At 55.3% G+C, this 115343-nt stretch carries 91 protein-coding genes, 1 tRNA gene and 1 pseudogene (1 of these 93 cut by a window edge); 48 read left to right on the forward strand and 45 right to left on the reverse strand.

Going from position 1 to position 115343, the window contains the following annotated elements; all coding sequences use genetic code 11:
- From B4B27_RS02730 to B4B27_RS02750, 5 genes and pseudogenes are all read right to left on the reverse strand, one after another.
- A pseudogene (locus B4B27_RS02730) lies at nucleotides 1-191 on the reverse strand (hypothetical protein); the annotation flags it as partial.
- 84 nt (nucleotides 192-275) lie between these two features.
- Nucleotides 276-1085 (reverse strand): glutamate racemase, encoded by an 810-nt coding sequence (gene murI, locus B4B27_RS02735; protein WP_290723415.1) that lies wholly within the window; start codon nucleotides 1083-1085, stop codon nucleotides 276-278.
- Nucleotides 1082-3241: a UvrD-helicase domain-containing protein gene (locus B4B27_RS02740; protein WP_290723417.1), complete on the reverse strand. Its 2160-nt coding sequence runs from the start codon at nucleotides 3239-3241 to the stop codon at nucleotides 1082-1084. The genes murI and B4B27_RS02740 overlap by 4 nt, the downstream gene beginning before the upstream one ends.
- Nucleotides 3242-3302: 61 nt before the next feature.
- The gene (locus B4B27_RS02745; protein ID WP_173382276.1) at nucleotides 3303-4304 is read right to left on the reverse strand and encodes a lysylphosphatidylglycerol synthase transmembrane domain-containing protein; all 1002 of its coding nucleotides are present in this window, start codon (nucleotides 4302-4304) and stop codon (nucleotides 3303-3305) included.
- 6 nt (nucleotides 4305-4310) lie between these two features.
- Entirely contained in the window at nucleotides 4311-5090 is a 780-nt protein-coding gene (locus tag B4B27_RS02750; RefSeq protein ID WP_173365307.1) for a class I SAM-dependent methyltransferase, read from the reverse strand.
- Nucleotides 5091-5352: 262 nt separating this feature from the next.
- On the opposite strand from B4B27_RS02750, the gene B4B27_RS02755 reads away from it, so the two are divergent.
- The gene (locus B4B27_RS02755; protein ID WP_173365306.1) at nucleotides 5353-6165 is read left to right on the forward strand and encodes a sigma-70 family RNA polymerase sigma factor; all 813 of its coding nucleotides are present in this window, start codon (nucleotides 5353-5355) and stop codon (nucleotides 6163-6165) included.
- 398 nt (nucleotides 6166-6563) lie between these two features.
- On the opposite strand, the gene B4B27_RS02760 is transcribed toward B4B27_RS02755, so the two are convergent.
- Nucleotides 6564-7805: a hypothetical protein gene (locus tag B4B27_RS02760; protein WP_290723421.1), complete on the reverse strand. Its 1242-nt coding sequence runs from the start codon at nucleotides 7803-7805 to the stop codon at nucleotides 6564-6566.
- Nucleotides 7806-7962: 157 nt separating this feature from the next.
- Here B4B27_RS02760 and mutL point away from each other — a divergent pair, with 157 nt between their 5' ends.
- Nucleotides 7963-9822, forward strand: coding sequence for a DNA mismatch repair endonuclease MutL (gene mutL, locus B4B27_RS02765; protein ID WP_290723423.1), 1860 nt, complete (start codon nucleotides 7963-7965; stop codon nucleotides 9820-9822).
- Here the strand turns inward: mutL and B4B27_RS02770 are convergent.
- Nucleotides 9790-10899 (reverse strand): lipid-A-disaccharide synthase, encoded by a 1110-nt coding sequence (locus B4B27_RS02770; RefSeq protein WP_290723425.1) that lies wholly within the window; start codon nucleotides 10897-10899, stop codon nucleotides 9790-9792. The two genes, mutL and B4B27_RS02770, sit on opposite strands and share 33 nt — an antisense overlap.
- 12 nt (nucleotides 10900-10911) lie before the next feature.
- The gene (gene dnaE, locus B4B27_RS02775; protein ID WP_290723428.1) at nucleotides 10912-14700 is read right to left on the reverse strand and encodes a DNA polymerase III subunit alpha; all 3789 of its coding nucleotides are present in this window, start codon (nucleotides 14698-14700) and stop codon (nucleotides 10912-10914) included.
- Between the two features lie 77 nt (nucleotides 14701-14777).
- Here dnaE and gmd point away from each other — a divergent pair, with 77 nt between their 5' ends.
- The 6 genes from gmd to B4B27_RS02805 all read left to right on the forward strand — a co-directional run bounded on the left by gmd (nucleotide 14778) and on the right by B4B27_RS02805 (nucleotide 22154).
- Nucleotides 14778-15797: a GDP-mannose 4,6-dehydratase gene (gmd, locus tag B4B27_RS02780; RefSeq protein WP_173382585.1), complete on the forward strand. Its 1020-nt coding sequence runs from the start codon at nucleotides 14778-14780 to the stop codon at nucleotides 15795-15797.
- Nucleotides 15797-16687, forward strand: coding sequence for a GDP-mannose 4,6-dehydratase (locus B4B27_RS02785; RefSeq protein WP_290723430.1), 891 nt, complete (start codon nucleotides 15797-15799; stop codon nucleotides 16685-16687). Before gmd ends, B4B27_RS02785 begins: the two co-directional genes overlap by 1 nt.
- 7 nt (nucleotides 16688-16694) lie before the next feature.
- Nucleotides 16695-17786 carry a glycosyltransferase family 4 protein gene (locus B4B27_RS02790; RefSeq protein ID WP_290723432.1) on the forward strand — a complete coding sequence of 364 codons (1092 nt, stop codon included), beginning with the start codon at nucleotides 16695-16697 and terminating at the stop codon, nucleotides 17784-17786.
- A 3-nt stretch (nucleotides 17787-17789) separates the two neighbouring features.
- A complete protein-coding gene (locus B4B27_RS02795; protein ID WP_290723433.1) occupies nucleotides 17790-18734 on the forward strand; it encodes a lysylphosphatidylglycerol synthase transmembrane domain-containing protein in 945 nt (314 codons plus the stop codon).
- 117 nt (nucleotides 18735-18851) lie between these two features.
- The gene (locus B4B27_RS02800) at nucleotides 18852-20759 is read left to right on the forward strand and encodes a hypothetical protein (RefSeq protein ID WP_290723434.1); all 1908 of its coding nucleotides are present in this window, start codon (nucleotides 18852-18854) and stop codon (nucleotides 20757-20759) included.
- A gap of 114 nt (nucleotides 20760-20873) precedes the next feature.
- Nucleotides 20874-22154, forward strand: coding sequence for a hypothetical protein (locus B4B27_RS02805; protein WP_290723435.1), 1281 nt, complete (start codon nucleotides 20874-20876; stop codon nucleotides 22152-22154).
- Nucleotides 22155-22158: 4 nt separating this feature from the next.
- Here B4B27_RS02805 and B4B27_RS02810 read toward each other — a convergent pair whose 3' ends face one another.
- Genes B4B27_RS02810 through der form a run of 3 tightly spaced genes read right to left on the reverse strand, consistent with a single transcriptional unit; the run spans nucleotide 22159 to nucleotide 25234 of the window.
- Entirely contained in the window at nucleotides 22159-23190 is a 1032-nt protein-coding gene (locus B4B27_RS02810) for an NAD(P)H-dependent glycerol-3-phosphate dehydrogenase (protein ID WP_072813577.1), read from the reverse strand.
- A gap of 33 nt (nucleotides 23191-23223) precedes the next feature.
- Nucleotides 23224-23859, reverse strand: coding sequence for a glycerol-3-phosphate 1-O-acyltransferase PlsY (gene plsY, locus B4B27_RS02815; RefSeq protein WP_290723436.1), 636 nt, complete (start codon nucleotides 23857-23859; stop codon nucleotides 23224-23226).
- The gene (gene der / locus B4B27_RS02820; RefSeq protein ID WP_290723437.1) at nucleotides 23792-25234 is read right to left on the reverse strand and encodes a ribosome biogenesis GTPase Der; all 1443 of its coding nucleotides are present in this window, start codon (nucleotides 25232-25234) and stop codon (nucleotides 23792-23794) included. Before der ends, plsY begins: the two co-directional genes overlap by 68 nt.
- 276 nt (nucleotides 25235-25510) lie before the next feature.
- Here der and B4B27_RS02825 point away from each other — a divergent pair, with 276 nt between their 5' ends.
- A complete protein-coding gene (locus tag B4B27_RS02825; RefSeq protein WP_290723438.1) occupies nucleotides 25511-26512 on the forward strand; it encodes a virulence RhuM family protein in 1002 nt (333 codons plus the stop codon).
- Between the two features lie 26 nt (nucleotides 26513-26538).
- Here B4B27_RS02825 and nudC read toward each other — a convergent pair whose 3' ends face one another.
- The 3 genes from nudC to B4B27_RS02840 are packed head-to-tail and all read right to left on the reverse strand — an operon-like array spanning nucleotide 26539 to nucleotide 30575.
- Complete coding sequence (gene nudC, locus B4B27_RS02830) at nucleotides 26539-27384, reverse strand: NAD(+) diphosphatase (protein WP_290723439.1); 846 nt, start codon at nucleotides 27382-27384, stop codon at nucleotides 26539-26541.
- A 3-nt stretch (nucleotides 27385-27387) separates the two neighbouring features.
- Entirely contained in the window at nucleotides 27388-29286 is a 1899-nt protein-coding gene (speA, locus tag B4B27_RS02835) for a biosynthetic arginine decarboxylase (protein WP_290723440.1), read from the reverse strand.
- 14 nt (nucleotides 29287-29300) lie between these two features.
- On the reverse strand, nucleotides 29301-30575 hold the full coding sequence (locus B4B27_RS02840) for a saccharopine dehydrogenase family protein (protein ID WP_073188957.1): 1275 nt from the start codon (nucleotides 30573-30575) through the stop codon (nucleotides 29301-29303).
- A 180-nt stretch (nucleotides 30576-30755) separates the two neighbouring features.
- Between B4B27_RS02840 and B4B27_RS02845 the strand changes: the two genes are divergently transcribed.
- Complete coding sequence (locus tag B4B27_RS02845) at nucleotides 30756-32249, forward strand: carbohydrate binding domain-containing protein (RefSeq protein WP_290723441.1); 1494 nt, start codon at nucleotides 30756-30758, stop codon at nucleotides 32247-32249.
- Between the two features lie 176 nt (nucleotides 32250-32425).
- Here B4B27_RS02845 and rbr read toward each other — a convergent pair whose 3' ends face one another.
- Together rbr and B4B27_RS02855 are read right to left on the reverse strand one after the other, a co-directional pair.
- The gene (rbr, locus tag B4B27_RS02850; protein WP_173366184.1) at nucleotides 32426-32965 is read right to left on the reverse strand and encodes a rubrerythrin; all 540 of its coding nucleotides are present in this window, start codon (nucleotides 32963-32965) and stop codon (nucleotides 32426-32428) included.
- Nucleotides 32966-33110: 145 nt separating this feature from the next.
- Nucleotides 33111-35186, reverse strand: coding sequence for a transketolase family protein (locus tag B4B27_RS02855; RefSeq protein WP_290723442.1), 2076 nt, complete (start codon nucleotides 35184-35186; stop codon nucleotides 33111-33113).
- Between the two features lie 147 nt (nucleotides 35187-35333).
- Between B4B27_RS02855 and B4B27_RS02860 the strand changes: the two genes are divergently transcribed.
- A complete protein-coding gene (locus B4B27_RS02860; RefSeq protein ID WP_290723445.1) occupies nucleotides 35334-37940 on the forward strand; it encodes an NPCBM/NEW2 domain-containing protein in 2607 nt (868 codons plus the stop codon).
- A gap of 16 nt (nucleotides 37941-37956) precedes the next feature.
- Entirely contained in the window at nucleotides 37957-38871 is a 915-nt protein-coding gene (locus B4B27_RS02865) for a glycosyltransferase family 2 protein (protein WP_290723447.1), read from the forward strand.
- A 93-nt stretch (nucleotides 38872-38964) separates the two neighbouring features.
- Here the strand turns inward: B4B27_RS02865 and B4B27_RS02870 are convergent, their stop codons facing one another.
- Nucleotides 38965-39939 (reverse strand): FISUMP domain-containing protein, encoded by a 975-nt coding sequence (locus B4B27_RS02870; protein WP_290723449.1) that lies wholly within the window; start codon nucleotides 39937-39939, stop codon nucleotides 38965-38967.
- 61 nt (nucleotides 39940-40000) lie between these two features.
- On the opposite strand from B4B27_RS02870, the gene B4B27_RS02875 reads away from it, so the two are divergent.
- A complete protein-coding gene (locus B4B27_RS02875; RefSeq protein WP_290723451.1) occupies nucleotides 40001-40273 on the forward strand; it encodes a hypothetical protein in 273 nt (90 codons plus the stop codon).
- Between the two features lie 120 nt (nucleotides 40274-40393).
- Here B4B27_RS02875 and B4B27_RS02880 read toward each other — a convergent pair whose 3' ends face one another.
- On the reverse strand, nucleotides 40394-41719 hold the full coding sequence (locus B4B27_RS02880; RefSeq protein ID WP_290723453.1) for a hypothetical protein: 1326 nt from the start codon (nucleotides 41717-41719) through the stop codon (nucleotides 40394-40396).
- 189 nt (nucleotides 41720-41908) lie between these two features.
- Between B4B27_RS02880 and gmk the strand changes: the two genes are divergently transcribed.
- The 11 genes from gmk to B4B27_RS02935 all read left to right on the forward strand — a co-directional run bounded on the left by gmk (nucleotide 41909) and on the right by B4B27_RS02935 (nucleotide 50389).
- A complete protein-coding gene (gene gmk / locus B4B27_RS02885) occupies nucleotides 41909-42472 on the forward strand; it encodes a guanylate kinase (protein WP_290723455.1) in 564 nt (187 codons plus the stop codon).
- A 200-nt stretch (nucleotides 42473-42672) separates the two neighbouring features.
- Entirely contained in the window at nucleotides 42673-43092 is a 420-nt protein-coding gene (rpsP, locus tag B4B27_RS02890) for a 30S ribosomal protein S16 (protein WP_290723457.1), read from the forward strand.
- A gap of 78 nt (nucleotides 43093-43170) precedes the next feature.
- Nucleotides 43171-43764 (forward strand): ribosome maturation factor RimM, encoded by a 594-nt coding sequence (rimM, locus tag B4B27_RS02895; RefSeq protein WP_173366192.1) that lies wholly within the window; start codon nucleotides 43171-43173, stop codon nucleotides 43762-43764.
- The gene (gene trmD, locus B4B27_RS02900) at nucleotides 43764-44468 is read left to right on the forward strand and encodes a tRNA (guanosine(37)-N1)-methyltransferase TrmD (RefSeq protein WP_173382394.1); all 705 of its coding nucleotides are present in this window, start codon (nucleotides 43764-43766) and stop codon (nucleotides 44466-44468) included. The genes rimM and trmD overlap by 1 nt, the downstream gene beginning before the upstream one ends.
- A gap of 16 nt (nucleotides 44469-44484) precedes the next feature.
- Nucleotides 44485-44832 carry a 50S ribosomal protein L19 gene (rplS, locus tag B4B27_RS02905; RefSeq protein WP_173382384.1) on the forward strand — a complete coding sequence of 116 codons (348 nt, stop codon included), beginning with the start codon at nucleotides 44485-44487 and terminating at the stop codon, nucleotides 44830-44832.
- A 25-nt stretch (nucleotides 44833-44857) separates the two neighbouring features.
- A complete protein-coding gene (locus tag B4B27_RS02910) occupies nucleotides 44858-45769 on the forward strand; it encodes a cyclic nucleotide-binding domain-containing protein (protein ID WP_173366194.1) in 912 nt (303 codons plus the stop codon).
- Nucleotides 45769-46698 (forward strand): cyclic nucleotide-binding domain-containing protein, encoded by a 930-nt coding sequence (locus tag B4B27_RS02915; protein WP_290723466.1) that lies wholly within the window; start codon nucleotides 45769-45771, stop codon nucleotides 46696-46698. The genes B4B27_RS02910 and B4B27_RS02915 overlap by 1 nt, the downstream gene beginning before the upstream one ends.
- A gap of 56 nt (nucleotides 46699-46754) precedes the next feature.
- Complete coding sequence (yajC, locus tag B4B27_RS02920) at nucleotides 46755-47138, forward strand: preprotein translocase subunit YajC (protein ID WP_290723468.1); 384 nt, start codon at nucleotides 46755-46757, stop codon at nucleotides 47136-47138.
- 20 nt (nucleotides 47139-47158) lie between these two features.
- The gene (def, locus tag B4B27_RS02925; RefSeq protein ID WP_173366197.1) at nucleotides 47159-47698 is read left to right on the forward strand and encodes a peptide deformylase; all 540 of its coding nucleotides are present in this window, start codon (nucleotides 47159-47161) and stop codon (nucleotides 47696-47698) included.
- A 10-nt stretch (nucleotides 47699-47708) separates the two neighbouring features.
- Nucleotides 47709-49064 (forward strand): SpoIID/LytB domain-containing protein, encoded by a 1356-nt coding sequence (locus B4B27_RS02930; RefSeq protein ID WP_290723473.1) that lies wholly within the window; start codon nucleotides 47709-47711, stop codon nucleotides 49062-49064.
- Nucleotides 49061-50389 (forward strand): MiaB/RimO family radical SAM methylthiotransferase, encoded by a 1329-nt coding sequence (locus B4B27_RS02935; RefSeq protein WP_290723476.1) that lies wholly within the window; start codon nucleotides 49061-49063, stop codon nucleotides 50387-50389. The genes B4B27_RS02930 and B4B27_RS02935 overlap by 4 nt, the downstream gene beginning before the upstream one ends.
- A gap of 69 nt (nucleotides 50390-50458) precedes the next feature.
- Here the strand turns inward: B4B27_RS02935 and B4B27_RS02940 are convergent, their stop codons facing one another.
- Nucleotides 50459-53188 (reverse strand): fibro-slime domain-containing protein, encoded by a 2730-nt coding sequence (locus tag B4B27_RS02940; protein ID WP_290723478.1) that lies wholly within the window; start codon nucleotides 53186-53188, stop codon nucleotides 50459-50461.
- A 219-nt stretch (nucleotides 53189-53407) separates the two neighbouring features.
- Here B4B27_RS02940 and B4B27_RS02945 point away from each other — a divergent pair, with 219 nt between their 5' ends.
- Nucleotides 53408-54022: a hypothetical protein gene (locus B4B27_RS02945; protein ID WP_290723480.1), complete on the forward strand. Its 615-nt coding sequence runs from the start codon at nucleotides 53408-53410 to the stop codon at nucleotides 54020-54022.
- A 78-nt stretch (nucleotides 54023-54100) separates the two neighbouring features.
- On the opposite strand, the gene B4B27_RS02950 is transcribed toward B4B27_RS02945, so the two are convergent.
- Nucleotides 54101-54973 carry a DUF3078 domain-containing protein gene (locus B4B27_RS02950; protein WP_290723482.1) on the reverse strand — a complete coding sequence of 291 codons (873 nt, stop codon included), beginning with the start codon at nucleotides 54971-54973 and terminating at the stop codon, nucleotides 54101-54103.
- A 107-nt stretch (nucleotides 54974-55080) separates the two neighbouring features.
- Here B4B27_RS02950 and B4B27_RS02955 point away from each other — a divergent pair, with 107 nt between their 5' ends.
- A complete protein-coding gene (locus B4B27_RS02955; RefSeq protein ID WP_290723484.1) occupies nucleotides 55081-55581 on the forward strand; it encodes a hypothetical protein in 501 nt (166 codons plus the stop codon).
- Between the two features lie 57 nt (nucleotides 55582-55638).
- Here the strand turns inward: B4B27_RS02955 and B4B27_RS02960 are convergent, their stop codons facing one another.
- The 3 genes from B4B27_RS02960 to trpS form a co-directional block, all read right to left on the reverse strand.
- Nucleotides 55639-56910, reverse strand: coding sequence for an argininosuccinate synthase (locus B4B27_RS02960; protein WP_290723486.1), 1272 nt, complete (start codon nucleotides 56908-56910; stop codon nucleotides 55639-55641).
- A gap of 43 nt (nucleotides 56911-56953) precedes the next feature.
- On the reverse strand, nucleotides 56954-57769 hold the full coding sequence (locus B4B27_RS02965) for a hypothetical protein (RefSeq protein WP_290723489.1): 816 nt from the start codon (nucleotides 57767-57769) through the stop codon (nucleotides 56954-56956).
- A 75-nt stretch (nucleotides 57770-57844) separates the two neighbouring features.
- On the reverse strand, nucleotides 57845-58840 hold the full coding sequence (gene trpS / locus B4B27_RS02970; protein WP_290723491.1) for a tryptophan--tRNA ligase: 996 nt from the start codon (nucleotides 58838-58840) through the stop codon (nucleotides 57845-57847).
- 70 nt (nucleotides 58841-58910) lie between these two features.
- On the opposite strand from trpS, the gene B4B27_RS02975 reads away from it, so the two are divergent.
- From B4B27_RS02975 to B4B27_RS03025, 11 genes are all read left to right on the forward strand, one after another.
- Entirely contained in the window at nucleotides 58911-60068 is a 1158-nt protein-coding gene (locus B4B27_RS02975) for a ribonuclease D (protein ID WP_173364837.1), read from the forward strand.
- A 3-nt stretch (nucleotides 60069-60071) separates the two neighbouring features.
- The gene (locus B4B27_RS02980; protein ID WP_173364836.1) at nucleotides 60072-60662 is read left to right on the forward strand and encodes a 5-formyltetrahydrofolate cyclo-ligase; all 591 of its coding nucleotides are present in this window, start codon (nucleotides 60072-60074) and stop codon (nucleotides 60660-60662) included.
- A gap of 34 nt (nucleotides 60663-60696) precedes the next feature.
- Nucleotides 60697-61659 (forward strand): TrmH family RNA methyltransferase, encoded by a 963-nt coding sequence (locus B4B27_RS02985; RefSeq protein WP_173364835.1) that lies wholly within the window; start codon nucleotides 60697-60699, stop codon nucleotides 61657-61659.
- 39 nt (nucleotides 61660-61698) lie between these two features.
- The gene (locus B4B27_RS02990; RefSeq protein ID WP_173382598.1) at nucleotides 61699-63444 is read left to right on the forward strand and encodes an AAA family ATPase; all 1746 of its coding nucleotides are present in this window, start codon (nucleotides 61699-61701) and stop codon (nucleotides 63442-63444) included.
- A gap of 54 nt (nucleotides 63445-63498) precedes the next feature.
- Entirely contained in the window at nucleotides 63499-64842 is a 1344-nt protein-coding gene (locus B4B27_RS02995) for a hypothetical protein (protein ID WP_290723497.1), read from the forward strand.
- A 48-nt stretch (nucleotides 64843-64890) separates the two neighbouring features.
- The gene (locus B4B27_RS03000; RefSeq protein WP_173364832.1) at nucleotides 64891-66075 is read left to right on the forward strand and encodes a LysM peptidoglycan-binding domain-containing protein; all 1185 of its coding nucleotides are present in this window, start codon (nucleotides 64891-64893) and stop codon (nucleotides 66073-66075) included.
- A 128-nt stretch (nucleotides 66076-66203) separates the two neighbouring features.
- Nucleotides 66204-68243, forward strand: a complete 2040-nt coding sequence (locus tag B4B27_RS03005) for a sensor histidine kinase (RefSeq protein WP_290723500.1) — start codon at nucleotides 66204-66206, stop codon at nucleotides 68241-68243.
- Between the two features lies 1 nt (nucleotide 68244).
- Nucleotides 68245-68952 (forward strand): response regulator transcription factor, encoded by a 708-nt coding sequence (locus tag B4B27_RS03010; RefSeq protein ID WP_173382595.1) that lies wholly within the window; start codon nucleotides 68245-68247, stop codon nucleotides 68950-68952.
- Between the two features lie 5 nt (nucleotides 68953-68957).
- A complete protein-coding gene (locus B4B27_RS03015; RefSeq protein ID WP_290723502.1) occupies nucleotides 68958-71489 on the forward strand; it encodes a PQQ-binding-like beta-propeller repeat protein in 2532 nt (843 codons plus the stop codon).
- A 122-nt stretch (nucleotides 71490-71611) separates the two neighbouring features.
- Nucleotides 71612-73384 carry an ABC transporter substrate-binding protein gene (locus tag B4B27_RS03020; RefSeq protein ID WP_290723504.1) on the forward strand — a complete coding sequence of 591 codons (1773 nt, stop codon included), beginning with the start codon at nucleotides 71612-71614 and terminating at the stop codon, nucleotides 73382-73384.
- 64 nt (nucleotides 73385-73448) lie between these two features.
- Nucleotides 73449-74240, forward strand: a complete 792-nt coding sequence (locus B4B27_RS03025; RefSeq protein WP_173382032.1) for a CDP-alcohol phosphatidyltransferase family protein — start codon at nucleotides 73449-73451, stop codon at nucleotides 74238-74240.
- Here the strand turns inward: B4B27_RS03025 and mpaA are convergent.
- The 3 genes from mpaA to ruvC are packed head-to-tail and all read right to left on the reverse strand — an operon-like array spanning nucleotide 74237 to nucleotide 76191.
- Nucleotides 74237-74929 carry a murein tripeptide amidase MpaA gene (mpaA, locus tag B4B27_RS03030; RefSeq protein WP_290723506.1) on the reverse strand — a complete coding sequence of 231 codons (693 nt, stop codon included), beginning with the start codon at nucleotides 74927-74929 and terminating at the stop codon, nucleotides 74237-74239. The two genes, B4B27_RS03025 and mpaA, sit on opposite strands and share 4 nt — an antisense overlap.
- 15 nt (nucleotides 74930-74944) lie before the next feature.
- Nucleotides 74945-75619, reverse strand: coding sequence for a M15 family metallopeptidase (locus B4B27_RS03035; protein WP_290723508.1), 675 nt, complete (start codon nucleotides 75617-75619; stop codon nucleotides 74945-74947).
- Nucleotides 75616-76191, reverse strand: a complete 576-nt coding sequence (gene ruvC / locus B4B27_RS03040; RefSeq protein ID WP_290723510.1) for a crossover junction endodeoxyribonuclease RuvC — start codon at nucleotides 76189-76191, stop codon at nucleotides 75616-75618. The genes B4B27_RS03035 and ruvC overlap by 4 nt, the downstream gene beginning before the upstream one ends.
- A gap of 77 nt (nucleotides 76192-76268) precedes the next feature.
- On the opposite strand from ruvC, the gene B4B27_RS03045 reads away from it, so the two are divergent.
- Nucleotides 76269-78149: a CHC2 zinc finger domain-containing protein gene (locus tag B4B27_RS03045; protein ID WP_173364823.1), complete on the forward strand. Its 1881-nt coding sequence runs from the start codon at nucleotides 76269-76271 to the stop codon at nucleotides 78147-78149.
- On the forward strand, nucleotides 78149-79342 hold the full coding sequence (locus B4B27_RS03050; RefSeq protein ID WP_290723514.1) for a glycosyltransferase: 1194 nt from the start codon (nucleotides 78149-78151) through the stop codon (nucleotides 79340-79342). Before B4B27_RS03045 ends, B4B27_RS03050 begins: the two co-directional genes overlap by 1 nt.
- An 11-nt stretch (nucleotides 79343-79353) precedes the next feature.
- Here B4B27_RS03050 and B4B27_RS03055 read toward each other — a convergent pair whose 3' ends face one another.
- The 3 genes from B4B27_RS03055 to B4B27_RS03065 are packed head-to-tail and all read right to left on the reverse strand — an operon-like array spanning nucleotide 79354 to nucleotide 83186.
- Nucleotides 79354-79524 (reverse strand): hypothetical protein, encoded by a 171-nt coding sequence (locus B4B27_RS03055; RefSeq protein WP_290723516.1) that lies wholly within the window; start codon nucleotides 79522-79524, stop codon nucleotides 79354-79356.
- Nucleotides 79521-82145, reverse strand: a complete 2625-nt coding sequence (locus B4B27_RS03060; protein ID WP_290723518.1) for an MMPL family transporter — start codon at nucleotides 82143-82145, stop codon at nucleotides 79521-79523. Before B4B27_RS03060 ends, B4B27_RS03055 begins: the two co-directional genes overlap by 4 nt.
- Before the next feature lie 27 nt (nucleotides 82146-82172).
- Nucleotides 82173-83186, reverse strand: coding sequence for a hypothetical protein (locus B4B27_RS03065; protein ID WP_290723520.1), 1014 nt, complete (start codon nucleotides 83184-83186; stop codon nucleotides 82173-82175).
- Between the two features lie 145 nt (nucleotides 83187-83331).
- On the opposite strand from B4B27_RS03065, the gene rpiB reads away from it, so the two are divergent.
- From rpiB to B4B27_RS03085, 4 genes are read left to right on the forward strand one after another with little or no spacing between them, the layout of a single operon-like run.
- The gene (gene rpiB, locus B4B27_RS03070) at nucleotides 83332-83769 is read left to right on the forward strand and encodes a ribose 5-phosphate isomerase B (protein ID WP_173364819.1); all 438 of its coding nucleotides are present in this window, start codon (nucleotides 83332-83334) and stop codon (nucleotides 83767-83769) included.
- Nucleotides 83770-83820: 51 nt separating this feature from the next.
- Nucleotides 83821-84315, forward strand: coding sequence for a hypothetical protein (locus tag B4B27_RS03075; protein WP_173382039.1), 495 nt, complete (start codon nucleotides 83821-83823; stop codon nucleotides 84313-84315).
- 21 nt (nucleotides 84316-84336) lie between these two features.
- A complete protein-coding gene (locus tag B4B27_RS03080; protein ID WP_290723524.1) occupies nucleotides 84337-86193 on the forward strand; it encodes a UbiD family decarboxylase in 1857 nt (618 codons plus the stop codon).
- The gene (locus B4B27_RS03085; RefSeq protein ID WP_290723526.1) at nucleotides 86183-87823 is read left to right on the forward strand and encodes a hypothetical protein; all 1641 of its coding nucleotides are present in this window, start codon (nucleotides 86183-86185) and stop codon (nucleotides 87821-87823) included. Before B4B27_RS03080 ends, B4B27_RS03085 begins: the two co-directional genes overlap by 11 nt.
- A 225-nt stretch (nucleotides 87824-88048) precedes the next feature.
- On the opposite strand, the gene B4B27_RS03090 is transcribed toward B4B27_RS03085, so the two are convergent.
- The 5 genes from B4B27_RS03090 to B4B27_RS03110 all read right to left on the reverse strand — a co-directional run bounded on the left by B4B27_RS03090 (nucleotide 88049) and on the right by B4B27_RS03110 (nucleotide 94086).
- Nucleotides 88049-89665 (reverse strand): glycoside hydrolase family 57 protein, encoded by a 1617-nt coding sequence (locus tag B4B27_RS03090; RefSeq protein ID WP_290723528.1) that lies wholly within the window; start codon nucleotides 89663-89665, stop codon nucleotides 88049-88051.
- Between the two features lie 32 nt (nucleotides 89666-89697).
- Nucleotides 89698-90903, reverse strand: coding sequence for a DUF4912 domain-containing protein (locus B4B27_RS03095; protein WP_290723530.1), 1206 nt, complete (start codon nucleotides 90901-90903; stop codon nucleotides 89698-89700).
- Nucleotides 90904-90924: 21 nt separating this feature from the next.
- Entirely contained in the window at nucleotides 90925-92166 is a 1242-nt protein-coding gene (locus B4B27_RS03100) for a hypothetical protein (RefSeq protein ID WP_173364813.1), read from the reverse strand.
- Nucleotides 92163-93575, reverse strand: a complete 1413-nt coding sequence (locus B4B27_RS03105; RefSeq protein ID WP_290723533.1) for a hypothetical protein — start codon at nucleotides 93573-93575, stop codon at nucleotides 92163-92165. The genes B4B27_RS03100 and B4B27_RS03105 overlap by 4 nt, the downstream gene beginning before the upstream one ends.
- Before the next feature lie 286 nt (nucleotides 93576-93861).
- Nucleotides 93862-94086 carry a hypothetical protein gene (locus tag B4B27_RS03110; protein ID WP_290723535.1) on the reverse strand — a complete coding sequence of 75 codons (225 nt, stop codon included), beginning with the start codon at nucleotides 94084-94086 and terminating at the stop codon, nucleotides 93862-93864.
- Nucleotides 94087-94189: 103 nt separating this feature from the next.
- On the opposite strand from B4B27_RS03110, the gene B4B27_RS03115 reads away from it, so the two are divergent.
- Nucleotides 94190-94756 (forward strand): hypothetical protein, encoded by a 567-nt coding sequence (locus B4B27_RS03115; RefSeq protein WP_290723537.1) that lies wholly within the window; start codon nucleotides 94190-94192, stop codon nucleotides 94754-94756.
- 66 nt (nucleotides 94757-94822) lie between these two features.
- Nucleotides 94823-96163 carry a threonine synthase gene (gene thrC / locus B4B27_RS03120; protein WP_290723539.1) on the forward strand — a complete coding sequence of 447 codons (1341 nt, stop codon included), beginning with the start codon at nucleotides 94823-94825 and terminating at the stop codon, nucleotides 96161-96163.
- Nucleotides 96164-96249: 86 nt separating this feature from the next.
- Here thrC and B4B27_RS03125 read toward each other — a convergent pair whose 3' ends face one another.
- The 5 genes from B4B27_RS03125 to hemW form a co-directional block, all read right to left on the reverse strand.
- Complete coding sequence (locus tag B4B27_RS03125) at nucleotides 96250-96615, reverse strand: hypothetical protein (protein ID WP_290723541.1); 366 nt, start codon at nucleotides 96613-96615, stop codon at nucleotides 96250-96252.
- Nucleotides 96608-98008 (reverse strand): FISUMP domain-containing protein, encoded by a 1401-nt coding sequence (locus tag B4B27_RS03130; RefSeq protein WP_290723543.1) that lies wholly within the window; start codon nucleotides 98006-98008, stop codon nucleotides 96608-96610. Before B4B27_RS03130 ends, B4B27_RS03125 begins: the two co-directional genes overlap by 8 nt.
- 379 nt (nucleotides 98009-98387) lie before the next feature.
- Nucleotides 98388-102575, reverse strand: coding sequence for a hypothetical protein (locus B4B27_RS03135; protein WP_290723545.1), 4188 nt, complete (start codon nucleotides 102573-102575; stop codon nucleotides 98388-98390).
- 24 nt (nucleotides 102576-102599) lie between these two features.
- Complete coding sequence (locus B4B27_RS03140) at nucleotides 102600-105335, reverse strand: hypothetical protein (RefSeq protein ID WP_290723547.1); 2736 nt, start codon at nucleotides 105333-105335, stop codon at nucleotides 102600-102602.
- A 119-nt stretch (nucleotides 105336-105454) separates the two neighbouring features.
- A complete protein-coding gene (gene hemW / locus B4B27_RS03145; RefSeq protein WP_290723549.1) occupies nucleotides 105455-106600 on the reverse strand; it encodes a radical SAM family heme chaperone HemW in 1146 nt (381 codons plus the stop codon).
- Nucleotides 106601-106702: 102 nt separating this feature from the next.
- On the opposite strand from hemW, the gene B4B27_RS03150 reads away from it, so the two are divergent.
- The 3 genes from B4B27_RS03150 (at nucleotide 106703) to B4B27_RS03160 (ending at nucleotide 108033) form a co-directional block, all read left to right on the forward strand.
- A complete protein-coding gene (locus B4B27_RS03150; RefSeq protein WP_173364805.1) occupies nucleotides 106703-106846 on the forward strand; it encodes a hypothetical protein in 144 nt (47 codons plus the stop codon).
- Between the two features lie 5 nt (nucleotides 106847-106851).
- Nucleotides 106852-107937 (forward strand): adenylate/guanylate cyclase domain-containing protein, encoded by a 1086-nt coding sequence (locus tag B4B27_RS03155; protein WP_290723550.1) that lies wholly within the window; start codon nucleotides 106852-106854, stop codon nucleotides 107935-107937.
- A gap of 23 nt (nucleotides 107938-107960) precedes the next feature.
- Nucleotides 107961-108033 (forward strand) — tRNA-Gly (locus B4B27_RS03160).
- 542 nt (nucleotides 108034-108575) lie between these two features.
- Here B4B27_RS03160 and nrdG read toward each other — a convergent pair.
- The 6 genes from nrdG to B4B27_RS03190 all read right to left on the reverse strand — a co-directional run.
- Complete coding sequence (gene nrdG, locus B4B27_RS03165; protein ID WP_290723552.1) at nucleotides 108576-109133, reverse strand: anaerobic ribonucleoside-triphosphate reductase activating protein; 558 nt, start codon at nucleotides 109131-109133, stop codon at nucleotides 108576-108578.
- 1 nt (nucleotide 109134) lies between these two features.
- A complete protein-coding gene (gene nrdD / locus B4B27_RS03170) occupies nucleotides 109135-109281 on the reverse strand; it encodes an anaerobic ribonucleoside-triphosphate reductase (RefSeq protein ID WP_173364802.1) in 147 nt (48 codons plus the stop codon).
- Nucleotides 109282-109317: 36 nt separating this feature from the next.
- Nucleotides 109318-111648: an anaerobic ribonucleoside triphosphate reductase gene (locus tag B4B27_RS03175; RefSeq protein WP_173382053.1), complete on the reverse strand. Its 2331-nt coding sequence runs from the start codon at nucleotides 111646-111648 to the stop codon at nucleotides 109318-109320.
- Between the two features lie 389 nt (nucleotides 111649-112037).
- The gene (locus tag B4B27_RS03180) at nucleotides 112038-113447 is read right to left on the reverse strand and encodes an SIMPL domain-containing protein (RefSeq protein WP_290723557.1); all 1410 of its coding nucleotides are present in this window, start codon (nucleotides 113445-113447) and stop codon (nucleotides 112038-112040) included.
- A 117-nt stretch (nucleotides 113448-113564) separates the two neighbouring features.
- Nucleotides 113565-115034, reverse strand: a complete 1470-nt coding sequence (locus tag B4B27_RS03185; protein ID WP_290723559.1) for a sodium:solute symporter family transporter — start codon at nucleotides 115032-115034, stop codon at nucleotides 113565-113567.
- Between the two features lie 9 nt (nucleotides 115035-115043).
- On the reverse strand, nucleotides 115044-115343 hold the 3' end of the coding sequence (locus B4B27_RS03190) for a sensor domain-containing diguanylate cyclase (protein ID WP_290723561.1). Its footprint extends 1581 nt past the window's final position; the window shows 300 of its 1881 coding nt (coding positions 1582-1881); the start codon falls outside the window, past its right edge; the stop codon is at nucleotides 115044-115046.

Below are 115343 nucleotides of genomic sequence, written 5' to 3' on the forward strand. Positions count from 1 at the left end.
TTGTAGCAGCTCATCAGGCCGTAGGTACTGGTCTCGTAGTTGGGCTCGTAGAGGAAGCCCTTTTCATTTTCGTTCAGCTGGTCACGAACCGGCATTTCGGACTGATGGCTAGTTTCCACGTAAAGCAGGCTACCGGCGGCGTTACCACGGTAATCCTGCCAACCTTCGAGATTTATTTGTGTCTTCGGCATATTTTCAACTCACCTATGATAAAAAAAACACAAGCGGACCTAAACAGGTTCGTCAGTTACATCCGCAATCTACATTTTTATAGACTACAAGGCCACCGATTCAGCCGAAATTCCCTCAATTCCGAACAAAAACGCCCCTTTTTCAAAAAATTCGGCAGTATCTGAGGTCAAATAGGCCGTCTTTCCGCCCTTCGAGAGGCGGGCATCCATCTCCGGATGCCGTTTGAGGTAGTCGATTGTCTTGGCGGCAACAATATCCCCCTGGAAAACGAGCCGGACCTGCGGTGGCAGTGCGGCCCGAATTTCGGATTCCAGAAGCGGGTAATGCGTACACGCCAACAGGACTGCATCGATTTGCGGGTCGGATGCCATAAGCGCATCCACATCCTTCTTCACGAAGAACCTAGCCCCCTCCGTCCCGCGCTCGCCGTTTTCCACAATCGGGACCCACATGGGGCAGGCATGCTGAGTCACCTTCAATTCCGGGAAAAAATGCCCGATTTCGATAAGGTAGCTTCCGGACGAGACGGTCCCCGCAGTTCCAAGCACGCCGATATGTCCTCCTCGGCTGAACTTCCCGATTTCCTCTGCAGTCGGCCGGACAATTCCAAGCACGCGCCTGTCAGGAAACTCATACGGGAGGATATCCTGCTGTATGCTCCGGAGCGCCTTCGCCGATGCCGTATTGCACGCAAGAATCACGAGGGGGCAACCGCGGCTAAAGAGTTCGCGGACCGCCTGGAGCGTATAGCGGAAAATCGTTTCGAAAGTGCGCGAGCCATAAGGTGCACGCGCGTTGTCGCCCAGATAGACAAAATCGTATTCCGGCAGGACCCGTCTCAAATCCTTCAATATGGATAGGCCGCCAAAGCCGGAATCGAAGACGCCTATCATACGGCGGCCTCCATCCGTTCACGGACAACGTGCATCACGTCCTTGCGCGGGTCAAGCGTCCCCTTCTCGGCAGCAAGCGCCTTCACGTCCAGGGGTTCAAGAACCGTCGCCGTCACCTTGCAACGTGCGGAGCTCTTGCGGTGTTCCCAGGCAAAACCGGAACCCTTGATATAGATGGGGAGAATCGTCGCTTCGGTCTCGATGGCCAACCGGAACCCGCCGCTCTTGAACGGCACCATGTTCTCGTCCTTGCCACGCGTCCCTTCCGGGAAAATAAACAGCCTCGGGGCCTTCCCCTTCGCCATCGCTTCTCGAATCAGGGCCGCGCCGCCACCCTTTTCGCGGTTGATGAGCACGCAACCGATCCGGTGCATCCAGAACCCGAGGAAGGGAATAAAGCGGAGTTCCGCCTTCGCGATAAAGCCGATAGTGCGTTCGATGGCAAGGAAAATAATCGGGATGTCCGCATACGAATTGTGGTTTCCCATCACGAACACGGGGCGCGTCCAGTCGACCTTCGAAAGAATCGCCTGGTTTTCGACATCGAGGTCGATTTTCAGGACCTTCATGCAGAATCGCGCGAAGGCCTGGATTTTCTTGTCGACCCAAAGGTTCACGCTGCGATGCCGGAAGAGGATAATAAAAGGCAAGACCAGCATGTGCAGGAACATGTAGGCAAGCACAAACAAGACCACTTTTATTTTGAACAAGATAAGAGGCATGAGACAACCTTGCGAAAAACCGGGCGTCCGAGGCAAGAACCGCGACTTCTTAAATTTCCGAAGCCGCCCCTTCCAGAAACGCCGTTTACAATATAATAAAAATAGGCAAGCCTCGGCTCGGGTAACTCCCACATAGTAAAGCCGCCGTTCCTCATCAAGTTGCCGTTTTCGTTCCGCACGGTCGCCTTCGCAGGTTCCCGGCGTGAGTCCCTCGCCCAGTCCCGCATAAAAAACGACAGCATACTGCAACCCCTTGGAAGCATGAACCGTTTCTACATGGATGCCGTCCTCGACCGCCAAGCCCTCCCCGAGTTCGTCGCCCGCAACCGGGAGCCTTTCGTCACGCAGGGCCTCCTCGTAATAGAGCCGCTGCCGGTTGTAACGCACAAGAATCGCAAAATTTTTCCACGAAAGGTCATAGGCCTCGCGAAGTTCCTTTATCTTGCAGACGATCCTGCACATTTCCTCCACCGGGTTTCCGCTTGTCCAAACTTCCGGTTCGCGGTTCTCCTTGAAAATCGGATTGCCGCCAGAACCGTTCGAGTTTCCCGCACGCAGCACCTTCCGCAAGCGCAGCGGCTTGTTTTCGAAAATGCGATTCGCCAAGTGCAATATGTTCGAAGTCGAACGGTAATTCCATTCCAGGCGAATCAACGTGCTCTCCTTGAAGTCGTCGCAAAAACGGTTGATGTTCCCGATATCGGCCCCGCGGAATCCGTATATCGCCTGGTCGTCGTCGCCCACTACGAACAAACTTTTCCTGTCGCCGAGAAGCGCCTTGACCATCCGGTACTGCGACGGGCAGATATCCTGGTATTCATCCACAAGAATTTCCGTCCACATCGACTGGAAATGCGACCGCGCTTCCGCATCGCCTTCCAGAAGTTGAATGGCAAGGTAAATCAGGTCTTCGAACACCACACGGCCCGACTCAAGCACCGGTTCCCGGAGTTTCGAAAGCTTGCGCTTCAGCGAAACCGGGAGGCTATCGTCAAAGAGCCTTTCGCGTTCGAGACTTCCCGACTTGATTCCCAGGCGGGCCGCCATATCCATGAATTCGCGCCCGGAACCATCCTGCGGCACGGGAGCCTCCCGCATCCCCACACGCTCGTAGGCCATGCGTCCACCGATTTTCTGGCGCAGCATGAACAGCGCAAGCGAATGGAAAGTGCAGAGCCGTACCGCCGCATCCGGAAACAGCTTCTGCACACGTTCGCGCATCTCGGCAGCGGCCTTCGCCGTAAAAGTCAACGCAAGGATATTTTCAGGCTTTACGCCCGACGCAATCCGGTACTGGATTCGCTTCGTCAGCACGGATGTTTTTCCCGAACCCGCTCCCGCCAAAATCAAGAGTTGCGCGCCCGACTCATGGTCATGCAAAACCGCCGCACGCTGGTCGGAATTGAGACCTTGCAAGATGCCCTCGGCATCCATAGTAACCTCTGGAAAGCGGACGCCCCCTCGGCTTCCGCGCTATCTACAAAAGCAGGGACGGCTATCCCTGACGGCCTTGAGCGTCCGCCCCTCTTCCCAAGAGGAACACGAACGCCCCAAACAAACTCAAGAGCAGGCTCACGAAATACGCAAGCAGCTGGATCACTACCGATTCGAGACTCGCCACGCCGGCACGAGCAAACAGCGACTGCGCCAGGAGTTCACGAGGCCCGAATCCGCCGATGGATATCGGGAGCGCACTCACGATGGCGACCAGCGGGATGTAGTAGAAATACCACGAAATCGAAAGTGCCACCCCTACGGCCAGGCCGCAGTAGAAGTGGACGAAGATGCGCAACGACTGCGTCACAAGCGACAAGAACGAAATCTGCCACCACAGCTTGACCGAACGGAAATGCTGGAAGCGTTCGAACATGTGGACAAGCCTATCCCCGAACCTCTGCGGCAGGAACTTCGAGATAACCCGCGTCAAGAGCCGCCCGAGACGGCGACTGCAAAGGCAGGCGAACATGGCGCAGAAGCCAAGGAATATCCAGATCGACGGCCAGATGAACGCCCGCTGAGCCTCGTCATGGACAAAGAACAGCGCACCCATCGCAAGGGCAAACAAAGTAACAAAGAAGAGGCCAAAGAGGCGGTCGAAAACCGTCGCGGTGAACCCGGCCCCCACGCTATCCTGCCCACCCTGCATACGGATATCGTAGACCTTCTTCACGTCGCCGCCCACGTTGCCGGGCATGAAGTTGTTGAAGAAGAGGCCCACGTAATAAAGCTTAAGCAGATGCCCATAGCCCAAGTGCACCCCCTGCCGTTCCAGGAGCAGCTTCCACTGGAGGCAGGCCGTAAAGTTCGAAGCGGCAAGGCAGACAAGCGCAAGCACGAACGGGAGCAAGCTTTCCCTCGAAAACAGCCTGTACAGGTCGCCGATGTCCCAGTCCGGGGAACTCACGATGTTCCTATAGACAAAGTATGCGGGAACAAGCGTCACCACGAGCTTGAGCGCAAAGACCAGCGCCGATTTTATTTTGGGATTGAGAGCCATGGGATCTTAGGGTTTGCGGCCAATCACCCCGATGGAAAGCTGCGTGTAGTGCATTACCGGCACGGAGACAAGCGCATCGAGCAAGGCATCCTTCGCCTTCTGGTAGGCCGTACCGTTCAGCGGATACTTCGGAAGCTCGATTCCGAACTTGAACCCGAGTTCGCGCAGCATGCGGTAAAAGAGGTTCGGGCGCATCCAGTCGCCGTAGGCGTACTCGCACTTGAACCCGGCATCCTTCATGAGTTTCTTCAGCTGCGGCATGGTGAACTGCTTTTCCCACCCGGCGAACCACTTGTCCATCGCAATCAGGATATGCTTGATAACCGTATAGGGGTGGACCGTCTGCGGCACATCGCAAAGGCAACAGCCGCCATGCTTAAGGATGCGGTAATTTTCCCGGATGAGCGGGAGCGAATCCTTGAAGTGTTCGGCCAGTCCCTGATGAAACACCAGGTCAAACGTGTTGTCCGGGAACGGAGCCTTGAACGCATCGCCGCGTACGAGCTTCAAGTTGTCGTAAAGGTTTTCCTTAGCACGGAGCGCGTCAACAATCTTCAAACTGTTTTCTGCAAAGTCAAGAACATACACGTCGGCGCCCAACCGAGCAAGCTCCGCGCTGTCGCGGCCAGTGCCCGCGCCCACCTCGAGCACCTTGAGACCTTCGAGTTTAAAATTCTTCTTTATAGCATGCAGCACAGACGGAGACGAAGGGTACACCTTGTTCATGTCGTTCTTGCGCTGCCAAAAACGGTTCCATACAGATTGATCGGGTTCTCTAATTGACATAACGCGCAAAATATACGAAAAAAGAAACAGGGAAACGACCCCGCAACGGCCAAGCAAAGCCCAGGCGGAGCTTTCACGGTCACTTTTCGAAACATAATTTTACAAAAATCATGACATTTGTTAAATTTAATGACAAATAATTCAACATTTTAGGAGAAACACTCGCCTTTTCAGGCAAAAAGCGGACTTGGACCAAAATTTTACACTTTTGGCACGCAACTTGCTAATAAAAAAAGCGATATTTAAAGGGCAAGGAAAGAAAATGCATATAGACTCTACCGATACTACCCTCAAACGTTACCTTGAAGACATCAGAAGAACTGCCCCCCTCTCCCGCGACGAGGAGCAGATCCTTTTCCAGAAAGCTAAAGAAGGTGACAAGATTGCCCGCAAGAAACTGATTTCCGCGAACATGCGTTTCGTGCTGAAGGTCGCTATCCAGTACCGTGGCTGCCCCATCCCGCTCCCGGACCTGGTGAGCGAAGGCGCCATGGGCCTCGTGCGCGCCATCGAATCGTTCGAACACACCCGCGGCCTCAAGTTCATCAGTTACGGCGTGTGGTGGATCAAGGCTTACATTACCCGCGCCATCAACGAGCAGGGAAACCTCATCCGCCTGCCGGCAAACCAGCACCTCCGCGTGCGCAAGGCTTTGCACGAGCAGTCCCGCGGTAAAGAGATTAACGAAGAAATTCGCGAACTCATCCAAATCGGCCAGCGCGGCGTTTCCTTCGATAGCCCGCTGAAGGCCGACTCCAAGGCGACGTACGCCGAAGTTCTGCCCGATACCGGAGCATCGAACCCGGAAGCGGATTCCGAAATCCAGAGCGTCGAGGCGCTCGCACGCGACTTGATGGAGCAGCTCCCCGAACGCGAAGCGAAGGTCATTACCGGCATCTTCGGCATCAACCAGGAAGCTCCGCAGACGCTTCGTGAAGTGGGCGAATCCATGAACATCTCCCATGAACGCGTCCGCCAGTTGCGCGACCAGGCACTCCGCCGCATCCGCAAGTACAACAGCAAGGAATTCCTGCAAGAAAAGAAGGATGCGTTCCTCGCCGCAATCAACAAGTAACCGACGATTACAAACCTTTTAAGAGCCCGCGCAAGCGGGCTTTTTTATGAGACTAGGAAGGGGTTCGCACGACGGCCCCTCCCTAAGCCCCTCCCGACACGCACCTAACTGCATTTGCAATTAGGCGCTCGTGCACACCTTCGGCGTGCATGAAAAAAAAAAAGAAAGCGCCCCGTGAGGGGCACTTTCCTAAGAAGGAGAAAATATTGAGCGGTATCCGGAACCTTTAACTTATCAGGAGGGGAGCAATGATAACGTCTTGTGAGGATTTACCCTTCAACCAATCTCAACGAATCCAAATTTATCAAATTTTCTTTATGCGCGTTCTTCCAAAATGCTTATTTTTTTAGCATTCCTTCATCACGTTTTTTCCGCGACAAAATCCAGCGCGAGGGGCTTTATTCCTCGCGGAAAATGATCTTGCACTTCGGCACAAAGCGGAAGCCACCGCGACGATGGCGTTCGATCTCGAAGAACTTCTTGACACCTTCGCCAGGCGCCCCATCCTTCTCGGCCGTGCCGTTGATATGCGCAATGACGCGGTTCAACCGGCTTTCGAAGTTCGGACGCAGGGGGTCCATGCAAATGGACGGGTCGCGCTTGAATTCACGGTTCTCGTATTCCTCGCGGCCTGTCGCCATATATTCGCGCAGGAGGTTGCGCAGGATGCGGGCGGGAACGTTGCGCATCAGGTGCTTGTTGTTTACCGAGATGGAATCGTCGCTCTTGTAGTAGATGACTTCAACGGAATCGCTCATGGCGCCGAGAAGCTGTTCCTGCGCCTTCTGAATCGGCTGCCAGGCCGCGAATTCCTGCTTGACCACGGAACTCATCAGCTTGAGGAACGGTTCCTGCGTAATGACATTCGCCTTGAACCGGACATCCAGGATGTTGCTCGGAGTGCCATAGTAGCAGCCCTTGCGGAGCAGGAGCGTATTCGTCTTCGCATCGCGGACATCTTCCAGCGCAAGGACGCAGCCGACCTCGCGTTCAGGCTTGTTTTCCCATTCGAAGCCGAGTTCATCAAGGCAATCACCGAAGGTAGCGGTCCGTCCCACCAGGCGGTCTCCGACAAAGACGTTTCCATCGCGCATTTCTGCCGGAACACGATTTTCGAGAGCTTCAATAAAGGAGGTCTGGGTCGCAATGATATCCATCTGCTCGTACGCGGGCGTGTTAAGCAGAAGCGGGCCCACGCGGAACATTCCAAGAATCCAGCGAATGGGGTTAGAAACCAGGGCGCCCGGAGTCTCAAAGCGGAAGGAGATGTGCATGTTGCGCATGCCACTTTCGACTTTGTCGGACAGCACCGAGAAATGCGTCAGGAACGGATAACGCTTGGGAATAATCTCGAGGCAAAGGGCTCGAACATCCTTGGTCTGGTAGAACTGGGAAATGAAGGGCAGGTAAGAACGCAACACTCCACGTGCGGGAACCGCTTCAAAGTCGGCGCAACGTTTTACAATCCTTTCCACGAAATCATCCGGATTTTCGCCACGGTCATAGAGCCAGGACACCAGGTTATCCAAGATAAACCGGTAAGAACTCTCGTCCATGTAGGCACCCTCAAAGAAGAGGTCGTTCACGAGCTTCGTGTCGAAACGAGAATCGCGACGGAGCAGGGTCAAGATATCTTTCACCGGATACGATATCAACAGCTCAAAGTGCGCCAGTTGAACAAAGAAATTCGAGATCAAGGTTATCCTCCGTTTTGGATAGAAATCTTCCAATTAAAGATTTCGACTACAATTTACAAAAAAATAGACTTTTGCAAGCCGATTTGGTTATATTTGGCTCATGAAATCCGCTAAAATACACCTTTTGCCGGATGAAATCATCAACAAGATTGCGGCAGGCGAGGTAATAGAACGCCCGGCTTCGGCTGTAAAAGAGCTCATGGAGAACTCCATTGACGCTGGCGCTACCCGTATACAGGTACAAATCGAGCAAGGCGGAAAAAAGAAAATCCTCGTTTCGGACAATGGAAAGGGAATGGACCGAGAAGACCTCCGGCTATGCTACCTGAGGCACACGACTTCCAAGCTGAACAAGGCTGACGACCTGTTCCACCTCCATACGAACGGATTCCGTGGAGAGGCAGTGGCGTCCATCGCCGCCATTTCTAAAATGACCATTTCCACCAGCACCGACAGCGGCGAGGGCGGAAGGCTCATCATCAAGGGCGGAAACGTCGAAGGCGAGGAGGATTACGCCTCGAGCCACGGGACGACATTCCTCATCGAGGACCTGTTTTTCAACACTCCCGTCCGCAGGACCTTCCTCGGAAGCGAGACCTCGGAGTGCACCAAGATTCTCGACGTCGTGCTGAAAGCGGCCATCGCGCACCCCGAAATTCGATTTGACTACAAGGTCGGGGACAAGTCCGTGTTCATCGGGGTTCCCGGCGAACTGCGCAGCCGCCTTGCCGAAGCCATAGGTTCGGGAATCGCAAAGAAGCTCTTGCCCGTCGACTATACCGAAGCGGGAGTCCACGTAACGGGGTACATTTCCCCAACGACCGAAACGAACGGCAAACGCCACCACCAGTTCCTATTCCTGCGCAACCGGCCTATCGAAAGCAAGATGATTGCGAAGGCGGTCTCGCAGGCCTACGAGCCCTACGGAGCGCAGGTCAAGCCCGTTTCCGTCCTCTTCCTCGACATGCCCGATACGGATTTTGACGTGAACGTGCATCCCGCCAAGCGCGAAGTCCGATTTGCGAACCAGAACATCGTCTTCCTCGTCGTAAGCCACGCCATTCGCGACACGTTCCAAAAAGATTTGGAAGCCAATTCCCCGTTCATCGACCTGAGCGAAGAATTCAAGAGTGATGCCAAAAGCGAACAAACTTTGTCCACAACCGCGGCTGGCAGTCCGACGGACAGCGTCCCCCAAAAAGCGACACATTCGCAATACCAGATTCCGGCCTTTAGCGCAAGCCTGAACGAAAGAAAGAAGGCAAAATCCTACAATACGCGCGACGACGTGCAGGACCTGTTTTCTCAGCCCGAAGCAGGGAAAATCATTTCGCTTGAGCCCAGCGCCGGGAACGTCCCGCCTCCGGAACCGGAGCCTGCAGCATGGAATCCGCCGACGCTTTTCCAGATTGCGGACACCTACATCGCAGGCGAAGATAGCGACGGCCTTTTGATTATCGACCAACACGCCGCCCACACAAGAATCCTTTACGAGCAGGCGCTCGAAACCCTGCAAAACGGCAGTTCGCTCGACAGCCAGGAACTCCTGTTCCCCGAACTCATCGAACTTTCCAAAATCGAGAAACAGATTCTCCCTTCCGTAAACGACCAACTCCGGAAGCTCGGATTCTACGTGGAGCATTTCGGAGGCGACACCTACCAGATCCGCGCCATCCCGAGCGGGCTTCCGCTTTCGAGAGCGGTCAAGGCGGTCCACCAGTTTTTCGAAAGCTGCATAGACGAAGGCGACAAGGGCGACCCGCTCAAGATTCAGGATTCGATAGCCAAGGCCTGGGCCCGCACCAACGCCTATCAGGCAGGCGACAAGCTCAAGCCCGAAGAAATGGCAGCACTGATGGGGCAGCTGATGATTACGGAAAATCCCCTCAAGTCCCCTTACGGAGCGCCGACCCTCATGCGCATTACGCTAGAGGAGCTCGCCAAGAAATTCAGACATTAGTTTTTCGGGGGAGAGCCCTTTCGAGAGCCGTTCCCGAAGCCTGCACGCAAGCGCCCGCGCATCTTGCCGAGCGCACGATTCCAGAGCATTTGCCACAGCCTGTGCCGAAGCCGAACGGTTCTCGTTTCGGCTGTCGAAATAAAGTTCCGGGACCTGCATGCCACCGGACAAAATGTTCGGCAAGGCAAAAAGATCCGTCTTCACGAAATGCTTCCCGACAAAGTATGTCAGCGAATCCAGGACGTCGCATACAACCTCCGGCGTTCCCGAAAGCGCGATTTCGAGGGACCCCGTCCCCGGGGCAGTCAAAGCAAGGGAGAAACGCGCAAAGAAAGTTCCACGTTCATCGGCCGATGACGGCGCCACCGCCACAGAAATCCGATCCTTGACATCGCCCGGGGCATATCGTAGAAGCATGCTTTCGAATGCCTTTGCCAGCGAAGGCCGCGACGCAAGTACAACCGCATTTCGATGCGGATGCTTCAGGAGCCAAAGCGACGCCGATGCAACAAACAGCGGCATGTTGCGCTGCGCCTGCCGTTTGCGGCTGCCCGGCAGCAGCAAGAGAGCGCCGTTGCGCTCTGCCGAAATCCTTCCCGTGAACGGGAATTCAAGGATTTCGGCACGGCAACCCTGCTGCGCGTAAAAGTCGCGTTCAAAATCAAAGAGTACCGCAAGTTTCGCATGGCGCAGTTTTTTCGCCCTGGACCGTTTCCAAGCCCACACCTGGGGCGGTGCCACATAGAGAACCGGCTTCCCGCATCGCTGCGCCACCCGGTTCAATTCCATATTGAATCCAGGATAGTCGATAGCGACAAGAGCAATGCAATCCTTGTCCAAAAGGGCTTCTGCAAGGCGATCGCGCATGCGACGCAAACGCACAAGGTGCGGGATCACATCGCCAAATCCAGAAACCGGGAGCAGCTCATACTCCACAATCGGTTCAAGCCCTGCCGATTGCATGCGCACTCCCCCCGCACCCACCACGCGAAAGCCTAATTTCACCGTCTCACGAACTAACGGAGCTCCAAGCGAATCGCCCGAATCTTCGCCCGCGCAAAAAAGGACGTAGGCCATGGGTGTTCTCCATCAACGTCTAGATTTAGGAGATACCCAGAACTTGAGCACTCCCATGTCGTGAACGAGCCAGTTCATCAGTTCCTGCGTGTATTCAACGCGCTTCTTTCGCAGAACAATCACATGTTCATTGAGCGTTTCGGTTTCGACATGGAACACAAGCTCGCTGCCGCCATTTTCTTCGAACGGTTCAAAGCGCTGCATGCCTTCTTCCAGTTTTTGAAGGAATTCCTCAGTCAGCATCAAGGAATCCAGGCTCACATGAACATACTTGACCATGCGTCCGCGGACATAGTCCAACTGGAAGACTTCCTCCACCGCAATCTGGAGTTCCTCTGTCAACTTGCGTTCCTTATCCCGCTTGTATTCCAGCAAACCCTTGACCAGAATACGGTCATCCCCAGAAATCTTGTCGCGGAAACGTTCCCAGTCGTCTTTCTTGAAGAACAGCTCGACTTCGCTGTGGAAGTCACGGATAACGCCGATACCGATGGCACCGCCACGTTTTGTGTCGATAGACTTCATCGAGGTGACTACGCCACCCACGATAACCGTACTCCCCACCTTGCGTTTCAGTTCGTCATACGCAAGCGAAGATGTCGTAAATCCCTGAAGTTCAGGACGGAACTCGTTGAGCGGATGCCCCGAAAGGAACAGGCCCAGCACCTCGCGTTCCTTGTTGAGCATTTCCATATCGCCCCACGGCTCGGCATCTTCCAGAACCTCGGCCGTATTCGCCATGGATGCGCCTGCCCCGCCCAAATCAAACAGGGACATCTGCCCCACGGACTTGTCCTGCTGGTATTTAGCAGCCACCTCGATAGCGCGGTCCACTGTCGCCATGAGCACCGCGCGATTTCCCGGAAGGCAATCGAGAGCGCCCGCCATAATGAGGCATTCTAGGACCTTCTTACTCAGCGGAGGATGTTTCTCCTTGAAGCTGCCCTGATATTCGGCCACGCGCTTGCAAAAATCAAAAATATCCTTGTAAGGGCCGTGTTTCTCGCGTTCGGCCACCACATCCTCGACAACGGCGATACCCACGTTCCGGATTCCGCCCAGACCATAGAGAATATTGCCATCCTTGTCGGCCGAGAACACGCCGAGAGAGACGTTGATATTCGGGGAAAGCACCGGCACACCGATGCGCTTACATTCCTGGATGATGGTGACGATGTCTTCCGTCTTGCCCATCTTGGATGTCATGGAAGCGGCCATGTATTCAGGGCCATAGTTCGCCTTGAGATACGCAGTCTGATAAGCCACGTACGCATAGGCGGCCGCATGGCTCTTGTTGAACGCATATCCGCAGAACGGGAGCACGGCATCCCACACCTTCTGAATCAGAGCCTTGTCGTAGCCCTTGTCGATACACTTCTGGAAGAACTCCGGCTGGAGCTTTTCCATCTTTTCGGGCATCTTCTTCGCCATGATACGGCGGATGTTGTCAGCGCCGCCCAGCGTGTAGCCGCCCAGCACCTGAGCAAGCTGCATCACCTGTTCCTGATAGACGATAACGCCGTAGGTTTCCGAAAGGATGGGGTTCAAGTCCGGATGGTAGCAGTCAATCTCTTCGTTGCCCAGCTTGCGCGCAATGAAGTGCGGAATCTGGTCAATCGGGCCCGGACGGTAAAGCGCGTTCATAGCGATAAGGTCGCCAATACGGTTCGGCTTCAGTTCGCGCAAATACTTCTGCATACCCGGAGATTCGAACTGGAACACCGTGGTCGTCATGCCCTTGCCCAAAAGGTCGAACGTCTTCTTGTCATCGAGAGGGATATGCCCCATGTCCAGGTCGATGCCACGATTCTTCTTGATCATGTTCACCGCATCCTGGATGATGGACAAGTTAATCAGGCCGAGGAAGTCCATCTTCAAGAGGCCAATCGTCTCGGAATAATGCTTGTCGTACATCACCACCGGGGTATCGGCGGGGGCCGCCCGGTAAAGCGGGGCAAGGTTGTAAATGGGGGTCGGCGTAATCACCACGCCGCATGCATGTACGCCCGTCTGGCGCGGCAAATCCTCAAGTCGGAGCGCGATACTCCAGAGTTCCTGGTAGCGCGAATTGCCCTCGACCAACGCCCGAAGCGGTTCCGGGCTATAGTCCGGAGCAACCGGGTTCCCTTTCTTGTCGAGGCCCGTCCAGGCATCGTTGAGGCTAAAGTTGAGCACGCGCTGCGGGAAACAGGCGATAATCTGGTCGGCTTCCGTATAATGGATATCCAGGACTCGCGCCACATCCTTGATGACCTGCTTGGACTTGAGCATGCCGTAGGTAATAATCTGGCCCACACAGTCGGCACCGTACTTGCGCGTCACATAATCGATGACGCGTCCACGGTCACGGTCAGCAATGTCCGTATCGATATCGGGCATGGACACGCGTTCGGGGTTCAGGAATCTCTCGAAAAGGAGGCCGAACTTGAGCGGGTCGATATCGGTAATGCCGATGATGTAGGTGACGAGCGAACCCGCCGCAGATCCACGCCCCGGTCCCACAGGAATTCCGTGTTCGCGCGACCAGTTGATAAAGTCCCACACGATGAGCAGGTAACCCGCAACGTTCATGTTGCGGATACAGTTCAGTTCCTTGTACATGCGCTGGCCCACTTCGGTCTCGTGCGTCGGGAACTTGAAATCCTCATCGGGGAAACGCCACTTGAGGCGCTCGTTGCAGAGGTGGATGATGTAGATGTCGGAATCGGAGCCCGGCTTGCAATCCTTGGCCGTAGCCTTCGCGATGGCGGCCCGGTCCTCGTCGGTGAGGCTTTCCGCATCCTTCTCGTTTTTCTCGCAATACTTTTTGAGCTGCTTTTCGTAGAAGGTGGGGTATTCCGCATCGTATTCGGCCTTCATGATGGCCTTGATTTCCTGGTATTCTTCCGAGGCCAGGAATTCCTTCGGAATTTCGAATCGGGGCCAAAAGTCGTCGCCGATACCCGTCACCACCTCGAAATTGCAGCGTTCCGCAATGGAAACCGTATTCTCGATGGCTCCTGGAATATGGCCGAAGAGTTCGCGCATCTCGGCTTCGGTGCGGAAATAGAACTTGTCGCTCGGAAAGCGCTTGTCTTCAAACGTCTTGAGCTTTTCGGTCAGGGCGATACAGCGGAGCGCCTTGTGCGCCTGAGCATCCTGCTGCTTGATGTAATGGACATCGCCCACGGCAACGATTCCGCGGCCAAGTTCCTCGGCCAGCCGCACGTTGAAATCGTTCACGCGCCCCTGCAGTTCGATTCCGTTGTTGCAAACCGAAAGGTAGAGGTGGTCTCGATCAAAAATCTTGTCGAGTTCGAACATGAAGTCGCGAGCAGGAGTTTCGCGGGCCGCCGCAACGTTCTGTCCATAACGGCTAAAGTAGTCTCCAGCAATAGCTATGAGGCCCGCCTTGTGTTCGGCGACAACACTCAAGGGGACGGACGGAATCTCCGCCCAACGGTCTGATTCCTCATAACGGAAACTGACGATACGAAGCAGATTGTAATAGCCTTCCTTGTTCTCCACCAGGAGCGTCAGGCGTTCGTAAGTGGTCGTATCCTTCTGCGTCGAACCGGGAGAATCGACATAGACATGGCACCCCAGCACCGTCTTGATGGGCGGGAGCCCCTTTTCCTTGCGCTTCTTGTTCAGGGCCTTCCCGCGTTCCTGGAATTCCAGGATACCAAACATCGCGCCATGATCCGTCAACGCGACAGCCGGAGCGTTATCGGCCGCTGCGGCAGCAAAAATATCATCTAAGCGGGCGGACGACTGTAAAATCGAGAACTCGGAATGTACTTGGAGATGAACAAAAGCCATACCCGCAATTTAACAAAAAAGCACTTACAGGAACTCCTTCAAAATATCCCTTCATCAAAAATTGTATTTTTTACAACATGAAACGCGCACTTATTACAGGCATTACCGGCCAGGACGGATCCTACCTGGCAGAATTTCTTCTCGAGAAGGGTTACGAAGTTTATGGGCTCGTCCGCCGCAAGAGCAAGCTCGACTTCAACAACGCCGAACACCTCAAGGGCAAAGTCTCCTTCATCTTCGGCGACATGACCGACTCCGCATCGCTTTTGCGTGCCATGGAAATCGCGAAACCCGACGAGATATACAACCTCGCCGCGCAGTCCTTCGTGACCACCTCCTGGGAAACCCCGCTCTCCACCGCCGATATCAACGCCATCGGCGTCACGAAACTTTTGGAAGCGGTCCGCCTCGTGAAGCCCGACACCCGCGTTTACCAGGCATCGACCAGCGAGATGTTCGGCAAGGTGCAGGCCATCCCGCAGAACGAGACAACGCCGTTCTACCCGCGCAGCCCTTATGGGGTTTCCAAGCTCTACGGGCACTGGATTATCAAGAACTACCGCGAAAGCTACGGCATGTTCGCCTGCTCCGGCATCCTCTTCAACCACGAATCTGAACGCCGCGGTGCCGAATTCGTGACCCGAAAGATTACCATCGCTGTCGCGAAAATCAAGGCCGGCAAGCAGGACGTGCTTGAACTCGGGAACATGGACGCAAGCCGCGACTGGGGCCATAGCGCCGACTACGTGCGCGCCATGTGGCTCATGCTGCAGCAGCCCGAGGCCGACGACTTCGTGGTCGCCACCGGCAAGACGCATACCGTCCGCGAGTTCGTAACGCTCGCCTTCAAGGCCGCCGGAATGGAAATCGAATTCCACGGCAAGGGCGTCGACGAATACGCGACCCTCAAGGGTACCGACAAGGTAGTCGTGAAGGTGAACCCGCAGTTCTTCCGCCCCGCCGAAGTGGACCTGCTCATCGGCGACGCAAGCAAGGCGAAGAAGGTCCTTGGCTGGGAACCGCAAATCAGCTACGAAGAACTCGCGAAGCGCATGGTCGAAAGCGACATCAAGCTCCTTGCCGAAGGAAAGATTTGATGAAAGTCGTCATCGTCGGTGCAGCCGGATTCGTAGGCAAGTACCTTACCCGCGAGCTTGAAGCCGCAGGGCATAGCGTGGTGACCGCGGATCTCCCCGAGGTGAACCTGCAGAACGCGCCCCAGGTGGAAGCGCTCATTGAAGGAGCGAAACCCGACGCCATCGTGAATCTCGCCGCCATCAGTTCGGTAGGGGCCTCCTGGAAGTGCCCCGCCGATACCATCAGCGTGAACGTGAACGGAACGCTCAACCTGCTGGAAGCTATCCGCAAGCATGCGCCGCACGCAAAGACGCTTTTAATCGGGAGCGCCGAGGAATACGCCATTCCCGAAGGGAACAAGGCGCTCAAGGAAACGGACCCGCTCGAAGCGAGCAACCCCTACGGCATCTCGAAGATTGCGCAAGAAAACTTCGCACAGCTCTACCGCAAGAAATACGGCATGCAAATCGTGTGCACGCGCTCCTTCAACCACACCGGAGTCGGGCAGACGACAACGTTTGCGCTCCCGAGTTTCGTGAAGCAGGTCGCCGAAATCGACAAGTCGGGAAAGCCCGGCAAGATTCTCGTGGGGAACCTGAGCGCCTGGCGCGATTTCTCCGATGTGGAAGACGTCGTACATGTCTACCGCATGCTGCTCGAAAACGAAAACGAGTTCGACACCTACAACGTGGGCTCCGGAATCGCAAACAGGATCGAAGATTTGCTGAAAGACGTGATTCTAAAATTCACGCCTGCCGAAATTGAAATCGTCGTGGACCCCGAGAAGGTGCGCCCGGTAGAAACTCCATACCTGTGCGCCGACAACACCCGCATAAAGAAGTATTGGAAAGGCACCGACATACGCACGACCCTCAAGAAGATGTTTGACCACTTCAGGGCAGAGGCATAGGACTTGCATGGGTAACGCCCCGAAAATCGCGATAGACGCCCGCATGGTGAGTAGGTCCGGTATAGGCACCTGCATCCAACACTGGCTTCGCGACGTGGGCTACAGCGTAGCGCTCGGCGACCCGAAGGACCTCGATGCCTACGGCGAAGTGCCCACGCACATTCCATTCATCAGCGGCATCTACGGCTACAAGGAACAGCTCAAGTTCCCCTACTGCAAGTTGCGCAAGCAAAAGCCCGACGTTTTGCACATCCCGCACTGCAACGTGCCGCTCTTTTACCGCGGGAAGATGATGGTGACGGTCCACGACCTCACCCACCTTGTGCACCCCGAATTCTTGCCGATGAAGGTAGTACACCTGTATTTCAAGTTCATCTTCTGGTTCATCTGCAAGCGCGCGAACCGCATTCTCGCGGATTCCGAAAGCACCAAGCGCGACCTTCTGCGGTTCTACAAGGCAGACGAATCGAAAATAACTGTTGTCCCGCTGGGTTACGGGAAGGAATTCGTCCGCAAGCCCAAGGAAGAATTTGAATACCTGTACGAGAAATTCAATATCCCGCGCGACAAGAAGATTCTTTTGTACGTCGGGAACTTGCTCCCCCACAAGAACCTGAACATGCTCCTGGAAGGTTTCGCCCGCATGCAGGGGAAAGAGAATTGCAGGCTCGTGCTTGTCGGCAAGGCATTCAGTGGCCGCACGCAGGACACCCGCGAAAAAGAACTTGGACTAGAAGGCCTCACAATACACGCCGGCATGGTCAGCCAGGAAGACCTCGTGAACTTCTACAACTTGGCCGACCTGTTCGTGCTGCCCTCGCTCTACGAAGGTTTCGGGCTCCCCGTACTCGAAGCATTCGCCTGCGGCACTCCCGTCGCCTGTTCCAACACGTCGTCACTCCCCGAAGTCGGCGGGAGCGTCGCAAAATACTTCGACCCGAAGGATGCCGAAAGCATTGCCCGCACATTGGAAAATTCCATCGACGACAAGGGCAAATACGATGGCGAAATCGATGCCTGGGTAAGCAAGTTCACGTGGGAATCGAGTGCCAGGCAAATTCGCGAAATTGCTACAGAGCTCGCCGCAGAAAAAGGTTAAGGGATGCAACAGGGTTCGGCAAAAAAAATCCTTTCGAGCGTATTGAAGGCGGCCATCAGTATCGGTGGCCTCGCCTACATATTCTACAAGGTCCCGTTTGCCGATGTAAGCAACCACTGGACAGCGCAGGCACTCCCGTGGATTGGCGTCATCCTCTTCTGCACGCTGTTCAGCATGTTCATCCAGGCGAACCGCTGGCGCGGGCTTTTACTCGAAGAAGGCAAGAAAATCAGGTTCCGCACGTTCTACGCCTACATCGCGCTCGGATATTTTTTCAACAACCTGCTCCCCAGCGGATTCGGCGGGGATGCGGTCAAGACCATCGCATTCGGAAAGCGATTCGGGAACATGGCGAACTCGGTCGCGGCAGTCGCCATCTCTCGCGTGATGGGTCTCATCGCGATGTTCATCTGCTTCTTTGTAACACTCCCGTTCGTTATCGCCCGTTACGACATTCCCGCCATGTATACGGGCGCCGTATGTGCAGTCGCTCTCGTTTCCGTCCTCATCATTGTCGGCGGGCTATTTTCGGATAAAATAAGAATCCCTAAAAAAATCGCAGGGCGCATCCCGTTCCTGACAAAGTTGCAGGACGCCTTCTCCATTTACCGCAATTACAAAAAGGCGTTCTTCCTTTCGGGACTAGATTCTATCTGGCTGCAGATTTCGTCCATCGCCATCCATTACGCATACTTCCAGGCGGTAGGCGTTCCGGTAGATATCGCGACCATCACGGTGTTCATGACAATCACCATCACGGTTTCGATGCTCCCGATTTCAATAAACGGCATCGGTATCCGCGAAGGCGTAAATGTTAGTTTATTCACAGGCCTGCTCGGCATCCCCGCCGACATCGTCCTTGCCGCAGCACTCCTCGGATACATCCCCATGGTATTCCAGGCCGTGCAGGGGGCCGTGGTTTTCGGAGCCCTCGGGAAGCGAAAATAGACGCTTTATCTCCCAAAACTTGTTCTTAAACACCTTTTTCTGACGAAAAATAAGTTTTTTGTTCTCTTCACCTCCTTTTTTCTTATTTTTCTTTACAAACAAAAAAGGATGGACAACATGAAGTTATTGAAAAAAGCCTCCATATTCACATTCTGCACCCTGGCATATTTGACCGGGTGTTCCACCGACGATGATTCATCGCCCATAAGATCCAGGGATGATTCTTCAATCGAAGAACCCCAAGAAACCAACGTGGATGTCGTTGTCGGCTGCGAAGAAATCACGGACGAAGCGGACAAGGCCAAAATCGAAAAAATCAAGAGCGACCTTACCGATGTCTACTCCACCTTCGGGGATGGCGACCTAAGCAAGGCGCAAGAAATGAGCGCCGCGACAAAGTCCTCCATCGAGGCAATCCTCAAGAAGTATCCCGGTAACTGCGAAGCGCAGCTCGCCTACACGGCATCCATCATCTCGGATATCGCGAACAACAAGAAAATCAACAACCTGGTCGATACGCTGCTCGCCCGCACGGGTAAGCCCGGCGCATCGCTCTTCTCGCGCGACATGATGGGTTCTTCCGAGGTTTCCTTCAATCTCGCCTTCCATTCCACCGACGAACTTCGCGGCATTTTGGTAAGCGACGTTCAATCCGCCATCGCAACCGCCATTCCGTCGCTGGATTCCTCCATCCGCTACATGACGAACATCGCAAACGACGACGCGTTCACCTGCACCTACACCATCGACGAGCGCGATGTTGAACTTGACCGTGGTGAATTCGCCCCGGTACTTGCCGCGTTGTACGCCGCCAAGGCGACACTCACGGCAGTTGTCAGCATTAACCTCGACATCGACGAGAACGGCAAATACGACTGGATTGATTCCCTTATGGAATTAGGAGCCAAGGTAAACTACTACGACAACCACGGTTTCGAACGCCTGTTCAAGTTTATCGGGAAAGACAGCAAGTTCACCTCTGTCCATGATTCCTGGAAAAAAGAATACAAAAACATTCCGAACTTGCTCGACAGCGCCATTACCTACGTGCAGCTCGGCCTGCAGTACGGGCTCGAAGAAGCGAAAAACGGCCTCAAGACCCAGGAAAACGACCTCTACATCGTCGGTGACGGCGAAGAAGCCGACCTGAGTACCGCCGACGCCCAGAAGATCATCGATTCCCTGAGCACCATCAAGACCCAGCTCCGTACCGGCTTCGACATCCCCTACGCCGAAGGCAAGACCATCAAGATCGCGCCCTACAAGTGGTTTGAAAACACCGACGGTATCCAGAAGTTCCTGCCGTACCACGTGGTGAACGACAAGTCCGAATGGGTGAACCCGGACGGCGGTTTCTACTGGTCCGAAGACCTGGAATACCATGCTTACGCCCAGAGGTTCATGCAGGGTTACGTGGCCCAGGAATACTACAAGTTCAATCCCGACATAGAAAGCAACCAAGTCAGCGGGTGGGAAGACGACGAGACCTCGGGAACAATCTTCATGGATGTCTACGAACCTGAACGCATCTCAGCAGAAATCGGCTACGTTGCTGACGGTTGCAAGATCAAGTTCGTCGTCAACAGCTACGTGGAAGGCGACCCCTGGGCCATGATTAATAGCGACGAGCCAATAACAAAAACCGAATGGAAGATTCCTGACGTGACGCTCCCCGCAGGAATGTGCAAGGACGACAAGGGCACCATCAAGTACGCCGTCGCCTTCTACGAGAACGAGGTTCCCAACTTCGGGTACTTTACCGACAAGGACGGCAACAAGACCGAGACTATCCAGGGCCTCCTCAACGGCAAGATGGTCGATTCCGAAATCGAGAAGTACACCTTCGAAGACCTCCGCAAGTTCATCATCTTCCCCGATGTCACGTTCGGTGGCATTTTCCCCGACATGACCGTAGACTCCTTCTGGGATGAATTCATCAAGGGCGCCATCGACGACGACTTCGACGAATACTACGAAGATGAAGAAGACTGGGACGAACAAGAAAACGAATTCGCCATTGATTAATCAACAGTGAAAGCAATCTTCAAATCACTATGCGCCATAGGCTTGACAAGTCTCCTTGCAACGCCATTGGCGTATGGTGAAACAAAAGGCCTCGCCCACTGCGGCGGGCTTTTTTTGCTGGATACCGATACCAAAGAACTGAGCGGTACTTTCTGCAATGTCGCGGACACGGCACATTCCGACAAGTATTCCGTTTTCGCCTCGTTTTCGCATTACCGCATAGACGGGCTCTGGAAAGACGGCTGGGAACTTTCTTTAAGCAGCAACCGCACGCTCGGTTCGGCGGGTATCCAGGCCGACTTTCGGAACATTACTTTCTCCGTAGCGGCAAGTGGCCTGCCGGCGCTAAAATCAAGCGTCACCATACACACTGCGGATTCTTCGCTGTACGCGACAGCACTTGTCGAGCGCGGAGCTCCGGACCTTGCGACCATCCACTGGGAATCCGAAAACGAAAACGACGAGGTCCACCTGATCGAAGGCGACTGGAATTCGCAATACCTGCGCAAGGGATTTACAGCCGGAGCAAGGTTTGCAGGCAACGAACTTGCCGCAGGCCTGCAGCACATCGGCACGACTCCGTACAACGCAAAGCGGGAATACTTTATCAAGGATTCCTCGCGCATCTGGCTCTGGAACGCCCAATACACGCACCATTTCGAAACGAGCAAGCTCGATTTCTACTATGCGGGAATTTCTGCCGACGTGAACATTTTCGGGAACACCTGGCGCGACAACAGCACCAAGCGTTTCATGTTCGTCCCGCTAGACGCAAGCCTGCATTACGGCAGTATTCAGTGGGAAAAGGAGACCTTCGGGCTCGATGCACGCGGCATCAAGGCCGATATTCACATGGAGCGGAACAAGAAACGGTTCTTCGAGACGTTCGCCCCGAACCGCCTGCTGCCCGTGTCCATCATGCAGACGCTTTCGTTCTCTTTCTTGCAGAAGAACTTCCTGGTGGATGCGGACGTCAACCTTTCCGCAGTTATGCTCGGAGGGCACTTTAACCCGCAATTCGAAATCACGACGCACACGAAGGTTTCCCCGCGCATCGACTTGCACGGATACTACACCTACGACGAAATCGAAGTTGACAGGACATCTTCAACGACATCGTTCATAGGATACAGCGCGCAGAATGAAGCCTGGTCGTGGATGCTCGAAAGTTACGGGCTCGTCGCCGGGCTAGGGATTACGCTGGAGCGCGAAACCCAGGGAATTCTCCGCAATCTTTCGCTTTTCGCCAGCGCGACGCAAATCGTCCCGTTCAAGACGGATTATACCGAGCGCACGGAAACTCCATCTGACAAAAACAAAAACGCCGGACTTGAATCCGGCGGAATATTCAGAAGCGGGTTTGCCGCCCACTTCGGCGCATCAATCCGTTTCTAGGGTTTTATCCCCACACTTCTTCCTTGAGTTCGCGGCCCCACATATCCTTGATGACATCGTCGACCTTCTTGCCTTCGAAGAGGAGCGCGTGGACGGAGTTCACGATAGGCATCTCAACACCGAGCTTGTCGGCGAGCGCCTTGGTGCTCTTGCAGGTGGGCACGCCTTCGGCCACCATCTTCATGCCGGCAAGAACCTGCTCGATGGTTTCGCCACGCCCGATGTGTTCACCCACGTAGCGGTTGCGACTGTGCTGCGAGAGGCAGGTCACGATGAGGTCGCCCATGCCGGCGAGGCCCGCAAACGTTTCGGACTTTGCACCGAGAGCCTTGCCCAGGCGGCACATTTCGGCCTGGCCGCGGGTAAGGAGGGCTGCACGCGTGTTGTCGCCAATCTTGTACTTGCCGCTCGCCTCGAGCCCGTAGAGCACGCCAGAGGCAATCGCAATCACGTTCTTCACGGAACCGCAGAGTTCCACGCCCACGATGTCGGTAGAACTGTAAACGCGCAGGTAGGAGCAGCTCATGACCTTCTGCACGAGCTTCGCGGATTCCTCGTTCACGCAGGCGGCCACAATCGCGGTAAGGATATGGCGACTAACCTCTTCGGCATGCGAAGGCCCGCTGAAGGCGACCATCTTGTCGTCGGTGAGCCACGGCACGTTCGAGAGCAGCACTTCGCTCATCAGCTGGTTCGTACCTTCGAGAATGCCCTTGGTGGCGCAGACAACGATGGGTTCCTTGCCCTTCGCCGGAGTCCACTTGCCCAGGTTCTTCGCGACACCACCCATAAACTGGCTCGGCACCACGATGAGCACCATGTCACAGCCGTCGAGAGCGGCATTCATGTCGGTCGTGTACTTGAAATCCGCCGGGAAGATTACGCCGGGGAGTTTGTCCTTGTACTGATGCTCCGTCGAAAGCAGATCGACTTCGGCCTGCGAGTTTGTCCAGAACGAAACTTCGCACTTATTTTCATAGACCACCTGACCGAGAGTCAGGCCCCAACCACCAGTTCCAAGTACAGTTACTTTCATGATAAAAATCCTTTTTTCAACAATCTACAATATTTATGCCTTCGCTTTCTTGCGCTTGCTGCCAAAACCGTTCTCGGTGCCGTTCAAAAGGCGCTTGATGTTCGATTTGTGCTTCACAATCACAAAAACCGCCACCAGAAGGCAGGTAATCATGAGCCCGAGGTTGATATCGTCGGGCGGGAAGGGCAACTTGAGGTACCCCATCACGGCAAAAACGCCGAGCGCGATGCACGCTCCGATGCTCCCGACAGACACGTATTTAGTCGAGAACGTGAGCACAATCCACACGCCCAGGCAGGAAAGCGCGGTAATCGGGCAGAGCGCGAGGAACACGCCGAGTGCCGCAAGCACGCCCTTGCCACCGCGGAAACCCGCGAAGCAGGTAAAGCTGTGTCCGAGAATCACGAGGATACCCGCGACAAGCGGAACCCAGTGGGAATAGTCCGCACCACCGGCAGCAACCTGGGATTCGCACATGCGCATGGCAATCCACGGGCCAAAGAAGCCCTTGAGCAAGTCCATGAACACCACGGGGAGCGCCGGTTTCCAGCCGAGCACACGGAACGTGTTGGTAAGGCCCGCATTCTTGGAGCCGTAGTCCCTAATGTCGAACGACTTTCCCTTTGCGAGCTTTGCGATCCATATCGCGCTGGGGATCGACCCCAGCAAGTACGCTATTGGAAGACTCAGTAAACTGTTCAAGTTCTTCATCCTTTCTGAGGGTTAACTTCTGGTCGAAATTCAGGCGCAGGGGCGCACCCTGCAGCTGGAATTCCTCGTAAAACTTCTTGAGCAAGTAGCGCTTGTACGACTCGTCCACCAGCTCGGGCGTGCGCGTCTCGATTGCGATGACGGGCGGCTCCACCATAATCTGGCAGGCGCGGGTAAGCGACACCACGCGGGCGTTGTGGCTCGGGGGCGCCTTCTCTTGCAAGAAGTTCGCAAAACTTTCGGCGACACGGTCACGACCAAGCACACGGCGGCAGTTGGCATACACCGTCTGGATAGCCTGCACAATGCGGTTCACACGCTGGCCTTCCTTGGCGCTTGCAGAAATAATCGGCACGTACTCGAGCATCGGCTCGCGTTCGAGCATCTCCTTCACCATGTGGTCGAAGGACTTTTCCGTCTTGTCCGGATAGATATCCCACTTGTTGAGCACAAGCACCAGACCCTTGCCCGCCTTGCGGATTTCGGTAATGATGCGAAAGTCCTGCACCTCGAGCCCGCGCGTGCAATCGACCATCAATACCGAGAGGTCGGAGCGGCGGATGCTTTCGAGCGTGCGCATGTTGCTGAAGATTTCGACTTCGTCCTCGACCTTCGCCTTCTTGCGGAGGCCCGCCGTATCGGTCACCACGAACTTCTGACCATCGACAATGAAGTCGCAGTCGATGGAATCGCGGGTCGTACCCGGAATGTCAGAGACCACCGCGCGGTCTTCGTTCAGCAGGCGGTTCAACAGCGTGCTCTTGCCCGCGTTCGGGCGGCCAAGAATTGCGAAACGGATGGGGCGTTCTTCCTTGCGTTCGCCACGCACCGGAGTCGGGAGGATCGAGACAACCTCGTCGAGGAGCGAGAGGCAGGCATAGCCCGTAAGCGCACTGATAGTGCGGGGCTGGCCAAAACCGAGCTTGAGGAACTCGTAGCTTTCCTGGCGGTCGCCCTGCTGCTCGCTCTTGTTCGCCACAAGAATCACCTTCTTGTCGAGCTTGCGGATAAGGCGCGCAAACTGCTGGTCGAGCTTGGTAATGCCCACGCGGACATCCACCATGAAGAGCACGAGGTCTGATTCCTCGACCGCATTGAAAATCTGCGCACGGACGCTATCGGCCAAAACGTCGATGGAATCGTCGGGCAAGAATCCGCCCGTATCGACCACCGTGAACTCGTGGCCCTTGTAGTTCGCCGTCTGGTAATGCCTATCGCGGGTAACGCCGTCACGGTCAGAAACGACAGCGGCACGCCGCCCCAGGATGCGGTTGAAAAGCGAGGACTTGCCCACGTTCGGGCGTCCGATAATGCACACGACTGGTAATTTCATTAAGCGAAAATATAGAAAAACATTAGGCGAACGCCTAGAGCGTAAAGCCGCGCCTGCTGAATCTTTGCAATCTCGTTTTTAAATTTAGCAAGCAATGATTGCTGAATTATATGTCGCACGAAAACTCATTTTCCGCTCAATCAATTCTCCCCCATGTCTACCCCTTGTCTTCTTGCACATCTTTTTTGTATATTCTACCCTGCAAACATAGTGGGCGGGCAAGACCTGCCAACGACCGTATTCATATAATCATCAATTCTCGTATTTGAGGATTATATGGGTGCGGTCTTTTTTTATGAGGTAGAAATGGACCAAAATGATGAAAAAACAGGCGAAATTGTGCTTTACCAGCCGGAAGGCACGGTAAAACTGGAAGTTCGCGTCGAAAACGAGACCGTATGGCTGACGCAGGCGCAGATGGCGGAACTATTCAAAAAGGATAGAACTGTTGTCGGCAGGCATATCAAAAACATATACAAGGAAGGCGAATTGGAGAAAAGCATCACATGTGCAAATTTTGCACATGTGGGTGCCGATGCCGATCAGGTATACAACACGACTCTTTACAACCTAGACGTTATCATTTCTGTGGGGTATCGGATTAAGTCTATCCAAGGAACCCGATTCCGCCAATGGGCGAATCGCATCCTGAAGGATTATCTGCTTAAAGGATATGCCGTGTATCAGCGTAAAATAGCGACCGACCTGCAAATTGCGGACCGCTTGCACGAACAACGACAGTTGATCGAGGCCCAAGACGCAGAGATTGCGAATTTAAAGGGGGCTACGGAGAAAAGATTTGGCGAGCACGATTCTCGCCTTTCTGCTGTTGAACAGCGCATTGATTTCTTTGTAAACGCTTCGCAAACACCTACGGGCGGAATCCTTGCCACAGGAACTCGGTTTGACGGACTCATCCTGATAGCAGACCTCGTAAAGACCGCCAAGCGTTCAATTGTATTCATCGACCCTTTCGCCACTGTTGATGTGCTGAAGTTTGCGGCCATGCGGGGGAAGGGCGTTTCCGCGGCAATCTATTCGCCTCGCATTACTCCCGAATTCAAGGCTGCGGTAGCCCTGCACAACAAGCAGTACCCCGGATTGGAACTCAAAACAATGCGAAATATCCACGACAGGTTTCTGCTCGTGGACGATACTGTTTATCATTTTGGCGCATCGTTCAAGGACATGGGCGCAGAATTCTCGGCATACAGCGTGTTAAACTTTGTGACGCCGGAAGAGGTTATAGAGAAGGTGAAAGAAGGCACTACGGAGTGACAACGCAGATTAGGGTTCTGCGGATGTTACCCCAGCGTAAATCCCCGCCGGAAGTTCTCGATGAGGCAGCAGCTGATGCTCACATCGGTCTCGTACTCGGGAATGTCTTCGCGCTTGACCCACATGGCTTCGGAGAGTTCCTCCTTCTGCATGTGGATGGTGTCGTCGCCGTCGAGTTCGGCGGTGAAGCCCGCGATAAGCGAGTCGCTGAAGGGCCACGGCTGGCTCCCGAAATAGCGGATATTTTTCACGCGGAGGCCCGCCTCTTCCATGACTTCGCGGTGCACGGCCTGTTCAAGGCTCTCGCCCACTTCCACGAAGCCAGAAATCAAGAAAAGTCGCGGGTTCGGGTTATCGATGTTGTGAGCCATCAAGAGTTTGTCTCCATTGCGGACGGCCACAATCACGACCGGCGAGATGCGCGGGTACACGGTGTTCCTGCATTTAGGACAAACTACTGCGCGTTCCTTTTCGCTACGGGTCATTTCGCTTCCGCAGCGGCCGCAGAACCTGTTGAGCGTTTCCCAGTGAGCGATGTGCGCGGCGGTAGCGCCACCCATGCGCAAGAGCGGGTCGCCCATGTAGCGGTACGTGCGTGCCGGGCAAAGGACATAATCGTCCGACGCGTTTTCTACCAGTTCCTTCGAGATGCTGAAATCAGCCAGGAAATACGCCGCATCGTCAATGCTGAAAAGGTAATGGCACGGGATATTCCCCTGATTGAAGTCTTCTACCCTAGGAATTTCAAAGGAATCACCGTTCTTTTTGAGAAGGCTCTTGTCCCCGAAAAAAACGACAAGAAAATCCGACGGTTTCGGGCTTTGAACCCGGAACTCGTTTTTTAAAATGTGCGGGGCAATTTCGTGAATCACGGTTTATTCCAGATACGTGTACCCGTAAAGGCCGCCGCGATAGATGTTCAGGAATTCCTTGCCTTCTTGCAGGCTAATCTTCCCTTCCTTCACGGAGCGCGACACCCAGTTTTCCATGGTGCGCACGAGAGCCTTGTCGCTGAAGTTCACGTAGTCGAGCACGTCTTCCACGGATTCGCCGTCAATCACCTTGTCGATTTCGTAGCCGCCCTTGTCGTTGCAAACGATATGGACAGCGTTCGTATCGCCAAAGAGGTTGTGCAAGTCGCCGAGGATTTCCTGGTAGGCGCCCACGAGGTAAACCGCGATGTAGTAGGGTTCACCGTTCTTGAGTTCATGCAGCGGGAGCGTGCGGCTCACGTCGCCACCGCGGACGAACATGTCGATCTTTCCGTCGGAGTCGCAAGTGACATCCTGAAGAGTAGTTTCGACTGTGGGTTCCTCGTTCAGGCGCTGGATAGGCATGAGCGGGAAAACCTGGTCCACGCCCCAGCTGTCGGGCAGGCTCTGGAACAAACTGAAGTTGCAGAAGTACTTCTGCGCCAAGAGACGCGGGAGTTCGCTGAGTTCGTAAGGCGGATGACGCAGGTCCTTCGCCAACTGGTCCACCTTGCGCACGATGCTCCAGAACAGGCGTTCGCACATGGCGCGCGTCGGCAAGTCGTAATCGCCCACCTTAAAACCATTGAGCACGTCATCGTTCAGCTGGATAGCATCGTGCCAGCTTTCAAGCAGGTTCTTCGGGGTGAGTCCCTTGTAGATGCCGTACAAATCCTTCAATGCATCGGGAGCGTCGTCATCAATCTCGTGAGCGTTCTCGTCAAAGAACGCCTGGCCGGCGGTTTCCAGCACGTTGAACACCAAAATGGAATGGTGCGCCGCAAGAGCGCGGCCAGATTCCGCAATGATGTTCGGGTGCGGCACGTCGCCGTTTTCGCAGGCTTCGTACATGGCGTACACCACGTCGTTCGCGTATTCCTGGATGGAGTAGTTCACCGAGCTCGCGTTGGAACTGCGGGTGCCGTCGTAATCGACGCCGAGGCCGCCGCCCACGTCCACGAATTCAAGGCTCATGCCCATCTTGCGAATCTGCACATAGAACTGCGAAACTTCGCGCAGGCCCGATTTGATGTGGCGGATGTTCGTAATCTGGCTACCCAGATGGAAGTGGATGAGCTTCATGCAGTCTTCCATCTTCTCCTGCTTGATGTAGTCCAGCGCTTCGAGCAGTTCGGAACTGTTGAGGCCGAACTTGCTGTGGTATCCGCCAGATTCTTCCCACTTGCCGCTGCCGGAACTTGCCAGCTTGATGCGGATGCCGATGTTCGGGCGCACGCCGATACGGCGAGAAAGTTCCACCACCAGGTGGAGCTCGTTCATCTTCTCGACGACGATGAAAATCTTCTTGCCCATCTTCTGCGCGAGGAGGGCAAGTTCAATGAAGTCCTCGTCCTTGTAGCCGTTGCAGATAATCAGCGAATCAGGATTGTCCATGTTCGCGAGCACCGCATGCAGTTCCGGCTTGGAACCGGCCTCGAGACCGATGTTGTATTTTTTGCCGTGACTGACGATTTCTTCGAGCACGGCGCGTTGCTGGTTCACCTTGATCGGGAAAATGCTGTAGTAGCTCCCGTTGAAACCATATTCCGTGCGGGACTTGTTGAAGCACTCGTTGATCTTCTCGATGCGGCTGTCCAGGATATCCGGGAAGCGAAGCAGCATCGGGGTGGAGACGTCGCGGAGCGAAAGTTCCTGCACCAACTCGTAAAGGTCAATGTCCGGGCCGCCTTCCTTGAGCGGGTGAACCGTTGCGTGGCCCTTCTCGTTGATGTCGAAGAAGTTCACGCCCCAACCCTTGACGTTGTACAAGTCGCGGGAATCGTCAATGCGCCATTTTTTCATTGCTCTGGGTCTCTCTAGTCAACGAGAACAGGGTTGAAGTTTTCCTTCCACGGGAGGCCGTACTTGGTGAGGGCTTCCATGAACGGATCCGGGTCGAATTCTTCCACGGTATGCACGCCCGGCTTGTTCCACTTGCCGGTGAGCACCATCATGGCGCCGCACATGGCCGGAACGCCTGTGGTGTAAGCGATGGCCTGGCTACCGAGTTCCTTGTAGCATTCCTGGTGGTCGCACACGTTGTACAGGTAGTACGTCTTCGGCTTGCCGTCCTTGGTGCCCTTGAAAATGCAACCGATGTTCGTCTTACCGACGGTGCGGGGGCCGAGGCTTGCCGGGTCCGGGAGGAGCGCCTTCAAGAACTGGATAGGCACGATTTCCTGGCCCTGGAACTTGATGGGCTGGGTGCTGAGCATGCCCACGTCTTCGAGGCAGCGCATATGGTCGAGGTAGCTCTGGCCGAATGTCATGAAGAAACGGATGCGCTTCACGCCCGGGATGTTCTGGGCAAGCGATTCGATTTCTTCGTGGTGCAAGAGGTACATGTCCTTCTTGCCCACTTCGTCAAACACGTATTCGCGTTTGATGCTCATGGCCGGGATTTCGACCCAATGGCCCTTGCCGTTAGCGTCGGTGTCCCAGTAGCTGCCCGGAGCGGAAACTTCGCGCAGGTTGATTTCGGGGTTAAAGTTGGTGGCAAACTTGTAGCCGTGATCGCCACCGTTGCAGTCGAGGATGTCGATTTCTTCGATGGTATCGAACTGGTGCTTGAGGGCGTAGGCGCAGTAGGCCTGGGAAACACCCGGGTCAAAGCCCGAGCCGAGCAACGCCGTGAGGCCGGCCTTTTCAAACTTTTCCTTGTAAGCCCACTGCCAGCTGTAGTCGAAGTAGGCGCTGAAGCCCTGTTCCTTGCAGCGCTTGTCGTAGACCTTGCGCCATTCCGGATCGTCGATGTTTTCGGGCTCGTAGTTCGCCGTGTCCATGTAGTTCACGCCACATTCGAGGCAGGCGTCCATGATGGCGAGGTCCTGGTACGGAAGCGCGATGTTCATCACCAGGTCGGGCTTATATTCCTTGATGAGCTTAGAGACATTTTCGGCCTTGTCCGCATCCACGGCGGCAGTCGTGATGACCGTCTTCGTATTCGGGCGCAGTTCCTGGGCGAGCTTCTCGCAGTTTTCGCGGTGGCGGCTAGCGATGCAGATTTCGCTGAACACTTCGCTTGCCGTGCAGCACTTCTTGATAGCAACCGTGGCGACAGCGCCACAACCGATAATCAATGCTCTTGCCATTTTTTGTTTTTCCTCACTTGGTGATGGTTAGCCCCATAAATTTAGGAAAAACAAATGTTTCCCGAAACGGTTTTCTGCCCATAATCATGAAAAAAGCGGCTTTATCCCCCAATAAGCAACAAGATGCTTGATGGAATCGGAAGCGAATACTAAATTAATCATAAACTAATCGGAGGTTTCATGAACAAAGAAGTCCTATTTACACTGTGCGCGGCTGCCGCCATGGCATCTGCGCAGACAACCGCCAACATCGACGATTTCGAAGATGGAAACGGGCTCGCAAGCACCGGAGGCAAGAACGACGCCTGGTACGCTTTCAACGACAAAAACGACAAGGGAGCTTCGTCCTACACGAACACGGAAGACGAATTTGGCCTTGTCGTCGTTTTGCCGGAAGCTGCCGCAGGCGGTTCAAAATTCGGAGCTGGCTTGACCGGCATCAAACTTGTCAAGGGCGACAACCCCTACGACCCCTACGTAACGCTCGGTTTGAACGTCGCGGGGGGCCTTTCCGGCTGTACCGCAATTTCGTATAAGTATAAGGGGGCGGGCCACAATCTGAAGGCCGTGATGGACGGCGACGAAAAAGGCGGATTGACTGATTACAACAGGCACTCGAAAGCCATGGCGGGCAGTGCAAGCTGGAGCACGGCATCTGTCCCCGTATCGTCGCTCACCCAGGAAGATGGCTGGGGAACCACGATCCCCCTGAAGATGGCGAACGTCGTACAGCTGGCCTGGGAAATCAAGGGCGAAGCGACAGCCGACTATCTCTACATCGACGATGTAAACTGCGCCGGCTACGTCGGTGGCGGCAGCACCACACCCGACGTCCCGAAGTCTGCCGTTGTCATCGATGACTTCGATGACGGCAACACCACAGCCGAAAAGCTCGGAAAGACCGCCTACTGGTACCTGTACAAGGCCGGCGGATCCTTCACCAACACTCAGGACGCAAACCAGTCCTGGGATATGATTGTAAAGGAAGGCACTAACTCCTATATCGAGATGAAGGGCATTTCCGGCATTACACCGGGCGACACGACTTACCCGTCCGTTGGCATGGAAGTCGCCTTCGATGCCGGAACACTTGCCAACTGCACCGCCATCCAATATGACTACAAGGGTTCCGGACACCACATGCGCAGTTCCGTGACAGGAGTCAAGGCCGACAACGGATACGAGCACGTAGCAACCGACCAGAGTGCCGCTGCCGCCTGGAAGACGGTGACCGTTTCCACCATGGCCCAGCCTGAATGGGTTGCAGATGTCGCCCCGACAAGCATCGTCGCCTTCTCCTGGGCCAAGGTTTCAAAGTTGACCTGGGTAGTCGATGAAAAACTTACCGCAGCGAACCTCGGAACCTCCCTGGCAATCGACAACGTGAAATGTGTCGGGACCTTGCCTGCCCAAGCTATCCAGGCCATTCCCGCTGTCGCAAGCGCGAGCTTCAAGGCCTCCCTCCAGGGCAATACCTTGCAGGTCGCTGTTGCCAAGGCCGGCGTCGTAAAGGTCCAGGTTGTCGACATGATGGGCGTCACTATCGAAAGCCACAGCGAAATGGTCGCCGCAGGCAACTTCGCCCATACATTCAAGGCAATGCCCAACGGTCGCTACGTGGTCCGTGTGCAGCAGGGTTCGACGGTCAAGCTCCTGAACATGCAGGTCAAGTAAAGCGCCTAGCCGCGCCAAACGCAGTCAAGGATATCAAACAAATTAAAAGCCCCGGTTCATTTAGAACCGAGGCTTTCTAGTTTTAAAATGGAATTCGATTAGTAGTTTGCGCAGAGCGCATTACTCGTCACCTCGGTCATATCGGCATGCAAGCATGCCGCTGCGACGCTCGGTTCCTAGTAATTTTCAGCGGTCACTTCGAAGAAGGACTGCGGGTGGGCGCACACCGGGCATGCAGCCGGAGCCTTGGTGCCGACGACGATGTGACCGCAGTTGCGGCATTCCCACACCTTGACTTCGCTCTTTTCGAACACGGCGGCAGTCTCCACGTTCTTGAGGAGGGCGCGGTAGCGCTCTTCGTGACGCTTTTCAATGGCGGCGACCATGCGGAACTTGTTGGCGAGAGCCTTGAAGCCTTCAGCCTCGGCGGTCTTCGCGAAGTCCTCGTACATGTCGGTCCATTCGTAGTTCTCGCCATCGGCGGCAGCCTTCAGGTTTTCGGCGGTATCGCCGATGCCTTCCAGTTCCTTGAACCACATCTTGGCGTGTTCCTTCTCGTTGTCGGCAGTCTTGAGGAAGAGTTCAGCAATCTGCTCGAAGCCATCCTTCTTAGCACGGCTGGCGAAGTAGGTGTACTTGTTGCGGGCCTGGGATTCACCTGCGAAGGCGGCCTGGAGGTTCTTTTCGGTCTGGGTTCCGGCGTACTTGTTTGCCATATTGTATCCTTTTGTGAATTGTGTCTCTACATCGTAATATAGATTATTGGATTGTCCGAGAACGCCAACACACAAAAAGCGACCGGTTTTATCCGGTCGCAATGGATTTAGAATATCCAGGGTTCGAGCCCTAGGCAATTTCTAACTAGGCGTTTGCCTTCTTGAAGGCTTCAACGTTCGCCTTGAACTCGGCGAGGTATTCCTTGGCCTTCGCGGCGACCGCCTCGGGCACGTAGCCGAATTCCTTCTCGAGCACACCAGCCGGAGCGGAAGCGCCGAAGCGTTCCAGGCCGCAAGCCTTGCCGAACCCGCCAACCACGCGGTCGAAGAGGACCGGGAGGCCGCTGGAGAGAGCAAACACCGGAGTCCAGGGCACGAGCACCTGATCGCGGTAGGCCTTGTCCTGCTTGAGGAAGAGAGCCGGGCTAATCATGGAGACCACACGCACGGCCTTGCCTTCGGCACGGAGGAGTTCGGCGGCCTGGTGTTCCAGCAGCACGTCAGAACCGTTCGCCACAAGCGTGAGGTCCGGATTCTTTCCCGCTGCGGTATTGTCGCTCACGATGTAGGCGCCCTTGCGGCAGGCCTTCGCGGCTTCGTAGCGGTTTTCGCCGGGGAGCGTATTCACCACCTGGCGGGTAAGGATGAGCGCCGTCGGGCTGTCGTTGTTCTCGAAAGCCATTTCCCAGGCGGCGAGAGTCTCGAAAGCGTCTGCCGGACGGAGCACGAGCATTTCGGCCTTGCCGTTTTCCTTCGTGAGGTCTTCGAGCAGGCGGATCTGCGTCTCGTGTTCGATGGGCTGGTGCGTCGGGCCGTCTTCGCCCACGCGGAAGCTATCGTGCGTGAACACGTACTTGACCGGGAGGCCCATGAGGGCGGCCATGCGGATAGCGGGCTTCATGAAGTCGCTGAACACGAAGAACGTGGCGCAAATCGGGAACAGGCCCTTCTGCAACGCGATACCGTTCATGATGGCGCCCATCGTGAGTTCTGCAACGCCCACCTGCACGAACGCGCCCTTGAAGTCGTTCGGGCGGAAGATGCCCGTCTTGTTGAGGAACGCCTGCGTGTTGTCGGAGTTGGAAAGGTCGGCGGAACTGCAGATGATGTTGTGGAAGTTCTCGGCGAGGTAGCCGAGCACCGTACCGCTCGTGACGCGGGTAGCGACACCTTCCTTGATGGGGAGGTTCGAGAGGTTGAGCACCGGAGCCTTGCCGGAGAGCCATTCATTGAGGGTCGCGGACTTTTCGGCATTCGCCTTGTCCCAGTCAGCCTTGGCCTTCTTCCATTCGGCGACAACCTTGCGGAGTTCGTTCGCACGAGCCTCGAAGCCCGCCTTCACGTCGTCAAACACCTGGAACGGGTCGTCCGGGTTACCGCCGAGGTTCTTGACCGTAGCGGTTGTGGAAGCACCGGCAGCGTTGAGCGGCTGCCCGTGCGTAGAAACTTCGCCTTCGTAGCTCTTGCCGTCTTCGGCGACTGCGCCCTTCGCCATCGTGGTGTGACCGTACACGAGCGTCGGCTTTTCCTTCTCGGCCCAGGCTTCCTTGAAAGCCTTGCGCAGTTCGGCGATGTTGCTGCCATCGCATTCGATAACGCGGAAACCCCATGCCTTGTACTGGCCGACGAAGTCGTGGCTCATCACGTCTTCGGTCTTGCAACTGAGCTGCACCTGGTTCGCGTCGTAGAAGAAGATGAGGTTCGAAAGCTTGAGGTGGCCCGCGATGCGGCCCACGCCGTAGGCAATTTCTTCTTCGAGGCCGCCGTCAGAAACAAGGCAGACAGTCTTGTGCTCGAGGATGGAACCGAAGCGTTCCACCATGAAGCGTTCGGCGATGGCGGCGCCAAGTGCGATGCCGTGGCCGATGCCGAGCGGGCCCGAGGAGTTCTCGATGCCGAGCATCACGTCAAGTTCGGGGTGGCCGGGAGTGCGGCTGCCGAGCTGGCGGAAGTTCTTCACGTCGTCAAGCGTGAGGCGGCCGGTAAGCACGAGCTCGGAGTACAGGAGCGGGCTCATGTGGCCCGGGTCCATAAAGAAGCGGTCGCGGCCCATCCATTCCGGATCGTCCGGGTCGTAGCGCAAAAATTCCGCAAACAAAAGCGTCGTTGCGTCGGCGGCGCCCATCGCGCCACCCGGATGCCCGGACTTCGCCTTCTGCACCATCGCGGCAGAAAGGATTCGGACGTTGTCGGCTGCTTTCGTAACTAGGGAGTCTTGCACGGTAAAACCTCTTGGGTGTTGATTTTTACGCGCCAAATGTAGTTTTTTTTACGCTTTCTCTCAAGGCTTGATGCCCCCGTTAAAGCTCGATAACATAAAAAGTTATATTTTGCAAGCAACCAAGAAAAAAGCATTATGGCTTCCAACATGAAGATTAAAGATTCTATTCTATTGACACTCAAGAACTTACTGCACCCAGCAGGCCTTATCGGCCTGGTTATAGCCCTCATCATTCCGACCCTTATCTGGTTTCTCGGTCGCCCCAGCGGCGGACACAAGGAAATCATCCGCCAGCTCGACCTGAACCTCCCCCTCCCGCTGTTCCTGTTCCAGTTCGCGGCCGCCATCATCCTGTTCGCGTTCCTGAACAAGGATTTCCGCGAATGGTTCAAGGGTATCCTCCCGCCAAAACCTTTCAGCATCCTCGCCATAGCGGTAGCCATCGGCATCGCCGTCTTCGCGGGTACCCAGATAGAAGCCCGCCACCGCGTCCAAAGCGACGAAAGCGTGTTCATGTCGGTCGCCCAGAACATGTACTACAACCACGAATCAGGCACCTGCAACCAGGGCGTTTTCGAAGACGGCAACCTCAAGTGCTTAGCCACGTCGAACAGCTTCAAGACGAAGGGGCTCGCCTTCCTCTACTACCTCGGCATGCACGTGTTCGGCACCGACCTGCACTGGATTTTCAACGCCGAGCTCCTGATGCTTCCGCTCAGTTTCCTCTTGATGTTCCTCGCGATTGTCGCCTGGACGCGCCAGCCCCTGCTCGCCTTCCTCGCAGCCCTACTCATGGCATTGCAGCCCACCGTGCTCTTCCAGTTCCGCGCCATGTCGGTGGAACCGCTCTACATTTTCCTCTCCGCGCTCTCGCTATTCATTTTCAAGTGGGCCTACGACCGCAACACCGTAATGCACTGGGCGCTCCTCGCCCTCAGCCTCGCGTTCTTCGCGCAGACCCGCCAGGAAACCGCATTCTGCCTGCTTTCATTCATATTCTTCGCCTTCCCGAAAATCCTCGACAAGAAGGATTTCAAGGCGCCCACGTTCTTCGTGACGCTCTCGCTGTTCTCGGTACCTGCACTGCTTACCATCAGCTACTTCCAGGGATTCGGATTCCAGGGCGGCGAATTCGAAGCCCACGGACATTTCCTCGAAGACCTGAAACGCAACTGGATCGAGATGACCCGCCCCCTCAAGGAAAACGGCGAACTCGAGAACCCGTTCCTCACCTACTTCAACTACCTCTTTGCCATCGGCGGCATCTACCTTGTTTTCCGCGCCATCTACGACGCCACAAAGGGCTGCAGGTTCTACCTGTGGACGCTCGTGTTCCTTTTGCTCTACCACGTGCAGACCTACATGATTCTCGAGAACGTCTCGGGCGACTTTAGCATCCAGATTAACCAGCGCTACAGCCTGGTGATGCTGCCCAGCATGGCCTTCGTGGGGGCTCTCCCCATCGCGCACGCCATCGAGTACTTCGCCTTGTCCGCAAGCAAGAAAGAGGCAAAGCCGCTCGCATTCGCAGGCATGGTCATCGCCACCATCATCCTCAGCGCATGGACATTCCACTACAAGGAAGACTTCAACAAGAACATCATGTACAACCGCAACCACCTGACCACCGAGGAATACGGAATCCTCGGCTGGCTCAAGGAGCTGCCCCAAAAGGACCGCTACTTCATTTACGGTCGTCCCTGGCATTTTGTGGGATACGGGATTTCTTCCATCCACTATGACAGGGCGCGCCAGATGTCGACGGAACAGCTGAATGAGCTTGTCGACAAGTACAAGGGCGAAGTCTACTACATCCGCGGTCTCGACTGCTGGGACAGCCAGACCTACCACAAGAAGGCGGTAGAGCACCGCATTCCCACCACCTGTGACGTGTTCGAACGCGAAATGGACCTCGTGGGCGTGAAGAACATCCTGATTACCAACAGCTACTGGGTGCAAATCGCGAAGTTCAACGGTCGCAAGCAATACAACCCCACGAACATCATCCAGGTTTCTGAACCCACGAGGGGCAAGGTCACAGCAGCAAACGACAGCGCCGCCGTAACTGCAAGCGAGAGTGCCACGGAAAATCCGAACGAATCCCCGCTGCTCCTGAATTACAAGCTCAAGGAACAGGCAGAAGCGACTCGGAACTGGGCACTCCGGATTACGCTTGACAAGTTCCTGCTGAAAGATACAGTCTACGCCCCCGGAGAATACAACGTTCTGGTGGGTTATGACAAATTGCAGCCCGGTTACAACACCATCCGCTACATCATCACGGACACGGAAAAGCGCACGAAGCTTGCCGACGTTTCAAAATACTACTTCAACGATGCCGGGGGGACAACTCGCCTTCCGCAGTCGATTCTCGTCGAGCACCGCCAGGACTGGGGCAAACTCCACTGGGGCAAGAGCATCGAGAACCACGACATGATTCTCGACGGCAAGCACTTCGCCGAAGGATTCTCGACTCACGCCGCCTCGGAAACATCGTTCAATCTCGAAGGCAAGTACCGCGCGTTCCGCACATCGTTCGGGCTCGACGACGAAAGCCTCTGCAGCGAGGGCGTTTCGGTACAAATCATCGGCGACGGGAACGTGCTTGCCACGAGCCCCGTATTCCAGAACGGAATCATCCACACGCTATCGGCAAACACCGAGGGCATCCAGAAACTCACCCTCAAAACTGTTCCCAAGGGGAGCATCGACTGCAGCCACGTGGACTTCGTCCATCCCGTCCTGATTCCTTAATTACTATTATTTAGCCATGCTTTTATCTGTCATCATTCCCGTCTTTAACGAAGAAGAAATCGTTGCCGAAACCTACCGCGTTCTCGAAGAAGAACTCAAGGATATCGAACACGAACTCATTTTCGTGAACGACGGTTCGAAGGACAAGACGCGCGCAATTGTCGAGGGACTGCTTCCGGGCAATCCGAATAACAAGATTATCAACTTCAGCCGCAATTTCGGGCACCAGGCCGCCTTCAGCGCGGGGCTCGACCATGCAATCGGCGATGCGGTGGTGATTATCGACGGCGACCTGCAGGACCCGCCAAGCCTCATCCACGAAATGCTCGCAAAGTGGCGCGAGGGCTACCAGGTCGTCTACGCGCAGAGGAACAAGCGCAAGGGCGAAACCATCTTCAAGCGTTTTACCGCGTTCTGCTTCTACCGTATCATCGGCAAGCTCACGAGCATCGAAATTCCGCCCGATACCGGCGACTTCCGCCTCATGGACCGCTGCGTGGTGGACCAGCTCAAGAACTTGCCGGAACGTAGCCGCTTCTTGCGCGGGCTTGTCTGTTGGGTTGGCTTCAAGAAGATTGGCGTCAAGTATGACCGTGCCGAACGCACTGCGGGCAAGTCCAAGTACCCGCTCAAAAAGATGATGCGGCTCGCCTTCGACGGCATTACCGGATTCAGTTCCGCGCCGCTCAAGGTCAGTTTCTACATGGGACTTTTTGCGACCGTTGTCGGTTTCGGCGTATTCGTATGGTCCATCCTCGAAAAAATACTGAGCCCCGCGACAACAGTACCGGGCTGGGCATCGCTCATGACGGCCATCGTGTTCTTTGCAGGCGTGCAGCTCATGTCAATCGGGATTCTCGGGGAATACATCGGCCGCATCTACGACGAAGTCAAGCAGCGTCCGCTGTACATCGAGGACAAGAAGAACTAGCAGTCATCCAAAAGCAAGTCATCCCGGAGCCATCGGCCCCGGGATTTATACGGTTATATGTAGACGTTTAAATTAGGCGCAATACTATGAAAGCTAACGGCAGCTTGGATTTCGTATTAAGCGAATTGGATGATATTCAGCTACAGGGAGTTTAACGATTGATCCAGTGAGATCTTTTTTTATACAAAATGCATCCGACTCGTAAAATGCATCCGACTCGTCATATATTGCATCCGCAAACAACCAGAAACACGCTGGATATTCAGATTCTTCCACAGTTTTGAAAACCGCACCTTTTGCATAATGGCCCGATGGAACTATATCAAATTCAGCGGCATTCGTCCCTTCCATCCCAACAGATGCGAGTTTATCTGCACCTCCAACAGTTTCTATTAATGTAATTACATCTGATTCTGTCGGAAGAATCCATTTGCTATCGTATGTGCTACACTTTTCATCAATTTGTTGCGAACTATTCCAAGTAAAATAGTTGCCATATACCCTGCAAAGAGCTTTATTTCCATCATAACACTTCTCTGCGTCGCCAAAGTTATAATAATAGAGTAGGTTCTCCGCCATCCAAGTCTGGTCGCCTATTGTTACAGTCACATAAGTGCTGTCATAGATTTTTTCCTTTGAAAGTTTAATCGACAGAGAAGAACTTCTCGGTTCATTAAACATATTACCACTTGGCTGGACACAACGAACAGGTAACATTACCGACTTATCTTCAAAACCTATATTTACACTGACAATTTTGCCAGCCCCACCGTTTTTCTTAAGCGAAAAGACTTCGGCATAACCACCTGTAGTGTCACTGGTCCAATACATGCCCTCTTCGCCTACTTTGTGCCATTTAGTATAAAGGAAATAACCTGCCAAAGCACCACTATCATTAAAAGATGTGCTATTTTCTAAATTACGAGACTTTCTAATTTCCTCAGATTTCGGCAAGCGCCACCCATTCGGGCAAGCTTTCTTAGCCTCTGACCATGTGAAATATTTGGGAGCACCATTCCATTCACCTGAAGAATGCCCCCAAACACTGTTTACCAAATCCTGGTCCATCCAAATATAATTGTTATGTCTCACATAGCTTGAAGTGTATGTTTTACTATTGATCACATAAGTGAAGCTTCCGCTCGACCCGAAACTGGACGACGAAGAAGAGGTCTCCGAACTACTCGATTTTACCGAACTGCTCGACTTCGCGGAGCTACTAGACTTTGCGGAGCTGCTAGATTCAGCAGAGCTACTGGACAATTTCTCAGAACTCTGGGTCGGAACCGCTTCCGAAGACTGCGGTTCGGCACCGCTCGATGTCGGGACAGAAGATGACGACGGATTATCGACATCCGAAGACGAAGGCAACGGATCATCGCCACCCGACGGGGAAGAATAGTCTACATCGTCCGCATATTCCAGCGCCCCGAAGTTGTTGTCGAACTCTTCCTGGTAGTTGCTGCAGGCCGCAAAGAGGAATGCGAGGATGAGCGCAAAAATCTTTTTCATAGTTTCCTCCCTAGAATGCGATGCTCAGGCCAAGGCCGATTCCACCCACAATGGCAATGCCGATGCCCGCGGTGCGATACTTCTGGTACTTCCCGATGTCATCGTGGCGGTTATTGAATTCTTCGCGCGAAGCCGGCATTTTTTCGCTTTCGGTCTTCGCCTTGTTGTTATAGACAATGGCAAGCGTCGTGCCCGTAATGAGCGTTGCCGCCGAAATACCGATAAGCACCCAGTGCGTGTCTCCCGACTTTTCCGCTTCGGGAATGCCGGTATCGACCTTGTCGCCCGCCTGCGGGGCCGTTTCCGCTACCGGAGCGGCATTGGACACCGTTCCCGAGGCGGTCACCACCTCGGATGCAACCGTCTTCGTGTTCATCTTGGGCATCGCCTTGATGGCCGTAGAATCGCGGCCCCAAATCCAGCGGCCCACGAGGTCGTTGCTCGCCTTCTCGAACTCCACGCGGCCCTTGTAGGTGGCCATCTCGCCGTCGCGCCCCTTCGGGAAGTTCACCGACTTGTCCTTCATGTCCACCAGCAGGTGCGCGTTCTCCTTGCCCGAAGGAATCTGCGTCACGTTGAAGAGTTCGGCGCCGCTCAGGTAGTACGCGCCCGCCACCGGCCTGTTCAGGTCCAGGTAGAGCGAGAGGTCGCTCGTATCGAGAACCACCTTCAGGTTCGTCTTCGTATGCAAAAGCGAGTCGTTCATGTGGTCGAGCGCCTGCACAAAAAGCGGAGCAAACTCGTCGCCCGACTTGCGCAGCACAATGTCACCGCACTTCGAGAGCCAGAGTTCGGTAAAATGCTTCTGCTGGTCCATGCGGCGTTCGTCGTAGCGCAGCTTGAAGTTGTAAGATGCATCGAACGCACCCGCATGCGAGAGCGGTTCCAGGTCCACGCCGCCCTCGATTTTCAGGAGGTTCTCCTTGCTCGCGATAATGCGGGAAAAAGCGTCGGTACAGGCGTCAATCTGCTGCGTGCGCTGTTCCAGGTCGTTCGCCATGGTCACCACGCCCAGGCGCAGCTCGCCGGTCACTTCCATGTAGCGCGATTCGAATTCGGGGAGTTCCACGGCATAGAAGTGTCCACACTCCTCGTCGAGCACGTCGTTTATAGAAACCATGCTACACCGGTCGTTCATCTTCGCAATGCGGTTCGCACGGCTGATTAAGGAATCAAGTTCGGGGTTATCGCTCCCGATGCCCGCCTTCAACTGCTGCAAGTCGGCCTGTATCGCCTGGAACTCGGAGGCGTCCTTCACAAAGATAGATACAGTCGGGTCGGCAAAGGCCATGCCTGCAAGGCACGCCAAGACAACAGCAATAAAACTAGATTTCATAGAATCTCCTAATCCCTTTCGCCAAGTGAATATAAATATAACAATCGCAAAACTTTTTTTTAACAACATCGCGGAGCACTTGCGTCATATCACATCCTCGGCTTTCATTTATTTGAGCAAAATCAAATTCGCGGAGCCCCTTTTGTCAAAAATCACACCCGCGGGCCCGATTTTACTAAATTTTACATCATGAAGAACAAGCTATTCGTGATGAGCGCCGCAAGCGGCGCGGGCAAGACCACCCTCAAGGACAAGGTCATCGGGGAATTCCCGGATATCGTCTATTCCATCTCGGCCACCACCCGCAAGCCCCGCGAGGGCGAAGTCGACGGCGTGCACTACTTCTTCAAGACAAAGGAAGAGTTCGAACAGATGATCAAGGATGATGCGCTGGTGGAATACAACCTGGTGCACGGCAACTACTACGGCACGCCCAAGTTCTTCGTGGAAGACATGCTCAAGCAGGGCAAGCGCGTCCTGTTCGACATCGACGTGTTCGGCAAGGTGAACTTCGACAAGGTCTACCCCGACGCGACCGGCATCCTCATCCTCCCCCCGAGCGAAGAGGAACTCGAACGCAGGCTCCGCGGCCGCGGCACCGACTCGGAAGAAGTCATCCAGACCCGCCTCCACAATGCGAAAAAAGAGATGGAATTTGCGAAAACGCAGGGAAAATACGAATATACCATCGTGAACGACGACCTCGAGAAGGCCGCAAATGAGCTCCGCGCCATCCTAAAAGGTGGCAACTAGCCCCCGGGCAGGGAATCCGCAAAAGTCTTTTTTTGGCGATTTTGAAGAAATTTCGCCAAATTTTATAGTTTTGTATGTTAATTTATATGTAAAGGACGGAAAATTTTACAATTCCGTCCTTTACACACAAAAGTTTTATTTCTATATTGCCCCGGCAAAAACAACAACCCCGGTCTCCGGGAACCCCAAAAGAGGTTAAAATGGCAACTGTTATCCGTCTCGCCCGCTTCGGCAAGCGTCACAACCCCATCTACCGCGCCGTCGTCATCGACAACCGCAAGGCTCGCGACGATAGCTTTATCGAACAGGTCGGTTTCTACAACCCGAACCTCAAGAAGGCCGAAATCCGCTTCGACCAGGAAAAGGTCCTCAAGTGGCTCTCCGTCGGCGCCCAGCCGTCCGACACCGTCCGCAACCTCCTGAAGCAGGTCGGCATCCTCGACCTGTTCCACGAGATCAAGGCCGGCCGTTCCATCGAAGGCAAGACCGCCACTCCGCGTCCGGAAAAGAAGAAGGCCGTGAAGCTCGGCCCCAAGGCCCTCGCCAAGATCGAAGCCGAGAAGGCCGCCAAGGAAGCTGCCGAGGCCGCTCCCGCCGCCGAAGCTCCGGCCGAAGCATAATCAAGCTTTGCTAAAGAGTCCTGTGCACCACGCACGGGACTTTTTTTATCCCCCCCGAACACTTCAAACCACTATAAGATGTCCGATTCCGAAGCCTACATCACCGTCTGCCAGCTCATGCGCACGCATGGCGTGAAGGGTTACATCAAGGCGATGCCCCTCACCCACGACATTACGCGCCACAAGAGCCTCAAGGACGTGCGCCTCAAAAAGACGAACGGCGAGGAACTGGACCTGCGTATCGAGGATTCCAAGCAGGCGAACGACATCTGGCTTTTGAAGTTCGAAGGCTACGACACGCCCGAATCGATCGCGCACTTCGTGAACGGCGACGTGATGATTCCGGAATCGGAGAGGCTCCCCGCCCCCGAAGGCGAGTACTACATCGACGACCTGGAAGGCTTCCGCGTCCATACCGAAGACGGCAAGGACATCGGCGAAGTGCTCGAGGTGCAGGAACTCCCGACGGTCAACGCGTTCCACATCAGGTTCGACGACGCGTTCCAGTCCGAATTCAGCAGCAAGTCCATCCTCGCCCCGTGGATAGACGACTGCGTGCTCGATATCGACGAGGACGGAGAGTTCATCGTGTGCGACGCAGCCTACCTGAAGGCGCTCTGCCCCGAGGACCACTCCTCGGAAGCGCTGCCCGAGAACAGCGGGGAGGCATGATGGTCATCGACTGCATCACCATATTCCCCGAGATGTTCGCCCCGATGAAGCAATCCATCATGGGGCGTGCACAGGCGAAGGGCCTCATGGAATTCAACACGGTCTACCTCCGCGACTTCGCGATAAACGACTACGGCCAGGTGGACGACGTGCCCTACGGGGGCGAACCGGGCATGGTGCTCCGCCCCGAACCGCTCGCCGCAGCCATCCGCAGCACGGGCGTAAAGCAGGACGGAGGCAAGGTCATCTACCTCACGGCAGACGGCGTGCCCTTCACGCACAAGATTGCAGAGGAACTCTCACACGAGACCCACCTGGTGCTCGTGTGCGGGCACTACAAGGGCATCGACGACCGCATCCGCCAGACCGAGGTCGACATGGAGATTTCCATAGGCGATTTCGTGGTCAGCGGGGGCGAACTGCCCGCAATGCTTTTGACCGATGCCGTGGTGAGGCTCATCGACGGAGCGCTCGGGAACCGCGAGAGCGGCGACACCGACTCCTTCGCGCAGGGCGTACTGGGATGGCCGGTCTACACCCGCCCCGAGGTTTTCGAGGGAAAAAAGGTGCCCGAAGTGCTGCTTTCGGGCCATCACAAGAACATTTCGGAGTGGCGGAGGCAGGAATCCTTGAAAAGAACGCAAGAAAGACGCCCCGACATCCTTGAAAAAATCAAATTAAATGCTAAATTTGGCGACAAATAATTAAGAGGTACACATTATGTCCCTGAACATCGAAGCAATCCACAACGAAAACGTGAAGTCCGATATTCCGGCTTTCCGCGCCGGCGACACCGTTACCGTGAACGTCAAGGTCATTGAAGGCACCAAGGAACGTATCCAGCCGTTCAAGGGTGTCGTGATCCAGCACAAGAACTCCGGCATTTCCAAGACGATCACCGTCCGCAAGATGTCCGGCTCCGTGGCCGTCGAACGCATCTTCCCGGTCAACAGCCCCCGCATCGACTCCATCGTTCTCGACCGCGCCGGCAAGGTCCGCCAGTCCCGCATCTACTACATGCGCAACCTCCGCGGTAAGGCAGCTCGTATCGAAGAACGCGAGGCCTAATTAGGCTTCAAGGGGTAGTTTCCCGATGAACGGGAATTCCCGGCAGCAAGTTATCCCGCCCACGCATTCGCGCGTGAAGGCGGGTTTTGTTGTATATTCTCCGGACTCCGGAAATCGGGAACTCATCATCCTCGACGAGGGCGAACTCGTCGCCGTGGACAAGGCTGGCGGCAACCGAACCGTCAAGTTCAAGATGCAGCCGGGCGATATCGTCGGTGTGGCATCGCTTTTCGAACGCGAGCCCCTGCGCTACACCATCGAGGCTTCCGTAGATTCCGAAATCACCGTGCTCTCGGAAGAATGTCTCGAGTCCGAGCTCAAGAACATCCCCGTCTGGCTGCTCGCCATCCTGAAGAACCTCGCCGTAAAGACTCGCCTGCTAAAGGAATCCGCACGCACGACCCCGGTCGAGAATACGCTGATGAGTCTCGCGGAATACTGCGCCCACCTGGAATCGGGGCACAAGTACGCATTCGAAGATCTCGTCCGTGAATTCAACTGGATTACCCGCATCCCGGCAGCGACCATCAAGGAAGACGTGAAGGCCCTTGCCCGCCGCAACTTCATTGCCATTTCGAAAGACGGCGATTCGCTCTACCTGCAGGTCCACAACGCGATGCTCATGCAAATCTATTCGGACTACCTGTTTGCGCAGGACGAAGGCATCTCATGGGAACCGCTCCGGCTGAGCCTCCCGCAAAAACGCATCCTCGTGCACCTCACCACGCTCGACGAGACCGTCGAGATGGAAGCTCCCGAATGGATATCGCTCCTGAACGAGAGGGAACTCCCCATCGATGTCGCGCAGTGGATTACGCTCCAGGACCTGGGCTGCTTCAAGGAAGGGCTTTCGAACAAGTTCCACATCGACCTCAAGAAGATTGAATACTTCCTCACTGCGCTGCGTTACGACTCCAACCTCCGGGGGGCCGTCTGATGCTCGTCAAGGAAGGCGAATACCTGTTCCTCGAAGGCGACAAGGCATCGAGCCTCGTCATCGTCAAGTCGGGCATGCTCGTCGGCATGTCCAAGCAGTTGCGGCAGAGGCACTGGCAGAACTTCGGGCCCGGCTCGCTCATCGGCGAATTCAGCCTCCTCGAAAGCGCCCCCCGCGAATACACGGTCCGCGCCGCCGAAAATAGCGAAATAGTCTTCATCGAGCAGGCGGCACTCCAGCGTGAACTCGAACTCAAGCCTGCCTGGTTCCGCTCCACGCTTTCATTTATCGCAAACCACTGCCACATCGCCGAGAGCAACCAGAAAAAGCACAAGATCGTGCAGGCGCTCCCGGCACTGCTGTTCCTTTTCAGCAAGCATCTTTCTACCTCGGGCGCGGACAACATCCCGGTTACGACCATCCGCAAGAAGATGCTCGTCCTCAACAACACGGACGCGTCCGACACAGACAAACTATTGCAGATTCTCGAGGGAATCGGGCTCTTGAAAGTCGAAGGCGAAACGGTGAGGGTCTCCAGCCTCCAGATTGTCCCCATGCTCTACGAGGCCCTCCGCTACCGCGCCATCAACAAGCAGGTATCGCCGAACATCCTTTCCATCACCGACCAACTCGTGCTCACCGCATTCGTAAAGGCCGTCCGCGACAACGGGATTCCGCTCAAGAACGGGCATGCCACCGTTCCCATGGATACGTTCGAGTCGCAGGCAAAAAAGACCCTGTTCGGAAGCACCCTTTCGATGCGCACGCTCGCGCCGCTACTGCAAAGCGGGACACTCCAATCCGAGCCTACGTTTGGCGAGGAATCCGCCCTCGAAAACATCGAGAGCATCTCCGGCGACTTCGAGCATATCCTCGACCTGCTCGAACTCAACCGTATATTCCCGCTGCTCGACAAGAAGCTGGTATAGCGATTTTTTCTATATTTCCGCGCGAAACAAACAATCACCTTAAAACAAGGCTAAACATGAAACTTTCCGCACTCCTCGTGACCCTTTCCTCCATCGCCGCATTCGCCCAGGAAGCCGACCCTGCACAGCAGCCCGGCGGCGGCATCATGGGATTCCTTCCCATCATCCTCCTGTTCGTCGTGATGTGGCTCTTCTTCATCCGCCCGAAGAACAAGGAAATGAAGCAGATGGAAGAAATGCGCAAGGCCCTCAAGAAGGGTGACAAGGTCATGACGACCGCCGGCATCATCGGCACCGTCACGAACATCGAGGATTCCACGGGCTACGTGACCGTGCGTACATCCTCCACGACCCTCATCGAATTCGAAAAGGGCGCCATTCTCCGCGTGCTGAACGCCGAAGCAAAGTCCGCCGAAGAAAAGAAGGACGAAAAGAAGTAATCCGCGACAAGGAATAACCCATGGCCCTCCTCCCCATCCGCATTTACGGCGACCCGGTGCTCCGCAAAAAAAGCGAGCCGATTACCGAAATCACTCCGGAACTGCGCCAACTGGCACAGGACATGCTCGAAACCATGTACGACGCCCCGGGCTGTGGACTTGCCGCCCCGCAGATTGGCAGGAACATCCGCCTCGTGGTCATCGACACGGCCATCCCCGGCGAGGAGGACCCGCGTCCCTACATCATGTTCAACCCCGAATGGGAACCCGAAGAAGATGCGAAGCCCGTGGACTACGACGAAGGCTGTCTCTCTCTTCCGGATATCTTCTGCAATGTAGTGCGCCCGGACAAGGTGTGTGTGCGCTTTTTCGACATCAACGGCGAACCGCAAGAAATCCATAACTGCGAAGGGCTCTTTGCCCGCTGTATCCAGCACGAGACGGACCACCTGAACGGCGACCTGTTCGTGGACAAGATTTCTACCGCCGACCGCACGATGAACCAGTCCAAGCTCCGCAAGATGGCGAAAGAGACCCAGGCAAAACTGAAGAAGAAGTGACCGGCGGTTGGTGATTGGGTGTCCTAAATTTTCCGCGCTCTGCGTTTTCGCACTTTCGGCAATAGCGTTTGCCGACGATTTTGAACTGCCGGTTTTGCCCGAGACAAAACCCGTCCAGCAAGCTCTACCGCAGGACTCCGCCGGACAGGAGCAGACAAACGACGAATCCGATTACGGGGCACCCGTAAATTTCACACCGATCGAAGCGACAAGCGTCTCCGAAACGCACAACGCAAGCGCAAACTTGCCGTCAGGCGTCATCGCAAAAAAGATTCCCGAGAACCTGAACCGCCCCCTGAAAGTGGGAGTCTACATCGGAGTCAAGGAACTCTATCTGAAACTCGAGGGCGAAACCATACACATGACGCCTTCGGGCAACATGGTAAAGTTCCAGGGCAAGGAAAACTCCGTCACGCTCGAAAACAAGGAAATCTACGGCGAAGGGAATTGCATCTCTATCGCGCCGACCACAAAGGAACTTGCCTCCGCATGCTATCCCGGGCACTTTTACGTGAGCGCAAGCAAGGGACTGATAAACGCAGTGAACGTGATCGACGTAGAAGAATACCTGCGCGGGGTCGTGCCCTACGAAATCGGCAAGCTCGACAGCAGCCGCTTCAGCGCACTCGAATCGCAGGCCATCGCCGCACGCACGTATGCCTACAAGCACTTCGGCAGCCGCGAATCCATGGGGTTCGATGTTTACGCCGATACCAAAGACCAGGTTTACATGGGACTGCGCTCGGCGACTCCGCTTACCGACAGCGCCGTGAAGTCGACCGCAGGAATCGTCATGACCTACAACGGCGAGTTCATCATCGCCTACTACCACTCCACCTGCGGGGGCATGAGCGAGACGCTTGCCACCTGGGAGCGGCCCGACCTTCCCTACCTCAAGAGTGCACCCGACCTGCGCGATGACGGTACGCCATGGTGCAACGAATCGAGCTACAGCAAGTGGGAACGCAAGTTCAGCGACAAGGAACTCGAATCCCTCATAAAGAAGAACGGGAAAGAAGCCAAGGCCAAAGTTCCCGATTTCAAGAAAATCAAGAACATCGTCGTCAAGGACACGCTCAATAGCGGACGCATCCTCACGCTCGCCGTCGAAACAGACAAGGGCAAGTTCGAAGTCCGGGGCGACAAAGTGCGATGGCTGTTCAAGAAGGGCGGGACAATCCTCCCGTCGTCGTTCTTCAGGATAGAACACAAGAAAGGCGAATGGACAGTCTCCGGCAAAGGATTCGGACACGGGGTCGGCATGTGCCAGATGGGCGTCCGCGCCCGGAGTGCCGCGGGCCAGGATTTCAAGACCATCCTCACGCACTACTACCCGGGAATCACGCTGGAGCGGTTCGAGAAATGAGTGCCGAGAACCCGGTTTTTGCCGTAATCAGCCAGGGGTGTGCCGCAAATTTCGGCGACGGGGAACGCATAGCAAGGGCGCTAGCCACCCTACACCCGGATTGCCGCATCCTGTTCAGCCTACCGGAAGCGAAGTCAACCGCACAAGGAAAGCCAAGTCAGCAGGTTACGCCTGACGCCATCTACCTGAACGTCTGCACCGTGAAGGGCAACGCGGGGGCCCTGAAACTTTTACGGACCGCATCCGAATCATTTCCGGATGTGCCGCTGTTCATCACAGGGTGCGCCCCAAAGGACTTCCGCGAGGAAGCCTCCAGATTTACAAACAACGTAGCTTTTACGGATTTAAAGGAAATTTCCGCCGCCGCTGGAATTAGCGACCTAGTCGCGGAATCCAAAATTCCGATGCAAGGCAGAATCCTTCGAGAATCGCCGTTCACAGGTATCGTGAATATCGAGGAAGGCTGTCTCGACGCATGCGCGTTCTGCAGCACGCACCTCGTGAAAGGACGTCTCAAAAGCTACGCCCCCGAAGGAATCGTCGAGCAGGTCAAACAGCTCGTAGCTGACGGTTGCTCCGAAATCCAGCTTACCGGCCAGGACTGCGCCTGCTACGGGTTCGACATCGGGACAAACCTTGCAGAACTCACGCAGGACATTCTCGCGCATGTTCCCGGCGACTACCGGATGCGCCTCGGCATGGGAAACCCGCGCCACATGCAGCAATACGCAGATTCGCTCTGGGAATGTTTCCAGGACGACCGTCTCTACAAGTTTATCCACATTCCTGTGCAGAGCGGGAGCGACAGCATTCTCAAGGCGATGAACCGGAGGCACTCCGCAAGTGACTTTTTCCGGCTCGCCGACGAATTCAACACGCGCTTCCCGCTAGCGACCCTCAGCACCGACCTCATCGTCGGATTTCCCGGAGAAACGGACAGCGACTTCGAGGCGACACTCCAGCTGCTCCGTGACACCCGACCGACGGTATGCAACATCACGCGCTTTGTCGCCCGGCCGGGAACGGCCGCCGCGCGGATGGAGGCCGACACGGCACTGCGCATGCCCGACCGAGTCAAACACGAACGATCGGCCATCCTCGCCGAAGCCTTCCAAAAAATCGCGCAACAAAACAATTCCCGGTGGATGGGTCGCGAGTGCCGCGTCACCGCCGAAAAGGCGGGCCACCGGAGTGGCACCTCCATCGCGCGGAACGAGGCCTACCGCCCGGTAGCCCTCGTCGGCGACATTCCCGCAGGCAAGTCGCTAAAGGTCCGCATCACAGACGCTGAACCATTCGCACTCATCGGGGAAAAACAGGACTAGGGCGGGCCTCGAGCATATATAAAAAAGGCCCGGCTTTTGCCGGGTCCTTTTCAAGCTTGTCCTTCCGAACTAGTTTCCACGGCGGAGGTAGCCGCGAGTCGTCGTGTAGGAGGCGCGCTGGTACGGGGCATCCACGAACTGCGTGGCACCATTGCCCATGTAGGCGCAGTACTTGTAATGTTCCTTAATGATGGACACCTGGTAGATGTAGGGACCCGTGCCGAGCTTGCGGCCCTGCTGAGAAATCGGATACATCTTGATGGTCACCATCATTTCGGCAACACCGCTCGTCTGGACCGGTTCGCCCTTGTCCGGGAAGCAGTATTGACCCTGCAGACCAGCATTCACAACCGGGTCCGTCACCATCTGGCGGAACACGTTGGGATCCTTCACGCTTTCGGTGTACTGGCTGATGAAGTGGCCAAGGTGGTCAAACACGCGCACGTTCACCTGGAACGGCTGCGACGTACGGAACGAAATGCTGGAGCAGCTTTCGGTGCCGTTCGCATCCGCATAGCAACGTCCCATCGCCGGGGTTCCGTTATCGCCCTGCACACCGTTGTTGTTTTTGATCTTGGCGTTCGGCCATGTCACAGCAGCACCGGCATGGCCATCAGCACCAACCGGAGCTCCCGTAATGGCGTCCCAGTTGTCCTTGAGCCAGCCATTCTGGTCTCCGCCATCAATAAAGTCTGTCGGAAGCGGTGTAATCAGCAACTCGGCAGTGGCGTTATTCTTAAGCATTCCGTCATCGGACGCTTCGGCCAAAGCCGTCAACTCATCCACATAGAATTCCGGACGGACAAGCGTCGTATCCTTCATGTCGATAACCGTAGTCGGGTTCACAATCAACTTCGTCGAAGCCCATTCCGTCGGGAAGCTTTCAACCGTCTTGCCCGCCGAAGAAGTGATGTAGACCGGAACCAGCTGACCCAATTCGTTTACCACGAACATCTTTTCGCTCCAAGCGTTATGCGCTTCGCTCAGAGGATCATTGTTCGGATAGTTGAACGCAATCATATCGCCACCCTGAAGGGACTTTTCTACGTTATTCTTGTCCTTCACTTTGCCCTTGATATCGTAGACAACACCTTCGGCACCCTTGTCCATGACAAATTCCACGCTGGTCACATACATGCCAAGCGTATCATATGTGGCACAGGCACCGGCATTGGCATCGTAATTGGTGCAGTGCGCCACGACGATGGTCGGAATCTGTCCCGAGTTGCCGCCTGCAATCATCATGTCAATGGTCGCCTGCGAAAGCGGCGTATTCAGGATAAGGCTCGTCGTCGCCACACCGTCGGTCACGGTAACGGCGGCATCCTTGACTGTCGGCTGACCATACTTGGTCGGAGCAAGTTCAGCAAGGGAAGTCTTCATGTACATGTTGGAACCATCGGACTGACGGTCCGCATAGAAGAAGTGAAGGTGGTGCCAGGTGTTGTCAGCCCAATGGACAGAGCCATCCCCCTTCGGCTGGCAGTTTTCACCCGTTCCCGTCTTGTTCGCAAGAGGAGGTGCCCCCAGAACGGCAAGGGCAGGATCCGTCACGCAGCCATGACCATTCGCAGCAAGCGTCTCGATATCGACACGGCCCGGAGCGGCAAGGTGAGTACCGCCAAGGTCCACGGCAAGCACGCCGTCCACAAAGATCCACATATCGTCGTCACCCGTGAACTCGAAGATTTCGTGGTTCGGGGTCTGGTTCTTGGAATGATACTTGAACTTGGCGTAACCCATCATCGTAAAGCCGTAGTTGCGGAGATGCTGTTGGCCGAGCGTGCCAGCACCGTTAGCAGCAGCCTGGGCGGCCGTCGGAGTACGGGGGCCACCGTTAGCAAGCCAGGAATTACAGAGGGCATTGGTCTTCGAGCCCATCATGTCAGTCTGGTCACCCGCATACTGGTAATCATACGGCGGGCAGAAGATGGAGAGCGTCTGCGGGCCCCACTGTTCACACTGTTCCGTCGAGCAGCCGCCGTTCGCCTTGGTCGCCATATCAATACGCATCTGCGTGTTCGTATCGACGATATCGAGCGGGAAGTATCCGCCGTTACTGTAGTTATAGTCAATGGAATAGACACCCGTAGATACAGACGGGAGGACCAGAACCGTGTTGCTACGCTTGCTCCAGCCGTTCCCGTCCGAATACCACTGGTCAAAGAACTGGTTGTCGCACAACGGAGCCCCGGTTCCCAGGATTTTCACGCCGTCGAGCATGTCGAGTTCTCCCGTAGCGGGATCGGGGATAAACTGCAGGTAGGACTGGACCATGCCGGGAGTATAATACACCGTATTAGCCCAGAAGTTCCCGTTGCACTTTGCACCGCTGATTGCGCCCGCCTGGTACGCTTCGTAACCGCGACGGGTCCATCCCCTGGCCGTCTTGTCGTTACATTCGCCGTACTTGAGTTCCTGGGCCGTCGTAACCCCCTGCAGGTACGTCGGCAAATACGGGTTCAAAACATTAGGCTTGCCATCCTGTCCAATCCAGGCACCGGCCTTAGAACGACCGTTACCGCAGGAATTGTGATAAGGAGCGAGCCCATACCACGCCTGGTCGTAACCGGGATAGTTCTTGGCCAAAATCTTGTTGCCGCATTGGCCACCACAGTAGTTTCCGTCACCCGTGCTGATGTATTCTTCGGAAAAGTTCTCGAAGTCCGGATGATTCACGGGGAAATCGCGAACGATGATATCCAAGTTCGCCGCGCCAGCGACATCGGCGTGAACCGGAGTTAATCCAAACAATCCGACAAAAGCGACGGAGAGTCCTGCTACCAATTTTGTCTTCATATAATCCAATCTCCACCTACTCAACATAGGTTCTATTCGTATATATACATACTAAATATAAACCAAAATCGACGATTTATTCTCTTTTTTTTTCAAAAAGCACCGCAAAAAAGCTGTTTTACGGTTTTGCGTGACAAAAAACATGAAGTTTGGACCTCCAGTCGGGGTCCAAACTTCCCTTTTCGTCAAATTTGTGTGACCCAGTTCTATATTTGGGACATGAACTGGTCCATTATTTTCGCCATCGCCATCGCGCTCATCCTGCTAAGGGTCCTCTACCTGCGCATCAAGGCCAACAGCCTGGAATCGGATTCCTTCAAGAACATGCTCCCCAAAGACAAGCTCGCCGTGCTCAAGGAATGCCTGCTCAACAACCCCACGCGCACCACCCTCGCAAACCTCGACACCTTCCTCAAGGAACAGGGAATCGAGACGGACACCGAAAGCTACCGTCCCTACATGGAGCGCCAGTTGCAGCTGCTGCGCAAGAAAAACGCCATCGCCGAAGACAACGAGCTATACGCCGAAGAGACTGCCTGGGTCGACCGGATCCGCCCCCTGGAGTTCACCGAAGCCGAGAAGGCTTTTGCCGAAGGAAACGAGGACTCGTTCGTCGACCACACGCTCGAAGGCATCTCGCGCCTCTATTCCGACGATGCCATCCTTGACGAACTTTCGAAGCTCGAACCGCGCTATGCCAAGGCAACTTCCCTTATCGACGGCTACAAGAAACTCATCGCGCTCCGAGACGAAAGCGGCGCCGACGACAAGTCGCTCGAAGCATTGCGCAAACACCGCGATGCCTGGATGAACGATTTGCTCACCCGCCCCTAGCAGTTAAAAAAAATTAGTTTGTACAAAAAAAATTTCCCCGGCTAGGCCGGGGATAAAATTTTTCCGTTCGCGAGTCGATTAGAACCAGCGCCAGGTGAGGCCGAAGAGTACCATCGTCTTGTACTGGGCGTCGCGGTCCAAGTCCTTGTCGTAGGCCATATCGTAGCCGACCTGGAGTTCCACGTAAGGAACGAGCGTCACGGCGAGGAGGTTTTCCCACTTGCCGTCGATTTCGTCAATGCCCTTGAAGTTCACGAAAGCCCACAGACGGCTCTTGAAGCTAGCAATGTTGGAGAACGCATACTTGAATTCCGTGATGGATTCAAGGCCCGGTTCATTCTTGAACTTTTCGAACTTTTCCGTATCCTTGTCATCGGCAAAGCCATAGCCGTTGGAAATCGTCATGCGGTTAGCAAAACCGAGACGCTGGCTGAACATGTCGTTCGGGATGAAGGCCACACCGGCGACCTGCGTTTCATATGCAGGATCCATGAAGCTAGATACGGCCTTCTTCACTTCGTTGCCCTCGTCGTCCGTGCTGTAAGTATAGCCGGCGAGGAACTGGGTCTCGAAGCGGTTACCCGCGTAAAGCTTGAACTTCTCGGTGATGTTGAAGTCGACCATGGATTCCCAGAAGATCTTGTCAGCGGACTTGCGCTGACCAAGGCCATCTGTCCAGGTCTTGCCCACGGCGAGGTTCACGAGGTTGCGCCAGTTGGCCACCTTCCACTTGCCCGTCACGTCGGCATCGAAGGACACAAGCCAGGTGTAGTTGGAAGTTCCATCCTGCTGCCAGTTGGAGAAGTTGTAGTAGTTCCACTTGACAGCGGCGACCACATCGGCAGTCCAGTTCTCGGGAAGCGAGCCCTCGAACATGCCGCCTTCTGCCATGGCGGGTACAGCAAATGTGCAAGCGGTAGCGCATGCCAAAAGAAGCGATTTTATTTTCATGTTGTTTTCCTCGTTTTGGCCCGGGCGTAACCCACAGGGCCGGATGTTCGTTTTAAAGATAGCACTTTTTTCGGCAAAATGGGCAGGCGTTTTCTATTATTGCACACATGACCCGCGTAGCCGCGACACTGATCCTGCTCCTGAGCATGCTCGCACATGCCCAAAACGCCTCTCCCTGGAGGTTCGAAGCCGGCGTATCGGCAGGGCAGCCAACCCCGGTCATGATAGGAGCGGGAATCGGCTACAAGGCGCTGACCCTGCACCTAGAAGGGCTCGGCATCCACAAGGGCGGAAACGACTTCTGGTGCGGATTCCGCGGCGGGTTCGACTGGACTTTCTTCCGCGAACTCCCGTTTAGAGTAGACCTGGGCGTCGGAGGCGGCTACGAATTCGCAGAAGCCCCCAACAAGATGCACCAGGCATTGAACAAGGCGAACGGGGCCATGTACCTCTACCCCTACAACTACAAGGAATCCCTGGACGTTTCCGCCGAAATACGGATCCACCTCTTCGGGTTCTTCACCCAGGTCGCCTACCCCATCTACTACTTCATGAAGCACGACGAGCCCGCAATCCTCTGGCGGGCCGGATACCTGGCAGAATTCTAATGCAAAAATCCCCCGGTTTTGAACCGAGGGATTTTTCATGCGGACAAGGCTACCGAATTACTTCTTCGGGAGCTTGACTTCCTTGCCGAAGTCCACGTTCGTCTTGTTGCCGAGCAACAGGGCGCGCGTCTTGAGCGGAAGGCCGAAGCAGCGGATGAAGCCCGTCGCGTCCTTCTGGTCGTACATGTCGACGTCGGTGAATCCACCGAGGCCCATATCGTAGAGGCTGTAGGGGCTCTTGATGCCGGCCGGGATGATGTTGCCCTTGTAGAGCTTGAGGGTCACGTCACCGGTAACAACCTTGTTCACTTCGGTGAAGAAGGCGTCCATAGCCTGGCGGAGCGGAGTGAACCACTGGCCATTGTACACGAGGTTCGCGTACGTCATGGACATCTTCTGGGCTTCGAACAAAGTTTCCTTGTCGAGCACGAGCTGCTGCAGGCATTCGTGAGCCTTGTACAGGAGCGTGCCACCCGGAGTTTCGTACACGCCGCGGCTCTTGAGGCCAACGAGGCGGTTTTCGACGATGTCCAAGAGACCGCAAGCGTTCTTGCCGCCAATCTTGTTCAGGTATTCGAGGAGTTCGACAGCGCCCATCTTCTTGCCGTCGATAGCCACCGGATTACCCTTATCGAAGGTAATCGTCACGTGGTCGGCCTTGTTCGGGGCCTTTTCGTACGTGGCGGTGTGCTTGAGGAATTCGTACTTGTGTTCCTGTTCCGGGAATTCCAGAACGCCACCTTCGTGAGAGAGGTGCCACAGGTTGCCGTCTTCGGAGTAAATCTTCTTCTTGCTGATGCCGTTCAGCGGAATCTTGTGTGCGGCAGCGTAGTCGATAGCGTCTTCGCGGCTGTGGAACGTCCACTTCGGGTCCTTCCACGGAGCGATGATCTGGAGCTTCGGGTTGAGAGCGGCGTAGGTCAGTTCGAAACGGACCTGGTCGTTACCCTTACCGGTAGCGCCGTGAGCAACAGCGTAAGCGCCTTCCTTCTCGGCAATCTTCACCTGGTACTTGGCGATGAGCGGACGGGCGAAAGAGGTACCAAGGAGGTACGTGCCTTCGTACTTTGCACCGGCGCGAACGGTCGGCCAAACGTAGTCTTCAAGGAATTCCTTCTTGAGGTCGAGAACGTAGCACTTGCTAGCGCCGGTCTTGAGGGCCTTGTCTTCGAGGGCCTTGGCGTCGGGGAAGTCGTTCTGACCGAGGTCGGCAGCGAAAGCGATCACTTCGCAATCGTAGTTTTCCTTGAGCCAGGGGATGATGATGCTGGTATCGAGTCCACCGCTATAAGCGAGGACAACCTTTTTCTTGGATTCTTTCTTAGCCATTGTATTTCCTTTTGAGAAAATTTTAGACGAACCAAATATAGAATTAAAAGCCGATTACGGCACCCAGGTAGGCAGACATCGCCCACGAATCCACGGACCTGTTGAAGAAGCGCTGGAAACCCATTTCGAACGAGACCCACATCGTCGACAGCCGCTTCTTCGCCCACGACCAAACCTCCTGCATGTCGAACGCCACGCCCGGAGCTAGCGTCAGGAGCTGGGCCCCGCCAAAATTGTATTCGTAAAGGATGCTTCCCGTCGCTCCAAAATACGTAAGGATCGCGACTCCCGCCCCGGCTTCGACTCCAATAGAGAATCCATCCAACGAGAACATCTTTTCGCAGTCCTCTATTTCCTGTTTTTCGTTTTTCGTCCCCCCCGGTATCGGAAGCCACCATTCATCGTCTCGCTGGTGCCATTCTTCGCGGATGTCCTCAAGGTCCGTATTTTCCAGTTCCACAATCGGGCCTACGAACCAATCCCAAAAGCCCTGCGGGAAATGGAACCGCGTATTGACCCGGTACCTCTGGTAGCGAAGCATCACGTCCGTATCAAGGTCTCCCCCGAAAAACCGCACGTCACCCCCCGCACTAATCCAGTCGCTATAGAAGTATTCAAACTGGCCCTGCCAAACGCCGAGGCAATCGCATTCCTTGGTCGGATTGAAGATTCCTGCCGCAAGCCCCACCAAAAGTCCATAACCCGTATAGGCAGACTGACGCGGGAGCGGGACACTCTTCTTGGCAGTTCGTTCCGTAGAATCCGCGGCAGAGGGTTCTATAGCCGACGAGTCCTTCACCGCAGGTTCAGCGGCCAGGGACGCAAAGGCCAGAAGGAATGTCAAAACAAGGACTCGCATTACCCATAATCTATAAAAACCCAGTTGCCGATGCAACCGGGTCAAATGGGATTCTGGCAATCTTGTTTATCTTGATTAGTATGTGCCCAACAGGGAACGCACCTTCTCCATCATCGCCTTCGACTTCACGCGGGCCTTCTCCTTGCCGTATGCGAGAATCTTGTCGATTTCCTCGGTGTGGCCGAGCAGGTAGAAGTACTTTTCGCGGGCGGCGCCCAGGTGTTCTTCAAGAACGTTCTGCAGCTCCTGCTTCGCGTGTCCCCAGCCCATGCCGCCGGCGCGGTAGCGGGCGGCGAGCGCCTCGGTCTGTTCCGGAGTAGCGAAGAGTTTGTACAACTTAAACACGTTGCAGGTATCCGGATCCTTCGGTTCCTCGATGCCCTGGGAGTTCGTGACAATCTTGCCAATCTTCTTCTTGAGGGCCTTGCTCTCGAGGAAGATGTCAATCACGTTGTCGTAAGACTTGCTCATCTTGCGGCCGTCGAGACCCGGGATAATGCCGGTCGTTTCCTGGAACACGGGTTCCGGGATGGTGAACACGTCCTGCCCAAAATGCTTGTTGAACTTGATGGCAATATCGCGTGCGAATTCCACGTGCTGCTTCTGGTCCTTGCCCACGGGCACGATGTCTGCGCTGAACATCAAAATGTCGGCGTCCATGAGGCACGGGTAGCAATAGAGACCCATGTTCACGTTCGCATCCGGATCTTCACCGGCGGCGTTGTTCGCCTCGACCTTCGCTTTGTAGGCGTGGGCGCGGTTCATGAATCCCTTCGGCGTAAAGCAGCTGAGCGCCCAGCTGAGCTCGAAGATTTCGGGAATGTCGCTCTGCTTGTAGAACAGGCCTTCTTCGGGGTTCAGGCCAAGCGCAAGCCAGGTCGCCGCAATCTTGTAGATGTTCGCGCGCATCTCGGCGCCGTTCTGCACGGTAGTGAGAGCGTGGTAGTCTGCAATGAAGTAGACCGTATCGTAGGTCTTCGAAAGTTCAAGAGCAGGGCGGATTGCACCGAGGTAGTTACCCAGGTGAGGAGTGCCGGTGGGCTTGATGCCAGTAAGGGATATCTTTTTCATGGGCGCAAATATAGCAAGATTTACAGGGCGGCCTAAAACGACAAGCGTTATTTATTTAAATTTAAAGAAAATGATGCAGAACGAAAAATACATCCTGGTCGACAGCGAAGAAGGCCTCGCGAACCTTATCGCGGACCTCGAGCTCTACGATATGGCGGCCGTGGATACCGAGGCCGATTCCATGCACCATTATCTTGCAAGGCTCTGCCTCATCCAGATTACGATTGGCGAACACCACTATATCGTCGACCCGCTCTGTGCCGTCGACATTTCACCGATTTTTTCGACTCGGGCCATGCAAACGGTCATCTTCCACGGGGCCGACTACGACCTGCGGCTCCTGTGGCAGACCTACAAGTTTTCACCCAAAAGCATTTTCGATACCATGCTTGCGGCCAAGTTCCTGGGCGAAGAACACCTGGGGCTTGCAGACCTCGTCCGGAAATTTTTCGGTGACGAACTCAAAAAGGAAAACCAGCGCGCCGACTGGACCATTCGCCCACTCCCGCTCGAAATGTGCGAATACGCCATCCACGACACCTTCTACCTGCACGAACTGTGCGCCATCCTTTCCGAAAAGCTCATCGCCGCAGGGCGCTACGGCTGGCTCATGGAACAGGGACGCGTTCTCATCGAGCACGCGAAGAACCCGGGAGAAAAGACGAACGACCCCTGGCGCATTTCCGGTTCCAACATTTTTCCACCCTGCGGGCTCAACATTCTCAAGTTTCTTTGGGAATGGCGCGAAAAGCAGGCCGAAGCCATGGACCGCCCACCCTACAAGGTGATGCCCGCCGAACTCATGCTCGCCATAGTGCGCGCGGCCCAAGCGCATTTCCCGAACGTGAAGGTAGAACAGCTTCCAAAACTTCCGCGAAACTTCAGGGACGAACGTCTCGATTCCTTCAAGGAAATGCTGCAACAGGCCGTTTCCACCCCCGAAAGCGAATGGCCCGAACGCAAGCCCAAGGCTCCGCCTCCACCAGTAATCCCCCACTCGGAACTCCTAGCCGCCCTCAAGATATGGCGCGACGAGGAAGCCGAAAGCCTACACCTCGACCCCTCGCTCCTGGCAAACAAAGGGCAGCTCATCTGGCTTGCCGCGCCCGGCAACATGGCCTGGGAAGAACGGTATAGCGAAGCCCACCTCATGTCGTGGCAAAAGGACCTCTGGAACGGGATTCTCCGGAAGAAACTCCCGACAGCAAAACGCATAGGCGAGGATTAGGCCATGTCCCTTCTACCGGCAATCGCACTCGCCATCCTCGTGATGCTCGTATTCGGCAGTAGCCCCATCGTCGACCTCGTCCTCAAGAAACGGCGCGAAAAGAACGGCGACGACGTCATCAAGGAACCCTGGGTGCAGATTCACGAGATTCCGGGCTACAGGGACTCGCACCACATTGCCGCGTTCTACCCGCTCAAGGGAGAGCCCAACCTCTTGCCCATTATCGAGGAACTCGCACGCGAAGGCAGGCTCCTGCTCCCGCGCTGCGAAGGCGAGGGCATCATGAATTTCTACAAGGTCGCGAACCTGAAAAAGGATCTCGTTCCCGGGCACTTCGGCATCATGGAACCGCGGGAAGGTCTCGAAAAGTTCGAAGGCGAAATCCGCGTCTTCCTCGTACCGGGAGTAAAGTTCAACTGGGACGGCAGCCGCATCGGCCACGGCAAGGGCTACTACGACCGTTTCCTCGCAAAATACCCGGGCGCCTACAAGGCGGGAATCGCGACCCCGGCACAGATTTCCAAGGAACCGCTGGAACAAAAGGCGACCGACATCAAGATGGATACCGTTATCGCCTGCAAGCCAAGGTACTAGACAATACTCAATAGTTTTTCAACGGAGCAACAGAATGCAATTTGACAATGACGACAATCGTCGCGGTCCCGGCAGCGACCGCAAACCCGGTTTCGGACGCCGCTTCGACAACCGCAAGTTCGGCAACCGCGATTTTGAAAGCCGCAGTTTCGGCAGCCGCGATTTCAAAGGCAATGATTTCAGGAGCCGTGACTTCGACCGCAGGCCCCGTCCCGAAAACATCGTCACCGCCATGGGGGACGCCGAATCGCAGCCGCAGGTCGCCGTCGGCGGGATCAGGGAAGTCTCCGAGCTTCTCGCCAAGGAGCCCTTGCGCATTCACCGCATCCTCTTCATGCACCAGTCCGGGAATCCCAAGCTCTACGAACTCCAGAAGGCCGCAAAACGCGCACACGTCCACGTGCAGCAGGTAGACTCGAAAATTCTCGACAGCTACGCAAGGCCGAACCAGGGCGTCGTCGCGCTCATGAACGAAAAGGAACTGCTGAACTGGATGGATGTCCGCGAGGAATTTTTCAATGCGGTAGACAAGGGCGAAAAGAAACTCATCGCCGTCGCGACCAACATCGAAGACCCGCGAAACCTCGGCGCCTGCATCCGTAGCTGCCTCGCCCTGGGAGTCGACCTTTTCATGATTCCGGCAAAAGGCATGTGCGGAATCACCCCGAGTGTCGCGAGGGCATCGGCGGGAGCACTCGACAAAATGCGCGTCTGCCGCCCCGACAACCTGGAAGGCGCCATCGAAGAACTGAAAATGGCCGGCTATCAGATTCTCGGTCTCGACGCCGACACCGAAACAAACCTCGCCGGGTTCGAATTCAAGGACCAGGCGGTCATCGCCGTAGGCGGTGAAGACGTCGGACTTCCGCCTTTCATCAAGAAGAAATGCGACGCCGTCCTCCGCATCCCGATGATGCCCGAAGCCCACTCCTACAACGCATCCGTAGCTCTCTCCCTCGGACTCTACGAATGTGCGAGACTCCGCATCAAGGCCTAAATAAATTTATCTTGGAATAAAAACGGAAGAGAGGTCCGTATGGAAAGCGCAAGAAAAGTCATCAACCAGTTCCTCAAGACAAAATACAGTCCCGCCGAACTGAAAAGCGAACTCTTCAAGGTTGGCGAAGCCGCCAAGGAAGAAGGCTGGACCTTCATGGACGCAAGCTTCCAGCTCGGAGGCAAGGCCCGTGACGACGGCATGGAACCCGACGAGGTTGAGCAGATCCTCCGCAGGGCATTCTCTACCGAAAAGCGCTCCACCGACCGTAGCGAGGAAAAGGCCGCCGCTGCGGCTGCTGCTCCCGCAGCACCGGGCGAAGCCCCGGCGACATCAGTCGCCCCGCAGCGCGCAACAATCATATCGCCAATGCCTGCCGGCATGATCTCGATGGAGCAGATGCTTGCGCTCGGCCTCGACACGCAGTCCATGGAACTGCTGCAGAACTTCAAGATCGACCCCGAGGCTCTTTCCATCCCCTGGCCCGCCGCCGACTGGCGCAAGGACCTCGCGAAACTCCTCGAAGTCACCTTCGAAAACGACGAGACCATCGACTTCAAGATTTCCGACACGCCGACCGCCACTTCCGAACTCGTCTCGAACATCGTCGACCGCGACGACACTATCAAGAAAATCATGAAGAGCCTGGACAGCCAGGAAGGCGCGCTCATCTGCGTGAACGCGACCAAGGGCGGAGCCGACGCAAGCGACGAAAGCTGGCGCTACCGCTACGCCGTCGTCGACAACCCGAAGATGTCCCTTGCAAAGCAACTCGCCTACTACAAGGCATTGAACCTCCCCTGCGCCGCCCTCGTGAACACGGGTGCGAACTCCGTACAGGCCTGGATCAAGATTGGCGCGAACGACCGCGAAGAATACGACGAGCGCATCGAGTTCCTTTTCAAGACGCTCGACTCCCAAGGCTTCAAGGTAGATTCCGCGAACAAGAGCCCCACCATGATGGCCCGCATGCCGGGCGTGCTGCGCGGTGGCAAGCAGCAGTATCTCATCGGCCTCGAACAGGGGGCGAAGAACTTCAAGGAATGGCAGGAATGGGTCGAGTACTCCCTCGACGGAAAACCTCTCATCGAACTTGCGAGCGACAGCGAAGAGGCGCCCAAGAAAGATGCGAGCATCATCGAGAACATGCTGCGCGCAGGCGAATTCTTCCTCTTCCAGGCACCGCCCAAGAGCGGGAAGTCGCTTGCCCTGATGGACATGGGGCTTTCAATCTGTTACGGAGAAGACTGGTTCGGAAGTTCCACTTCTTCGAACGACGTGCTCTTTATCAACTTCGAGCTCACCAAGTCCGTATTCCTGAACCGCCTCCACATGCTCGGCAACAAGCGCGGGCTCAGCGCCAACACGCCCAAGTTCGGCTTCTTGAACCTCCGCGGCGTAGCGCTTTCACCCATCGAGACGGCCCAGCTTATCGCGAAGCGCATTCAGGGAGCAAAGAAACTCGAGAACCACGACTACCGCGTCGTCGTCATCGACCCCATATCGGCAGTCCTCCACAATCCGAAATCCATGAGGCTGACCGGGTCTCCGCACCAGATTCTCATGCAGATGGTCGACACGATTATCGCCCTTACCGGATGTGCCGTGGTCACCGCCTGCAACAACGGAGAATACCCCTACCTGGAATCCCGCGCCGACAGCGTCATCTCGCTCACGCCGGTCGAAGGCGGCCTCAACCTGTTCCAGATTAACGGTTCGTTCCGCGAGTTCCCGAAGATGCTCGCACGCGAATGTTCCTGGATCTATCCGCGATTCCTCGTGTAGCATACAACAATTCCGAATAATTCGAAGATTCTAAAGTATCAAGAGCCCTAACCGATGTTCGAAAAAAACGAAAGAAAATTTTCCACAGGACGCGCCCCGAAAAAGCTTGTAGCAGGCAAGTTCCATACAGGTTCTTCCAAGCAGTCCCGTACAAAGGAACAGTCCGTAGCACAGGCAAGGCCTATCCGCCGTGCGCTGACACTCGACGAGAAGAAGCAACAGCTTACGGCTTGGGCCGAGAACGAAAAAATCCCCGGCAAGATTCAGGCCTGGTTCACCAAGGATGCGCAAAGCGACCATTCGGACTGGAGGATCCTGAACAAGCTTGTGGACGGGCACGAATCCATTTCTCTGGAGTCTCCCGCGAAGGACATGCCCGCACCCGAGTGTGTCCAGAAAATTCTGGAGCAGCTCCACAAGGAACACCTTCGCCCCTTCAAGAGAGCCCTCCGTCAAATCTGGTTCCGGGCGACCGGGGACGGCCGTTTCGCCATGCTGATCCAGGCCAACCTCCACGGCAGCACCACCGCCCACGCGAGCAAGACCTTCCTCGAGTTCGTCGAAAGATTCCATCCCGAAATCATCAGCTGCCACCAGCTCCGCTGCACACCGAATTACCTATTCGACCCGACCAAGCCTCTCAACATGCGCGTCGAGGCGAAGGCCGTCTTCGGAAGCGACTTCATGCCCCTTTCCAGCACGGGACTTTCAATGCACGTCCTCGACTGGGCCCCGAAAATCAAGGATGCCTGGCTGGAATTCCCACAGAGAATCCGCGACGCCATCCACCCCGCCCCCGGGGACAAGTTCTTCGAGTTCTTCAGCGGTTCCAGTTTCGTTTCGGCAAGCCTCTCTAACGATTTCGAACGCATCGACGCCCTTGACTGTCGCGAAACAGCCATGCTTTCTACAAAGCACAACGCGCGCACCCTCCTCGAAGACAACCTGAGATTCCACAGGGCGCACCTGGAACCGGCTTTCCTAGAAAAATTCTTCTCCAAGGACGAGAACGAAGGCCGCTGGACGTTCTACCTGAATACCGGGAGCGACACGACCTTCAACGCCGAGCTCGCCCAGGCCATCGCCTCGTCCCGCCCCGAACGAATCCTCCTGCAGACATCCGACCTCGAAAACGCGGCGAAAGAAATCAAGCGGTTCCGTGACAAGGGCTACATGCTGCGCAAAACAATTCCCCTGGATCTCGAACCCGGGACCGCCGGATTCGAGCTCCTGATGCTGTTCGTCCCCGACCGGGCAGGCCTTTTGGGCGGTTTCGGGGCCAAAAAGGCCGGAAAACGCCCCGTCCAGCGCCCCGTCGAACGCGTTACGCCCCAAAATAGGGGCGATATTCCCCATTTTGTCCAAAAAAGTTCTCCCCGCAGGCAAAGAAAAGATTAAATTATTATTAGTTAACTCGTTTTCATTCAAAGGGTTACAAGGTTCTATATGAATTTTTTCAAGTGTGCGACAATCTCCCTCGGCCTTTCGGCCCTGATCGCCTCCGCCTACGTTGTAAAGGAGGGCGACACCCTTTGGGACCTGAGCGACGAATACCTACACGACCCGTTCGCCTGGCCCGACCTCTGGGAAAACAACCGCCACATCCAGGACCCGCACTGGATCTACCCCGGTGACTCCATCTACCTGGGAGACAGCATCCGCGAAGAAGGCGTCATGCAGATTCCTTCCGACAAGAAGAAGTATCCCTGCAGCGCGGCACTTCCCGATTCCGCCCTCCCCAAGGGCAAGGGCTATTCTGTCGAGAGCGCCGGTTGCGACGAAAAGGACGAACGCACCGGCGAATTCGAGAACATGCTCGGGAACCTCCGCGACAAGGACAAGAAGCAGAAAAAGAAAAAGCAGGAAGCCGACACCTATTTCTACAAGCAGCGTTCGGCTCCCAAGATTTTCAACGGCTACTACCAGATACTCGCCCCCGAAGTCTACACCATCGACTCCCTGAGGAACGACAGCAGCTTCTTCTCCATCCGCTCCGGCGAAAAGAAGGAACCCATCCTCCACATTCCCGAAATGGAAGTCGTTGTCGGCATCGGCAAGAAGAACATGCCGGGCCTCAAGAAGGGTGACCTCGTCGAAATTCTCGAAGCAAAGCCCATCGAAGTAGCAAGCAAGCAGTCGCACAGCTTCGACAAGTTCGCACTGCTCCGGCTTTCGGGCATCGCAAAGATTACCGCCATCGGCGACACCCTTTCGCGCGCCATGATCATGCAGAGCTTCCGCGAGATCAAGATCAACATTTCCAAGGCCCGCCTCAAGAAGCCGCTCAACACCATCAACGTCAGCGGCTACTCCGACGAAAAGCAGGTCACCATCGATTCCATGGCCCAGATCCGCTATGCGATGGACCCGATGCTCATCATCGGCAGCTACTCCTACGTGCTCATCGACAAGGGCATCGAACAGGGCTACAACACCGGCGATGCCGTGGCCATCTGGGAGGAAGACAACTCCGACGACTCCATTCCGCCGCGTCTGCTCGGACGCGGGCTCATCGCCAGGGCCGCACCGAACGAAGCCGCCGTCCTCATCCGCGAGGTCTATTCCAACAATCGTCGCATCGAGATGGGGCACAGGGTTTCCATCACCCATAGGGCAAACATAGTCAAGTGACAAAGGCGCTATTCATCACGGCCGCTCTGGCCCTCACCTTGATGATGCTGCTCATGGCGAGCAGCGTGCTCGTCCTGCTGTGTCCGGGCATCTCCGCCAGCCTCCCCCTGTAGGAAGGGGGAATGGCGATGCACTTTTCCAAAGGCAACCTGGTCCTCATCCTCCTGTTCGTGGGCGGAATCATCCTGCCTACGGCAATACTTACGTTCCTCGGGTTCAGGAACATCCAGAACGAGATGTTCCTTGCGCAAAAGAACTTCGACGAGAACCAGGCCGCGCTCCAGAAGGAAATAGAAGACGCCGTCGAGAAAGAACAAGAAAAGATATATCAGGAAACAAAGGCCGCCTCCATCTTCCTCTACGAGCAACCGCGAAGCCTGCTCGAATTCGGTAACGCGGCATCCTTCAAGGATGTGCAAGGCATCGAGGCCATCTTCCTCTACAACAACGGGAAGCTCGTCTATCCCGACATCTCGTCGAAGCACTTCTACAAGACTCACGATTTTTCTTCCATAGTCGCAAGCATAAACGAGCAGCGGCTCTTCGAAGCCGAACAGGACACCACCAGCCGGGAAGTTCTCCTCCATAGGCTCATCAAGGCGAATTCACTTTTCGCCACCAAGAACGAGCAGGTACTGAACATCCTCGGAATCGTGCGCCTCTGCTACAAGGAAAAGAACTACGATGAAGCGCTCAAGTGGCTAAGGGTACTCGAAAACAATCCGCACCTGCAGGGCTACCTGCACGCGGACCTCACCCGCTCGGTGAACCTGCTGCACTTCGAAATCCTCGTCAAGCAAAAGAAACACGCCGAGGCCGAGGAATACAGCCTCTCCGTACTGAATCAGTTCTTACAGAGCGAAAGCATCGAGGACATTCCTTCTGCCAAATTCTTCTTCGAGACCGCATTCTCGCAAATTCTTTCCTTTGAAGACCTTCCGCAAGAAAAACGCGAGGCGTTCTGGAACCTCCGGTCAAACTTCAACCGGCAGCTGGGGTACATGGAAATTCTTTCCAAGTACAGGAACCTCTTCCAGGAACTTCTGGACAACGAGTATGCTTCCAGCGAAGGCATTCTCTACCGCAACGATTCCGAAATCACCTTATTTAAAATGAACTACCCCTTCCTGTCCGGGAACCAGGTCGTCATCGCCAAAATCGACCGAGACGCCTTCAGGGCGAGACTTATAGACAAAGTAAAGAACATTTCCCAGCGCTGGAAAAACGTTCCCTTCTCCATCATCGACGAAAACGATTCCCTACTCGCAGGCGCTATTCCGGACAGTTCTAACATACTCTCGCAATCCCGCATTTCCGAAGCTTTCCCATGGGAATTCTCGCTCTACGAGAAGGACGTCTCGGAAATACGCAAGGAATCACGCCAGAGGATGTTCCTCATGTACGGGCTCCTCCTGTTCTCGCTCATTACCGTCATCTTCGGCTCGTTCTTCATGCTGCGTTTTATTATCCAAGAACACAAGCTCCTTGCCATGAAGACGAACTTCCTCTCCAGCGTCTCGCACGAACTCAAGACCCCGCTCACTTCCATCAAGATGTTTGCAGAAATGATGGCGCGAGGGCGCGTCGTGAAAGTCGAAAAGGTCCAGGAATATTCCGGGCTCATCGGCAAGGAAGCCTCCAGACTCGAGAACCTAATCGGAGCCATTCTCAACTACACGCGCATGGAACATGGCACGGGAGCGTTCAAGTGGGAGCGGCTCGACTTTTCCGTGTGCGCGAAAAAGGTATTCGATGCCGTCGAAGACATCGGGGTCGAAAAGGGGCTCGAATTCCACACAAAGTTCGAGCCGGGCACCTACGTCATGGGCGACTACACGGCACTCTACAGCCTAGCCCAGAACCTCATCGAAAACGCAATCAAGTACACGAACGCACCCGGCGAGGTGACCATCAGCGTCTACAACGAAGAGGACCGCACCGTATTCTCGGTTGCCGATACGGGTGTCGGCATTGCCTCCTCGGAACAAAAAAACATCTTCAACGACTTCTACCGCGTGGGAGACGAAATGACCCGCAGCACCAAGGGTTCCGGACTCGGGCTTGCCATCGTGAAGAGAGTCGTCAAAACACACAAAGCGACCATCTCGCTTTCGAGCAAACCCGGCAAGGGTTCTACATTTACCGTTAGATTCAAGAGGGTTGACTGATATGCAACACAAAATACTCATCGTCGAAGACGAAGAAATCATCCGCCTCGGGCTCCAGGACAACTTTGAACTGGAAAACTACATCGTCGAGACCGCGGCCGACGGCGAAGAAGCCATCGCGAAGGCAGATTCCTTCCTCCCGCACCTGGTCATCCTCGACCTCATGATTCCGAAGAAAAGCGGCTTCGAAGTCTGCCGAGTCATCCGCAAGAAGCATCCGGAATGCTTCATCATCATGCTCACGGCAAAGACCGAAGAAACAAGCAAGGTCGCCGGTCTCGAAATGGGAGCCGACGACTACGTCACCAAGCCGTTCTCCATCCTCGAACTGCTCGCCCGCGTAAAGGCTTTCCTCCGCCGCACCGAGACGGTCTCCCAGCCCGAACCCGCGCCGCAGACAAGTGATGCCATCGATTTCGCAGACATCCACCTCGACTTCAAGAAATACGAGGCAACCAAGGCGGGAATCCCGCTCGAAATGTCGGCACGCGAATTCCAGATTCTAAAATACTTCTGGCAGCACCGTGGAGAAGTCGTACTCCGCGAAGACCTGCTCACCGACATCTGGGGATACACTCCCGACAACATGCCCTCGACGCGCACCATCGACAACCACATCGTGAACCTGCGCAAGAAACTCGAGGACGACCAGACCAATCCCAAGATCATCGTTTCCATCCGTGGAGCCGGCTACAAGTTCGACGCCTAACAGCAATGCATAGCACGATTCTACATACGACGGCCCGCACGGCCCTGAAGCAAGGACTCCTGAAAGTCCTCGTGTTCCTCTGCGTATGCAGCGTCTGCGTCCATGCCGAAAAGATGAACGCCTCCATCCAGGAGGCCATCTACCGCTTCGAGATGAAGGGCGAAACGGCAGAAGCCATCCGCATCCTCGAAAAAGTCACAAGCCAAGGCGACCGCGAAGACCGAGAAACGGCCTACTTCTACCTGGGAAAAATCCGGGAACTCTTCGACAACCAGAATTCGGCAAACTTCTACTACCAGCAAAGCCTTGCCAATACGAAAGAGACCAGCAAGGCCTACTGGCTTTCCGAGCGAGAGGCGAGCACCAGCAGCACCCCCGAAGCGCTCCTGAAAAAGTCCTGGACCCTCCACAGCCCTATCGCGAAGGCCTTCCGCGGAACATCCACCTACCTGCTCCTGCAAAACGGATCCGTCAAGAAGGTCGTGAACGACACGATTATCGATGTCCGCGTGGGGTCAATCGCAAGAACCAAGATTCTCCATATTGACGATTCCGGGATATGGTACCAGAACGAAAGCGGGGACAGCCTTCTCTACAGGCCGCTAAGCAACAAGCTCCCGTCGAGGGCCTATCCCATCGCCGGCAATATCGAATTCTATTCGAACGGAGACGAAGCGATTGTCCAAAACGAAAACGCAGTCACCCTGCTCAACAAGAAGGGCATCTCGTTACAGATTAACGACAAGTACAGAGGCTGCCATATCGAGGGGCGCTACTCCCCCACGAGCCACTACATCTTGAACTGTCCCGACAACGCCCTCCACTTCATTTCCGATATCGACGGCGCCGAGACCTACACCATATCCCTCTACGACGCCATCCAGAAAGTCCTAGTCCAAGGCAACGACATCGTCCTTTTCTCCGGCGGGATTCTCTATTGCTTCGAACCCAAGGCGGGCCCAATCCCCCGATGGAAGCTCCCCTTCAACAACATTGAACAGATCCTCCCCTTCGAAAACAACTTCGCAGTACTCGAAGCCTCCGGAAGGATTTCCCTGATAGAGCATTCCAGCGGCATCCTGAAAAACGTCATCCGCAGCGACGCCGCAAGCATCTACCCCCTCGCCCAGGGAACCATCGGGCTATTTACCAACGAAGGTTCGCTCACGGCCGTCGACACGCTTCTAATCCCGCTGTGGCATTTCAACTTTGCAAGGCCCATCTCGGCCCCGCCCATCCACACCGACGAATCCATATTCCTTGTTTTCAAGGATACGCAGCTGCAAGGCATCGCCCCACACTACTACGGCAAGCGCCCCCTGCAATCGGACCTGCTTACCCTGAAGGTCGCCGCCATGGCCGAAGCCCGAGCCTGGAAGGAACTCACGCCGTTGCTCGATTCCCTGCTCAAGCTGGAACCCGGCAATGCCGAAGCCTGGCTCTACAGGGCGCTTCTGCTCGAATCCAGCAAGGGAAGCGAAAAGGAGCGCCAGAAAGCCTGGTCCGAAGCCGTCCGCCTTTCCATCAGTTCTTCGCGCACGAGTTCCCTCGTGCTGGACCGCTACAGCAAGACCATCAACGCGAAGTTCGTGAGCCTTCTCGCCATTTCGCCAAAGACAATCTACCCGCAGTTCTTCGGAAACAAGAAAAACCTCTACACAGTCGATCCTGCCGCCGAGAAGCTCATCTGCATCAACGCCGAAACCGGTGAACAGCGCTGGTCCAGGACCCTCGAGAAGATGACGAACAGCCCCGTCATGGCCAATGACGACGTTTCGCTTGCGCTTTCTTCCGGATACAACCTGAGTCTCTACGACCTCGAAAAGGATGTGCCCCCGCAATCGTTCCAGCTACCCGGGAAGGCTTTCAGCATCCAGCTATCGCCCTCCTCCATCTACGTTTCCACTTGGAACGGGTTCCTTCTCAAAATCAACCGCTCCGAATATCGCCTCGCCTGGTCCAGAAAGATCTTCACGTCGCCGTTCCTGTTCGCCCTGCACGACGCATCCATCTACACGGCAAGTCTCGATGGCGACATCCGCTACGTCGTCGAAAATTCGGGGCAGCCTCTCGAAATCGCCCCCAAGCGCGCCGGCAGCATCTCGTTCCTAGTCCAGGCAGATTCAGCCGTCGCGGTCGCCACCGACAACAACAGGATATTCCTCTACAGCGCATCCGATCCTGCGCGCGAGCCTGCACAGATCCTTCTGGAAGCGTCCATCGTCTCGCTCCAGTCTACAGGCGGCCACGACAACAACATCCTCGTGGGGCTTGCGGACCAGAGCATCCTCCTCTATTCGCCCTCCGGCAGCCCGCTCTGGAAATACCAGGGTAGGAGCTCCGTATTCACCAAGCCATTCATATCCGGATCGCTTGCCTGGATAGACCAGGGCAGCGAAGTCATCGCGCTCTCCCTCAAGGACGGGACGGTCGCCCATCGCTTCAACACCCCTGGCGGCGCAGGGACTCCGTTCGTCATGAACAGGACACTCTACAGCGCCTCACCCAAGCGACTTCTCTACAGCTTTTCCCTGTGACGGGCGTCACATTTTGAAAAATAAAGGCAACATTTCGATTTTTGCCCATTTTATTCCATTTTAGAAGACCTGTAAATAAAATTTAATGGCAAAAAAACAAAAATCTCACTACATTTATATGTATGAGCGCAATAGGCAAATTTTTCAAATTCGTAGCGTCTGGGTCCCTCACCCTCGTCGCGTTTGGTCTTATGGCCTGCGAAGACGAGCCCAAGGAAAAGGCAACAGCCGATAATTCCGAATATCCTCGTTCGGAAACCTTATATATCGGCGGATTCGACTGGGCCCCACCCACGACCTTCAATCCCCTCGACTACGACCCCAACTTCCCTATCGACGGGAACGTCCGTCTCATGTACGAAACTCTGGTCACCTACAACCAGATTAGCGACAACCTGGAACCCATGCTCGCTGACAGCTTCGTGAAAACGGATTCCAGCATCACGGTCCACCTCGATCCGAAAGCCAAATGGAACAACGGCACCCCGGTGACGGTAGAAGACGTCCTCTACACCTTCCATATCGACTCCATCCTCCCGACCCCGCGTCACGGGAACTGGGAATATATAGAGTCCATCTCGGCCGACAAGTCTAATAACATCGTCATCAATTTCGCGAAGGGCAACAAGAATCCGCTCATTATCTTGAACGCCATCGCCGAAACCTCTATCCTCCCGAAAGCGGTCTTCGAGCCTATCATCGAAGGCGCCAAGGAAGGCAAGACCTACAACTTCGCCAAGATTACCGAATTCAAGAACGACGCGAACCCGATCGTCTCGGGTCCCTACAACCTGAAGACGTTCTCTCCCGACAAGATTGTCCTCGAAAGGAACGACAGCTACTGGGGCAACGCGAACCACGGGGGGAAGCTCCCCGCCCCCAAGTACATCGTCCATTCGCTCTACAACGGCAACAACCATTTCAACAGCGCCATGACCAAGGGGCACCTCGACGTGTCTTCCATCTTCCTGCCCCGCATTTGGGATAAGGCCAAGGACAGCATCCGCGCCTGGAGCCGCCAGGAGCCCTACCACCAGCCGGGATCCATCACGACGCTCATCATCAACCACCAGGTGGAACCGTTCAACGACTCCGCCTTCCGCCAGGCTCTCGCCCGTTCCGTAAACTTCGAAAAGATCAAGAGCCGTGCCATCTCGAACTACACACCCGCCATCCAGCCGGGATTCATCCTGCCCTTTGGCCCCGAGAGCCGCTTCTTCAACAAGGACGATGCAGCCAAGTTCGGCTACTCCTTCAACATCGACCAGGCAAAGGAAATCCTTACCGCCGCGGGCTATACCTGGAACACCGAAGGCAAGCTCGTTAACCCGAAGGGCCAGACCGTCCGGACCATCAGCATCGAATGCCCGCAGGGCTGGACCGACTGGGAAGACGCCATCAAGGTCATCGTGGAATCCTTCCAGGAAGTGGGGATCTCCGCCGAAGAAAAGTTCGTGGACTACAGCGTGTGGGACAAGGACCTGCGCCAGTGCACCTTCGACCTCGCCATGAAGACGCAGACCGCCGAGCTCTCCGCGGCAACCCCCTGGACCCGCTTCGACCAGGTCATGGGACATGTCGCATTCAAACCTGTCGGCGAGGACGCCTTCTCCAACCAGGGACGCTTCAAGAACGACGAGGCGAACAAGGTCATGGCAAAGATCCCGACCATCACTTCGCAGGAAGAACTTACGCAGGCCTACCGCGAACTCAACAAAATCTTCATGCAGACGATACCCGTGCTGCCAGTCATGTACCGCCCCACGCAGTACTACCAGTTCTCCACCAAGCACTGGACGAACTTCCCCACCGAAGAAAACCCCTACGCTCCGCCCCAGCATTTAATTGTGGCCGCAGGCGTCAAGGCTCTGTGGGAAATCAAGCCGGTCAAGTGACATTCAAACGCGCCTCCACGGCGCGTTTTTTTATATTTTCAACGCAACGTCAAAGGAGATTACCGTGGACAAGATTCGCTTTGTTTTCCCGAACGCTTTTACTAGCATGAACTTTTTGCTGGGTGTTTTCTCCATCTGCTGGGTGACCGGAACATTCTCTGCCAACGACCCGATTCTCATGGGCGCCTATTTCATCATCCTTTGCGTGCTGCTCGACAAGCTTGACGGTTTTGCGGCCCGCCTCGTGAACGCAAGTTCCGAATTCGGAGCCCAGTTCGACAGCCTCGCCGACCTCATCGCGTTCGGCCTTGCCCCCGCATTCTGCATTCTCTTTGCCTACAAGACGCTCGCGACCCCGTTCTTCGATGCGAACATACCCCTGATGGCGGTCGCCTTCTCCATCTACGTGCTGTGCGCCGCCATGCGACTCGCGAAATACAACGCCTGCGACAGCGACTCCTACCATCACCACTTTTCCGGACTCCCGTCCACATTCGCAGGCGCAATCAACGCCATCCTGATCGTATTCCTCAAGAATATCGGACTTTTCAGCGACACCGGCAGTTCCCTCATCTACCTTCCCATCGCGGTTCTCCTCGTGACGGGAGTCCTCATGGTGAGCCCGCTATTCCTTCCCAAGCTGCAACCCCGCAAGAACAAGGCCTTCAATATCTTCCAGGCCGTCCTTATCGTCATTACCTACGTGTCGGGGTTCATGTTCATCACCGAGAAGATGATCATCCTCGAATACCTGCTTGTCCTCGTGGCCTGCTACCTCGTCATCGGGTTCACGGTCGGGCTTGTCCAGCGCGGCAGGATTATCGAAGAAGCGAAGGCGGCAAAGGCCGGAAACTAATCTTGCGCCGCAAGGAAGCGCGCGAAGGATTCACCATAACGTTCAAACAGGAGCTCCGGCGCAAGGCGCGGGAGCTCTAGCGTTATGCATTCGAGAGAGCGTTCCTTGCACCATGTCCCGAAACTTCCCGGAGTCGGGTATCCGATATCGGGTTTCCACGGCAGGTCGAACGCTCTCTGCAGACGTTCCACGACAGGCGTGAACCGTGGGGCATCGATGCAGCCGATTGGGGAATGCACGGAGATTACCGATTCCGGTTGCAGCCGTTCGACAAGGGAAACTAGAGCGCGGGTTTCCGGCTCGCATCCCGGCGATTTCCCCGGCGAAAGGGAGGTATCGCGTTCGGCTTCCAGAATGGAGCGCGAAAGCACGGGAGCGGCCACCCAGTTCGTAGTCGCGAAGTTGCGGTTCAGGTCGACCCCGTCCGCGTTTCCGCGGGTGCCAAGGGCGACGCCGTCGGGATTGGCGCACAGCACGACGGCGATATGTTCGAAGTTCCTTTCGAAGGCGCGTACGGCCCGGGAAAGCAGGAACGTCGTCTCGGGCTCTTCACCATGGATTCCCGCAAGCACAAGGAGCCTGCACTTTCCGCGGCTCGGGTAGCAGAGGAGCGGCGCGCCCAGCACGGAGCGGCCGTATTCAAAACTTTCCTGGCGAAGGATGCCGCGTGTTTCCGGTTCGAATTTCATCGCGCCCCCATCGTTCTAGATAAAGTAGGGATAGATGAAGTTTTTGGCAAGAGTATCGAGGTTTGCAAGGATTGCCTCCTTACAAGCGATGTCTGTCTCGCGGTAGATGTCGCGGAGGGCTTCGAGCGAGAAGTTCTCCAGCAAACGGCGCGATGTGGGCAGGTGCGCGATATGCCAAAGCTCCGGCTTGATCTTGCCGCGGCCGGGAACGAACACGCGGTTGAAACCGAACGCATCTCCTGCGGCAAAGCGGGAATCCAGGAACTCGTGAAACTTGCCGAACATTCCCGTAGATTCCTCGGGAGTGAGTTCGACCTCGTAGCCTTCGGGGCAAGCGTTCGCATCGACCACGTCGAGGTCGGTCCCTAAATGGTGGCGGCTTGCGCCGGGGAGTGCCGACCACGTGAGGATGGCGAACATCAGTTTTTCCTCATCCTGCGGGCGTTCCATGGGCCTGCCGAATTCGTCGAGCAGTGCAAGTTCCCCGCGGGCTTTCCGGTTCCAGATGGAAAGCTGACGTTCGAACGGACGGTAGGCCGATTCGAGGCGCAAGGAAAAGCCGCAGTCGCGGGCCAAGGAGCAAAGGCATTCCAGGTCCGCCACAATATCCTTGTGGACAAAATAACCTTTCTGGAATTCGACAAGATCGGGCGTCCCGAGACCATAGGGCAAAAGGCTGTTTCCGTTCACGGCAGGGTTCCTCCCATCTTTTCGACAAGGGCACGCCATTCGGCGGCACTCGCCTTCTTCCGAGCGGAAGCCCTTTTTGCACGGGAGCCCAGAACCGCAGAGAGTGGCGAGGGGTTCGCATGCGTCCAGGCGATAGCGAGGGCGTCAGAGGCATCGAGAGGCAAGTCCGAAGGCTCGATTCCGAGACGCGCGAAGACCAGGTTCGCGACCTGCTCCTTCGATGCGCTACCATCGCCCGTGACGGCCTGCTTCACCGCCTTCGGCGGATACTCGCTGAACGTCATGCCCCGCTTGCGGCATGCGACAAGGACCGCCCCGCGCACGTGCCCGAGCACGAGCGCACTCTTCGCGTTCTTCGCGAAGAACACGCCCTCCATCGCGAGGGCGTCGGGGCGGTAGCGTTCGAGCAGCGCTTCCAGATCCGTCACGATATGCAGCAGGCGGTCTTCCACGGCATGCGATGCCGGAGCATGCAGCACCCCGTATTCGAGGACGCGGACTTTCCCATCCGACTTTTCGACAAAGGCGTAGCCCGTCGTGATAGAGCCCGGGTCGATTCCAAGAATAATCATGCCTCCAAATTAGATAAATATCATTTGCCCGATGCCTTCGCGGCAAATTCTTATTAGATTTTGACAGAGAGGTTTTTATGGTCATCGATCAAGAACATGCCGGAATCATGCGCAAGAAAACACACCCCAGACAGCTCGGTGTTCCCCTGAGCCGCTGGGGCCGCAACCTTATCGCAAGCTGCCCGTTCCATTCGCCCGAAGAGACGTCGCTATTCTTCTACGATGCGCTCGGCTACTGGCGCTACCGCTGTCTGCAATGCGGAAGCGAAGGCGACCTGGTCGAATTCGTGATGAGGAGCCGCTTCAACGGCCTCGATGAACCTGCCGCACGCGCCGAAGCGATGGAGTTCCTGGGAGCCCAGGAAACAGAACAGGATTCCGAACCCGACGAACATCCCTGGATCAAGGAAATCGGCGGCGAAAAATCCCGCGTGCTCGAAAACTTCGTGCGCTACTGCCACTGGGCCGCCTGCAAGAGCCCCTCTTCCGCCGACTTCTTCGCCCAGCGCGGCTGGAGCATCGGACAGGCCCAGCTCTATGGTCTCGGCTACTACAGCGGCGACCCCGAACCCTTCTACAGCTACTGCATGCTTTCGGGCATCGAACGCCACCAGGTCGCATTCTTCCTCGACAACCTGGAAGCCTACCACGAGCCCCGCATCACCATCCCCGCACGCAACTCCAAGGGACTCATCCACTCCGTCTACGGACGCTCCATGGAAGACGACGGGATGCACAACCCCTACATCTCGTATGCGTCCGGCCCGACCGACATCCCCTTCAACATCCAGCCCGATAACGAAAGCCCCATCATCGTCGAAGGCATGTTCGATGCGCTGACAGCCGACCTCGCCGGCATCCCCGGAGTGGTCTCGACCATGTACCAGGACCTCACGATGAGCCACCTGTACAAGCTCAAGGCCTGCGGGGCAAACTCCGTCACGCTGATCCTGCGTCGCGAAGCGAACCGCAGGGAGCAGGAATTCCGCATCCAGAACTACCTGAAGATGGCGGAAACGCAGGGACTCCGCTTCAAGTCCATCGTGCTCCCCGAAAACGTGACCGTCGACCAGCTTGTCCGTAACGACGGCGCCGACCAGCTTCTGAACCTTATCGACTCGACCGAAGAGGACACCGTCCACACGCACCGCCGCTCCATGCTGCTGCAGGACATCAAGGAAAACCTCGACACGGCGATGGGATGCCCGCCCGACGAATGCGTCGGGTTCCCGCTGGACTCCTTCCCGAGATTCACCAAGGAAATCGACGGCATCCAGTCCGGAATCTTCTACGTGTCCTCGAATCCGTTCAACCTCAAGACGTCGCTCCTTTCGAGCATGGCTCTCGACCTCATCGAGACAAACAAGGACCTCAAGCTTATCTACATCGCGCTCGAGACTCCGCGCCGCCAGATCTTCGACAGGATGGTCGCCATGCTGACCGGGCTCTCCGTGCTCGATGTGCGCAAGCGCAACAGCGACGAGGGCATCAACGCAAAGATTCTCGAAGCGACCCGCAAGCTCATGGGCTATGTCCGAGACAACCGCATGGAAATCTGGGAAGACCAGCCCGCATTCGACAACAAGGAACTCCTCGCCACCCTCAAGGAAGAACAGCGCGAGCACCACGACCTCGTCGTCATCATCGATGGTGTCGACCATTTCAAGGTAACCGACCGTCCCGACCTCGCGGATATCTACGAGCGCCGTTCGTCGGTCATGCTAGACATCTACAAGACGCTCGACATCCCGCTGTTCATCGGCGGAGAGCTTGTCGATGACGACGGCCAACTGATAGCGCCCCGCGCCTACCTGCGCGACTCCGACGCCATCTACTGGCTGGAAGCCAAGGACAACGAGCTCTTCCTGACGGTCAATTCCAAGCGGCTCGGCAACAACAACCTCTACAAGGGCAAGCTCTCCATCGACGAGAATTCCAACCGCATCTGGGAAGCCTGATGTTCACCATCGTAGACTTCAACAACTTCTGGAGTCCGTCGGGCGGTGGCGTGCGCCGCTACCATCTGCAAAAGATGGCTTTTTACGAGAAACTCGCTTCGGCAAGTCCCGATGCAGGTGTCCGTTCCGTTTTCGTGATGCCCGATTCAAAGACATTCACCGAAGTCAAGAGCAATAGCCTTATCATCGAGCATGTGCAGGCGTTCAAGTTCCCCGGCAACTGGGAATACCGCTTTATCTGGAAACTCTCGCAGGTGGAACCCGTACTCGCGAAATACAGGCCCGATATCATCGAGGTGGGGTCGCCCTATATCCTCCCGACCGTCGTGCGCAGGGCGGCAAGGCGCGTGAGTCCCGAATCTAAACTTGTCGGGTTCTGGCATGCGGATTTCCCCGTGACCTACGTGGGCCGCCCCGTCGCGAAAAAACTCGGCGTAGGCATCGGCACGTTCGCCCGCAAGGAAGCGTTCTGGTACGCCCGCAAGGAATTCAAGGGTTTCGACTGCATCCAGGCATCCTCGAAAGAAGCGATGGCGCGACTCCGCAAGAACGGGCTCCCCGACCCGCGCTGGATTCCGCTGGGTTGCGACATCCAGATGTTCTCGCCTACAAAGCGAGACGAAGCCCTCGTCCAGGAACTCAAGGCGGGATGTCCCGAACGCCTCACCATTTTCTTCCCGCACAGGCACTGCAACGAGAAGGGAATCGACCTTCTGCTCGGCGCCTATGACATCCTGACGCAGAAGCTTCGGCACGAGCCCGCCATCGTATTCGCGGGCACGGGGCCGAGCCTCCCGCTGGTCGAGGAAGCGGCACGGAAGTACGAACACGTGCGCTACATCGGGTTCGTCAATTCCATCGACGAGATGGCGCGCTACTATGCAAGCGTGGACCTGGGGCTCGCCCTATCGGGCTGGGAAACCTTCGGGCTTTCCATCCTCGAGAGCATGGCAAGCGGGAACGCCCAGGTGGGAGCCGCCGCGGGAGCCGCCTTCGAGCACGTGACGGAATCGGGAGCAGGGACCATCCTCAAGGAACGCACCCCCGCAGCGCTCGCCGACGCCATCGTGGAACTCTACCATTCCGACATGGCCGCCATGAAGCAGAAAGCCCGTGCCTACGCCGAAAAATTCAGCTGGCAGGATAGTTTCACCCGCCAGCTTGAACTTTACCGCGAAATAGCTACGAAATAGCCCCAGCGACGCTAGTCATATTCAACGCAGGCTTTCACATACAGGCGCAGCCTTCGGTGGTCAACCGTTTTGGTGTATTCGCTCTTGGGGCCGCAATCGCCTACGTTCCCCTTGAACTGCATAATCGGCGCGAGCGTTTCCCCAACCTTGATTTCATGTTTCCTCCTAAGTATGATTTTCATTCTTTTTTCTTGAGCCAGGTTCCGCAAAGGAACATCGTGAACACGATACTCGTGATGAGGAACATAGCGATACTGATGCAGGCGAGGTCGCCGATGCCCTTGAGACCGCGGTGCGTCGTAAACAGGAACCCGACAAAGCCCGCGATAGTCGTCGTGGAACTTGCCATCACGTTTCTGCCCGTGGTGTCCATCAGCTGGCGAAGGGTCATGTTCTTGTCGCTCATCCAGGATGTTATCATGTGGATGGTGGAATCGATACCGATACCAAGCGCCATCGGAATCACGATAACGTTGTATATACTGATTTTCCCGAACTCGAACAGGTCGGTAAGGACACCCAAAAGTCCAAGCGTCAGGAGCGTTCCCATTCCAAAGGAGATGCAGCCCGCCGCAAACAGCTTGGGTTTCCGGAACGAAACCACGAGCGTACCGAAAATAACCAGGATTATCACGAGAGCAAGCCTGAAGCTATCCTGCTTCACGGACTCGATGACATCGGAAAGGATGAACTGCGAAGAGAACGTGCGCAGGTCCTCGCCGTCGAAATTCCAGTGGCTGTAGCGATCCTGGAAGTTATGAAGCGCCTTCGCATCCCAACTCGGGAAATTGCCGTAGATAAAGCCAATCTTTCCGTAGCTGCCGTCCTTTTCACGGAGCAGGTCGAGCGCCCATTCGGGAATATCCTCGGCCGTAAAAGGCTTCTCGACGGAGGCCAGGTTCCGGAGATTCGCGATATTTGCGGAATCCTCCCCTTCGGCACGGTCAAACACGCGAGCTTCAACCAGGTCTCGGATTTCCTCGATAATTTCGAGGCGCCGTTCCTGGGAATCCAGCGACGGCACGAACGACTTCAGGGTGAGGAAACTCCGGAGCGTAGGATCCTTTTCCACATGCAGACGCACCATCAGGGTATCGTAAAGCATGTCGAGCTGTTCGGCCTTGCTTCCCATGACGGCCGCAGGAGTAGAAGTGGCCCGGTTGTTCGTACGCGTCACGCTCGTGTTGATGCCGTTTTCCTGTTTCTTTTCCGTCGAGACACGACGCAGGTTGCGCAGGTTGTGTTCAAAGTCCACATCCTGGGCAAACCAGAGCGAAACGGCACCGAGCGCAAAGCCTGCAAGAGCCGCGTACTTGAAAAAGCGACGGATTTTATCCTCGTCCCAGGACTTGGGCAACAGCGTGTTATCGGGCGCCTTCGGGATCCCCCCCATGCACTTGATAAAGACCGGAAGCACGAGCACCGAGGTAAGCATACTGAACAATACGCCCATCGACGCCACCACGCCGAACTCGTAGAAGCCGCGGAAGTGTGCCGCAAGCAAAGTGAGGAACGCGGCGATAGTCGTGAAACTTGCAAGGAAGAACGGCTTGAGCATCTTCCTCTGGGCCGCTTCCAGGACTTCTTCCAAAGTCGCATGCTTGTGCAGCAACTTCTGCGAAGTGCCCAAAATGTGAATCGAGTAGTCGATGCCGATGCCCAGAATGATGGAAGCGACAAATACCGTGAACGGATTCAGCTTCCCGTAGAAGAGGGCAGTAAACGCAAGCGTCGGGAGGCAAGCGTACAGCACCGAAGCAGTCACCAGAATCGGGCCCTTCACGCTCCTGAAGAAGAAAATCGTGAGGAAGATGATGAGCACCAGGCTGATGCCGAACGAGAAGATGGAATCGTTCGCCACGTCATCCACTTCCTTGAGGCCTTCGTAAGTCCCTTCCACCGTAAAGCGCGTCGGCACGGGATATGTCTTGGAGTTGAAATAAGCAAGCAGGGAATCGGTCCGCGCGAGAATGCGCGTCACGAACTCGTAATCGGTCGAGGGCCTGAGAAGTTTCGCGTTCACCACGCCGTTGAAGAGAATCTTTCCGGTACTGTCCGGACGCGGGCAACCGATAAGGCGCGTCTTCAGGTGTGCCGGGACAGGCTTTTTCTTGTCCCATTCCTCGGCTTCGGGAGACTTGTCGTCCTTCTTTGCGGATTCTTCCTCGCCCTTCTTGAAAAACGTATCGAACGCGCTCACCGCCTCGTCGGGAAGTCCCAGTTCCTGCGGCAGGTTCGCATCGAACCACACGCGTTCCTTCTTGGTGGGCGCCGCAGATGCCGTTCCGCCTGCAGAATCGGAAGCGGGAGCATCGCCCAGCAAATCGACGACCAGGGGGCCGTTCTTGCGCCCTATTTCGAGTTGCAGGTCTTCGAGGTTGTCGCGGATGTGTTCGAGATGCTTGACCGGCAAGTAGAGGAGCGCATTGTCCTTGAAAAACTTGTTGTCGTTGTCCACCTGCGTCGAGACGTAGTCGCCCTGCCAGTTCTTGCGGATGTAATCGCTGATGGAATCCTGCAGAGCGGCGACCAGTTCCACGTCCTCGCTCTGGATGGCAATCATGAAGCGGTCGGTAGATCCGAAACGCTGGTAAGATTCTTCAAGAGCCTTCACGCTCGGCGTATTTTCGGGAAGCAGGTGCGAGAGGTCCGCATCGAGTTTGAGCCCCGGCTTTACGAGAATCGGGAACGCACAGAGGACGGCGAGCAGCAGGTAGAAGGCCAGCGCCTTGTACTTGTGGGCACAAATCAGGGGTATGTACCAGTTCGAAAATCTTTCAATCAGGGATTTCTTTTCGTTCATTTTTTTTACCTACGCCACAGTTTCGTTCTAGGAGAAAATCTTTCCGAGCAATTCCAGGGGTTTCACGAGTATAGGGATATTCTTGTATAGCCACGCAAGCGATTTTGCGAAGGCGTAGCTACGGATAATGTAGGCACCGGCTGCACCCACCTTCTTCGTCTGGAATTCGAAGGCTTCCTTCGCATGCGCAATCACGTCGTCGTAATACCCGTCGATATGCACCGACCTGTCGGCATTGACCGTGACAGGCAAATTTTTCAGGTTCGTATAGAAATCGCGACGCAGGATTTTCGGCAAGAAAAGGTTCATACTCTCGGGAACCTTGCGACCGCGCGTATCGATAATGCGGGACCCGAAAAAGTGGAGCACCTTCGCCGTAGGCAAGAACCGGTTGCCGTAAGCGAGCTGGCAGTTCCAGCCGCCGGGCATCTGTCTGATGGCATAACCCGACCTGAAATCCGTCTCGGCGAGGCTCGCCATATCGTAGGGGAATCCCTTCGTCACGCACTCCTCCCAGAGCGTATGCCAGGTTTCGAAGAACTTGTGCATTTCGGGAGTGTCCGGCACGTACATTACACCGCTGTTGAAAAGCTGGTCGTTCAGAATCGGCGAAAATCCCATGCGTTTCGCGTTGTTCAGGACCTTCTTGCGGTTGATTGCCTTCGAGAGGTTCGTGTGGAAGTCGAGCACCGCGTAGATGCCGCCTTTCCATTCCTCTGGAATTGAGAGGTCACCCACGACAGCGATATCGGAATCGAGGAACAAGAAATCGCCATCAATCACGTTCCTTATCGAGGTCTTCAGGAAACGCGAACGAAGCATCGGGGTGAGTTTTTCGTCAAGCGTGAGCGCCTTGATCTCGTCGACCGCATCCTTGAGGGCGGCACGGTTACCGGTGAGAGTCGCAAGCGTCCTGTCGTCGGTCAAGAGCGTCACAAATGCACCCGGATTGTGGACCCGGAGAGATGCAACCGCCACGAGCGTCTGCTCGCAATAAAAATCCTTCGGGGAACTTGTCAGGACAAAAACATACTTGGTCATGGAATCAAACCTCTCAAATGGAAAAATAGATTTATTTGCGCACGAACGGACCTCCAGCCCGGTCATTATCCGATGAATTAACTATATTGCAGGACGAAATAAAGCGGGGAAGAACCTTTCCTTCCGCAACTCCAGGAGTCAAAAAATGTTCAAGACCATCGCTATCGGCTGCGACCACGCCGCGTTCGAATACAAGGAAAAGCTCGTCAAGTTTCTGGAAGGCAAGGGCTACAAAGTCCTTGACATGGGAACGGACTCCACGGAATCGTGCGACTACCCGATTTTTGCGGACAAGGTCTGCAACAAGGTGACTAGCAAGGAAGCCGACTGCGGAATCCTCATCTGCGGCACGGGCATCGGCATGAGCATGGCCGCGAACAAGCACAAGGGCATCCGTGCGGCAGTCGTAGGCGACCTCACCTCCTGCGAATTCACGCGTCTCCACAATGACGCGAACGTGCTCTGCATGGGAGCCCGCATCATCGCCTACGCCCAGTGCGAAGTTTTCGCCACCAAGTTCCTCGAAACGGAATTCATGGGCGGCAAGCACAAGAAGCGCATCGACATGTTCGAGCCGGCATAATCACAACTTTTTGCTCCTTTTTCGCATTTTTTTTGCTAAATTACTTGATGTATGGTACAGTTTAGTCAAACTTCATGGCAAGAGTTCTCGCTTCCCAATGTCCTGGAAACGCTTCGATACGCTCCCATGAACTTGACTATCGGGAAAACCCCGCTCCTTCACTACGTATTCCCCCAAGAACTCGTTCCCGGTGCGACCATCCGCTACCACCTCCAGTGCGGGTTCAAGGCCATCAAGTGGACCGGCATCATCAGTTCGGTCAAGGAAAACCAGGTCACCGTCCGCCTGGGGCAGGGTCCGTTCCGCGGATTCACGGGCAGCCATAAGTTCGCCCCCGAAGGCCACATGACCACCTGCTACGACGAGTTCTCCTTCCAGGGCTTCATCGGCATATCCGAGGAGGTCTTTGCGGGGCTCATGGCGAACGCGAACCTCGTTTACGGCATTTTTGCCCGCAAGGATACCCGCGACGTGATGCTTTCCATCGAATCCCAGAAAAAGACGCAGGCGTTCGAATCCCTCGACCTGGGTGCCACGGCGGGTTAAGCCCGCACCGGGGGTTCCGCCATGTATTCCTCACTGGAACAAGCACTGCTTGACCTGGAAAAGGCAGGCATGCTCAGACGTATCCACGAAGAGGTGGACCCGTACCTGGAAATGGCAGAAATCGCCCGGCAGGCATTCGACAGCAAGGGGCCGGCACTGCTTTTCGAGAAGGTAAAAGGGAGCAGGTTCCGCGCCGCATGCAACATCTTCGGCACGCGCGAACGCATGGACTTTTTGTTCCACGACACGCTCGAAAGCACAAGGACCGCGGTCCTGTTCAAGTCGAACCCCGCAGAATTCTTTAGGCATGCGGGCCCCGCCACGTTGTTACGCGCGGCCAAGGCAGGCTTCCGTTCACTCCCCAGGTGTTCGGGCAGCATCCGCGACTTCGAGGAATGCACGCTCGCCGACCTCCCGCAAATCGTAGGCTGGCCCGAAGACGGCGGGCCGTTCCTCACGCTCCCGCAGGTGGCGACACTCCCGAGTGACGGCGCGAAGATTCTCACTGCGAACCTCGGCATGTATCGCGTGCAAATCGCGGGGAACGACTTTGCCCCCGACGAATGCGGCATCCACTACCAGATTAACCGCGACATCGCACGGCACCACCGGAAGGCCATCGAGGAAGGCCGCGCGCTCAAGGTGAGCGTGTTCTTGGGCGGGCCGCCCGCACATACCATTGCCGCGGTGATGCCCATGCCCGAGGACCTTTCGGAACTCACCTTCGCCGGAATGCTCGGCGGGCGGCGCTTCCGCTACTTTATGCACGAGGGCTACATCGTCTCGAGCGATGCGGACTTCTGCATCCTGGGAGAGGTCGCTCCCGAACTCAAGCCCGAGGGGCCATTTGGCGACCACGTGGGCTACTACTCCGGCAAGCACCTCTTCCCCTACCTGAAGGTGAAGAAGGTGCTCTGCAAGAAGAACGCGATTTACCCGTTCACCTCCGTAGGCAGGCCCCCGAAAGAAGACACGATTTTCGGCGAGTTCATCCACGACATTACCCGGACGATGGTCCCCTCGTCGCTCCCAGGCGTAGAGGCGGTCCACGCGGTCGACGCGTCGGGAGTGCACCCGCTGTGCCTCGCCATTGCGAAGGAAAACTTTATACCCTACATAAGGCCCGAGGAACGCGAACCGCTCGAACTCCTGAAGACGGCCAACGCGTTGCTCGGTTTTAACCAGGTATCGCTCGCGAAGTACCTGATGCTCGCCGCGAAAGAAGACGCGTCCGGATCGCTGGACGTCCGCGACGTTCCCGCATTCTTCGCGCACGTACTGGAGCACGTAGACTTCGCACGTGACCTGCATTTTCAGACATCCACCTTCATCGACACGCTCGACTACACGGGAACGCGTCTCAATCACGGCTCCAAACTCGTGATTGCCGCAGCAGGCGTCAAGTGCCGCGAACTACGCAAGTGCACGGGCGACCTCGACGGGCTCAAGCTGCCCGTGGGCTTCAGCAATGCACGAATCGCCATGAAGGGCGTGCTCGCCATACAGTGGGATGGCGGCAATAACGGTAGCGTATTAAACGGCGGCGCCCCCGCTCCCGAAAACATCGCACAACTCCGCGACGCCCTCGCAAGCTGGGAAGTCCGCGAGAACTACCCGTGGGTGAGTATCGTGGACGACACCTCCACCATCGGGGGCAACACGCAAAAGAGCCTGGACGATTTCCTGTGGCTAACGTTCACGCGTTCCGACCCCGCGCAGGACATCTACGGGCTGAACGAACGCTTTGTGCAAAAGCACTGGGCGATAGACGCCCCGCTCATCGTAGACGCGACCATTAAGCCGCGCCACCAGAAGGCGCTCGAAGTTCCGGACAACGTTGTTTCAAGAGCGAAGGAGGTTCTAGAAAATGCACGCTAGCGCCACCCCCGCCATATCCAGGGCTCTACTTTTAACGGCGACAATCCTCGCCGCAGCGATTGTCCCCGCACAGGCGCACAAGTGCGGGACCATATTTTCCATCGACAATTTCCAAAAAAAAGGAAAGGCGCCCATCTCCGCGAGGAGTACACCAAGCTTCTGCGAAGCCGAAGCCTACTACGACAGCGTCTACAGCGAAGAAACGGAACACTTCCAGATTTTCTATACTCTCTCGGGGCTCCACGCCACGACGCTTCCGTTCATCGACAGCCTCAAGGCATCCCTTGAAAACGCATTCGAATTCGAAGTCGACAAGCTCGGCATGCGAAAGCCTCAGGGTCGCGATACGACGCACCATTACAGGCAAGCCGTCAAGGCAGGGCTCTACCCCATCGAGGTTGTCGAAATCGATTTTTTGCGCGACCCCTACGACGTCCTAAAAGCCGCAAGCTGCAACGGATGCTTTGGCGTCACCCATCCCGACTATAAAAAGGACTACCGCAAGTCGCAAATCATCATCGACAACGACTTCTATTACGTTCCCGAATCCGGAGTGACGACAGATACGGTAGATGTCGGAGGCAAGTCCTGCCCGTACACAGTTTCTACCGAACCCCTTACCAACGCCGCATACGGATACTCCTATGCGGAGGAATGGGCGAAGGGCATCCGCGTCACCGCATTCCACGAATTCTACCACGCAATCCAGTTGCAGTACATGGACCTATTCAAGTACAGCACGTTCTGGACAGAAGCTTCCGCGGTCGGAATCGAGGAAGCCGGCGCTCCCGACATCGACGACTACTTTTTCCACATTTCCACCTTCATGCAGGAAACGGGGTCATCCATCGACAGGATGAGCGACTATGGCGTGAGCCTCCTGTTCATCGACCTCTACAACCACATCGACAAGTTCTTCGACAGAAACATCTGGGAACAATACGCGAAGCATCCCGGCACACCATTCGAAGAGGTTCTGAAGGCCGTTCTTGGCCAAAAAGGACTCGACATCGGAAACGTGTTCCACGACTTTGCAACCAGGCTCTCCTTCTCCGGGATCCGGGCCGCCGCCATCGATTCCAGCGAATGGATTTCGCCCGATCAGCCGCGCTGGAACAATCCGCTGATTCGTACGAGGGAATCGTTCGAGCCCGACACCACCAACTTCGCCTACTCGTTCTTCAGGGGCGGAATCCCGAACATCAAGGACTTCAAGGGAAAGATAACGGCGGCTCTCTTCCAGTTCGGCAAGGCCGAACTTCGCAAGGTGCACACGACGGCGACTCTTGATTCCATCGTGAACGACAGTTTTGCCGCCGATTCCCTCACATGGATTTTCAGCCGCATCGATACCGCAAAATACATTCCCATCCTCGTTCGCGATTCCACGCTGCGAGCCTACCCCGTGCCCTGGCGCGGATCCGGGCAGCTCTGCTTTACCCCGCTGCCCGAGTCAAAAAACTTTATCGAGATAAGGAACGGGCGCGGGGAACTCGTCATGCGCGAGCCCTACACGAGAGCGGCGCACTGCATCGACGGCGACATCATCAAATCGAAAATGAAGCCGGGCGTATATCGCTTCCGCGCCGGTTCCAGCGGGAAGACGGAAAAGTTTATCGTCGTTTATTAGAAGTCAAAATGCCCGTATCGGCAAAAAATAGGACTAAATCGAAGAAAAAACCGTTTTAGTCCTATCCTTGAAACGCTAAAGCACTAAATCATAGGACCAAACACTCCAAAAAAAGTGATTTAGTCCTATCTCAGCAAGCAGTTTTGGCGAGTTGAGTTAAAACGCTTAGCAAAAACGGGTCTTTGATAGGACCAAACGCTCCAAAAAAGGCAGGTTAGTCCTATTTTAGAGCAGTTCCCCGATCCACGGGAAGAGATTGTCCTGTCTTTCGAGCTGGACAAGGAGCGACGTATCGGGTTTCTTGCGGCCCATCGCAAGGCCTGTCATTGCTGCGGCATAAAGCGCACAAACATTCTTGTAATGGCCGTTTTCACGAGCCTTCGCATATTCGGCGGCAGACCTGTTGTGAATCATGAACGCCCAGTCCGAAGCCTGGAACAGCAGGAGTTCGCGCGCCATCTGCTCGTAGAACCGCCGGAAGAGTTTTGTCTGCGCATTCTTGCCGCTCTTTTCGCGGGCGACAAGAGCCTTCTTGAACGAATCCATCATCCCGCGCATACGGAAAAACAGCGGATAAGCAAAACAGACCTCGTCGTTCATCCAGACTTCGCCGAAGCCGCCCTCGCCCCATGACGAGAATATGGGACTGTGGACATCCGAATCGCAAGAAGAATGCATCGTGGATTCGAGCGAGGCCATTTCCACGACATTCGAACTTGCGGCACGTTCAAACATTTTCTCGATAAAGAGCGGTCCTTCGAACCACCAGTGCCCAAAGAGTTCCGCATCGTAGGGACAAAGTATCGAAACCTTATTGCCGTCCATCTTCGGGAGAAGCTCGGTGACGGTCGCCTCGCGGTTCGCAATAAAGAGTCGTGCGTGGTCTTCGGCAAGGCGCATCGCATTCCACGGGCGGTAAATCTGTTTTTCCTCGCTGCCAGTAATCCGGTAATACTTGAGGCCCGTTTCGATAGGGGTATCGCCCGCCATGAAATAGTCGCCGAGATAACCGGGGGTGCGTTCGGTCGCGATATCCTTGAAGAACTCGCGATACTCGGGATGCCCGGGATAGCCCGTTTTTCGGCTCCAGACTTCCATCGAGCTGCTCTGCTCGCGGCCCATGCAATAAAGCCCCGCAGGGGTCTTTATTGGCGCAAATACGCCGTATTTGGGCGCGGGCTTTGCCAAAAGCACGCCATGGGTCTCGAGGAAGAAATATTCGAAACCGAATTCGGCAAGCAAAAAGTCGAGTCCTTCGAAGTATCCGCATTCCGGAAGCCAGAGTCCACGCGGCTTGCGCCCGAACGCTTCCTCGAACGCACGGACCGTAACGCCCAGCTGCAAGCGGATGGACTGCACATCGGACTGGTACGCAGGCAAGAAGGGATGCGTCCCCACGCAGGTCAAAAGCGTAAGTTTGCCGCAATCCTCCAGGCGCTTCAGCACGGGAACAATTTCGCAAACGCAATCGTTCTCCCAACAATCTATCAGCGCAATCTGGCGACGGTAATAGAAATCCACCACCGTAGCGAGATCCTCGTTTCCGTAGGTGCGGTCCCGCTCTCTCTCGATGAGATCCAGCTGTCGACGCAGATGCTCCGTAAACTTTTCAAGGAGCAAGGGATCGGTCATCATCGCAAGCAGCGACGACGACACGCTCAGGTTGAGAATCCCCGGCACGCCCTTCTCCTGCAGGCGCCAGAGCATCTGCACCAGCGGCAGGTAGGTTTCCGCCATAGCCTCGAAGAACCAGTTCTCTTCCAAGAACCGGTCATAGTCGGGTTCGCGCACAAAAGGCAGGTGCGCATGCAGCAGCAGATGTATTTTGCCGGGCGCGGTCAATCAACCCTCCCTGTCCAATCGAGCAGGCTCGCCTACTCGGTGCGCTTGACCACGATGGGGACAATCGTTGTCGGGAAGTCGCCATCCTTGTCGGTCGCGAACACCGGGATGATCTTCGTGGAATCGGGCAGATCCTCTTCGAAACTGAAAGTGCCGTCCGGGTTCAGCGGGAAGGGTTCTCCGCGCACCTGCAAATGGGCATCGGGACGCGTTCCGCCGTAAACGATAAGGCGAGTTTTCACCCACAGGAAAAAGTCCTTGCCATAATTCACGGAATCCTTCGGGAGTTCGAGCTTGTTGCTCTTGAGCGCCGCACTCGAAAGCGCACCCGAGGAAATGGAGCCCGAGGAACTCGAAAGGCCGCCAGCCATCTGTTCGAGCCAGGTTTTCGCGGACATGCTCGAAAGCCCCGAGCTGCCGAAACCGCCCATGGCGGCACCGCCGAGGGACGCCTTTACGAACACGTCATCCACATTCACTTCGGAGCCTTCCGGAGAATAGGCCTGTACGGGTACGGATTCCACGAGCGGCATGAAGTTCTTGCCGTCGGCGAAACCGAGTACGGCGACCGTGGATGCGGAAGCCTTGTTTTCCACATACCAGCTGCGGGCGTCGGCGGGGACTTCCACGTCGCGGAACTTGCGCTTCTTGGCGCGCTTCACGGTGAGGTCGCCAGCGACATCGAACAGGCGGAGCACAAGCTTGCCCTTGCCCTTCTTCGCGCGCTTGATACGGTCTTCGGAGACTTCCCAGAAGGCCTGCATCCAGTTCGGATCCTTCTGCATGAGCACGAGGTATTCCGGATCAAAATTCTGGGCCATGCTCGCCGTCTTGGTGACAGGCTTCGCGGCAGCCTTCGCAGCAGGAATCTTCACGGCAGGCTTTACAGCAACCTTGGCCGGCTTCTTGGCGGTCGACTTCAGTACGACATCGGTCTGCTCGGACGCCTTCGGGGCGGACTTGGCAGAAGCCTTCGCAACAGGCTTCACCACTGCGCTTGCAATGGTCTTTGCGGCAGTCTTCACAATGGACTTTGCCGTCTTTTTCGGAGCCGTAGCCTTCGCGGCCTTATCGGCTGTCTTTGCCGCCGGCTTCTTAGCCGAGACCGTTTCGGCAGCCTTGCTTGCCACCTTCTTCACAGCCGACTTGATTGTCGCGGTCGTCTTCTTCACGGCCTTCTCGACCGTCGTCTTCGACGCTTTAGCCTTAACTGTAGCACTTGTCTTTTTCGTAGCCATTACAGCCTCCTTCAATAAAACTTACCTGCGCGTCTGTCCCCAGGACCCGATTCCCATCAAGCCGAGGCGAATCGCCATGAACGTCTCTTCCCAGTTGGCCTTGGAATCAGAGAAGCGCTTGCCGCCCTGCAAAGCAAGGTCGATGGTCGTCCCCTTCTTTCCGAGAGGGAATGCAGCGCCAATAGAACCGCCCATCTCGAACACGTCCTTGATGTACCAGTTCTTGTACCAGGCGCCCGCACGATAAGAAATCCTGTCCCAGTAGGGGTCGTAGTAAAGTCCGCTTCCGTCGCGCTGGTAACCGACGGACACGACAAAATCGCTCTGCGTTTCCGTATAGGAGGGCATGTCGTAGCTGTGTCCGATATTTTCAATGTCGGCATCCCACGAGCGCCACTGCAAGTCCGCCATCACGTTATGCCGCCTGGCCAGGCGGTAATTGATACCCGTCGCAAACATTGCAGGGACATCGATGGTACGGTCGATCCTGTTCGGCACTAGCGTGTCAAGTTCCGAGAAGCGGAAATCAAAGTCGAGCTTGTTCAGGAGCGTATGCCCCGTAGTATAGGAGAAGTAGAATGACGCCACGCGGCCCCTGTACATCACGGAACCCGTGTAGTAGGCAGGATGGTTCTCTATTTCCCAAGAACCTTCCACGTAGTCCGTGAGCAAGGAGTTATTGGTCGCCCATGCGTCATCCTCGGAAACATCGCTGTTGTCGGGGCCAAGCGTAAGGCTCCTCATGTTGCTGCCCAGGACGATGTGGACCGAGAAGCCCAGCGAAACACCACGGAAGAACGGGAGCCTCACCGCATAGCTCGGGATAATCTCGTAGACGCTACCCTGGTATTCAATCTTGGCATCGGCATTGCTTACGGAATCCTTCACGTCCTCGAGAAGCGACGTCGAATAGCTCTGCCAGAGCGAGAGTCCCAAAGCACCGAAGTCCCCCATCGGGAAGGAGAGGTTGAACGAGGGAAGAGAAAGCGTCTCGGTGAAATAGCTCTTGCCGTGGCTCTCGGCAGAATACAGATCCATCAAGAAGTTCAGGTTGAACACGACCTTCGTATCGAAGGCGATTCGTGCAGGGTTCGTCACGACAAAGCCTTCGGCCTCGCCCGTCTTGGCACCGCCCGCAAAGCCACGACCCGCGGCCCCCGCAGACCCGCTAGCAATCTGCTCCTCGCCCAGAGCATCGACGCCAATCATCGAGGCAGAGGCAAGAGCCGCAAAAAAGAGGATCAATCCAAAAAGCTTTTTCATTCTTCACCCCGCTTGGTTGCAAGCCAGAGCTTCAGGGTCGCCGGCTGGTTCATCATCGATGTAAAGTCGTAACGGTTGTAATCGAAAACGCCGAGGAACACGAAGCTCGTATCCCCTTCCGCCGTCTCGTAGTTCATGTAGGTCGAATCCTTCGCCTGCAACACGGGGAAGCCAAGGCGGAGCATCATCTTGAAATTGTCCCCGTTTCGCGCCTGGTTGATGAAGCTGCGCATGCCCAGAGTGACCTGCAGCGAAAGGGAATCCCCATCAAAGAAAACCATGTTCGGATGTCCGGATTCGACAACCTGCGGGCGGTTCAGCTTGTAGTTTTCCATCTTGCGCAATTCGGTGCCCATGCTGTCGATGAACGAGCCAACAACAACCTGCACGGGCAGTCCCAGTTCGCTCTCGCTCCCGGAATCGTCCCGGGCAAAGGTGAACTGAGCAAGGACCACGGCCTGGCGCACGTCGAAGCCATCGCCTTCCGCAAACGGGAAGTCGTCGCCATAAAATTCTGCCAGGGCTTCCATAATTTCCTTGGACGGGAACTCCACGACCAGAGAATCGAAAGCACCGCCATGAAGCACCAGGCAATCGCCACAATCTTCGTTATAGGTAAGCACGTTCGCCATTCTAAAGGGCGAAGCAGCCTTATCCTTATATTCTTCATCCAAGAAAGTCCTCATGCGGAATATGGTCGCAAAGGAAGCATTGCTCGATCCGTAAAAACGGTACATGTGTTTCGCGTTCGGTGCAGAGAGACGAATCTGCATACGGCAGGCAGGGCCCGCCTTCTTGATATCTTCCATGATGGCGAGGGGCAAAACGAACGTCACCACAGAATCCTTTGCCCCCACGGAAATTTCATAAGTCGTGTCGGCAGAATTGTCCGCCTCCCATTCCTCAAGTTCCGCGTGCCATGTAGAATCGGCAATCTTCGCAATGCTGTCGTTGAAATCCTTGGATTTTCCGCGTTCCACCTTCCAACTGACGTTCATCTCGAGCGTTTCCTCATAAGGCAAGGAATCGCTGGGGAACTCGTCCGCGGTATAGAATGGGTTGAACACGTAAAGGGCAACGAAGGAGATTGCAGAATCAGCATTGTCAAGCTCGGCAAAGAAGGCAGAATCGCGGAAAGCGATATCGAGCACCAAGTCGCGCGAAATTCCGGCCTGCGCCCCCAAGAGGGCGCGATCCGAAGCAGAAAACACCTTGCGCCCTTCATACGTCTTTGCAGACACGGGCAAAAGTCCGTCTACCGTAAGCGTCTGGACCCTGTAGCTATCCGGCAGGCCCTGGTCTTTAAGCCAGCCGCTGAGGGCGTTGTTGTCGGAATCAAACAGGCACGCCGACAGCGTTAACGCCAAAATCGTCAAAAAAGACAATAAAACAACTTTTTTCTTCTTCACTCGGTACTCCGTATCGAATTGAACACTTTTTTCGGGCATAAATATAGAAAAAGAGCCCTGTTTTCGCCCAATTTTCCCATCCAAAAGACCGTCATATCGCAATAAGCCGTCCATAGACATAAAGTCAACGGGAAAAAACAGCACTACGTGTACGCCGTTCAAAAAAAAACATATATTTTGAATAAAGTAGGAGGATTTTCATGAAGTTCAGATTACGACTAGGCAAGTTTTTACTATCCGTAACGGCCGTTTTTTGGGCAAGTTGCTCCGACAACGCCCAACCCCTTTACGGCACTATTGGCACCGACGATTCCGCCCCGGAATCGAGCGAGTCCCTCAAACCGCCTTCTTCGGCCTCTATTGAAGAGACATCCAGCAGTTCCGAAGCGACATCGAGCGAATCTCCCGAATCGTCTTCCTCGACTCCGGCAGACAACCTCTCCAGCAGCAGCGCCGAGCAATACAGGCTCGCCAGCGATTCGAGCGTCACCTGCACCTCAGAGCAAATCATCTACAGTGAATGTGTGTACTTAAGCACAAAAAGTGATAGGTCCAGAACCTGTCCTTCTCTACAAGCTGACCTAGAGAACAACACGACTCGTTCTATCGAGGAATTGGCTAAAATAGAAGACGACCTGGAAAATTGCTCCGACTTCTATGCGGAACCCGTTTACGGGGTTCCTGCATGCATGAACCAAATGAGAGTCCGCTTTGAATACAAGTGTTCCGACGGCAAGACCTATACAAATTTAAGGGCGAAGGATGGGCTAATTTATACAGAAGCCGCATATGACAGTTTGTTCAACAGCAGTTCCAGTTTCACTAGCAGCTCCAGCGAGGCTTCCAGCAGTTCCGCAGCCCCGTCCCCGCTTTGCCAAAAGGCGGATTTCGTAGAAAAAAACGAAGTTTCCAACAACTGTATAAATGAAAAACTGGACAGTCTCGCTGCAGCCGGCGAAAACGTCACCGACAGCGTACGCACATGCGTCAATCGTTCGTTCCCGTATGACGAGGGCGAATACGCAAGGACCCAGATTTGTGACGGCGACACGACCGTAAACCCGCGCTACCAGGCAAAACTGGACTCCATCCGCGAAGAAGTCGGCAAGGCAATCAAGGACTGTAAAACACCCGATGTTCCGGCCGATAGCACAAAAGCACCCGCAGACAGTCTTCTCTAGCAACAAACAACTGGCAACTAGTTGCCACAATTGCTATATTTGCGCTCGTAAAATCAAGAGGACATTATGGCCCAATTTAACGCGCATTTTAGGAACATCAACGGGGACGATACTTACCCGCTGACCGACGTCATTTACCGCAGCAAGGTGGACGGAAGCCTGCTCGAAGTCGAACATGACCGTGCAGCACTTGCCGAGAAGAGCCCCGACGAATGGAAGAAGCTCTTTGCCGAACGCCGCATGAGCTTTGAACCGGCCGACATGAGCGGCATCTGGAGCAAGCGCGAAATGGTGCTCCCCGACATGCCCCTCGAAGACATCGTCACGATGCGCGAAGGCTGGAGCCCGCTCTTTGACGCGGCCCCGCTGGCCAAGGAAATGGGCATCAAGAGCCTGAAGGTGAAGCTCTGTGGCAACTCCCACACGGGCAGCTTCAAGGACCTCGGCATGACGGTCCTCGTGAGCCAGGTGAACCACATCATCAAGAAGGGTATTCACGAAATAGACGCCGTGGCCTGCGCCTCTACCGGCGACACCTCCGCAGCCTTGAGCGCCTACTGCGCGAAGGCCGGCATTCCGAGCATCGTGTTCCTCCCCGCCGGGAAGACCAGCGTCGCCCAGCTGATTCAGCCGATTTCTAACGGCAGCATCGTGCTCGCCCTTGACACCGACTTTGACGGTTGCATGAAGATTGTGCAGCAGGTGACCGCCGACAACCGCATTTACCTCGCGAACTCCATGAACAGCCTCCGCGTGGAAGGCCAGAAGACGATTTCTCCTGAAATCTGCCAGGAAATGGGCTGGAAGGTGCCCGACACCGTGATTATCCCGGGCGGAAACCTCGGCAACGTGAGCGCCCTCGCGAAGGGTTTCGAAGACTGCAAGGCCATGGGCCTCATCGACCGCATCCCGCGCATTATCGTCGCCCAGGCCGAGAACGCGAACCCGTTCTTCCAGGCCTACGAACGCGGCTTCGACAAGCTCGTCCCGATGCAGGCGAAGAAGACGCTTGCAAGCGCCATCCAGATCGGTAACCCGGTCAGCTACCCGAAGGCCGTGCGCGCTATCCAGAAGACGAACGGCATGGTCGTAAGCGTTACCGAAGAAGAACTTGCAAATGCAGCCCACCGCGGTGACCGCATCGGTCTATACTGCTGCCCGCACACGGGTGTGGCCCTCGGCGCTCTCGAAAAGCTCGTGGCCGCGGGCAAGATTGACAAGGAAGAGAACGTGGTCGTCATCAGCACGGCACACGGCCTCAAGTTCACCGAATTCAAGGTCGGCTACCACGAAAAGAAGCTCGAGAACATCTGCTCCAAGTTCGCGAACCCCGTGTTCAAGGCTCCGGCAGACCTCGGCGCCGTCATGGACATCCTCAAAAAAGAGATGGCTGAACGCCGTCGCTAGCGATTGTCATCCCCGCGCAGGCGGGGATCTTTTTAATGAATAGAAAAGGCCCCGCTTTTGCGGAGCTTTTTTTTCGCCAGTCATTTTCAGTCTGGGATATCTTTTACGCAACGGACAGCGGAAGCTGTTTTTTTACTCCGTTCTCCAATCAAGTTATCATCCGTTCTAGAATCGCTTAGAGGTTGGAATGCGTCTCGATAAGCATCCATGCCGTTCACTTCCTGAGCAAACCATATGTTTGACGGATACCCACCATTTCCCAAAAAGTATTCTATTTCCAAGGCCATCAGTTGCAAATAGGCATAATTCAAATTTTCAGCCCTCCATATCTGGCGCCCCATTTTTATCGTTTTGTATGTTTGCCCATCACGTTCTTCATGTAGATTGACAATTTCACAATTATCTATTCCATCGATCCTGCATGGAACGATCTCAATCGACGAACTACTCATTACTAAATGATATCGAATCCGATAAACGTTTAACGCACCTAACAGAGTGGAACTCCTGCTTTTTCACACTCATTACCATATTCTCTTCTGTATACATTAACAAATTACGGTCAATAGGATTATAAGCATCTCGATATCCATAAGCATAGTCATCTTCGTCCGCTAGCCAAAAACTAGACCAACACATAAATTTTCCATCGTGTTGATGAACCTGTTCTTCATTGAATTCGTCCTCATGTTCAATTCGCCAAGGCATTAATACACGATGATCCGCTTCAGATGGAATTCGCCACCCCTCCGGGCACACGCCCCGAACATTTTCAACAAATGGGCACCTATACCAGTCTTTTATCGTTGAAAAAAAACCACATCCTTTTGTTTCGTTCGTAAAGGCGGCTGCACTGTCCATAGCAGCAGACCATAAATACATCCTTCCATATTTTTCGCAATTTTCGCTAACATTTCCAAAGCACCTACTGGAGGAATCAAGTGTAGCCGTTGGCTCTACATAAGCATATTTGAGATTTTCTACCATCCAGGACAAGTTTCCTATCGTTACTATTTTATAAGTACGACCATCACGTTCATCCGTCATCTCTCCATATAGGATCTCAAGAAAAGAACTTGAAGAACTTTCATTCGACGAAGAACTGCTTTGAACACTAGAAGACGAGGGCAAATCCAGATTCTGTTCCGCATTTAGTCCTTTAACACAGCGTACGTAAAACGATCTCGTTTTTAGCGAAGAACCCGTGCCAGAAAGATCACCAGAGATATACACACTACGGGCCCATGAAACATCTCCTTCTGTGGATGTCCAAAAACACGTTGGTATAACAAAAGGGAGTGTTCCTGGAACAAATGTATCCGAATGCTCTCTTGGCAAATGCCACCCCTCAGGACATATTCCACGCACTGGATACTCAGGAGAGCAAGTCAAACCATTGCCACAGCCTAAACCATTTGTTGAAAAAAAGCCCGCACTATCCATTGCCGTGCTCCATAAATACAACCGGCCATACCTTGCACAACTATCGGCGGAATTATCCTTGCAAGAACTATTCGCTATTTCATAATTGAGGTTTTCTGCCATCCATGTTTGGCTCCCCAATTTGACAGTCCTGTAGACATGCCCATCACGCTTATCCGTCATAAAGCATTCATTTGCGACACAAAACATTTCGCTTGTTGTATCATCTAGAACATCGGAAGAACTCGAACTAACCAAATTCTCACTAGACGAAGATTCCGCAGCATCAGAAAAACTTGACAAGAGGCTATTTACAGAAGATTTCCCAGGATACTCAAGAGGCTCCGTCGTTCCTTCTTCGCCACAAGCAAGGAGACACAGCACAATGCCAGCAGCCAAGATGATTTTTGGTGTATACCGCATAATTCGTGCCTCACATTTTTCTTACTAATCAAAGAATCGAATGGAAAGAAGGCGGATACCACCATATTCTTCCAACTTCACTCGCTTATATATAATAGAAACCTTTCGTCCGTTAAGGGAAGCAGACATAGCCATGGACCCAGCCAGAGTCAACGAAAGAGGTCCCGCATTATACTCATCTTCTATCAAGAAGAATTTTGTACTTTGACTTTCTATTGTTGTGTCGTCAGGATTTGGATATGTAGGGAGCGATAGTTAACAAAATGCCACTCTGTCCTATGTCGTTCAGTCTTCAATAGGACTGAAGGGGTCGACCATGCATAGCCAACCAATAGCAAAAAAGCTAATAAAAGAGCCTTTCGCATGGTCAACCATCGGGCTATTTCTTTTTCTTGCGGCGCACGCCCCACTTGTCCTTGATTTCTTCTTCGATCCTCTTCTTCTCGTAGCGCACGACCATCTTGAACTGAACGGTGTAAACACCCGTTCCTACGAAGCGTCCGCGGTGATCCTTGAAGTTCCAGTTCACGAAGATCTTCTGGTCAGACTCAAGGCAGTTTCCGCCGAATTTCGGGCTGTTGCACGGCACTATGATAGTCGTGTCGTTCACGTACTGTCCCAGATGATCGTAGTAGTTCACGACGAAGGTAATGAACACCTTTTCCGGGTCGAGAGAATCGAGGACGGACGGGTCCACAGTACCGTCGGCAGATATCTGCGCGCGGTCAAGCAACTGCGGCACAAACCTCTCGCCTAGCTGCACCAGCTGGCCCAGCGCACCCTCCTTCTCCAAGTCCTCCTTGGTCGTGGAACCCGGCATGTAGCGCAGGGTAACGGAACTGAGCGTCTGCAACACTTCGTCTTCGCCATCGAAGGTTCCCATGTTGGTCGCTTCCACGAGGTGGTTCAGGAGGCCTGCAATCACGACCGGGCTCGGATCCTCACCCGCGACGTTGCCGAAGTTGTCCTGGATAACGCTCTTTGCGCCCTTCACGACCATGAGCGAATCGCCCGGGAGAATCGTCGAGACGCTACCGTCGATGATAACCTTCGCGCTCAGGCCGTCCGGAGACCAGTCGATACCCTTCGGCATGATGTCGATTGTATCCTTGCCGTGGATGTAGCTGAAGAAGTCGTTGCCCTTCAAGTCCTTGTACTTGATAACCTCGGAGAAGTAGACAATCAGCGTGTCCGCCTTCTTGCCGTAGCTGAGCGTCACGGCAGAAACGACCGGCGACATCTTGTCGACAATAGGTGCGGCCTCTTCGCTAACGAAAGTCTGGCCCAGCACGTCGTAATAGCTGTACACCGTCGCCGGCGGGAGCGATTCGCTGATATCCGTCACGCCCTTCGCAATCTGAGTCGTCGAATGGACCTTCCAGACCACGCGGCTAGAATCCTTTCCGTCGAAGCTCAAGTCGGCAGGCTGGGCCTGCAGCTGGATCATCATTCCACGCTGGCTGTACCACGGGAATGTCATGTAGAGCATGGAGAGTTCCTTCGCGGTCAGAGGCTCATCAAAATTCGTGACAATCTGGTCGAGGACACCATCGCCATCCGTATCCCAGTATTCCGCATTGGCCACAGAAGGCAGGCGGTCCACAACAGATACCGGCACCTCGCGGTCAAACTCGTCGGAAGTAATATATTTCAGGTTCGAGAGTTGAACATTGGGATGCAGGGACACGCTGTCGCGCATGTCGCCCTTGAGGCCCATCTTTTCGCCCACGAGAATCACCATGTTCCTAGTCGGCATGTAGATGTTGGTAATCTGGTCCAGGTTGAAACCGTAGCGTTCGGCTTCCTGCTTGAGCATCAACAACTGTTCCGGAGACGAGACATCCTTCGGGATGAGGTCGATGTTGAATTCCACGAACAGAGAATCGCGGCCTCTCTCGTTCCTGATGGCAAACGCATTCTTGATGACCTGGCTACCGACCTCGACAAGGTTGGCGTCGCGGACGTAGGTCGTCCCATCGTTTTCATCGGCATACGTGATAATTGCACGCGCGTTGTCCGGGAACTTTTCGGGGAAGACGTCTTCCAGGTCGGACACATCCAGCAAAATGCGGTCTCGGCCTGCATTCAGCTGCGGCAAATTCTTGGTCTTGAGCGTATCGCCGTTCACATAGAGCATCACCGAGGCCACCTTCAAATCGGAGCGCACGGAATCCTTCAGGACGATTTCCACATAGTCAAGCGCCTTGTTTCCGTCGGAGTCCTTGATATAGCCAAGTTCCGAATCAGGGATCGGGTCGTAGAAGTTGATGTTGTCTATAATCACCGTCGTATTCTTCACGGGATCGTAGACGATGATGGAACCGCCATCGACAACCTTGTCCGCAGTCACCCAAATCGTAACGGAACCGTCGGCATTGACGTGGATGGTATCGCTCGCATTCGGATTTTTGGGGTCAATCAAGGTCAGGCCCGAATTGGTCGCGAACACGAGACTATCCAGATCCGTTCCAAAATACTCCGCGATCTTTGCGGAATCGAGCGTAAGGGCAACCACCTGGCCTACGCGAGCGGAATCGAGATTCGAATTCACATGGAGATCGAGAGAAATGCTCGAGGGGTTATTCTCTTCCATGTAGTAGTTTTCGCCTATCTTGATCAGGCCCGTTCCGCTTGCAGAATCCACAGGAATGAGGACGACCACTTCCGAAACGATGGAGTCACCCTTCTCGAACTTGTCATCGGACGGATAGAAGTCGATGCCTCCGCTGCTGGAGAGGTCGAAATCCTCGAAGCCGACATATACCCTAGAGGAACTGGAGCCGAAATCGATATCCTCGGAACCGGCCTTGTTGCTCGAGGAGCTGACCGTCGAGGAACCGTCCGAACTTCCCGGATTTTCACCAGCAGACGAGCCGGGGTTGTTGCCACTGCTGCTGCCCGGATTTTCGCCCGTAGAGGAACCGGGGTTGTTACCGCTGGAACTGCCCGGATTCTCGCCGGTAGAAGAGCCGGGATTGTTACCGCTGCTGCTACCCGGATTCTCGCCGGTAGACGAGCCGGGGTTGTTGCCACTGCTGCTGCCCGGATTCTCGCCGGTAGAAGAGCCGGGGTTGTTGCCGCTGCTGCTACCCGGATTCTCGCCCGTAGAGGAACCGGGATTGTTGCCCGAAGAACTGGACTTCGCGCTGCTGCTCGACTTGCCCGAACTGGAGCTCTTGCCGGAGCTGCTCGATTTCGCGCTGCTGGAAGATTCTTCGTAAGTAATACGCGAAGAACTGAAACCGACGCTGCTGCTCGAGAGATCCTCGTCCTCGCCCGTATTTGCACCGGTACGCACGACACCTGCACCCGAAAGCGGAGCCAGGTCATCGAGGAAGTTGTCTATCCACTGCAAGTGAACGAGCACGTTGTCGTTGATGTACTTGTTCGGGTTCGCCGCATAGTCCACGAACACGAGGTGACCCGTATTGCTAGCGACAAACAGGTGACCCATGCCATCGACCGTACCCTGGTCCAGACGCCAGCCAACATACGTTCCGTTGTCCTTGGTTCTCGGCAAGGTAAGGTGCGTAGAATCTTCTTCGAAGAAATAATCGCGCAAATCAATAAAAGCGACAACTTTTGCCGTCATTTTGTTGTTCTTTACTTCGGGCTTAATCTGTACAATGCGGGCACCACCGAACACGAAAATTGTCTCGGAATACGGGTCGTACGTACCGCCGTGCGCCCCTTCCAGAGAGTCTATCAAGATTTTCGTTTTTAGCTTCGTAATGACGGAATCGTCCACCTCGCCACCGATAGAATCCTTGTTCGATCTGGTCACCTTGGTCCAAACCGTATCGGTAACGTAGCCGAAATAGGCGCCAGCCCTCTTTTTCGCCTTGGATTCAGGAGAGCAAGGCGTTCCCGTGACGCTAGTTTCACAGCCACCCCCAAAGTAGTCGGAATACGTGAAGAACGCATTGCCGTCCTTGTCCCATATAAGTGTCGCCAGTTTATCTTTTTTCAGGCGGTCCGAGGGGTCGGGCTCCAGCACCACCTTGTAGCCCTTGTCCGCAAAATTTTTCTTTTCGGGGTGATCCTTGTCTATCTTGGTCGAGAACCTGAAGAGGTAGCCGGGGATACCTGCCGCCCAGAGCCAATCCTGGTTCGGGTCCATCATCAAATGCCAGAAACCGTCCGTGCTGCCAAACGGGGTCGCAGTCTTCACAACGCACTTACCGCCTTCCTTCTTTGCAGTCTTGCTCACCTTGTGAATGTTTCTGCCCTGTGCCGCAACGAGGAGGTCTCCGTCCGGGTGATGCACGATACCATCAGCACCGACCATGCCGTCAGACGCATTCGAGGTACAGAGAGTCTCCTTATTGAGAAGCTGCAGGTAACCCGCGCCATCGTAATAGTAGCTCAGGTTCTTCACACGGTCGCTCTGGCTATACTTCGTATAATACAGGGTCGCCTTAGTGGAGGCGTGAGGAACAATATCGCCGACCTGCTGAATCCAGATACCGGTCGCCGGGTTTTCCGGCGCCGCAATGGTCCCTCCCGCAGCAAGGGCAGTCCCCGCAGCAGCGACACACATCAAGAACAATTTTGCCAACGTTTTCATAGCGTCAACCTCCGAAAAATTCTACTACCTGGAACGAATCTTGCGAGACCCGGTGATGCCCCAGTTGTAGAACCTTTCCACCTTGAAATTTTCCTTGGCACCGTAGACGCGAACCTTGAAGTGCGCGACATAGGCACCGACCGCCACACGCCTACCGTTGTCGGCAAGCATGTTCCAGCGCAAATACAGCTGATGGGGATTCTCGAAGCAGTTGCCATCGAACAAATCCTTGTCGTCGCAGCGAATCTTCTGCGAGGCACCTGCGACATACGTCCCCAAATTCGTGTAGACGTGGAGTTCCCATTCGAGCCCGACCTTCGAGAGGTCCATCTCGCGGGAATCCTTTTCCATAATCGTAGAGAAGCTCACATCCATCAGCACGCCCAAGTTCTTCTTCGCCTCCTCGGAGGAAAGGTTGTCGGCGACATCGAAAGTAATGGCGTCCTGCGCCGACTCGTCAATATCTTCCCTCGAAGCAAAGGCGTAGTTCTGCATGATAACGCGCGGGTCGCCCTCGACCATTTCGGCAGGAGCAAGTCCCGAAGCACCGTTCCCATCCTTGTCGACAAAGCTCGCGCACTGCGTATCGAGTTTCACGGAATCGGCCGGGTTCATGCGTTCCACAAGCCGCGTGCCGCTTTCCATGCGGATTTCGGCAGACTTGCCGTCGGCAGCCCATTCGACCGCAGAGAACGGAATCGACTTCCACTCGCCATCCACGTAGAACTGGAAGGCGTTCTCGAATTCGAGCGTGCTCACGTTTTTGTAGTCAATTGCTTCGGAGAACTCTATCTTGAACACGTCGGAGGCCATCTTCTGGTAGGACTCCGGCATGAGGAACGTGCCCGAGATGACAGGCGCCATGCGGTCATTCATCGCGACTTCCTTCGTCACCTCCGAATCCTTCCCGTCCTTGGTCTCGGTGTAAGTGTAGGTGACGTAGCCATAGCGTTCGCCCTGCGCTGCGTAGCTCCTGTCGTCGACAGCGGTGAGCTTCTCCTTGATGGGATACTCGTCCTTCTTCAGGTTCAGGGCAAAGCCGACAACAGTGCCGTCGGCAGAAAGGGTCAGCATGTCGGGATCGGGTTCAATTTCCAGGACATTACCGTTGGTATCGAGCCAGTAGTAGCGGAAGGTCATTTCTTCGAGTTCCTTGCGAGTCAGCGCGTCATCGAACACGACCGAAGCGCTGTCCATACGTCCGTCGCCATCGCGGTCGAAGAAGGCGTTCTTCTCGTTGTCCGCATACCTGCGCCCGGATTTGCCGACGATTGCCGGATTGTTCTTGCCCGTCTCGTTGCCGTCCGCCGCCTTCACGAGGCCGTCGGGGCAGTCCTTCTTGCAGATAGTCGCAATCTGGATGGAATCGCCATACCGCACCAAGCCCTTATCGACGACGAACACCCAGCTCCTGCCGTCCTTCTCTATCGCCTCGAGGTAGACCGGAGCATCGTTCAAGAGGTAGCCCTTCCCTTTCGTCCAGTTCGTATCGACAGCCTTGTTGTAGAAGAGTTCGAGCGTGTCGGTCGAAGCATCCTTGTCGCCCGGAATGAGGTTCGCTGTCTGAATAACCGGGCCAATACGGTCGACGAGCGCCTTCTGCGCATCGCCCTTCGCGCCCGTATTCACCGAAGATATCTCGACCTTGAGCGAGCCCTCGCCCACATCCGCCGGGATACCCGTACTCACGTTGGTCAACTGCAGAACTCCGTTCTTCTTGGACCAATCCGACTCGCCCGTATGCTCCTTGAACTTGCCGCCGTCGGGCCAGTTATGGAAGAACGCCTCCATCTTCACGGAATCGAGGCGACCGGTGAAATACGCACCGATGCTGTCGCCCTTTCCGTCACCGTTCGTGTCGTAGATGAACGCGCTGTCGAGGATGGGCATGTCGGGATTCACGAACTGCAGGTCTCCCGGGAAAGTCTCGGTGACGATGAAGCCCGTGTCTCCTTCCGCTATCTCGTACTTGAAGGAACTGATGGTGAACGTGGGCCCATCGGTCACCGCCTTCGTCGCGCGGATGATGAACTCGGCGCGCCCCTTGTAGAAGTCGATCTGGTAGCCGAAAACCGTCTTCTGGAGTTCTATGCCGCTCACGCTGTAGTAGCGCAGGTTCTCACCCGCCGCAAGCGACTGGATGTAAAAAGATTTTTCGTTCACGGCAGTATCGGTCTTTGCGGAATCGGGGCCTATCGGGATATAGGCGCGCACGTAAATTTTGACCTCGTCACCCACCTCGAGCTGAATCTTGGTTTCACTGTCCACAGGATGGTCGCATTCCTCGTCTAGGCAATACTGAATGCCCGGCACGTAGAAGTTGTAGACTCGGGCAACATTGAAATCCGCATCCGGCCTGAGCGCCGTTCCGACAGCCACGTTGTAGACAGGGAATTTCGCTTCGGCCACTACACGTACAATCCCGCTTGCACCGGAATTGACTTTTTCCATGTGGGTCACCTGCGGCATCCCTTCCGAAACGAGCTTTACGGCTACGGAATCGGAAGACGCCTTCGGGGCATAGATGTAGAAATCCGTATTCGGGAGCGCGTTTGCCGAAACGGGATCCTCTTTTTCGGGCACGACAAACAGGCCGAGAGCCTTCGTGATTTTCGTCTGCAACAGCTGGTAGGCGCAGCGCGGGTCCGGGGCGTCGCCCTCGTAGTCGATGCAGTCGATCGATTCCTGCGCCAAAAGCCCTGCAGGGAGCAACAGCAACCACAGGAAAAGGAGCGGAAAATGTCGATTCAGGAACTGCATAAAAACCTCAAAAACACGGCCTATACACCAAGTACGACCATTACATTATAAAATGTATCTTTTTTTTTGGAAAATAGAGGCTCGTTTCTATTCCACTTTGGAATAGAAAACGGCCAAAATCAGTGATTTTGCATACATTTTGAATACAAGTCGAGAACTATCGTATCCATAAACAGCCATCCCCTCCCGACCAGGCGGAAAATGCCATCCGACATCTCGGCAAACCCCTCCGAAATCCACCTCGAAAAAACGCTTCCCGGGACACTAAAGCCGAGCCTTTCCAAACCCTCCAGGCTCATGCCGTACTTTGTCCGTAACGACAACTGGATGAATTCCGCGGCTCCGTCCTCGGGCGTGAGCGTATCGAGCGAAAGTCCCGACTCGGGACACCCCGCCTTCACGTAGTCCCGCCACTTCGCATAGCGTTCCGGGGCATAAAAGCGGACCCCGCCCAAAAAGCCGTGCGCGCTGGGTCCGAAGGCCAGGTATTCACCCCGTTTCCAGTAGTTCAGATTATGCAGGCTTTCCTCGCCTTCGCGGGCAAAATTCGATGTCTCGTAGCGTCCGAAGCCCCGTGTTTCAAGGCATTCCACGCCCCGCAGGTACATGTCCGCATACAGGTCCTCGTCCACCGATTCAAGCCCCTTCGCGATACGCAACCCGAGCCGGCGCGAAGGGTCAATCTTCAGCCCGTAGAGGCTTATGTGCCCGACACCGCTTTCCGCAAGCCAGGCGGCATCTTCCACGACATCTTCCACGGTCTGCCCCGGCAAATCGAACATGAGGTCAGCATTGACCCTCAGCCGCGACTCCCCCACGAGCCGTTCGAGGGCGCGGATACCCGTTTCCACGTCGTGATGCCGCCCCACGCGGTCGAGCAGGCGCTGATGCAGGCTCTGGAGCCCGAGACTCGCCCGCGTAATTCCCGATTCCAAGGCCACCGCCACGCGCTCAGCGTCGCAGGACTCAGGATTGAACTCCATCGTCGCCTCGCGGAGCGCCCCCATCGGGACTCCGGCCCCCGCAATCACCCCGAAAAAACGCTCCAGGAGCTCGGGAGGTATCAGCGAGGGCGTTCCCCCGCCTATGTAAAGCGTCTCGACCCGTTCAAGGAGCCCCGGACGCCTCCCGGCAAAGGTGCTCATTTCGGCCTCTATCAAGTTCAAATATTCCAACTGCAACCATTCCGGTGCCGGAAACGCATGAAAATCGCAATAATCGCAGATTTTCTTGCAAAAAGGGACATGTATATATAGGCCGAGCATCAAAATTCCAATTTTTTGATAATTTTAGACATCCGTTTTGTAAAAATTTAATTTATAATCGTAAACATGGAAGAGCAGAAAAAAGACAATTTCGCGCAAAGGATGAAAAAGAGGCTTCCCCTCTTTGTTTTTCTTGCTATCGCGACCACCTGTTTCTTCCTCGCGTCGTCGCTTCTCCTGGACGATTCCTACAAGGACATCATCCTCATTTCCATGGTCTGGGCGCTCCCCCTCTTCATCCACTGACTCCAATGGCTATATCGCGACAGACAGAAAGAAAGTTCAGGGCCGTCTGCTATTACGTCTTTTGCTGGATCCTTGCGGCCGTAGGCACAGACGTGCTCATCATGTATGCGCAACATGCCCAGATCGACGGCGTGCACCTGCTCCAGATGCTCCAGTTCGCCCTTTTCATGGGACTCTCTCACGGCGTCTACGACATCCTCATCCTGAAGGACGAGATGGACTGCCGGGCCGTATGGAAGGCCCTGATGCTGCGATCGGCCTACTTCATCAGTGCCATCTCTTCGAGCATCATCCTCTGCACCCTGCTTTTCAGAATAAAGGACGGAGAAGGAATCGTAAACGAGGAGGGGCTCGCAAGCGTCATCGCAGAGTTCCGCGACCCAGAAACGCAAGTTCGGATTTTCCTATTCTTCGCGCTCGCATGCCTCATCACCTTCATCCGCAGTGTCCACAAGAAGTTCGGCACGCGCGTCTTCTGGAACACCCTGCTCGGCAAGTCGCAAGAGCCGCTGGAAGAGAACCTCATCTTCATGTTCATCGACCTGAAGAATTCCACCGAACTCGCCGAAGAACTAGGGCACGTCACCTACAGCAACTTCATGAAGGACTACTACAAGCTGCTTTCGAACTGCTGCGAGGAAAACCAGGGCGAAATCTACCAGATTGCAGGTGACGGAGCGTTCCTGACCTGGCCCATGTCCGCCTGCAGGACCAAGGCGCGCCCCGTGGACTGCTTCTACGACTTCAACGAATGCCTCGAGAAAATAGCGCCCAAGTTCATCAAGAAGTACGGCCGCGCCCCGAAATTCAAGGCCGGGGCCCACTGCGGCACAGTCATCTCGACCGAGGTCGGCAACTTCGGAAGCGAGATGGCCTATCACGGCGACGTGCTGAACACCACCAGCCGCATCCAGTCGCTCTGCGCCAAGCTCGGGCAGGAATTCCTGATTTCCGAGGACCTCTACGCCATGCTCCCGCGCCCCCTCCCCCACGGCTACATGAGCAAGAAGGAAGGTTTTTTCGAATTGAGAGGAAAAAAGCATGAAATTTTGATTTTTTCTCTGCAAAGACCCTTGACAAGCCTAAAATAATATTCTATAATTGGTCTCACCTCGCGGGAATAGCTCAGTTGGTAGAGCACGACCTTGCCAAGGTCGGGGTCGAGGGTCCGAGTCCCTTTTCCCGCTCTAAAAAAGAAAACCACCTTTCAAGGTGGTTTTTCTTTTTTATGTGCCGGGATAAAAAGGAACTCGGAGCCGAGAAGAGGGGCCGACTGAAATTTTTCACATGCGAACATCGTGAGCATAACTGAAAAATTTCAGCACTTGAGGCGCAAGCCTCAAGCCCGTAGGGCGAGGCTTCGGCTCGCGTAGCGAGAGACCGAAGCCGAGTATTCCCTTTTCCCGCTCTAAAAACAAAGAAGACGCTTTTAAGCGTCTTTTTGTTTTTTAAGTACAGGGAAAGGGATGCACACGAGACCCCTTGGGGTCGAGGGTGCGGCAAAAACCTCCGTGCGCGAAGCGCATGCAATAGGAGGTTTTTGAGCTTGATGCGAGCCTGCGAGCATCGAGCCCGAAGGGTTGTCAATCAGCCGCGCCAGCGGAGTCTGATTGACAACATTCCCTTTTCCCGTACCCCTCCTTCCCCCACCCACCACATTCTTCCAAACCCCATATAAACTAAAAATCCCCGCCCGGACCGGGGCGGGGATCAAAACATACCTTTTCAACTACGCCGGCACGAGGTCGGGGCGAGCAGCCATCTCGTCTAGCTGTATCTGGTGCAACACAGCACGGCCCTCGACAAGGCTCTTCTGCACGTCGATGATGCGCTGGTTGCTTGAGCCGCGGAACTTGAGTTCGAGCGACTTCTTCGCCATGACGAACGGACCGTCGATAAGGATATCGGCAAACGAAAGAAGTTCCAGTAAATCCGGTTTTTCTTCCCAGTGCTGCTGCAGATACTCGAACGTGTAACCCGTAAAGATGACAAGGTTGAGTCCGCGTTCCTTGATTTCGCGGGCAAGCGGGATAAGCGCCGCCGCCTGGTCCATCGGGTCTCCGCCACTGAAGGTGATTCCGTCCAGGAGCGGGTTCTCGTCGATCATCGAGAGGATTTCTTCGATATCAATAAAATGACCCCCGTTGAAATCGTGGGTCTGGGGATTCTGGCACCCGGGGCAGTTGTGATGGCACCCCTGGGTAAAGATGGTCATGCGGATCCCGGGACCGTCCACGAAGGATTCGGGCTCGATTCCGGCAATCCGCAAGCGCGGGTATTCGTCCATATTATACGCTGTGCTTTACGCGGTCGTTGACTTCGGCGCGCTTCGCGTTATTGAAGCGGTCGACTGTACCCACGAGGTAGCCCGTGATGCGGCGGATGCGTTCGAAGCAAACGCCTTCTCCATACAGATTCATTTCTCTTTCTGACATTTTTCACTCCTTGATAGTTTGTTTTAATTCCTGTGATTAGCGGATGCCCTTGAACGCCGGCATTCCCGGGTAGAGCCTGCGCAATTCCTTCAGTTTCTCTTCCGAGATGGCATGGCCATCGCTACGTCCGCAACGGGGGCAGCTGTCGCCGATAACGCCCACGAAGCCGCAGACGGGGTCGCGGTCAACCGGGTGGTTGATGGAGCCGTAGCCGATGCCCGACTTCGCCATGTGATGCACAATCTTTTCGAAGGCATCGAGGTTCTGCGTCGGGTCGCCGTCAAGTTCCACGTAGCTGATGTGGCCCGCGTTGGTGAGCGCGTGGTAGGGGGCTTCGAGCGAAATCTTCTTGAACGCCGAAATCTTGTAGTACACCGGCACGTGGAACGAGTTGGTGTAGTAGTCACGGTCAGTGACGCCCTTGATTTCGCCGAACTTCTTCTTGTCCATGCGCACGAAGCGGCCAGAAAGGCCTTCGGCAGGCGTTGCGAGCAAGCTGAAGTTGAGGCCGAGGCGCTTGGATTCCTTGTCGCAGAAGTCACGCATGTGGCCCACAATCTTGAGGCCAAGCTGCTGGGATTCCTCGGATTCGCCATGGTGCTTGCCCGTGAGCATCACGAGTGTTTCGGCAAGGCCGATAAAGCCGATGGAGAGCGTGCCGTGCTTGATGACTTCGCCCACCGTATCTTCCCAGCCGAGCTTCTCGGAATCGATCCACACGCCCTGGCCCATGAGGAACGGGAAGTTCTTTACCTTGCGGCGGCTCTGGACGGCGAAACGTTCCATAAGCTGGTCGCTCACAAGCTGCATCATGCGGTCGAGTTCCTTGAAGAACAGGTCCACGGACTTCATCTTGATGGCGATACGCGGAAGGTTGATGGAGGTAAAGCTCAGGTTGCCACGGCCATACGAAATCTCGCGGGTCGGGTCGTAGTTGTTGCCGATGACGCGCGTGCGGCAGCCCATGTAGGCGATTTCGGTTTCCGGGTGGCCTTCCTTATAATACTGGAGGTTGTAGGGCGCATCCTGGAAGCTGAAGTTCGGGAACAGGCGCTTCGCGCTCACGCGACAGGCGAGCTTGAACAGGTCATAGTTCGGGTCGCCCGGATTGAGGCTGATGCCTTCCTTCACGCGGAAAATCTGGATCGGGAAAATAGCCGTCTCGCCACCGCCCAAGCCTTCTTCGGTGGTGAGCAGCAAGTTGCGCATCGCCATGCGGGCTTCGGGCTCGGTGCACATGCCATAGTTGATGCTACTGAACGGAGTCTGCGCACCGGCGCGGCTGTGCATGGAGTTCAGGTTGTGGACAAACGCTTCCATCGCCTGGAAGGTGGTCTTGTCCGTCTCTTCGTAAGCCATCTTCTCGGCAAACTTCTGGGCCTTCATCACGATTTCGGTATCGAAGGTCTTGGAAAGTTCGCGGGCTTCCGCTTCCACGAACTTCTCGTTCGGCACGAGCGTCGCGACCATGCCCATCTCCGCCATTTCGGCGTGGAGCTTCTTCACCACCGGCTGGATTTCTTCTTCGGTCTTGCCGGTAAGGAGGATGAGAGCCTTCACCATGTTCGAGAGGTAGGCCTTGCGATAGGTAATGCGCACGCCGTCGGCCATGGCATAGTCGAAGTTCGGAATGGACTGACCGCCGTGCTGGTCGTTCTGGTTACTTTGTATGGCAATCGCCGCGAGGGCCGCATAGCTGCGGATGTCCTTCGGTTCGCGGAGATGACCGTGCCCCGTATTGAAGCCGTTCTTGAAGAGCTTCTTCAGGTCGATCTGGCAGCACGTCATGGTAAGGGAATAGAAATCCAGATCGTGGATATGGATATCGCCTTCCATGTGGGCGCGGCTATGCTCGGGCTTGAGCATCATCATCGTGTAGAAGTGCTTGGCCGATTCGCTACCGTACTTGAGCATGGTGCCCATGGCGGTATCGCCGTCAATGTTCGCGTTTTCGCGCTTGAGGTCAGATTCCTTCGCGGAGCTGAACGTGATGTCACGGAGCGTGTGCATGAGGCGCGTGTTGACTTCGCGGATGCGGGTGCGTTCGGCACGGTAAAGGATGTAGCTCTTGGCCGTATCGGCATAGTTGTTGTCGGTAAGGGCCTTTTCGACGGCGTCCTGGATTTCTTCGATATCCGGCTTGGTCTTGCCTTCGGCCTCGAGGCGGCCCACCGCATAGGCGGCTACCTTCAGGGCAGTACTGCTCAAAATGTCTTCTTGGCCAAGGAGGTCCATCTGCTCCTGGGAGGCCTTGATCTGGTCCTTGAGTTCACCCGATGCGCGGAAAGCCTTAACAATGGCGTCTGCAATCTTCTCGATGTTGAACGGCATTTCGCGGCCGTCGCGCTTCTTGACTGTAAAAATCATCACCTATCCTTCAAATCCCTTAACTAAGCCCTAGTCAAAAGACGTTTGTTCAAAATAAGCCTGTTTTCCTTTTTTCTACTATATCTTGTGTTCAACACCAAACCAATAACACAAGATATAGACATAAGATAATAAAAAGATTTTGGAAATGGGAACTTTTTTTCATAAATTCCCGTAATTTTTTTGTAATATAGAGGCAAACTATCAACACGGCCCCAAAACCGGAATCCGGACCACCACCGCAGGTCGGGTTTCGAGTGGTCCAAGTCCCTATTGCACAAACATTTAGCTGTTTCCGGAGCGTAAAAAATCTATTCACACCCCAAAAAGGGGCTTTTTTCACAAAACCGAGTTGACAAGCTGCCGCAGCCGAGCGGTATTCTTGGAGGCTATTTTATCTCGGCCATGATGGCCAAATACGCCGAGACGGAGACGGAATCGGCGATATTCATCTTGGATTCCGAAGAACCTGCCATCAGTATGTCATACGCCGGCAAGGACTTTCCCCTGGCCTTGCGCAAAGAAAGGTCGTTGTAGCGAGCACCGAGAACGGTCCCGCCAAACTCGTCTACGGGCTTGTTGCTCACCGCAACGACCTTGTTCAAGGAACCGCCAAAGCCCTCGGCAATCGCCTTGGCGCGCGCCATCGCCTTTTTCCCAGCAATGTTTACGACCTGCACCCTGAGCGAATCCTCGTTCTTCAGAACAGGCTCGGCTTTAAACACGTTAACGTTTTCTAGACCGACAATTCCATCCAGGAACGCACCGGCGGCGTCCTTGGATGTAAAGTTGACCGTAACCCTCTGGGTTGCCAAAAAGACATTCTTGGACGATTCGTTGCCGTAAAACTCGTACTTCTGCTTTTTGCGCAGCGTCATGGACTGCGCCTCTATCTCCGATTCGGCAACGCCAAGGTCCTTCGCCATCTGCACCACATCGCCACGACGCACATTCATCTGCTTAAAAAGCTGTTCCTTGTCAGTTCCATCGAACATGATATTCGCGATTACGACAAACTTGTCTGCAAGAAACTTCTTGTGCTCGACCTGGACAACGCGGACATACGACTTTCCGCTACTTTCCATACCATCCAGGGAAAGCGTCGCCATAAGCGATGCCGACACCTCCACGGAATCCGAAGAACTCAACTTTTCCACTTCCGAAGAGCCTTCCACGGAAATTACCTTCCCAATATTCGCGCCAACACTCTGCGCGTTCACTTCGGCCTGGCGGGACGCCTTTTTGCAGGCGCTCTTGATAACGTCAACCTCTAGCGTTTCGGCATTCTTGAGCCGCGACTGCGTGGACACGTTATCGACAAACGCAAAACTGGCCAAGTCGAATTCCAGGGAATCGGATTCCTGCTTGCTATGCGAAATAACCTTTACCATCTGCGATGCCGTATACCCCAGAAAAAACCTCTTGCCCTTTGCATAATCCCATTCCTTCTCGAGCGACGTGCTGAGAAGTTCGTACCCCTGCGGGCCTACGGAATGCTTCTGCAGCAGGGCGAGAATCTTTTCACGGCTCTCGTTCAAGCGCTTGTAAGCGACATCCTTGTTCTTGTCCTTCAGAACCATCTTGAAACTGGTGACATACTCGTCGGCGAGAAAGTTCTTCGTCTCCTCGCTCGAGACGGTCACGCCACCTAAAGGCTGTCCCTCCTGTTCCGGAGCCGGTTCCAGGGACGATACCTTCGTTTGTGCAGAAACGTCGGAGGCGCGCCCGATACTGAGTGAAAGCACGAGACACACGAACGCAAGCACGATGATGACGACGTATGATACTTTGTTCTGCATAGGGCACTCCTTTTTGAGATTTCCTTTTCAATCTACACAAAAAAGAATCCCAAAAGCAACGGCTCTCGGGCAAAAAGAATTTTACCGGTTCTTATAGTCTAAACTAGAATATGGCTTTTATTTCTTTGCAAGCAGCATCGCAGAGAACTTCAGCACGACCGCGACGAGCACGGTGGTCGTCATGCTGATGAACGGCATCCACGGCCAGCTGAAGATTCCACCAAGAACCGCAGGCACACCAAAGGCGGGAATGCCTTGAATAAGCACGAGACTCCCCATGCCGCAAACGACGGCAACAATCACCTGCCAGCTCTTGAGGCCCTTCACGAAGAAGGCGAGCAGGAACATGCCGAGGAGCGGGCCTGTAAAGAGTCCGGTAAAGAAGAGCGCATTCTTGAGGAGGCTCCCCTGCTGCGTCGCGGCAAACAGAGCGAAAAACACGCCGAGCACGCCCCACACGACCGTCCAGATTTTAGCACGTTTGAGTCCGCCCATTCCGGTAGATTCGTCCCAGCCGAGAAAATCCCGTTCGGATGTATTGCTGAGCGAATTGATGGAACTGGAAAGGCTGCTCATGGCGGCGGCACAGATGGCGGCGACAATCAAGCCGGTCACGCCTACCGGAAGCCCGTTTACGATAAAATAAGGGAATACATCGTTCTGGCCGACGCTCTCGGGAAGGGCGGCAACATGCGAAACCTTGTAATACACATAGAGTGCAGCACCTACCCAGTAGAAAAGAATCGAGACGAAGCAACCTAGCACCATCGAGAGGATGCTGGAACGGTTTGCCGCCTTCACGTCCTTGCAGCTCAGATAACGTTGTACAAACTGCTGGTCGCATCCGCGGATAGCAATTTCGAGAATGGCATAAGCAAAGCCCGCCGAGACAAGTGTGCGCGCATTGGAAACATCAAGACTTGCGTCCCACCACTTTGTCTTGCCCGCCGCGCTCGCAAGGGCAGCCATTTCGCCGAAACCGCCAACCGCATTCGAGATAAGCACGAGCACCAGGACGCCGCCGCCGAAAAACACACAGAACTGCATCACGTCGGTCCAGATGACCGCCTTGATTCCGCCAAACCACGTGTAGAAAATCGCGACCGCAGCGCTTACCACGATAGCCAGTTTAAGGTCGACGTGGAGGATTTGCGCAAGCACAAGCGACGGCGCATAGAGCAAAATTCCCGTGCGCAGCAGCAAGTGCAGGCTGTAGAAAACAGCCGCAAGACGACGCACCGTCTTCGAGCCAAACCGCACCTCGAAAAGTTCGTATGCACTGGAAATGCCCGACGTGCGGAAACGCGGGATAAACACGAAACCCACGACAACGATACTCAGGAGAGCTCCTATCTGGAACATGAGGAACGTCATGTTGTCGCCGTACACGTCGGCGGGCGCACCGAGGAAAGTCGTCGCGCTTACGGAAGTAGCGATGAGGCTAATGCCCACGGCGACCCACGGAATGGATCCGCCACCGAACATATATTCCTTGAGGTTCTTGTTGCCACGGGAAACCCAGAGACCAATAAGCAGAGAAAGCAGCAGGTATGCCGCAAGAACAAGCCAGTCAACAGCGGTAAACATAAATCGGGGTTACGCCTTGAGCGATGAAGTTAGGACCGGGATGTCGTCGTCCGTTTCGGGAGCAGGCTCGAGCGGCAATTCCGTATACTGGATAACCTGATTTCGACCACCTTCTTTCGCCTTGTAGAGCGCCTGGTCCGCATAGGTTACCGCCTTCTTCATGTCGTGGAATTCCGGAGTCACGAGGAAGGCGCCAATACTCACCGTCACGCGGAGCGGGTCCTGCTGATGTACATCGAATTCCAGCTTCATCACCGCATGGCGGATTCGTTCGGCGGTTTCTATCATGCCCTCGGGAGTCGTGTCGAT

The organism is Fibrobacter sp. UBA2449 (genome assembly GCF_002342555.1).
Classification (GTDB): domain Bacteria; phylum Fibrobacterota; class Fibrobacteria; order Fibrobacterales; family Fibrobacteraceae; genus Fibrobacter.

Coding starts and splice junctions, on each gene's coding strand:
- B4B27_RS03180 (WP_290723557.1), bottom strand. CDS start 113,447: ATGCAGAACAAAGTATCATACGTCGTCATCATCGTGCTTGCGTTCGTG.
- B4B27_RS02985 (WP_173364835.1), top strand. CDS start 60,697: ATGCAATTTGACAATGACGACAATCGTCGCGGTCCCGGCAGCGACCGC.
- B4B27_RS03075 (WP_173382039.1), top strand. CDS start 83,821: ATGGTACAGTTTAGTCAAACTTCATGGCAAGAGTTCTCGCTTCCCAAT.
- gmk (WP_290723455.1), top strand. CDS start 41,909: ATGAAGAACAAGCTATTCGTGATGAGCGCCGCAAGCGGCGCGGGCAAG.
- rbr (WP_173366184.1), bottom strand. CDS start 32,965: ATGGCAAACAAGTACGCCGGAACCCAGACCGAAAAGAACCTCCAGGCC.
- mutL (WP_290723423.1), top strand. CDS start 7,963: ATGAAATCCGCTAAAATACACCTTTTGCCGGATGAAATCATCAACAAG.
- B4B27_RS03010 (WP_173382595.1), top strand. CDS start 68,245: ATGCAACACAAAATACTCATCGTCGAAGACGAAGAAATCATCCGCCTC.
- B4B27_RS03130 (WP_290723543.1), bottom strand. CDS start 98,008: ATGCGGTATACACCAAAAATCATCTTGGCTGCTGGCATTGTGCTGTGT.
- B4B27_RS02915 (WP_290723466.1), top strand. CDS start 45,769: ATGCTCGTCAAGGAAGGCGAATACCTGTTCCTCGAAGGCGACAAGGCA.
- B4B27_RS03185 (WP_290723559.1), bottom strand. CDS start 115,034: ATGTTTACCGCTGTTGACTGGCTTGTTCTTGCGGCATACCTGCTGCTT.
- trmD (WP_173382394.1), top strand. CDS start 43,764: ATGGTCATCGACTGCATCACCATATTCCCCGAGATGTTCGCCCCGATG.
- B4B27_RS02785 (WP_290723430.1), top strand. CDS start 15,797: ATGAAAGTCGTCATCGTCGGTGCAGCCGGATTCGTAGGCAAGTACCTT.
- hemW (WP_290723549.1), bottom strand. CDS start 106,600: ATGCTCGGCCTATATATACATGTCCCTTTTTGCAAGAAAATCTGCGAT.
- B4B27_RS02745 (WP_173382276.1), bottom strand. CDS start 4,304: ATGGCTCTCAATCCCAAAATAAAATCGGCGCTGGTCTTTGCGCTCAAG.
- B4B27_RS03095 (WP_290723530.1), bottom strand. CDS start 90,903: ATGGCTACGAAAAAGACAAGTGCTACAGTTAAGGCTAAAGCGTCGAAG.
- B4B27_RS02750 (WP_173365307.1), bottom strand. CDS start 5,090: ATGTCAATTAGAGAACCCGATCAATCTGTATGGAACCGTTTTTGGCAG.
- B4B27_RS02980 (WP_173364836.1), top strand. CDS start 60,072: ATGTCCCTTCTACCGGCAATCGCACTCGCCATCCTCGTGATGCTCGTA.
- B4B27_RS03150 (WP_173364805.1), top strand. CDS start 106,703: ATGAAAAAGAGGCTTCCCCTCTTTGTTTTTCTTGCTATCGCGACCACC.
- B4B27_RS02950 (WP_290723482.1), bottom strand. CDS start 54,973: ATGAAAATAAAATCGCTTCTTTTGGCATGCGCTACCGCTTGCACATTT.
- B4B27_RS02870 (WP_290723449.1), bottom strand. CDS start 39,939: ATGGACCAGGATTTGGTAAACAGTGTTTGGGGGCATTCTTCAGGTGAA.
- B4B27_RS03000 (WP_173364832.1), top strand. CDS start 64,891: ATGAATTTTTTCAAGTGTGCGACAATCTCCCTCGGCCTTTCGGCCCTG.
- B4B27_RS03085 (WP_290723526.1), top strand. CDS start 86,183: ATGCACGCTAGCGCCACCCCCGCCATATCCAGGGCTCTACTTTTAACG.
- dnaE (WP_290723428.1), bottom strand. CDS start 14,700: ATGGCTTTTGTTCATCTCCAAGTACATTCCGAGTTCTCGATTTTACAG.
- B4B27_RS03015 (WP_290723502.1), top strand. CDS start 68,958: ATGCATAGCACGATTCTACATACGACGGCCCGCACGGCCCTGAAGCAA.
- trpS (WP_290723491.1), bottom strand. CDS start 58,840: ATGAAAAAGATATCCCTTACTGGCATCAAGCCCACCGGCACTCCTCAC.
- rpiB (WP_173364819.1), top strand. CDS start 83,332: ATGTTCAAGACCATCGCTATCGGCTGCGACCACGCCGCGTTCGAATAC.
- B4B27_RS02800 (WP_290723434.1), top strand. CDS start 18,852: ATGAAGTTATTGAAAAAAGCCTCCATATTCACATTCTGCACCCTGGCA.
- B4B27_RS02740 (WP_290723417.1), bottom strand. CDS start 3,241: ATGGATGCCGAGGGCATCTTGCAAGGTCTCAATTCCGACCAGCGTGCG.
- ruvC (WP_290723510.1), bottom strand. CDS start 76,191: ATGATTATTCTTGGAATCGACCCGGGCTCTATCACGACGGGCTACGCC.
- B4B27_RS03100 (WP_173364813.1), bottom strand. CDS start 92,166: ATGAAAAAGCTTTTTGGATTGATCCTCTTTTTTGCGGCTCTTGCCTCT.
- rplS (WP_173382384.1), top strand. CDS start 44,485: ATGTCCCTGAACATCGAAGCAATCCACAACGAAAACGTGAAGTCCGAT.
- B4B27_RS02865 (WP_290723447.1), top strand. CDS start 37,957: ATGCTTTTATCTGTCATCATTCCCGTCTTTAACGAAGAAGAAATCGTT.
- B4B27_RS02770 (WP_290723425.1), bottom strand. CDS start 10,899: ATGGCCTACGTCCTTTTTTGCGCGGGCGAAGATTCGGGCGATTCGCTT.
- mpaA (WP_290723506.1), bottom strand. CDS start 74,929: ATGAAATTCGAACCGGAAACACGCGGCATCCTTCGCCAGGAAAGTTTT.
- B4B27_RS02790 (WP_290723432.1), top strand. CDS start 16,695: ATGGGTAACGCCCCGAAAATCGCGATAGACGCCCGCATGGTGAGTAGG.
- B4B27_RS02965 (WP_290723489.1), bottom strand. CDS start 57,769: ATGCGAGTCCTTGTTTTGACATTCCTTCTGGCCTTTGCGTCCCTGGCC.
- B4B27_RS02795 (WP_290723433.1), top strand. CDS start 17,790: ATGCAACAGGGTTCGGCAAAAAAAATCCTTTCGAGCGTATTGAAGGCG.
- B4B27_RS02940 (WP_290723478.1), bottom strand. CDS start 53,188: ATGAAGACAAAATTGGTAGCAGGACTCTCCGTCGCTTTTGTCGGATTG.
- B4B27_RS03135 (WP_290723545.1), bottom strand. CDS start 102,575: ATGAAAACGTTGGCAAAATTGTTCTTGATGTGTGTCGCTGCTGCGGGG.
- B4B27_RS02955 (WP_290723484.1), top strand. CDS start 55,081: ATGACCCGCGTAGCCGCGACACTGATCCTGCTCCTGAGCATGCTCGCA.
- B4B27_RS03065 (WP_290723520.1), bottom strand. CDS start 83,186: ATGACCAAGTATGTTTTTGTCCTGACAAGTTCCCCGAAGGATTTTTAT.
- B4B27_RS03125 (WP_290723541.1), bottom strand. CDS start 96,615: ATGAGTAGTTCGTCGATTGAGATCGTTCCATGCAGGATCGATGGAATA.
- yajC (WP_290723468.1), top strand. CDS start 46,755: ATGAAACTTTCCGCACTCCTCGTGACCCTTTCCTCCATCGCCGCATTC.
- B4B27_RS02825 (WP_290723438.1), top strand. CDS start 25,511: ATGGGTGCGGTCTTTTTTTATGAGGTAGAAATGGACCAAAATGATGAA.
- B4B27_RS02845 (WP_290723441.1), top strand. CDS start 30,756: ATGAACAAAGAAGTCCTATTTACACTGTGCGCGGCTGCCGCCATGGCA.
- B4B27_RS02935 (WP_290723476.1), top strand. CDS start 49,061: ATGAGTGCCGAGAACCCGGTTTTTGCCGTAATCAGCCAGGGGTGTGCC.
- B4B27_RS02810 (WP_072813577.1), bottom strand. CDS start 23,190: ATGAAAGTAACTGTACTTGGAACTGGTGGTTGGGGCCTGACTCTCGGT.
- speA (WP_290723440.1), bottom strand. CDS start 29,286: ATGAAAAAATGGCGCATTGACGATTCCCGCGACTTGTACAACGTCAAG.
- B4B27_RS02880 (WP_290723453.1), bottom strand. CDS start 41,719: ATGAAATCTAGTTTTATTGCTGTTGTCTTGGCGTGCCTTGCAGGCATG.
- nrdG (WP_290723552.1), bottom strand. CDS start 109,133: ATGGACGAATACCCGCGCTTGCGGATTGCCGGAATCGAGCCCGAATCC.
- gmd (WP_173382585.1), top strand. CDS start 14,778: ATGAAACGCGCACTTATTACAGGCATTACCGGCCAGGACGGATCCTAC.
- thrC (WP_290723539.1), top strand. CDS start 94,823: ATGGCCCAATTTAACGCGCATTTTAGGAACATCAACGGGGACGATACT.
- murI (WP_290723415.1), bottom strand. CDS start 1,085: ATGATAGGCGTCTTCGATTCCGGCTTTGGCGGCCTATCCATATTGAAG.
- B4B27_RS02755 (WP_173365306.1), top strand. CDS start 5,353: ATGCATATAGACTCTACCGATACTACCCTCAAACGTTACCTTGAAGAC.
- B4B27_RS02995 (WP_290723497.1), top strand. CDS start 63,499: ATGTTCGAAAAAAACGAAAGAAAATTTTCCACAGGACGCGCCCCGAAA.
- B4B27_RS02840 (WP_073188957.1), bottom strand. CDS start 30,575: ATGGCAAGAGCATTGATTATCGGTTGTGGCGCTGTCGCCACGGTTGCT.
- B4B27_RS03045 (WP_173364823.1), top strand. CDS start 76,269: ATGGTCATCGATCAAGAACATGCCGGAATCATGCGCAAGAAAACACAC.
- B4B27_RS03005 (WP_290723500.1), top strand. CDS start 66,204: ATGCACTTTTCCAAAGGCAACCTGGTCCTCATCCTCCTGTTCGTGGGC.
- B4B27_RS03140 (WP_290723547.1), bottom strand. CDS start 105,335: ATGCAGTTCCTGAATCGACATTTTCCGCTCCTTTTCCTGTGGTTGCTG.
- der (WP_290723437.1), bottom strand. CDS start 25,234: ATGAAATTACCAGTCGTGTGCATTATCGGACGCCCGAACGTGGGCAAG.
- nrdD (WP_173364802.1), bottom strand. CDS start 109,281: ATGTCAGAAAGAGAAATGAATCTGTATGGAGAAGGCGTTTGCTTCGAA.
- def (WP_173366197.1), top strand. CDS start 47,159: ATGGCCCTCCTCCCCATCCGCATTTACGGCGACCCGGTGCTCCGCAAA.
- B4B27_RS03110 (WP_290723535.1), bottom strand. CDS start 94,086: ATGATTTGCTCTGAGGTGCAGGTGACGCTCGAATCGCTGGCGAGCCTG.
- B4B27_RS02860 (WP_290723445.1), top strand. CDS start 35,334: ATGAAGATTAAAGATTCTATTCTATTGACACTCAAGAACTTACTGCAC.
- B4B27_RS02945 (WP_290723480.1), top strand. CDS start 53,408: ATGAACTGGTCCATTATTTTCGCCATCGCCATCGCGCTCATCCTGCTA.
- B4B27_RS03060 (WP_290723518.1), bottom strand. CDS start 82,145: ATGAACGAAAAGAAATCCCTGATTGAAAGATTTTCGAACTGGTACATA.
- B4B27_RS03155 (WP_290723550.1), top strand. CDS start 106,852: ATGGCTATATCGCGACAGACAGAAAGAAAGTTCAGGGCCGTCTGCTAT.
- B4B27_RS02990 (WP_173382598.1), top strand. CDS start 61,699: ATGGAAAGCGCAAGAAAAGTCATCAACCAGTTCCTCAAGACAAAATAC.
- B4B27_RS03055 (WP_290723516.1), bottom strand. CDS start 79,524: ATGAAAATCATACTTAGGAGGAAACATGAAATCAAGGTTGGGGAAACG.
- B4B27_RS02960 (WP_290723486.1), bottom strand. CDS start 56,910: ATGGCTAAGAAAGAATCCAAGAAAAAGGTTGTCCTCGCTTATAGCGGT.
- rimM (WP_173366192.1), top strand. CDS start 43,171: ATGTCCGATTCCGAAGCCTACATCACCGTCTGCCAGCTCATGCGCACG.
- B4B27_RS03175 (WP_173382053.1), bottom strand. CDS start 111,648: ATGATTTTTACAGTCAAGAAGCGCGACGGCCGCGAAATGCCGTTCAAC.
- B4B27_RS02910 (WP_173366194.1), top strand. CDS start 44,858: ATGAACGGGAATTCCCGGCAGCAAGTTATCCCGCCCACGCATTCGCGC.
- B4B27_RS02975 (WP_173364837.1), top strand. CDS start 58,911: ATGATGCAGAACGAAAAATACATCCTGGTCGACAGCGAAGAAGGCCTC.
- B4B27_RS03080 (WP_290723524.1), top strand. CDS start 84,337: ATGTATTCCTCACTGGAACAAGCACTGCTTGACCTGGAAAAGGCAGGC.
- B4B27_RS03020 (WP_290723504.1), top strand. CDS start 71,612: ATGAGCGCAATAGGCAAATTTTTCAAATTCGTAGCGTCTGGGTCCCTC.
- rpsP (WP_290723457.1), top strand. CDS start 42,673: ATGGCAACTGTTATCCGTCTCGCCCGCTTCGGCAAGCGTCACAACCCC.
- B4B27_RS03050 (WP_290723514.1), top strand. CDS start 78,149: ATGTTCACCATCGTAGACTTCAACAACTTCTGGAGTCCGTCGGGCGGT.